The sequence below is a fragment of the Planctomonas sp. JC2975 genome (genome assembly GCF_012985205.1).
Classification (GTDB): Bacteria; Actinomycetota; Actinomycetes; order Actinomycetales; family Microbacteriaceae; genus Humibacter.
Genome location: NZ_JABEKS010000001.1, coordinates 802,650 through 917,992 on the forward strand (window position 1 = coordinate 802,650; position 115,343 = coordinate 917,992).

Genomic DNA, 115,343 nt, shown 5'->3' on the forward strand with positions numbered 1-115,343 from the left:
CTGATGTCGGGAACGTCGCGCAGCTCGCTCGGACCGTCGGCGAGGATGGCGGCCACCATCGCCTTCGTGACGAGGTTCTTCGCCCCCTTCAACCGGATGCGCCCGCGAAGGGGACGTCCACCGTTGATGGTGATCTTCTCGGCCGTCAAACCCACTCGGGCACCCGCCGCCTGCGCATCCTGAAGAAGAGAGTTCACTAGATTTTCACCGGCAATGTCTTGGGCCGCCATGATTCGCGGCGTGCTTCGAATTCTGTGATCTGCGCTTCGTCACGCATGGTGAGACCGATGTCGTCGAGCCCCTCCAGCAACCGCCACCTAGTGTAATCATCGATATCGAAATCGACGGTGAGGCCGGCCACCGTTGCCTTTCGCTCAACCAGGTCGACCGTTGCCTCTATTCCGGGGGCGGCATCGATCGCCGCCCAGATCATCTCGAGGTCGGCCTCGCTGATCGTTCCCGTCAGCAGTCCCTGCTTGCCCGAATTGCCGCGGAAGATGTCGCCGAACCGCGGGCTGAGCACAGCCGTGAATCCGTAGTCGCGCAGCGCCCAGACAGCATGCTCGCGGGAGGAGCCGGTGCCGAAGTCGGGTCCGGCTATGAGGATCTTGCCCTGGCGGAACGGCTCCTGATTGAGCACGAACTCCGGGTCCTGGCGCCACGCATAGAACAGGGCGTCGTCGAATCCGGTCTTGGTGACCCGCTTCAGGAACACGGCGGGGATGATCTGGTCGGTGTCGACGTTCGACCGCTTCAGCGGAACGGCGACGCCCGTCAGTGTCGAGATTTTCTCCATGATCAGGCACCTGCCTTCACGCCGTCGTGGGCGTCTTCATTGGTATTGTCGAGATCCCACGGGCTGGACAAGGTTCCGCGGATGGCCGTTGCGGCAGCCACGACCGGCGAGACCAGGTGCGTGCGTCCGCCCTTGCCCTGTCGTCCCTCGAAGTTGCGGTTCGAGGTGGATGCGCAGCGCTCGCCCGGCGCCAGCTGGTCCGGGTTCATGCCCAGGCACATGGAGCACCCCGCGAACCGCCATTCGGCTCCGAACGCCTCCACGATCTTGTCGATGCCCTCGGCCTCGGCCTCCAGGCGCACGCGAGCGGATCCGGGGACGACCATGACGCGAACGCCGTCGGCCTTCTTCTTGCCCTTGATGATCGAGGCGAAGGCGCGGAGGTCTTCGATGCGGGAGTTCGTGCAGGATCCCATGAACACGGCATCCACATGGATGTCCTTCAGCGGGGTGCCCGCTGCCAGGTCCATGTACTCCAAGGCGCGCTGAGCTGCGGCCTGCGCGTTGGGGTCCTCGAAGCTCGCAGGCTCGGGGATGACTCCGCTCAGCGACGCGCCCTGGCCAGGGTTGGTTCCCCAGGTGACGAACGGCTCCAACGCATCGGCGTCGATGAACACCTCGGCGTCGAACGTCGCACCCTCGTCGGTGGGCAGCGTCTTCCAGTATTCGACTGCGGCGTCCCAGTCCTCGCCCCCCGGGGCGTGCGGACGGCCCTTCAGGAACTCGAACGTCGTCTGGTCGGGGGCGACCATGCCTGCACGGGCGCCCGCTTCGATCGACATGTTGCAGATCGTCATACGGCCGTCCATGGACAGGGCGCGGATGGCGCTGCCACGGTACTCGAGCACGTAGCCCTGTCCCCCGCCGGTGCCGATCTTCGCGATGACGGCCAGGATGATGTCCTTCGCCGTGACTCCGGGGCGCAGGGTGCCCTCGACGTTGATCGCCATGGTCTTGAACGGCTTCAGCGGCAGCGTCTGCGTGGCGAGCACGTGCTCGACCTCGCTCGTGCCGATGCCGAACGCCATCGCGCCGAAGGCGCCGTGGGTCGAGGTGTGAGAGTCACCGCAGACGACGGTGATGCCGGGCATCGTGAGACCCAGCTGCGGGCCGACGACGTGCACGATTCCCTGCTCGATGTCGCCCAGCGAGTGCAGGCGGATGCCGAATTCCGCGGCGTTCTTGCGCAGCGTCTCGATCTGGGTACGGCTGGTGAGGTCGGCGATCGGCTTGTCGATGCCGATCGTCGGCGTGTTGTGGTCCTCGGTGGCGATGGTGAGATCCGGCCGGCGCACCGGTCGGCCCTCCGCCCGCAGGCCGTCGAACGCCTGGGGGCTCGTCACCTCGTGCACCAGGTGCAGGTCGATGTAGATGAGGTCGGGCGAGCCGTCCTCACCCTTCACGACCAGGTGGTCGTCCCAGACCTTCTCGGCCAAAGTCCGAGGATGCTGCGTGCGAGGTCGTGCGCCTGCGGCCGTGCCGCCTGCGCGCACGGCATCGGATGCTGTGCTCATGCTGTCGAATCTCCTTGCGTATCGTCCGGGGGAACACCCGGGAATTCAGCCACGAAGAAACTCCGCGACGAGTGAGGCCTGAAGGTTAGGACTCGTCGCGGCGGCTAAGAAGAAGGGAGGCGACCAGCACCGGACCAGGCTAGCACCCTGCGCCGGGCAGTTTCTGCGCGCCGATTCAGGCGACGATGAGCTGCACGCGGTAGCTGCCGAAGAGCACGGCCGCGCCGGCCGCGACCGGGGTCGCCGCACCGGGGATGAGCGGTGCGGCCGCGCCCGAGGCGTCCAGCACGCTCACGCCGTTCGTGGAGTGCAGATCGGTGACCCGGATGCCGTCGCCCACCACTTCGATCACCGCGTGCGTCTTCGAGACGCTGCGAACGGGGTCGTCCACCGGAAGCAGCTCGGCACCTGCCCACGGCTCGAAGCGCACCGGATTGCGACCGACAAGGAGGGATCCGTTCACAGGGATCCGTGCGCCCGTCGGGAGGACGACGAACCAGGTTCTCGACACCGGAGGTGTCTGTGCGGCGGGCGCCGGCGGTGCGTTGAAGACAGGGAGGGAGGCGCCGCGGCGTGGCATCCGCTCGGTGCGGGTGTCCGTGTCGTCGCGCGGAGGAACGAGCCCCGGCGGCGGTGTGATGAAACCCGGCGTGTCCACCAGCGTCACTATACCGAGCGCGGGCGGCGCGCCGCGCGGCGAGGCCGAGGAGCGATCCGGAACGCGGCTACCCTGCGTTGCAGCCAGGTGAGCCCGCTCAGCGTCGTTCCGACGTTCCGGTCCACGCTCGACCACAGCTCGCTCGCCGACTCCTGCGACACCGTCTCCCCGCCGAACACGGCAGCGTCGATTTCGGCAGCGAGCGACTCGATGGCGTCGCCCGAGAGCCCCAGCTTGCGCTGGGCGGCCTGGCCGCCGAACATCTGCGCTGTCTGCAGCCTGGTGGCGGTCGACGGCGGCTTCAGGCCGAGCTCCGTGTAGCGATCGACGAGCTCGCTCCACGCTCCGGCCGCCGACTGGTCGCCAGGGCCTCGCGACCGTCGGCGCCGCCGACGCCTCTTGACCGCCACGATGATCATCAAGGGCAGGAAGTAGGCGATCGCCAGCGCGAGCACGACTCCGCCCGCGTAGTACGCCCAGACCGGCACGGTGAAGCCGACGTCGTTGTCCTTCTTCTTCTTGGCGCTCTCGTTCTTCATCTTGACCGGTGTGAGCAGGTCGTCGTCCTTCGGGACGGTTCGCGGCGGCTGGCGGACCTGGGGCTGCGGCTCGATCTTGGGTTTGACGCTCTTCTCGACCGGCGTGTCCGTCTTGTCCGGAGTCGGGAAGAACGGCACCCAGCCGACGCCCTCGAACGGGACCTCGACCCAGGCCGTCACCTGGTCGCCCGTGACGGTCGCGGAGCTTGATCCGTCCTTGACCTCCGGCTTGAAACCGAGGACCACGCGCGACGCGTATCCGAGGTGGCGCGCCATGAGCGCGAACGCCGTCGCGTACTGCTCCTGGTCGCCGACCATGGGCGACGCGGTGAGCAGATCCGTCATGCGGGCCGCGCTTTCACCAGCCGACGACGGCACGGGATCCGATGCCAGGCCGTGGCTCAGGTAGCCGAGCCTCTTCAGAGAGCGCTCGACGTTGCGCAGCCTCTCGATGGCCGTCGGCGCCTTGCCCGCGTACTCCTCGGCCTTCGCGCCGATCGCGTCAGGAATGTTCGTCACCGACGCGATCGGCACCGTCGCCACGGCGACGTCCTGCAGGGCGGTGTCGGAGGGGACCTTCAGCGTCGCGACGTCGATCGAGTAACTGTCTCCGCGGCGAAGGCGCTGCATGACCGCTGCGGATCCGCCCGAGGTGTCGACGCGGGTGGACTGCGCCAGCGCATCCGCTTCGGAGCCGGCGAATCCGAGACCGGTCGCGTAGCCGGGTGTCGGCAGCCAGACGTCGGAGTATCCATCGACGGTCACCGTCGCGGACGATCTCGAGACCGACGAGTTGAGCGCCGAGAGAGGGATGTCGCCGCCGTAGAGCCGGAAGCCGCCGGAGCTCCCCGTGCCCTTCGCGTCCGTCACGGACCACACCACGCCGTCGTAGCTGTCCATCGTGACGAGTCGCACGTACTGGCCCTGTCGGATTCCGTCGATCGTGAAGAGCTTCGTGTCTTTCAACTCCCGCGTGTATTGGCGGAACCCCGCCAGCGGCGCCGGATACTGCAGCGGATCGAACGGGGGCTGCACGCTGTCCCGCAACACGACTCGGGATGTGGCAGGCGGGGCCACGAACGTTCCGCCGACGACGCCCACCACGAGAGCCCCCGCGAGGAGAGCCGCAGCGCTGCCGACCGTCCGCCAGGCACGTCGGGATCCGCCGGGCACCGACGGACAGGCGGTACGAACACGCCAGCCGACCCAGACCAGGCCGATCACGGCGAAGCCCGCTCCACGGGCGGTGGCGAACACCGGATCCTTCGTTCCGAGGAGCACCGTCGCGACGAGGATCGCGGCGGGTCCGGCCGCCATCGTCGCGACGCGCGCGACCGTGTGGGGGCCGGCGGGACGCATCCGCACTGCGATCGACGCACCGACGAGCGAGGTCAGCCACGTCGCAGCGAACGGGATCACCCCGAGGTAGGGAGGTGCTTGGAGCGGCGCGTGCAGGGTGACGGCATCGCTCCAGCCGAAGATCGCGCCCCTGCCGAGGTCGAGGATGCTCTCGAGTGTCGGCACGACGCCGTAGAGCCCCTCCGCCGGGATCGCGAACGCGGTGCCGAGCAACACGAATGCCGCAACCCCGAGCGCCGCGGTCGCGATCAGCGGAAAGCGGAGTAGCCGTGCGACGACCGCGCACCCGCCGCCCACGAGGATGCCGCCGCCCGCGGCCAATGTGTACGCGCCCGCGCCGAAGACGGTCTGGAAGCCGGCCGAAGCGATTGCGGTCAGGATCACGAGGAACGCGATGTCGGTCCATGCCGAAGCGGGAATGGATCGATCCCGTGCCACGGTCGCCGGGAATCCGGTCGCGCCGGCGGCCACCGCTGCCGCGCTCATCGGTTCACCCTGTCCACGAGGCTGGCGAGCTGATCGAGAGAAGGCACGTCGACCACCGTGGCGCGTCCGACGCGGCGCTGTCCGGCGGCCCGTTCGGGTGCGCATCTCATCGCGATGATCCGGGTCTCTCCGCCGTACAGCGCGGCCAGGGCGGCCACTTCTGCGTCGGACGTGCGTGATCCGACGGCCACCACCACGAGGCTCGGCGTCGGTGCGCGCATGCCGGCCACCCTGGCGAATTCGCGCAGCGAGGAGTGCAGGGAGTCGGTGGGCGCGATCCGGCACGAGTCGTCGAGGAGCGAGACGTGCGTGCGGGTGCGGAGTGCGCCGGCCGTTGACCATGCCCGCATCGGCGTCTCGTCGCGGAGCGCGCCGACACCCACCGAGGCGAACGCGGACACGGCGAGCTCGAACTCGTCGTCGGTCGCGTAGTGCCCGCGTTCCGTGTCCATCAGCAGAAGAAGCTGGGAGCGCCGGGTCTCCTGGTACTGACGCACCATGAGACGGCCCGTGCGTGCCGACGTGCGCCAGTGCACGTTGCGGATGTCATCCCCTGGCTCGTACTCACGCAGTGCGTGGAACGCCAGGTCGCTGTTCGAGAGCAGGGCGGTCTCGTGACCCTCCAGATCGCGCACCAGACCCTGACTCGTCGAGGCGATCCTCACGACGACCGGATGCACGAACAGTTCGATGCGCTGGGTCCACACGGATGCTCGTCGCAGCAGCCCGAGCGCGTCGCCGCGCACCGTCGTCGCCGGACCCGCCACGACGACGGCTCGTCGCTGGGTGGGCACCGCGAACAGGTTCTCGTCCTCCGCACCAGTTGCCAGGCGGGGAATGACGAACTCGGCGACGGCCGCGCCCACCGGCAGCTCCAGTCGGGTCGGCGCCGTCGGACGAGCGCCAGAGTTATGGACGGTGAGGCGGCCGAGCGAACGCTGTCCGGCCGTTACCCGCCGTGGCTCGAGCTCGGCTGAGACCTGAAACGACATGCGGCCGATCAGCGAGAAGAGGGCAAGGACGAACGCCGCGCACAGGGTGACGCCGACGAAGACGAACTCGACCCAGCCGAGCGCGAACGCGAGCACGAAGGCGACGGCCGCCGTGCCCAAGACGAGCCAGCCCACCGTGGTGATCGGTCTCAAGAAACGCGCGATGGTGCCTGGCACGGCGGCGAGACGGCTGGCGACACCACGGTCGGTTCGCTGGGCGCCGTTGACACGAGCAGGCAGACCGGTGTCGGGATCGGCTGCCTCGGCGACCTCGCGCGTCGAGGACTGCTGAGAGCCCTGAGCGTGCAGGGGCGTGGCCGATGGCGGCGAGGGCCGCGTCGCCGGCTGCGGGCTCGTGATGGTCGTCATGAGGCGTTGGTCATGCTGCTCGGTAGGCGGGTGGGTTGACGGTCGCGATGGCACGGGAGACGACGTCTTCCGCCGTGACACCGGCGAACTCGGCCTCCGGATCCACGATCACACGATGCGCAAGAACCGGAACAGCAAGTTCTCTGACATCATCCGGTGTCACATACGTACGACCAGCAGCAATCGCCCACGTCTTCGCAGCACGCGCCAACGCCAACGCACCACGAATACTCACACCAAGAGCCGCATCCTTATCGCTCCGCGTCGCCGACACCAACTCGGACAGATACCCCATCACCGCACCATCCGTATGCACATCAGCCGCCAACTGCGACATCGTCGTCACCGACTCCGACGCAATAATCGCCGACACCGACGCCGCACGCGCACGATTCGAAGACTCCATCAACAACCGCACCGTCGTCTCATGATCCGGATATCCCAACGACGTCTTGATCAGGAACCGGTCCAGCTGCGCCTCCGGCAGCGTGTACGTCCCCGCCTGCTCGATCGGGTTCTGCGTCGCGATCACCATGAACGGGCTACCCACCGGATGAGACACACCATCCACCGTGACGATGCCCTCCTCCATCACCTCAAGAAGCGCCGACTGGGTCTTCGGAGAGGCACGGTTGATCTCGTCCGCCAACACCACCGACGCGAAGATCGGTCCCGGATGGAACTCGAAACGACCGTTCGACTGGTCGTAGATCGTCACACCCGTCACATCAGACGGCAGCAGATCCGGCGTGAACTGGATACGCGACTGCGTCCCCTGAATCGTGTTCGCCAACGCCTTCGCCAACACCGTCTTCCCGGTACCCGGCACATCCTCCAAAAGCACATGACCACCCGACAACATCGCCGTCACAACGAGTTTGATCGCGTGCTCCTTACCCAGGATCGCCTTATCAACGTTCGCCACCAACTGACCGAACGCACCAGCAAACCACGCCGCCTGCTCCTGGGTTACCGCCATAATCCGTGATCCTTACCTCGCGTCGGTGACGAACACCGTGCGTTCTTGTTCGTAGTCGGTCGATGGGTGTCGTCGTGATTGCTCGGTGCGTCGGCCGTCACTGCGCGGCGACGAGATCGACTCACGGTGAGCGCACCGAGCCGGCCGCATCCTGCGTGGTCTGCGCCGGTCACCCGACACCCCAGCCGTTGGACGCCATGGAGTTCCAGGTCGAGCCCGACACCGACGGCGTCTTGCTCAGGGTCCCCGTGATCTTCACGGCGACGGACCAGCTCGCCACCGCGGTGTCGACGAATCCCGTGAGGCAGTAGTGCCCGTCGCCGGACAGGTGCACGCTCACGGTTCCCTGGCTGCTGAATGCGTCGCCGTTGTACAGCGCGGTCAGGTTGTAGGTGCCGCTCTTGAAGTTGCTGTACTGGATGCAGAGGAGGTGGCCAGGTGCACCGTACGGGTTCGGGCCGCCCTTCGCCATGGAAACGGTGGGCGGTGGATCCGTCACCGAGATCGATTTCGAGGGTCCCGGGGAGCTGTAGTCGCCGCTGCCCGGGTTGTACGCGCGGACCTGGAACGTATAGGTTCCCGCGCCCTTGCCGCTGAGCTTGACGCTGCGCGAGGTGCCGGTGGAAGTCCAGGATCCGCTGTTCAGCTTGTACTGGTAGCTGATCGAGCCGCCGCCCGTGATCGTCGGCGCGCTCCAGCTGGCCGTGAGGGTCGCCGGTGCGTATCCGCTCGAGGAGACGCTCAGGCTGCCAGGTGCGCCCGGCGTTCCGTATGGAGTGCGGGCTGCGCTCGCGGACGAGTACGCGCCGTCGCCGTCGCTGTTGTGTCCACGCACGACGAAGGTGTACGCCGTGCCGTTCGTCAGACCGGTCACGGTGACCGTACCCGGAGCGCTCGCGGTGACGGTCTTGACCGCTGAACCGCCCTTGCGGGCGACGATGTCGTAGCGCGTGACAGTCTTACCGTTGGCCGTCGCTGCACCGAACTTGACCGTGACAGATCCAGATCCGGATGACACGATCGTGGGCGCTGCGGGTGCCGACGGCACATCGTGGATGGTGACGGTGGCCGTGCCTGGGACGTCGCGCGTGGGATCACCCGTGGCGTCCCGGACGGTGTACGAAATGCTCGCCGTGCCGATACCGGCGCCGGAAGGCACGGTGACGGTAAGAGTGGTCGTCGTATTCTGCAGCTTGACACCCGACGGCGCGTTCACGAGCTTGGCGCTGGTGATCGTGAGCGGCATCAGCGGACTGGTCCAGAAGGTGGAGGAGACCGCCTGCAGGGTGACCGTCTTATTCCGAACCGTGTCCGCCGATGGAGACAGCTTCTGCACCGCCTTCGCCTTCGTGGAGCTCACGACCATGATGTTGACAGTGCCCTGGATCGTGAAGGTTCCGGACTTCACCTGCACCGTCAGCGGAATCACCGAGGTGGACGGCTTCGCTGCCGTGGGAGCGGACACGGAGAGCGTCGACCCGGTCAGTTTGGGCACCAGAGTGGTGGTGGGGACGGGACTTTTCAGTCCCGAGTACGTGACGGCGGCGAGGATCTTCGAGTTCGGATGCGACGTCGACGCCCTCAGGTCGATCGTCTTCGCCGCGTCGCCCGCGCCGACCTTGATGGTGGGCGGCGTCGTGAACGTGGGCGGGACATCCGACTGGTCTGCGCGCCCCACGGTGAAGTCCAGCGTCAGCTTCGTCGTGCGGTCGCCGGTCGCATCCTCTTCCTTGCCGTCGTTCACCGTGAAGGTGATCGAGGCGGGACCGCGGAAGTCCTTCTTCGCGGTGAACGTGACCGACTGATCCGCCGTGCCCGTCGCACTTCCGCCGACGGCACTCGCCGTTCCGGTGATCTTCGCGGCGCGACCGGACGGCACCGTCACGAGGTCGGTGAGCTTCCAGGTCTTCGTGCCGTTCATGTCGACGAACTGCGCGGCCAGGCCGGACTTGATATGGGGCGGCGGCGTCGTCACCGGCGGCTTCTTCGTCGGCGTCGGCGTGGGTTGAGGCTCCTTCGAGGGCGTGGTCGTGCCCTTCGGAGTGGGCTTGGGTGCGTCAGTCGGCTTCGACGTCGCAGTCTTCGTGGGAGCTGTCGTCGGCTGGTCGTGTGCAGCGGCATCCTTCGAGGCGCGGACGGGAGACCGCGGCACCACGATAAAGGCCGACCCGGTGAGCCCGGTCTGCGGGTCGGTGACGCCGTACGTGAGCGTGGTGCGCGTGTCGCCGAGCCGCACGGTAACGGCCCCGTCGTGCACCTGCGCCCGAGAGGCCTCGGGGCCGGAGACGCTGACCTTCAGGTCGGACGGCAGTCCTGACGGATTCACCGCACCCGCCCGCGCGTCGACGGTGACCGTGTCGTGGCCGTGCGCATCGTCGACGATGTGATCCACGGCCGTCGGATACTGCGGCTTCGCCTTGTCGCTCACCGTCACCTGGATGACCGCGCTCGCCTGCCCGCCCTGGCCGTTCGTGATGCTGTAGCCGACCAGGTAGGCGCCTTCCTTCTGTGGCGCACGAACGATGACGAGCGATCCGTGGGCGGATGCCTGCACACCGTCGTCCACGCTGCCCAGCTTCTTCACGAGCGCGATCGGGTACCCGTTCGGGTCCGAGTCGTTCGCCAGCACGGGGATGGACACCGTCTTGCCCGGCTTGACCTCGACCTTGTCGTTGACGGCGACCGGCGGGCTGAGCGTTTCCGGCCGCGGGATCACGCCGACGCGCACCGTGCCTGTGGCCTTCTTGCCCAAAGCGTCGACGACGGTGTACCCGAACTCGTCGGTGCCGCCGGATCCGGGGTACGCCTGGTAGGTGAACGAGGTGCTCGTTGTCGCGGTGATGCGGCCCAGCTTCGGATCAGCCTCGATGCCCGAGAACGCCACGGAGTCACCATCCGGGTCGATGCCCGCCAGCGGCACCGTCACGGGCAGTGCGGATCCGGCGAACGCCCGCACTGTCAGCGGCTTGGGCGCCGGTGCACGGTTCTTCGCCGCATTCATCGCCGTCACCTGGATCGCGACAGTCGCCTGAGCGGTCTGGCCGTAGTCGTCGGTGATGCGATACGAGACGCTGTACTGACCGGGAGCAGCCGGCGCCTGATAGCGCAGGAGCGACCCGCTCACGAACGCTGTCGCGGACTTGCCGGCCTGCGAGACATCCGCAAGCTCCGGCACCAGCGAGAACGACTCGTCATCGGGCGATACGTCGTTGTCCAGCACCGGGATGCTGACGATGTCGCCAGCACGAACGACGGCCGTGTCGTCGACGGCGACAGGCGGCTGGTGGGTGACGAGCGGTGCCGCGGGCATCACGACGATGGCAGATGACGCGCTGTGCAGCCCGTCCGAGACCGTGTACGTGAGCTGCACCTGTGACGGCAGCAGCGAGTCGGACGTCAGCTTGACGTACGCGTTGTCCAGAACCTCGACGTTGATGCCCTGCGAGACGACATCCAGGCCCTTGACGACGGACTGCACGACGAGCACCCGCCCGGCGGGAGAGATGTCGTTGTCGAGCACCGGCACCGTTGTGGACTTGCCAGGGCGCACGTACGCGACGTCCGTGACGGCGATGGGCCGGGCATCCTTCTGCGCAGTTGCGACGTCGACACGGATGAGCCCCGGCACGGTCTTGGAGCCGGCACCCAACGTGTACTTCACGTAGTACGTGCCTGACGTCGTCGCGCTGAAGTCCACGGTGCCGTTGTCGGCGTCCGCCGAGAGGATGGCGCCCGACGGCCCCTCGTCCGCGGCCGCCCCGACGAGACTGAGCGGCTGTCCGGACGGCGAACGGTCGTTCTGCAGCGGAGACACGGTGACGTGCTGACCCGGCTGGGCGGTGACGAAGTCGGGAGTGGCGACCGGATCCAGGGACCCGGCCGGCTTGACCGTCACATCCAGTTCGCCGGGCGCGCTCTTGCGCCCGTCGGAGACGGTGACGGTCACGGTCTTCGCCCCGGACTGGGCTGTCGTGTTCTCGTACGTGACGGTGCCGTCGGGCGTGAAGCTCACCGCATCGCCCGTCGAGGTGGTGGCCGACACGAGCGTCAGCTGATCGCCGTCGGGGTCGAGCCAGTCGTCGAGCACGTTGTACGAGACCCGCTGCCCGACCTCCATGCTCACCGCGCTCGCTCTCGCCGTCGCGGGTGGATCGTTCTCGGAGTCCGGTCGAACTGTCGCGACGACCTGGGCGTGCGACGTGCCGCCCCGGCCGTCGGTCACGGTGTACTGAAACGCGATGCCGCCGGTGAGCTCGGGGACAGGGGTGAGCTGCAGCGCCCGGCCGCCGTCGATGGCAACCAGAGTCCCCTGCGATGCCGAGATGGGCGTGACGTCAAGGATGGTGAGAACGTCGCCGTCGGGATCCGTGTCGTTGGACAGCACGGGCAGGATCGTCGAACGCCCGGCCCGGATGCCGTACGTGTCGGGCACGGCCGTCGGCGGCCTGTCGGTGGCGGTGCGCTGCGCCAAGGTGTCGATGTAGGACTGCACGATCGGCTTGTCCTGGCCGTCCTGGCTCTGCGTCTCGGTGTCGTCCGGATGGGTGACGGTCCAGTTGCTCACGAGCTGCATCCGGGATGCCACGCTCCATACGTCCCCGGTTCGCACGTTGTTGAGTGCGATCACGCCGTGGTTCACGCGGAAGCGCAGGTCCGCGCCCGTCACCGCCTGCTCGATGTGCTGCGCCTGCGCGGGCTTGCCGTCGCACGCATAGAGGTAGCGGGCGGTACCGGCCCAGGCGCCGTACGCGCAGCCGTTCAGCCACACCGGCGCCGAGACGCCAGACGGATCGGTCAGCGCCGCGGATCCACCCGAGCCGATCGTGGTGACCTCGCCGCCCTTCAGCGGCACCTCCAGGAGCGAACTGCCGGATGCCACGACAACGCGATCGTTCGGCTCACCCGCCTGCTGCAGCCGGAGGCCCTTGGTCGGCAGCGTCACGGCCGTGCCGTCGGCGGTACGGATGCGGCGCCCGGCCTTGTCGAGCACCACGGCGGTGTCACCGACCGCCGTCAGCTGGAAGGAGGATGCGACGCGGAACGCACGCGCGGATCCGCTCGCCCCCGGATGATCGAATGCCACCAGCTTGCCGTTCGCCGGCGACACGGCGAACGCCTTGCCGCTGGACGAGACCACGACCGCCGCATGCTTGCCGAGACGCGCTGTCGGCTTCGTCTTCGCGGGATCGAACGAGAGACGCCCTGAGGCATCGAGCAGCCACAGTTTGCCCTGCTGCGACAGCACGGCGATCGTGTCGCCGCCGTACGAGACGGCCGCGCCGGCCGGGATGGTGACGCGGTTCGCCAGCGTCGAGTACGCCTGGTCGATCTTCTCGAGCGTGCCGTTCTGCTCGTCGGCGAGGAAGTAGGCGCCGCCGTCCTGCAGCACGTCGAGATTTTTCGACGCCGCAGCGACAGACGTGTCGAGCTCGTTGATCTGGTGGTTCAAGCGGCCGATGCGCAGCGCGTCGCCGTTCGTCACCCAGACGTCGCGCGACTGAACGTCGACGTCTTCGGCCGGAAAGCCCTGATGCACGACCGCCAGGGTCACGGGCAACGCCGCGACGAGCGCGATCACGATGAGCGACGACAGCGTTTTGTGCGCGCGAATCCACGCCGAAAGGGCGGAGAGCATCGGGTTCTGGCCCCCTGGATGGACGAGGTCGGACGGGATGGCCTCGCGCTCCCCCGAGCCGTGCCTGGGAGCAGGCTAGCACGCGGCTGTGCGCGGGACGAACCGAGCTGTCTGCCCACTCACCCCTCGCGGGTAGGAGCCGTCGCACGCCCCGCGGAGCACCCGATCAGCTCGATGCAGCCCCTGGCTTCCTGCTCCTCGTGAACCGGTACGACGCGATGCGGCGGCGCAGCCATCCGGCCGACGTCGACACGGACGTCCGGATCTGCTCCACACGGTGCCACAACTGCGAGCTGCGCTCGTCGGAGACGACGGTGCCGTCGAAGACGGCGGCGTCGGCTTCACAGGCGATGCTGCTCAACGCGTCGGATTCCAGAGGGATGCCCTGCTCGGCGGACTGTGCCTGGAGCGCCGCGGCCGTCTGCCGACGCGTCGCAACGGATGGCACGCGGTAGCCCAGCTCCCCGAACGTATCGACGAGTTCGTCCCATGCGCCCGCGGCCTGGAGGTCGCCGGGACCCCGGGCTCGCCGTCTGCGCCGTCGTCGTTTTCGCGCCGCCACGATGAGCATCGGCAGGAACACAGCAGCCGCCACGAGCAGCACGCCGCCGGATGCGTAGTAGGTCCAGACGGGAAGAGAGAACGCCGTCTTGTCCTTGGGCGGCTTCGTGTCCTTCGTCTTCACCGGCGTGAGCAGATCGTCCGCCTTCGGCGGGGTGTTCGGGGGCTGGCGCACCTGCGGCTGCGGCTGCAGCTTCGGCTTGACCGTCTGGTCCTTCGGCGCATCCGTCTTGGTCGGGGTCGGGAAGAACGGCACCCAGCCGACACCCTGGAACGCCACCTCGTCCCACGCCGTCACGTCGTCGCCCGTGTACGTCACGGTGCCCTTGCCGCTGCTGTGCCCCTTGAAGCCCATGACCACCCGCACCGGGTAGCCCAGGTGCCTCGCCATGAGCGCGAACGCCGAGGTGTACTGCTCCTGGTCGCCCACCATGGGCGTCTTCTGAAGCAGATCGTTCATGCGATCGGCTCCCTCGCCGGCGCGGGACGGCACCGGATCCGTCGCCCTGCCGTGGCTGAGGTATCCGAGCTTCTTCAGCGACCGTTCGATGTTGCGCAGCTTCTGGATGGCGCTGGCCGAGCCGCCGGCGTACTCCTCCGCCTTCGATGCGATGACGTCGGGCACGTTCGTGACGCTCGGCATCGCCAGCGTGGCGACGGGAACGTTCTTCAGCGCCTTGTCGTTCGGGATCTTCTGAGCGGTCGCATCCACCGTGTACGTCATGCCACGGGACACACCGCTGGTCACGGCCGTCGTGCCCGTCGCAGTGTTCACGCGAACCGTCTGTCGCGGATCGGCGGAGCCGGTGGACTTCCCGAACTCGAGGTTGTCCGTGTAGCCGAGAGTCGGGAGCCACACGTTGTCATAGCCGAGCACCGCGAACCTGGACGTGGAGGTCGCGCCGGCCGTGAACAACGGCGGGGCCGGGATCGTGCTCCCGAGAAGCTCGAAGCTGCCCGATCCGTCGGTCTGCTCGCCGGGGCCGGTGACGCTCCAGACGATGCCGTCGTAGCTGTCCATGGTGGCCATCCGCACGAGCGTGCCGTTCGGGATGTTCGTGGCAGAGAACAGCTTCGTCTTGCGCAGGTCGTTGGCGTACTTGCGGAACGACGCCAGCGGCGCCGGGTAGTCGAGCGGATCGAACGGCGGTTGCACGGCATCCCGCACCACGAAGCGCTGCGACGACGCCGGAGCGGCGATCGTGCCGAGCGCACCCCCAGCGACGACCGCCACGGCCACGACGACGGCCGATCCGGCGATCGCCCTCCGCGCGAGGCCGGCGTCTGTCGCGATCGAACGTTTGGAGGAGCGGATGCGCCACCCGAGCCAGCACAGCGCGATGGCGGCGAACGCGATGCCGCGCCCTCCGGCGAACACGCTCTCGCGGGTGCCGAGCAGGATGCTCGCCAGCAACAGCAGCGTCGGCCCAGCGACGATGAGCGCGGCCCGCAACGTTGCGCGGCGGCCGCGGCTCGGCATCCGCACGGCGACGGATACGCAGACGAGTGACACGACCAGCGCAGCCGCGAACGGCACGACGGCGAGGTACGGCGGCGCCTCAAGCGGCGCACGCAGTGTGACGGCATCGGACCAGCCGAACACGGCACCGGTCGCCAGGTCTCCGAGCGAAGCCAGGGTGGGGACCACAACGAGGAGGCCCTCGTGCGGCAGCGCCAGGGCTGTGCCGAAGAGGAAGTAGGCGACGATGCCGGCGAGCACGGCCATCGGCATGGCAACGCGGAACAGGGCGCAGACCACGGCGACCGCGGAACCGACGACGAGTCCACCGAAGCCGGCGACGAGATAGCCGAGGTGGCCGAACGCCGTTGCGAAGCCGAGGATGGCGATGCCTGCGAGCACCGCGAACACGGCAAGGTCGACCCACACGGACGCCGTCATCGTGCCGGCCCACCCGGCCCGTCCCGCCGTCTTCTCCGCGCGTGCCGTCGCCGCCGGGGGCATCGCGGCCGTCGGTGTCGCCGCCGTCATCGTCCTGCCCTCTGCAGAAGTCCGGCGAGCTCGGACAGCGCGGTGACCGTGGCGACGACCGCGTTGCCCACCTTGCGCAGTCCGGGGTCCTCGTCGGCAGCGGTCCGCACGACGATCACGGGCGTGTCCGTCGGGTACAGCGTGGACAGAGCGTGCAGTTCCTTGTGCGTCGCGATGCTGCCGACAACGGCGATCACGAGGCTCGGGTCGGGCAGGCGGGCACCGATGGTGCGCGCGAACTCGCGCAGCGAACCGTAGCGGCTGTCGATCTGCTGGATGCGGCACGTGTCGTCCAGCAGCGTCATCGGCGTCCGTTCGCGCAGACGCGCGTTCTCCCACACCACATCGAGCTCGGACTCCTCCGCCGCCACCTCGACGGCGATCGAGGCGAGTGCCGACACGGCCAGCTCGAACTCGTCATCGGAGAGATAGAAACGGCGGTCGGCGCTCATCAGCAGGAGAAGCTGCGAACGGCGCGTCTCCTGATATTGGCGCACCATGAGCTGTCCCGTGCGCGCGGAGCTGCGCCAGTGCACGTTGCGGATGTCGTCACCCGGCTCGTAGGCGCGCAGCGCGTGGAATGCGAGGTCGCTGTCCGTGATGGCCTTGGTGGTCTGGCCCTCGAGGTCCTTCACCAGACCTCGGGCGGTGGCGGCGATCCGCGTGATCTTCGGATGCACGAACAGCTCGACCTGGTCCGTCCACGTCGTGGTGCGTCGCAGCAGGCCGAGCTGGTCGCCCCGGACGCTGACCGCGGGGCCCGCGACGATGAGCGCACGTCGTTCGGTCGGGATCGCGAAGAGACTCTCGTCTTCGGCCCCCGGCGCCAGCCTCGGCACGACGAACTCGGCGAGGCCTTCGCCGACGGCGAGCTCCATGCGTGTCGGCAGAACGGGCCGGTGTCCGGTGTTGACGACCTCCATACGGCCCATGGCGCGGTCGCCGGCAGTGACCCGACGAGGGTTGAGCTCGATGGCGACTCGGTAGGTTGCGCGACCGAACAGGTAGCCGCACGCGGCGAGCATCCCCGCAGCCAGGGCGAAGCCGATGTAGGCGAACTCGGCCCAGCCGAGCACGAAGGCGAGGCCGAACGAGACGACAGCCGAGACGACGACGATCCAGCCGAGCGGCGTGATCGTCTTGACCGCGCCGATGACGACGGTCAGCGGCACGTCGATGATCCGGCGCAGCGCGCGCCAGATCGCCGCGAGCCCGCCAAGGAGCGCACGCCACAGCTCCCGCAGGGCGAAGGTCGCCTGCGAGCCGGTGCGCCGCTCTGCCGTCGTCACGTCGGTCATGCTGCTCGGTAGGCGGGTGGGTTGACGGTCGCGAGCGCCCTGGCCACCACATCCTCGGCCGTGACGCCCGAGAACTCGGCCTCCGGGTCCACGATCACGCGGTGTGCGAGAACGGGGACCGCCAGCTCGCGCACGTCGTCCGGCGTCACGTACGTGCGACCCGCGGCGATCGCCCACGTCTTGGCAGCACGCGCCAACGCCAGCGCGCCACGGATACTCACACCCAACGCCGCATCCCTGTCGGCACGCGTCGCGGACACCAACTCGCTGAGGTAGCCCATCACGGCGCCATCCGTGTGCACATCAGCAGCCAACTGCGACATCGTCGTCACCGACTCCGACGCGATGATCGCCGACACCGAAGCAGCACGAGCCCGGTTCGAGGACTCCATGAGCAGACGCACGGTCGTCTCGTGGTCCGGATACCCCAGCGATGTCTTGATCAGGAACCGGTCCAACTGTGCCTCGGGCAACGTGTACGTGCCCGCCTGCTCGATCGGGTTCTGCGTCGCAATCACCATGAACGGGCTGCCGACCGGATGGGAGACGCCGTCCACCGTGACGATGCCCTCCTCCATCACCTCCAACAACGCGGACTGCGTCTTCGGGGATGCGCGGTTGATCTCATCCGCGAGCACCACGGAGGCGAAGATCGGGCCGGGGTGGAACTCGAACCGGCCGTTCGACTGGTCGTAGATCGTCACACCCGTCACGTCGGAAGGCAGCAGATCCGGCGTGAACTGGATGCGCGACTGCGTCCCCTGAATCGTGTTCGCCAGCGCCTTCGCCAGGACCGTCTTACCCGTGCCGGGGACATCCTCCAAAAGCACGTGGCCGCCGGACAGCATCGCCGTCACGACCAGCTTGATCGCGTGCTCTTTGCCCAGGATCGCCTTGTCGACGTTCCCCACCAACTGCCCGAAGGCGCCGGCGAACCACGCCGCCTGCTCCTGAGTCACTGCCATGATCGTTGCCTTCTCGTACTTTCTCTTGACTTGATTCGTCGTGCCCGCATCAGAAGGGCACAGTCGGGCTCCGCACGCCATTGATGATGATGTAGCCGCTCTCGTACGTGCCGCAGTTCGGCTTGCGCGTCGTGTAGTAGGTGCTCGTGTCGATGCTGCCGTTGCTGTCGCTCTTCACGCCGGGGACCACCTCGTTCAGCCCCGCCGTGCAGTAGATGGTCACCGAGTACGTCGTGTTCGCTGAGAAGTTCTGGCCCTTGATCAGGAAGTAGTGGCACGTGCCACCGCCGCTCTGGCAAGGAACAGAGTGCGCAGTGTCCGGACCCGTCTGTGCTGCCGGCTGGGGGTTCGGCACGTTGACCGTGTTGCTCGAGGCTGACCAATCGCTCCAGTTATTGCCGTTGTTCTCGACTTGGACCTGAACGGAGTAGTTTCCGGCGCTGAGGCTGCCAACAGACGCGCTCGTTGACGTCGTTTGGCCCGTCTGTCCGCTGCTGAGCTTCCACTTGTACATCTTGAGACCACCCTTCGTGTCCGGTTCACTCCAGCTGAAGCTCACCTTGCCGTTGGGAGAATCCCCGCTCTCGGAGATGGATGGCCTGGCCGGTGTCGCCGGCGTTCCATACGTCGTGACCGAGTTGCTCGACGCCGACGCCTGACTGGATCCGTCGTCGTTCTCCGCGACGATCGTGAAGGTGTATGCCGTTCCGTTGGTCACCGAGATGGCCTGGCCCTTGGGCGGTGCACTGCCCGTCACCGTGGCGGCCTTCTTGCCGTTCGCGTAGATGAGGTAGTCGTTGATCGTCTTGCCGTTGTCGGTCGGAGCGCTCGCAAGACTGACCTTGATCGACCCATCCCCGTTCGCTACCGCAGTCGGCTTCGCAGGCTGAGCGGGCACGTCGTGGATGACCACCTGGTACTGCCCGATGGTCGATGCTGTGCGGGCCGGGTCCTTGGTGGCGTCCTGCACGTTGAACTGGATGTTCACGGTGCCGACGGAGGCACCGCTGCCTACGCTCACGCTGATCGACGTGCCCGTGAACGACACCGTCACTCCCGTCGGCGAGCTGACGGCCTTGGCGCTCGTGATGGTGAGCGGCTGTCCTGGGAACGGATTCACCCAGTACTGGTCGCTCGTCGCGTTGCTCCAGGTCGTGGACTTGGTGCGCTGCACCTCCTGGCTGAACGGTGCGTCCTTCTGCTGCGCCAACGGCCTCGTCGAGCTGACGACCTTGACGTTGACGGATCCGTCGATCGAGGTGGTCGGCGAGTTCACCTTGAAGTGAATCGTCGCCGTCGTGCCGGGTTGTGTGCCGAACGGCGCAGAGATGGACAGCGTCGACCCGCTCGGCGTCGCGACGATGCCGCCGGAGGCGCCCGAGAAGTCGGAGTACGTCAGCTTGCTCAGGATGTCCGGGTTCGGGTGGTAGCTCGACGCCCGGAGGTCGACGGTCGTCGGGTTCTCGCCGGCCTCGATGGTGACGTTCGGCGGCGTGAAGGTGGGTGGGACATCCGACTGATCCGGGTTGCCAACGGTGATCGGCAGCACGAGCGACGTCACGCGATCCGCCGACTGGCCGGGTTCACGACCGTCATCGACCTTGAACGTGATCGCCGCCGGGCCGCGGTAGTCCTTCTCCGCGGTGAACGTGAGCGTCTGATCGTCGACGTAGCCGGACGTCGTGGAGTGGGTCACCGTCACGCCGCCCCGGCTCACGATCTTGGCGGGTCGTCCGGACGGCACAGTGATCAGGTCGGACAGCTTCCACGTCTTCGTGCCGTTCATCGACACGATCTGCTGCGGCACCTTGACCGTCGGCGGCGGAGTTCCGTCGGACGCCGGCGGAACGATGATGAATGCCTCGCCTGCGAGCCCCGTCGTGGGGTCGGTCAGCGTGTAGGCGACAGCCACGCGTGTGTGTTGCGGCTCGACCGTGACCTTTCCGTTCGCGTCGACCGTCGCATACTTCGCGTTCGGGCCGGTCACGTCGACCTTCAGCGCGTTCACCAGGTCGGACGGATTCACCGCGCCCTCGAAGACGTCGACCTTCACGGAACTCTTGCCGACGGCATCCGCCGACTGCACGACCTGGTCGATCGCCGTCGGATACACGGGCTTCGCGTCGTTCGTCACGATGACCTGCACGTAGGCGCTCGCCTGCCCGCCTTGGCCGTTGGTGATCGTGTAGCGGGCGACGTAGACTCCCTGCTTCTCCGGGGCCTGCACGAGTACGAGCTGTCCGTGAACGGAGGCCTTGAGCTCCGGATCGACGTCGGCGAGCTTCTTCTCCACCGAGATCGTGTAGCCGTTGGGGTCCGAGTCGTTGCCGAGCACCGGAACGGATGCCGTCCTGCCCGGCTTGACCTCCACCGTGTCGTTCACGGCGACGGGAGGCTGCAGGCTGCTGGGACGCGGGATGACGCCGATCCGCACCGTTCCCGTCGCACTCTTGCCGTAGGTGTCGGTCACCTTGTAGGTGAAGGTGTCCGTGCCTCCGGATCCCGGATACGCCTCGTAGGTGAACGAGGTGGAGGTGGTCGAGGCGATCCGTCCCAGCGTCGGCTGGCCGACGATGCCGTCGAGCGTCACGGAGTCGCCGTCGGGATCGATCCCGTCGAGCGGAACGGTGATCGGCACGCTCGAGCCGGCGAACGCGCGGGCGGTCAACGCGGTCGGGTTCGGTGCCTGATCCTTGCCGTCCTTGGCCGTGACGACGAACGTGACGGTGCCGACGGCGTTCTGCCCCCACTTGTCGCTGATGGTGTACGAGACGGAGTACTGGCCCGGGGTCGACGGAGCCTGGTACCGCACGGTCTCCCCGCTGACGAACGCCGTGGCCCCAGCGCCCTGATTGGAGACGTCCTTCAACTTGGGATCGAGGGTGAAGGGCTCGTTGTCCGGCGAGTAGTCGTTGTCCAGCACATCCACCGTGGCGATATCGCCGACCCGCACTGTCGCGGCATCGTCGACGGCGACCGGCGGCTGGTGGATCACCAGCGGCGGGATCGGAACGACGGTGATCGTCGAGGTGGATTCCTTCACGCCGTCGGACACGACGTAGTTGAGCTGCACCTGCTGGGGAAGGACCGTCGGCGCGGTGATCTTGACCACCTGGTTGTCGAGCAGCTCTACGTTGAGGTCGGACGAGGCGTCGGTCTTGGTCACGGATCGCACGGCGAGCACTCGGCCCGAGGGCGACGAGTCGTTCGCGAGCGGGTTCACGGTGGTGCTCTCCCCCGGTCGCACGTATGCGTCGTCTGCAACGGCGATGGGGGCTCCGTCCGCTCCGCCATCGGTCGCGTCGAGGCGGATCAGGCCGGTCGTCGTCTTCGCTCCCGCACCGAGCGTGTACTTCAGGTAGTACTCCCCCGGGGTGGATGCGGTGGCGGTGACGGTGCCCTTCTGCGGGTCGGTGACGACCGTCGGATCCGATGGGCCGCTGTCGCTGTTCGCTCCGACGAGCGCGAGCTCATCTCCGGACGGAGAGAGGTCGTTGTCGAGCGGATGGATGGTGACCGGCTGCCCGGCCACGCCGGATGCGAAGTCCGGCGTCGCAACCGGAGCGAGCGAGCCCTGCGGCTTCACGGTGACCATCAGGGATCCGCTCGCACTCGCGTGACCGTCCGTGACGGTGTACCGAACCTCCTTGACACCGGCCTGCCCGTTCTTGCTGAGGAACGTGATGCGGCCGTCCGGCTGGAACTGCACCTGGTCGTCCGTCGTCGACTGCGCGGACGACAGCGACATGTCGTCGCCGTCGGGATCCATCCAGTCGTTCAGCACGTCGTAGGTCACCGACTGACCCACCTCGACGGATGCGTCGCTCTCCCTCTTCGAAGCAGGCGCGGCGTTCTGCGTTGCGGGGTGCACCGTGGCGTTGACCTGGGCGTTGGCCTGCCCGCCGCGGCCGTCGTCGATCGTGTAGCGGAACGAGACGCCTCCCGTCACGTCGTCGGGAACCGTCAGCTGCACCGACCGGCCCCCCTCGATGATGTCGAGGTGTCCCTCAGCGGCGGGGATCGGCGACACGGCTGTCACCGTGAGCACGTCGCCGTCGGGATCCGTGTCGTTGTCCAGCACCGGAAGCACGGTGGACCGTCCGGCACGCACGCCGTAGTTGTCGTCGACGGCCGTCGGCGGATGATTGTCCTTCGTACGGTGCGCGAGCGTGTCCTGGAACGACTGCAGCACGGGCTTCTCCTGGCCGGTGTCGCCGTTCACCTGCGAGTCGTTCGGCTTGAGCGTCGCCCAGTTCTGCACGAGCACCATGTGACTGGAGACGACCCAGGCGTCTCCGTTGCGCAGGTTGTTCAGCGCGATGACGCTGCCGTTCACCCTGAATCGCAGGTCGTCGTCGCTGACCTGCTGCGCGATGTCCATCCCGACGGATGCCTTCCCGTCGCATGCGTAGAGATAGCGGGCGGCACCTGCCCAGGCCCCGTACGAACATCCGTTCAGCCACACGGGCGCCGAGACCTGATCGGACCTCGTGACCGCCTGCTTGACCCCGGCCGAGACGATGGAGACCTTGCTGCCGTCCAGTGGCACCTTCAGGAGTGCGCCGCCTGAGGCGACGAGCGCATACGCGTTCTCGGCACCCGGCTGCTGGAGTTGAAGGCCCTTCGTCGGAAGATTGACCACCTTGTCCGTGCTGACCAGCACGCGGTTGAGCTTGGTGTCCAGGATCACCGGGGTGTCGCCGACCGCGGACAACTGGAAGCCCGAAGAGACGGACAGCGTGGACTGCTGCCCCGTCGCTCCCGGGTGATCGAACCGCAGCAGGGCCTTGCGTGTCGGCGACACGCTGTAGGTCACTCCCGACGAGGTGACGACCGTTTTGGTTCCGGTACCGAGCTTCGCGGACGGCTTGGTCTTCGACGGGTCGAACGCCAGCCGGGACGACGCGTCGAGCACCCACACCTTGCCGTCGGGAGCCGTGATGGCGATGGTGTTGCCGCCGTAGGAGACTTGCGAGCCCGCGGGAATGCTCACCCGGTCGACGAACGAGACGAAGGCCGGATCGATGCGCTCCAGCGTGCCGTTCTTCGTGTCGGTGAGGAAGTACGCTGAGCCGTTCTGCAGCACGTCGAGTGAGCTGGAGGCACCAGTGACCGCGGCATCAAGCTCATCGATCTGATGGTTCAGGCGACCGCCCATGAGCTTGTCGCCGTTGGTGACCCAGACGTCTCGCGCGGTGAGGCTCACGTCATCCGTCGGGAAGCCCTTGTGCAGCACGGCGAATGTCACAGGCACGGCCGCGACGACCGCGATGACGACCGCGGAAGCGATCGCCTTGTGTGCGCGGATCCAAGCAGCGAGGGGCCTGAGCACGATGTCTGTGTTCCCTATCCCGTCCGGCGATCCGACTACAGAGTGGTGCCCGCTCCCCCAAGCCCGTACAAGCTAGCACACCCCTTGATGGCTAGACGAATCGGTCTATGCTGCTACGTTTCGGGCTCGCGATCCAACAGTTCGAGGTCTTCCGAGCCCACCAAGTGGGTCGAGACCGCGTACTCCACGAGGCGTGCCCGCCTGCTCGTGGCGAGCTTGCCTGCCCCGCCGCGCAGCCCGGCGACTCCGAGCTTGTCGAGCTTGTCGCACACGTTGTCGAGCTTGCGGTTGAAGGTGGTGAGCGACCAGCCGAGGCGGGCCGCGGCATCCGCCGACGTCGGCACGACGGACCTGCCTGGCACCTGCTGCCGCAGCATGGACTCGGACAACGCCACGATCAGCTGACGCTGGGTGGTGGTGAGGGCGACGGGGAGCATCGTGGTCGAGCCGCCGGACTCCTGCAGGATGCGCGACGTGCTGTACAGGTCGTCGGCGTTCAGGATCGTGAAGTCGTAGGTGGTCGGCCCAGCGCTGAACATGACGTGCATCGTCTCGAACACGATCGGCAGCCGCGCACCCGGGGCGAGCCAGGCCTGCACGGCGCCCGTGCCGTCGGTGACGGTGGCCGTCAGCAGCGTGCCGACGTTGGCCAGCCACCACATGCCGTGCTCGTCGAAGATGCGGAGGAACCTGCGGTGCAGGTACGGGTTGTCGTCGATGGACAGGTCGGAGTCGCGTCCGATCGAGAAGTCACCCGGACTCTCGATCGGATGGAGCTCTCCGCAGAACTCGACGGTCAGCGAGCTCACGGTGAGCACGCCTTCAACCCGTTCGGGGAGGTCCTTCCGTCACGCACGATCTCCACCTGGATGCAGACGCTGGCGCCAGGGGTGAGCCCGGTCAGGGTCGCTTGCGGCTTGTCCGTGGACGTGGGGCTGTCGGTGGAGGAGTCACGCAGCCACTGGTAGGAGTCCTGCGGCTTGGGCTTCGGGTTCTTCCAGACGAACGTCACGCTCGTGCCGTCCGCGCTGCGCGTCTTCGAGACGAGCGTGGGATCTGGCACCGACGACAGTGCGATCTGTCCGTCATCGCTTCCCGGCGCGTTCGTGTGGGTCGCCGAGCTCGTACCCGGCACCAGGAGTGTTGCGGCGGTGATGCCACCGACGACGATCACGACGCACGCTGCGACGATGCCCACGATCATCCCGATTCGCCGTCGATTCGGAGCCGCGGTCTCCGGGGTATCGGTCTCTGGAGCTGCGGGTTCCGCGACGGGGGCGGGTACCGGCATCCCCGGCGCAGCGACGGTCGGTGCATGCCGGAGCATCGTGTGGTCGGGTGCCGACGCGGCCGCTCCGCGCATGATGGTCTGGTCGGCAGCGGGCTGTGCGCGGACCGTCTGCACATCGCGCACTCGCGTGGCATCCGCATCCGGTCCCGCCGGGATGCGCATCGGCGACGGGGGCGGCGGCTGAGGAGCACGCGGCTGCACGGGCCGCGGAGCCGCCGGTTGGGCGATGATCGTGGAGACCTGACGGATCCGCGTCTCATCTGCCGGGTCCACGCCGACCTCGGATTCTGCGCGCTCCACCGCAACGGCGAGGTTCGGCACCTCGATGCCGGTCGGCGAGTATCCGAGTTCGAGTTCGACCCGCTGCAGCGCCCTGGCGAACTCCACGGCCGAGGCGTAACGGTCGTCGCGACGCGTTGCCATGCCCTTGGCGAGCACCGCGACCAGCGTGCGCGGCACATCCGGACGATCGAGCGGGGTGATGGCACCGCGCTCGATGCGACCGATCAGGTCGAGCGTGCCGTTCGAGCGTCCGGGGACCTCGAACGGCGTGTGCCCGGCGAGCAGGGTGTAGATGGTGGCTGCGAGCGAGAAGACATCACTGCGCACGTCGGGCTTGGGGTCGTCGTCGAACATCTCGGCGGGCGACCACGGCACCGAGAGTCCGACAGACTGGCGAGTCGTGGTGTCTGCCCCCTGTCGGTTCGGAAGGCGCGACAGCGTCGTCGTGTGCGTCGGCAGCTCGTCCTCGAGCGTCGACGAGATGCCGAAGTCCGTCAGTGCCGGCCAGCCGAAGTCGTTCGTGAGCACGTTGGCCGGCTTGATGTCACGGTGCAGGATGCCTGCGGCGTGCGCCGTTGCCACGGCGCTCGACACGCGCACGCCGATGCGCAGTGCGTCTTCGACGCCGAACCGCTCGCGCTTGTAACGCTCGCCCAGCGACGGACCGGAGCAGTACTCCATGACGAAGTACGGACGGTCGTCCGCCGACACGTCTGCGTGGTAGATCGTGACGATGTAGGGATGCGCGGACAGCTGCGCCATCACGTTCGCCTCGGCGACGAAGTGGGCGCGGGACTGCTGGTCGAGCTCGTCGGTGAGCAGAACCTTCACGGCGACCTTGCGCCGCGGAAGCTTCTGCTCGTACAGGAAGACGTCGGAGAATCCGCCGGATCCCAGCAATCGCTGGTACGCGTACCCGGGCAGCTCCGGTGCCTCGGCGGCGACCCGCCTGCTCATGCTTGCACGACGTCCAGCGTCACACCGCTGCCCAGGTCGATCGTGGTTCCCGCGATCACGGAGGTCGGCTCACCAGCGCGCAGCTTCTGCGGCGTCTTGCCCGGAAGTGCGATCAGTGTGCCGTTGCGCGAGTGCAGATCGGTGACAACGACGGTTCCGCCCTCGATCGTCAACTGCACGTGGTTGCGCGAGATGTCGTGCTCGACGCTGTCGACCGTGACGAGACGCGGAACCTTGCCTCCGCCCATCTTGCTCACACTGGGTGCGCGGCCCACGACCACCATGCCGTCGATCGGCTCCGAGCTGCCGTCTGGAAGCCGCAGCGTGAAGCCGCCCTCGGCCGTCGGTGCCGGCGACACGACGGGCGCGGGCTCCGGCGCGGATGCTGCGCCTGCCGCGCTGCGCAGCGCCGCGATGTCGCCGCTCATGACAGTGAGGCCATCGTGGTCGCCGAGCGGCGCCGGGGCGGACTCGGACAGGGTCGATGAGGATGCCGAGCCGATCGGAGCAGGGGCGATCATCGCCGAGACGCTCGGCGCCGCGCCGCCTGCCTCGTCGCCCTCTTCGCTTTCCGGACGAACGGCCGCGTCGTTCACGCCTCGCATCAGGGTCGCGCCGAAGAGGTGGTCGTATCCGGTCGTCTCGTTGGGCCGCTCGGATGCGGCCGGACGATCGGCTTCGACGGCGTCGCCGCCCGTGACGGTGGCCTCGAGGTCGGCGATCGTGCGGTCCAGATCCGTCGTGGAGCGCTGTTCCGCCCCTGCATCGGACGCCGCATCCGCAGCCACGACGTCTGGACTCGACACGTCGCTGCCCTCATCGGTTCGGGAAAGCAACGCGGCCGGGGTCTCCGTCTCGTCTCCCGGCGAGGGCGCGATCGTGTCGCCCCACGATCCGGTCGGTGCTGCGGGCGCGGAGGCCGCCGGGGCCGGTGCGAGGATCCCGGATGCGAGCGGGACGACCGGCGTCGCGTCGCTCGGTGCAGAACGAATCGGAGCCGCGGATGGAGCCCATTCCGAAGCCGGGATGCCGTCTGGCACGCCCGCGAATCCCGTCGACTGTCCGTCGAAGGCGAGCGATCCGAACGCCACGGCACTCACCCAGGCCGTGCCGACGACAAGGGGAAGGGCCGGGCCGCCCACGGCATCCGACGGGATGCACTTGACGCGGAACCCGCGCACACCGCTCATCGGACGCTCGACCCAGGTCGACACACCCCGTGCGGTGATGTCGTCGGCTCCGGCGACGGTGTCGATCGCGACGCCCGCCTCTCCACGCACGATGAACCGACCGACGTACGCGTCGTCCTTCGCGTCCCATTCGGCCAGCACGAAGCCGGGGGCAGAGGTCAGACCATGCCTGGCGAGCTCGTCGATCACCAGGCGGATGCCGTCGTCGTCGCAGAGCGCAGCCCACAGCCGAGCGGCGAAGGCGGCATCCGGTGCCGGAACGTGCACGACGGCGAGCCGTCCGGGAATGACGGCGGCCAGCCAGCCGCCAGGGGCCGTGTGTTCAACAGCGAGCACGGTCGTCGTCCTTCGTCCTTCGTTCTTCGGGTGAGGAAAGGGAGTGGTGCGAGTGTTCGGGCACGCGGTCAGAGACGGGGTCGGGTGTCCTCGAGGTACTGCCGGTGGTCAGGTCGTTCCACCGTATCGTGATCGGCCGTCTCGGACGACGGCCAGGACGAGACGACCAGCGCCGTCACGTTGTCGCGTCCGCCGGCGGCGATGGCCGCTTCGGTCAGCACGTCGGCGAGGCGGTGGTCGTGCGGATTCTCGCGCAGGATGGTCGCGATCTCGTCGTCGTCGAGCTCCTTGCTCAAACCGTCGGAGCAGATCAGGAAGGTCTGCTCGCCACCGACGGGCAGCATCCAGACGTCCACATCGATGTCGTCGGCAGCGCCGAGGGCGCGGGTGATGACATTGCGCTCCGGATGCGCGCCGGCGTCCTGCACGCTGAGCACACCCGCGTCGATCAGCTCCTGCACGGCAGAGTGGTCGACGCTCAGCTGCGTGAGGCGTGCGCCGTCCCAGCCGTAGACACGGGAGTCGCCGATGTTGACGATCATCCAGTAGCGCGTGCCGGATCCGCTCCCGTTCACTGCGACGACGCCTGCCAGCGTCGTGCCTGCGACGGCGACCCCTGATGCGTCCTCGGTGGACAGCGCGCGGACCGCGTCGTTGGCCGCGCTGATCGCGTCGAGCACGTCGCCGGGTGAGACGTCCGATCCCTCTGGGATCCGCTCTCCCACGATCCGCACCGCCGTGCTGCTGGCCAGATCCCCGCGGGCGTGACCGCCCATTCCGTCGGCCACCACGAACACCGGATCACGCGCCAGAACAGCGTCCTCGTTGACCGCGCGGACCGCACCGGCGTCAGTGCGGGCGCTCACCGCCAGCGTCAGCTTCACTGATCGCGTTCTCCTGCCTTGTTTCCTGTTCGGCCAGCAGCCTTCCGGCCCGGCGGTCGATCCACATTTTGGTCAGACTTGCCATCGTAGCCACAACCATGGCCGCCGCGATGAATCCGAGCGACGCCCATGTGCCGATTTCGGGTGCCCACGAGACGGGCTCACCGCCGTTGATGAACGGCACCTGGTTCTCGTGCAGCGCGTGCAGCACGAGCTTGACGCCGATGAAGACGAGGATGGCCGCGATCCCGTACTTGAGGTACTGCAGCCGCTGCAGGAGATGGCCGAGCAGGAAGTACAGCTGTCGAAGGCCCATGAGGGCGAACACGTTGGCGGCGAAGACGATGAACGGACTCTGCGTGATGCCGAAAATGGCGGGGATCGAGTCCAGGGCGAAGAGCAGGTCCGTCGTACCCAGCGCCAGGATCACCAACAGCATCGGCGTGAAGAACCGCTTGCCGTCGACGGTGACCCGCAGCTTGCCCTCGTTGAAACGGTCGGAAACCTTCAGGTGCTTGCGGGCGAAGCGCGTGAGCCAGTTGTCCTTCTGGCCCTCGTCGTCGTGGTGGCCGAACGCCTGCGTGTAGGCCGTATAGAGAAGGAACGCTCCGAAGAGGTAGAAGATCCAGCTGAAGTTCTCGATGAGCTGGGCACCGATGACGATGAACACCGCACGCAGGATCAGAGCGATGATGATGCCGGCGAAGAGCGCCTCCTGCTGAAACCGCACGGGCACGGCGAACCGCGTCATGATCACGACGAACACGAACAGGTTGTCGATGCTCAGGCTGTATTCGGTGAGCCAACCGGCCAGGAACTGTCCGGCGTGCTCGCCGTCGCCCATCCAGAACAGGATGCCGGCGAACACCACGGCGAGCAGGGCGTAGCCGCCGACGAACAGCGCAGCCTCGAGCGGCTTCGGCACGTGGGGTCGTTTCACAGCCAGGGTGAGATCGGCGGCGAGGACGACGCACAGCACGACGATGGACGTGATCTCGAACCAGAGCGGGAGTGCGGTCTGCATGGACTGCTTTCGGGAGGTCTCGTCACGATGACGGGTACGCCTCGTGACGAGGGTCTCTCCCGCGCACCGCGACTTCTCGCCTGTGCGCCGCACGACCGGAGCCGAAGCAGAACGGATGTTCGCGGCTCGTGATGACGATCGTGCTGACGGCCGCACTGCGACCGCTGGGATACTCCCCCTCGCGCACTCCAGCTTACCGGCCATGGACCGTGCGGATGCCTTGAGCCCGGCATCCGTCGCTCCTAGCCTTGAACGCAAATGGGCTGGTTCGACGCGACGGAGTACGAACTCGCGAGGCAGGTGCTCGAACGGGGTATCGCCGCGATGTACCTCGTCGCGTTCCTCTCCACCGCCGCCCAGTTCCGCGTGCTGCTGGGTGACCACGGGCTGCAGCCCGCGCCGAGGTTCGTGCGGCGCATGGGCGACCGCCTGTCGCCGACGCTCTTCCGGTGGCGCTATTCCGACCGCCTGCTGATCGCTGTCGCTGCCGCGGGCGCCGTGCTTGCGGCGTCGGTGGTGGCCGGTCTGCCTCAGCTCTTGCCGTCCTGGGCGCCGATGGTCGCCTTCCTGCTGATCTGGCTCGGCTACCTCTCCATCGTCGACGTCGGCCAGACCTTCTACGCGTTCGGCTGGGAGAGCCTGCTCCTGGAGGCGGGGTTCGCTGCGGCCTTCCTCGGGGCGAACGACCAGGCGCCGCCGTGGGTGATGATCGTGTTCGTGCGCTGGCTGGTGTTCCGGCTGGAGTTCGGCGCCGGCATGATCAAGATCCGCGGTGACCGCTCGTGGCGCGACCTCACTGCTCTCTACTACCACCACGAGACGCAGCCGATGCCTGGCCCGCTCAGCTGGTTCTTCCACCACCTCCCGCGCTGGTTCCACCGCATCGAGGTGCTCGGCAACCATTTCGCGCAGCTCGTCGTGCCGTTCTTCCTCTTCGCTCCGCAGCCCGTGGCGAGCGTCGCTGCGGCGATCGTGATCCTGACGCAGCTCTGGCTGGTGGCGTCCGGCAACTTCGCCTGGCTCAACGTGCTGACGATCATCCTCGCGTTCGGAGCGGTCTCCGATCCGGTCGCGCACGCCGTCATCCCTGCGATGCCCGAACACACGGACCACCTGGTCACGCCGACCTGGTTCTTCGTCGTGATCTGCGTGGTCGGCATCCTGCTGCTCTGGCTCAGCTGGTGGCCGCTGAAGAACCTGTTCGCCAGGCGGCAGCTGATGAACGCGAGCTTCAACCGCTGGCACCTCGTGAACGCGTACGGCGCATTCGGATCCGTGACGAAAGAGCGCTACGAGGTGATCGTCGAGGCGACCGACTCGAACGATTGGCACACGGCGGTGTGGCGCGAGTACGAGTTCAAGGGCAAACCAGGCGACCCACGCCACTGGCCGCGCCAGTTCGCGCCGTACCACCTGCGCCTGGACTGGCTGATGTGGTTCCTGGCGCTCGGCTCGCGCGGAGAGGACTGGTTCTATCCGCTGCTGCAGAAGCTGCTCGAGGCGGATCCCGCGACCCTGCGGATGCTCCGCACGGCCCCGTTCGGCGCCGAGCGCCCTGCGATGGTGCGGGCGTCGCTCTATCTGTACCGCTTCTCCACCTGGCAGGAGTTGCGGCGCGACCACGTGTGGTGGGTTCGGGAGCGGATGTCGGACTTCGTGCCGCCGGTCACGCTGTCCGCACCTGACCGCTGACCGATTGGGTCTCCGGACGGGTGTCGGACGTTCGCGTTAGCGTCCGATGATGGAACCGTTCAAGATCGACGTGTCCGTTTCCGAGCTGGACGAACTGCGCGAACGCCTGTCGCGCGCCCGGCTTCTCCCGGACAGCCCGGGCCGGCCGTACGCAGGCATGACGAACGCGTATCTGGCGGACCTCGCCGAATCATGGGCGGACTTCGACTGGCCGGCGAGGCAGGACTGGCTGAACGGGCACCCGCAGTTCGTCGCCCGGATCGACGGAGCACGAGTGCACTTCGTGCACCTGCGGTCGCAGAACCCGCACGCTCCGGCCCTGCTCGTCATGCACGGATGGCCGCACACCTTCGCGATGCAACTCGACTTCGCCGATCTGCTGCCCGACTTCAACGTGGTGGTGCCGAGCCTGCCAGGATTCGGCTTCTCGTCGCCATATGCCTCAGGAGCCATGAACGAGGAACGGCTGGCTGCGACGATGCACACCCTCATGACCGATGTGCTCGGCTACCCGCGCTACCTCACCTATGGCGAAGATGTCACCGCCAACGTGAACGACCTCATCGCGGCGACGCATCCGGATGCTGTGCAGGGGATCCTGGTGACGCACGCGCACTTCCCCACCGCCGAAGAACGCCGGGGCCCGACCGCACCGGACGCCGTGGCGTTCTTCGCCGGTCTCGCCGATCGCCAGGCGTCCATGGGCGGATACGCGCACATCCAGGGCACGCGCCCCGACACGCTCGCCGCCGCACTGAACGACTCGCCGATGGGACTCCTCGCCTGGCTCGTGGAGAAGTTCGTCGAGTGGAGCGACACGCCAGCCGGCGATCCGCGCGAGGTGGAGCGACGACTGTCGCGGGAGCGTCTCCTCACCGAGGCGATGATCTATTGGACCTCGCAGTCGATCGGCACCTCGTTCCGGCCCTATTTCGACGACATGGACGCCGTCATCCCGCCCGTCACGGTTCCGGCGAGCGTGCACATCCAGCGGCACGAGCACGACTACCCCGAGTCGGTCGCGCGGGACTTCTACCGGGATCTGCGCACCTTCGATCGCCTCGAACACGGTGGGCACTTCGCGGTCGCCGAGGTTCCGGCCGACATGGCTGGCCGCGCGAGGGCGTTCGCCCGGGAGCTCGGGCTGGTTCCCCCGGTCGGCGACTGATCGGGACAGCCACCAGCGCCCTCGTGTGCTCGCGCAGGCCGTTTGTCAATCGCTGGGATCCCCGTGGCCGAGCACGCATGATGAAGCCACACGACGAATCGCACGTCGTGCCGGCCTCTCGGGGAGGGATCGATGGGAGCTCGGAGCGACACTCGCGCCGCCGCCGTGGTGAAGCTGCGGGAGAGCGATCCGGACGGCCCCGGCATCAGACGGGTCCGCCGGGGGTCGGGGTTCCGCTATCGATCGGATGCCGGTGGCTCCCTCGATGCCGCGACGCTCCAACGCATCAAGGCGCTGGCCATACCGCCGGCCTGGAGCGACGTCTGGGTCTGCCTCGACGCTCGAGGTCACATCCAGGCGATCGGCGTCGATGCTGCCGGTCGACGGCAGTACATCTACCACGACGACTGGCGACGCATGCGGGACGAGGCGAAGTTCGATCGGATGCTCGAGCTCGCCGAAGCGCTGCCCGGCGCGCGACGGGCGGTCGGCCGGGACCTGCGCCGACCGCGACTCGACAGGCGACGAGCGCTCGGTGCCGCGTTCCGCATGATCGATCGCGCCGCCGTGCGGGTCGGCGGCGAGGAATACCGGCGGCTGTACGGCAGTAGGGGTGTGACGACCCTTCGCTGCCGCGACGTGCTGGTCGAGGACGACACCATCACGCTCGGCTTCCCGTCCAAGAGCGGCCAGCTCTGGGAGTCCTCGTTGCGGGATCGTCTGCTCGCCAGGTACCTGGCCACCGTCATCGGGATGCGCGGACCGTCCTCCCGCGTCGTGTCATGGCGGGACAGTCGCTGGCATCCCGTGACGAGCGCCGAACTCAACGATTACATCCGGGAGCGAACGGGCGTCGACGCGACGGCCAAGGACTTCCGCACTCTCCGCGGGACGATCGTCGCTGCGACCTCTCTGGCCGAATCCGAGCGCGGAGAACTGGTGATGTCGGCCGAAGCCGCCATCCGCGATGCGATGAGCGCCGCTGCCCACGAACTGGGCAACACACCGGCGATAGCCCGCGTCAGCTACGTGGATCCCCGTGTCGTGGATCGCTTCCGGGCCGGCGACACGATCACGCTGCGCGAGCCGGCGGAAAGAGCGGTGCGCAGGCTCCTCCGATGACCGGTTACGAGTGTTGTCCCAGGTCGTAGTCAGGACGGGGCGGCTGACCCTGCTGGACGTCGCCCTCGCCACCCTCTCGGCCTCCGAACGGCCGGCCGTGATCGGCGAACTCCTCGCGCTGGAACACGAAGGTCCACTGGCCGAGCACGAACCGCGCCCCGGTGCGAAGGATCGTCTCGTCGGCGGGCGCGTCCGAGATCTCAGGTGCGACAGTGGTCTCGCCGGCGCCGACCAGGGAGAGCAGGTATTCGTCCCGGTCGTCGTGCCTGATGTGGGCGTGCAGCGCATCGAGACCTTCGAGCCGGAGGTCGCAGTCGGCGGCCGATCCGATCCGAATGCCGTCCTCATCCAGGTCGAACACGAATCGGCGGTCGCCACCCGATACGAGCAGGCGCGGTTCACCGGCTCCCCATCCAGCGTGCGTCGTTCCGATTCCCGTCGACCGGTCGTTCGGCTGTGCAGTGGACATTCGCTCCCCCATCGTGTTCGCCGCCCCTCGCCCGACGACAGGAACCCGCGAGACCAGTTCCGAGGCGTCGCTCGAGGACGGCGGAGAAGACGCTACCGACATCGCTACGCCGAGGTGCAGCGGTTGACTTTCAACGCCTCCAGTGCCTGCGCGGGGCAGTCCATCTCGCCGTCGGAGTCCGCGGGCGATTGGGAATCAGGATCGTGGTCGTTGCCGTTCATGCTCCACGACGGCTCTTTCGTCCCGGATGACATGGTGCCCGCCCCAGCGGCGCGACTCGGTCAATCCGGCCGCCTCGGCATCCGCTCGCGTGGGGAAGGGACCTACGGCGAACACCTCGCCCTCGACCTTGTTGAACCACTTACCGGCACGGTGGAACGTCTCGACATCTCCGGCAGGCATGACGCACGGCCTCCTTCGCGTTGCTTATGTCCCGTACTACGCCGATTCGTCCTGGCCGTGAGGGGTTGCATCCTCAGGAAAAGACCGCACAGGTACGTTCGTGGATCATCCGGCTGGACGTCTTCCGGCCGACGCGCCCGTTCTCGTCAGGGCTGCTCGCATCGGGTCGAGCACGTCCAGGACACGCAACGTCGTCAGCTGCTCGATGTCGTGTGCCAGAGCTGTGGCGGTGGAAAACGACCAGCCATGCGGTGACGCGTGGCTCGGATGCTCCCCGGCAGCTGCGGCAGCCACTGTGTCATCCGCCGGACCGCCGTTGCGCACCTTGGAAACGCACGAAGCCCGGATCCCTTCCGAAGAAGAGAACCGGGCTTCTTGTGTGTGACCCCAGCGGGATTTGAACCCGCGTTACCGCCGTGAGAGGGCGACGTCCTAGGCCGCTAAACGATGGGGCCGGTCTTGTTGACCCGAAAAAGGCAACTCATCGAGTATGCCACACGATGGCTGGCCGCCCCAAATCGGGCGACCACACTGCGCGGCACCGCCGTCACGCGTACACGAGCAGCGCACCGGGGGCGACGGAGACCTCCACCGGGAGGGGTCCGATCCGCTCTCCGTCTGCGTAGGCGACCACGCCATCGGCCTCGAGCGAGACCGCTCGCGCCCGCGAGATGTGCACCTCGGGCAGCGTGGTGTGCTCACCGCGGAAGACCTTGGGGAACACGCGGAGCAGGCGGAGTTTGGGCATCCTGTCGACGATGAAGAGGTCGAGCAGGCCGTCGTCGAGCTCGGCGTCTGGCGTGATGCGCATGCCGCCCCCGATCGAGCGTCCGTTCGCAACGGAGATGAGCATCGCTTCCGTGGACGCGGCGACGCCGTCGACCGAAGTCCTGTAACGCACCGGACGGAAGGACAGCAGCTCGAGCACCATGGCCACCGTGTAACGCTGGGAGCCCTTCGGCCAGGTCATCCGATTGGCGCGGTCGTTGACGCGGGCGTCGAATCCCGCGGAGACCACCCCGCCGAACCAGGTCGTCAACTCGCCCTGACGCACCTGCCCGAGGTCGATGCGGCGGGGTCCGCGCAGCAGGGCGGCGTGCAGGGCGGTGATCGAGGCATCCGTGTCGTCGATGGGCAGTCCGAGCGTGCGGGCCATGTCATTGCCCGTGCCGCTCGCGACGATGCCGAGTGCCACCTCGGTTTGCGCAACGATGTTCACCCCGAGGCTGACCATGCCGTCGCCGCCGACCACGACGAGCACGTCGACTCCCCCCGCTTCGACGACCTTCGCCGTCTCGCGGCGGAGCAGCTCGTAGTTGGGCTGCGTCAGCACGATGACGTCGTGTCCTGACGCCTGCAGTGCGTTCACCACGGCCGGCCCGGCTCCGCGACGGCGACCGAACGCGGCCTGCGGGTTGACGGCCACCGCGATGCGCAGCACGGCGGGAGCCCCCTCCGGGACGTCAGTGCCCCGCGCGCTGCTCATGGTGACGATTATGACGGAACGGGGACCGCCCGCCGACCGGGGCTGGTCGGCGGGCGGGACGAGGTCGATGGGCTGCCTGGCATCGGTGACGCAAGGGGACGACCACCGCCGACGGGTGTCAGCCCAGCCGGACCCTGCGCAGCAACTGGGCGTTGATGGCGACCACGATGGTCGAGACGCTCATCAGTACGGCCCCGAGCGCCGGGGAGACGACCACGCCGAACGGCTCGAGCACGCCGGCAGCGAGCGGAATGGCCACGATGTTGTATCCCGCGGCCCACCACAGGTTCTGGGTCATCTTGCGGTAGGTGCTCGCGGAAAGGGCGACCGTCATCGGAACGCCGCGCGGGTCGCTGGACGCCAGCACGATGCCTGCGGACTCGATGGCCACATCGGTGCCGGCTCCGATCGCCACGCCGACGTCGGCCTGTGCCAGCGCCGGGGCGTCGTTCACGCCGTCGCCGACCATCATGACGCGCGAACCATCTTTCTGGAGCGACGAGACGGCCGCCGCCTTCTGGTCGGGCAGCACCTCCGCGATCACTTCGTCGATGCCGAGATCGGCGGCCACGGCATCGGCGACAGCACGCGAATCCCCCGTCAGCATGGCGACGCGCACACCCCGTCGCTTCAGTGCCGCGACGGCATCACGGGACTGGGGTCGCACGACATCCGCCACGGCGACGAGGCCGACGACCTCTTCACCGTTCGCGCCATCCGTGATGACGAACACCACGGTGTTGCCGGCGTGCTGCGCCCGCTCGGACGGCTCAGCCATTACCCCTGGCAGCTGCAGCCCACGCTCGGCCACCACGCGAGACGACCCGACGGTGACCCGGGTGGATCCGACGGTCCCGGTGACCCCGCGGCCGCGCAGGGCCTCGAAGTCGGCGGCCGCTTCAACGGCGAGACCGCGTTCGCGTGCCGCCGCCACAACGGCCATGCCGATCGGATGCTCCGCATCCGCCTCCACTGCAGCCGCGAGACCGAGAACGGTCGCCTCATCCACGCCGTCGGCCGTTCCGACCAGGACGACGCCCTGCCGCCCCTCCGTCAGGGTGCCGGTCTTGTCGAAGAGCACGACATGTGTGAGCCGTGCATCCTCCAGCGCGGCACGGCTGCGCACGAGGATGCCGTTCTTCGCGCCAAGGGACGTGGCGATCTGCGCCACCAGCGGGATCGCGAGACCCAGCGCGTGCGGGCACGCGATCACGAGCACCGTCACGACACGCTCGAGCACGAAGTTCGGATCGTCACCGCGCAGGAACAGCCACACCACGAGGGTCACCGCCGCCGACGCGAGTGCTGCGTAGAACAGCCAGCCGGCGGCGCGATCGGCGAGCAGTTGTGCGCCGGACTTGCTGGCCTGTGCTTGCGCGACCAGACGCATGATGCCCGCGAGCGCCGAGTCGTCCTGCTCCTTCGTCATCTCGACGGTGAGCGAGCCGGCGCCGTTCGTGCTTCCGGCGACGACGGATGCCCCCGCCTCCTTCACGACGGCCGCCGACTCCCCGGTCAGCAGCGACTCGTCCACGTCGGATCTTCCACCGACGACGACGCCGTCCACCGGGATGCTCGCCCCCGGACGCACGAGAACCCTGTCGCCCACCCGCAGTTCGGCGATCGCGACGGAGCGAGTGCCAGAGGCGCCGCCGATCTCGTCGCCGCCGACGGCCTCCGCTGTGTCGGGCAGCAGCGTCGCGAGCTCGCCGAGCGCGTTCTGCGCACCCATCACGGCCGACATCTCGATCCAGTGCCCGAGCAGCATGATCGTGATCAGGGTGGCGAGCTCCCACCAGAAGTCCATTCCGTGGAGCCCGAATGTGACGGCGAGGCTGTATCCGAGCGCCACGACGATGGCCAGGGCGATCAGGGTCATCATGCCCGGCTTGCGGGATCGGAGCTCGGCGACCGCGCCCCTCAGGAAGACGAGGCCGCCGTAGACGAACACCGCGACCCCGAAAACGGCCGGGATGAACTGGCTCCCCGGGAATCGAGGGCTCGAGAGCCCGAGGATGTCCTGCAGTCCCGTGGAGAACACCATCGTCGGAACCGTGAGCACCAGGCTCCACCAGAACTTGCGGCGGAACTGGGCGGGATCGTGAGCGCTGTGCTCGTGAGCGCTGTGCTTGTGCGCGCTGTGATCATGGGCATCGTGGTCGTGCTCGCCGTGGTCTCCGTGCCCGGCGTGGGCTGTCTCCCCCTGCGTGCCGCCATGATGCTCGTGGTGCGCCGGATGGTCGTTGCCGTCCCGTTCGTTCCCGTGGCGGTCGTGAGCACCGTACGCCGGTCCGCCACTGTGGTTCGGTGCGTGATCGTGCTGTGCGTGGACACCGGTCGCGGTGTCGTCGGTGTGCTCGTCCATCGTCCTCATTCTAATACCCCCAGGGGGTATCAACGCCAGGGGTCCGACACTATTCCGCCCGACATCCCCTCGCGCGCAGGCATGTTGCACACGCGCCAGAATGGAGCCATGAAACTCACCAAGCTCGAGCACGCAGCGCTGATCGTGGAGTCCGAGGGACAGAAGCTGTTCATCGACCCGGGATCGTTCTCCACCCCCATCACCGACGCGACCGACACGGTTGCCGTGGTCATCACGCACGAGCACGCCGACCACTGGACGCCCGAGCAGCTGAACCGCATCCTCGAGACCAGTCCGGATGCCACCATCTACGGCCCGGAGGGCGTGGCGGCAGCAGCATCCGACTTCAAGGTCACCACGGTGCACGCCGGCGACACGGTGGAAGCCGGACCCTTCACGCTGCGCTTCTTCGGCGGCAAGCACGCCGTCATCCACTCATCGATCCCGATCGTCGACAACGTCGGCGTCGTCGTCAACGACGCGCTGGTGTACCCGGGTGACTCGTTCGCCGCGCCGGACCTCTCCGAGATCAACGTGCTCGCGGTGCCGTCATCGGCGCCATGGCTGAAGGCATCGGAGTTCATCGACTACGTGCTCGGCCTCAAGCCGCGCCACGCGTTCGCGACCCACGAGATGGTCAGCTCGGTCGTCGGCAAGCAGATGGCCAACGGCCGCATCCAATGGGCGGTCGAGCAGGGCGGCGGACGCTACCTCGACCTGCAGCCCGGCGACACGTACGACATCTGAGCTGTTTGGTGCGCGGGCACCCCAACCCGCGCACCGCAGTCGGCTCCCCGAGACACCCGCGTCCGGCCGGCGACGGCACAGCCGCCGCCTCCAGGAGCGGCCCACCTCCACCCGTGAGCGCGGGCACCCCAACCCGCGCACCGCAGTCGGCTCCCCGAGACACCCGCGTCCGGCGACGGCACAGCCGCCGCCTCCAGGAGCGGCCCACCTCCACCCGTGAGCGCGGGCACCCCAACCCGCGCACCGCAGTCGGCTCCCCGAGACACCCGCGTCCGGCGACGGCACAGCCGCCGATACGGGTGAGCCCACCTCCGACGTGGTCGTGCGCGCAGGTCGAACATGCGTGATCGCGCTCCGTCGAACGGGAACGTTCGGTTTGCTTGTCCTGTCTTGGGGCCAGCCGCGTCAGCGAGGTCGACGGCGGCTGAGCACGACGGCGACGATGATCAGCACTACTCCGACTGCAAGAACGATGGGGCCAACAATCGCCCAGATCGTCGATCCGCTCATCGCCGATCCGCCCAGCACGTTCAGGCCTTGCAGCATCCACACCAGCCCGACGATTCCGACGATCACGCCGACGACGAGCAACGGCCACATCCGCTTCACGGGGTCACCATACGCCGCGTGCCCCGGCCCGGACCTGCACCGCCAGGACGACAGAGGGTGCGGGCGGATCGGACCGCGCGCACCCTCCGTGCCATGGCCGACCGGATCACCGTCCGGTCCTCGATGGATCAGTACCGCAAGCCGTGCCCGAAGCGGAACGTCGGGTTCTCGGTGTCGAATGGCACGTCGGAACGGCTGGCGAGCACCGCATCCATCGACCTGGGCAGATCGAACGGCAGAGAGCCCAGCGGCGAGCGCCGGCCGAACAACACACGGAGCACCGCCTCGTCGCTCGCGCCGTAGTCGGCGAGGACCGCGCGGGCCGACTCCTCGAGGCCGCCGAGAACGGCCGGACGGTCGAGGTAGACGTCGATCACGGTCGGCACGGAGTTCGCGATGGCCATGAGACGGTCGTGCTCCTCCGGCGCGAACTCCAGCGACCCCGAGTGGAACAGATCGGAGAAGCCGCCCTTGCCGCTCGGCTCGAAGGGAGCCTTGACGCGCAGGATGGCGACATCCGCGTCGTCCGGCGTCTCGACGAGAGTCGCATAGCCCGCGAGCACCGCAGCATCGACGCCCTCGGCGTACACCTTGAGGTCGCGGCCGAGCGGCAGCATGGAGTCGGTGTTCGTGAGGAGCGTGAGCGAGTCGCTCTGCGCATCCAGCCCCTCGGTGACGAAGTCGGAGCGACCGACGACGGCCTCCGCACGGTCCTCGTCGACGAACGGCTCGTCGAACAGGCCGAGCACGAACTTCTCGCGAAGCAGTCGGCGCACAGACACATCAAGGCGGTCCTCCGACACGCGACCCTCGGCGACGAGATCGAGGAGCACGTCGGTGCAGAGCTCGCCGCCGAACTGGTCGATGCCGGCATCCAGCGCCTTGAGCATGCGCTCCGGACGGCTGAGCTGCTCCACACCCCAAGCCCTCGCAGGCATGTCCGCTCCGAAGATCTTCACGTCGGTGAGCAGACCCCAGTCGGTGCAGACGATGCCGTCGAAGCCGAGCTCGTCGCGGAGCAGGTCGGTGAGGACGCCCTTGTTGAAGCCGAACCCGACCTCCTCCCAGTCCGTGCCGACCGGCATGCCGTAGTACGGCATCATCTGCGTCGCACCGGCTCCGATCGCCGCGATGAACGGCTTCAGGTGATACTCCCTGGCGTCGCCGGGGTAGACCTGCTCGCGTCCCCAGGCGAAGTGCGGGTCCTCGCCGTCCTTCTGAGGTCCCCCGCCGGGGAAGTGCTTGACCATCGTCGCGACCGACTCCGAGCCGAGCGCTTCGCCCTGGAAACCGCGGATGTAGCCCACGACGAGCCTCGACGTGAGGTCGGCGTCCTCGCCAAACGTGCCGGCGATGCGCGACCAGCGCGGCTCCGTGGCGAGGTCGATCTGCGGATGCAGCGCCACCCGCAGCCCGACGGCCAGATACTCCTGCCGCGCGACCTCCGCGAAACGCTCGAGACGCTCGGGCGAGCCGATCGCCGCGAATCCCAGGGTCTCCGGCCACTGCGAGAAGGGGCCGGACATCATCGACGTCAGGGGGTTGTCACTGAACGCGTGACGCGGATCGGTCGAGAAGGTGATCGGGATGCCGAGCGGCGAGTCGAGCGCGACCCGCTGCACCGCGTTGTGCCACGCGGCGAACTCTCGTCCCCCAGGCGCCGCGCCGAGCAGATTGAAGTGGTTCATGCGCCGGTTGCGCACCATGGCCAGTGCCGACGGGAGCCCGAACGTCGGGTTGCCGACGGCCGGATCGCCGAACGACACCATGGTGTGGAACAGCATGCCCGCCTTGTCGGCGGCATCCATGCGCGCCAGAAGGTCGTTCACCCGCTGGTCGACGGTGAGCGCGGCGTCCTGGTAGGGGAAGCGCACATCGCGCAGGGTTTCGTTGGTCATTGCATTCCTTCTGTGTGTTGCGCCGGCCGTTGCGCCGACGATACGAGCCTTCGCCGAGAGGGCGACGAGCGGAGGCCGCAGGCGGCGGGCAGGGGCCCGTCGCCTGCGGGACGCCTACTTGCTGGACTTGATGAACCAGACGCAGAACGCACCGAGCACGCTCAGCACGATGCCGACCGGGAACAGCCCGCCGTATCCGAAGGTCAGTGCGATCGCACCGCCGACGGCCGGCGCGACCGTCTGCGGAAGCGTGGCCGCGATGTTCACGACGCCGAGGTCCTTCGCGAAGGACTTCGCAGACGGAAGCACCTGCGTCATCAACGCCTGGTCGACTGCCCCGAACATGCCGAAGCCGACACCGAGCACGAAGGTCATGATCATCCAGGAGGTGAGGGTCGGCCACGCCCACGGCAGCACGAGCGCCAGAGCCATCACGATCGAGGACGCGAACACGAACGGCTTGCGACGGCCGAGCTTGTCGGAAATGGGACCCGAGATCACCATCATCGGCACCATTCCGGCGATGCTGATCAATCCGAGAACGGGGATGACCGCTGCCGGCGTCTTCACATGCAGGTAGTTCTGCAGGATGTAGAGCTGGAACTGGGTCACGGCGAAGTACCCCGTGTACAGGAGCAGACGCCCTGTGAAGGCCCAGAAGAAGTCGGGGTGCTTGATCGGGTTGACCCAGAACGTCTTGACGAAGTCCATGAACTTAAACGGTTCCGGCGTGATGTTCGTGCTCGAGTAGTCCGGGTTGAACACGCAGAACAGCGTGAGCATCAGGATCGAGAACACCGCGAAGAAGATGTATCCGACGGCGATGCTGTTGAAGAAGACGGACCCGATGATCTGGCCGCCGAGCGCGCCGACCATCGTGCCGACTCCGACCAGCGCGGAGAACGTTCCGCGTCGCTTCAACGGAACACGGTCGGGCATCACGGCGCTCAGCGGACCCTGCGCGAAGTTGAAGCTGATCTGCACCAGCGGCCAGACGATCGCGACGGCCCAGATCGAGTGCGAGAAGGCGAGTCCCACGAGCGAGAGAGCGCCGGCCAGCCCGCCGATGATGATCCAGGGCGCGCGCCGACCGAACCGCGACCGGGTGCGGTCCGAGATCTGACCCGCCACCGGCTGCGCGACGAGCGCCGCGAACGCGCCGATCGTGGCGATGATGGTCAGGTTCGCCAGTCCCTGCGCCTTGTCGATGAGCTGCACCTGCTGCGGCAGCAGGATGCTCGGCACCGATCCCCACACGATGAAGATGCCGAGATTGGCGGGAACGCTCCACCAGAGCAGACGCCGGACGCCCTTGATCGGTGTGGGCGGGTCGTCCTCACCGGTAGCGGTGGCGATGAATGTGGTCTCGGTGATCGGAGCTGCTTCGGCCGCGGCCGGTTGTGACGACATTGTCATGGCGGGTCCTCGAGGTTTCGGGTTCACGATTTCGACTCCGCCCGGCATGCACGTCGGCGAGCGGATACGGAACGCTAACACAGCAAACCGGCAGAAGTGCCGGTTTTGTCACGAAAATCTGCAAATGTGCCGCTTTTCGGCTCCCGAGGCAGGGAAGATCCCGTGCTGACGGGCACAATGGTGGGGATGTCAACGATGGAACAGGGCTACGCGAGCGGTCGCGCACGCCGCGAACGGATCATCCAGGTGGCCACCGAGCTCTTCGGACGCGTGGGATTCAACGGCGCCACGATGCTGGAGATCGCGGCCGAGTGCGGCATCTCGCGCGCCGGGCTCTCGCACCACTTCCCCACCAAGGAGTCGCTCCTGGAGGCGGTGCTGGAGGAACGCGACCGCGAGGACCGCGAGCGCTTCAGGCGCAACGGATCCGGTGGTGCCGACGGCCTCGGCATCCTGCGCGGCATGGTCGCCCTTGCCTCGCACAACACGGCCGTTCCGGGGCTCATCGGGCTGTACGCCGTGCTCTCGGCCGAGGCGGGTGAGGCATCGCATCCTGCGCACCAGTACTTCATCGATCGTTACGAACGCATCCGGTCCGGCACTGCCAGAGCACTCCGGCGAGCGCAGGATGCCGGGCACCTCCTCGACGACGTCGACGTCGACGCGACGGCCATCGAGCTCACCGCGCTCATGGACGGCCTGCAGGTGCAGTGGTTGCTCGACCCGGACTCGGTCGACATGCCGGCGGTCGTGCAGCGACGTATCGAAGAAGTGCTCGTTGCGCCGCTGTTCGCAGAGGACGACGAGCCCGCGATCGTCTGAAGCGTTCAACGCGGCCGGTCGAGCCCGTCGACCCTGGGGCGCCGGTCAGGGATCAGGTGAAGTCGATTCGCGGATCCGGCGGGCAGTTCCAGCGCAGGATCGCCTGCCGCTCGTGCTCGTAGCCGAGCTCACACACGCTTCCGGTGCTGAGCCGCAGCACCGCCCCGGCCGGAATCGGAAGCTCGGCCCACGTGACGGCGAGCATCCGCAGGAAGTGTCCGTGCGAGACCAGCAGCACGTCCTCGCCGTCTTTGAGGCTGTCGGTGCACTTGTCGATCACGCGCTGGGCGCGAGCCTGCACTTCCGCTGCCGACTCACCAGGGGTCTCCCCCGGGACGACGCCGTCGGTCCACAGATCCCACGGTGCGCCGTCGCGCGACTGGATGATCTGCGCCGTCGTCACGCCCTCGTACGCGCCGTAGTCCCATTCGACGAGGTCGTCGTCGATGGTGGGATGCGCGTAGCCAGCCAGCGCAGACGTGCGGCGGGAACGCATCCGCGGGCTGCACAGCACCATCGCGAAGTGGTGGCCCCGCAGCATGGACCCCTGGTCGCGCGCCTGCTGCTCGCCGAGTTCGGTGAGCGTGAGATCCGTCACGCTCGTATGCCGTCCAACGCGGCTCCACGGGGTCTCCCCGTGACGGATCAGCACCAGCTTCCCCGCGCGATCGGTTTCGCCGTCCGACATTCACCCTCCAGGCTCGTACCCCGCGTCACAGCCTGACAGATGCGGCGCGACGGAACCATCATCCGCACGTGAGAGTTCCCATCGCAGCTATCATCGGCATGTCCGGCAGGCGCAGTGCACACGACACGACCGCACAGCCGGTGTCCGCAAAAGGGGCACGCAGCCACCGCATCGATCCGGCGGGCGAGACACATACGGCATCTGAAGTCCGTTCCGTCTCGAAAGGCATCGCCATGTCCACCGTGTCCGCCCACGTCGCCGTCACACTCGCCACTCAGCTCGACCACGTGTTCGGGGTGATGGGCAACGGCAACGCGTACTTCCTCGATGCGCTGGAGCGCGAGACGTCTGCCACCTACACGGCCGTGCGGCACGAGGCCGGAGCCGTCGTGGCAGCGGATGCGCACTTCCGCGCCTCCGGCCGCATCGCAGCCGGCACCGCCACGTACGGCGCCGGGTTCACGAACACGCTGACGGCGCTCGCGGAGGCAGTGCAGGCGCGCATCCCGCTGATCCTCGTCGTCGGGGACGAGCCGACATCAGGACCACGACCGTGGGATGTGGACCAGATCGCGTTGGCCGCGGCCGTCGGCGCTCGCACGTACACGGTCGGCCGTGCCGATGCTGCCGCCACGACGGTGATCGCCGTCGAGCACGCACTGGCGTACAGCGTGCCGACGGTGCTGGCCATCCCGTACGACGTCGCCCGTCTCGACGCCGGCCCCGTGCCGGCAGCTCCGACACCGCGGATGCCGCAACCGCTCGCACCGGACGACGCGTTCGCGACGGCCCGGCTCGATCGCCTGGCCCGTTCGCTCGCGGGGGCGAAGCGTCCGTTCCTGCTGGCGGGACGCGGCGCCTGGCTCGCCGGTGCCGGATCCGCGCTGGGCGCGCTGGCGGATGCGACGAGCGCCGTCACGGCATCAACAGCCCTCGGGCGCGGTGTCTTCCCGGACGCGCGCTACGACCTCGGCGTGACGGGCGGCTTCGGCGCGGACGGCGCGATGGAGCTGGTGCGCGAGGCGGATGTCGCCGTGGTGTTCGGCGCATCCCTCAACGCCTTCACCATGCGCTTCGGCAACCTCTTCGCTCCAGGCACCGAGGTGGTCCAGGTCGACATCGCACCGGCCGCAACGCATCCGCACGTGGGCGGGTTCCTGCGAGGAGACGCCCGCATCGTCGCCGAGCGCCTCGTCGAGGCGCTCAGCGGGCTCGGTGCAGCGCCGAGCGGATGGCGGGAGTCCATCGACCTTCCCGCGCTGACCCTTCGACCCGCAGGCGACGGCGTCTGCGCCGACGGGCGACTCGACCCGCGCTCGGTGGCATCGCGCATCGCGGAACTGCTCCCGGAGGATCGCGTCGTCGTCTCCGACGGGGGCCACTTCATCGGATGGGCGAACATGTACTGGCCAGTCGCCTCGCCCGACCGCATGATCATGGTCGGCACGGCATACCAGTCGATCGGGCTCGGGATGCCGCAGGTGGCGGGCGCCGCGCTCGCCCGGCCCGACTCCACCGTCGTGCTCACCACGGGAGACGGCGGCGGCCTGATGTCGCTCGCGGACCTGGAGACCGCGGTGCGCGTGGCGGGCGGACGCGGCGTGGCCGTGGTCTGGAACGACGCCGCGTACGGCGCAGAGGTGAACCTCTACGGTCTGAGGGGTCTTGCCAGGGAGCCGATGCTCATTCCGCAGGTCGACTTCGCCGCCCTGGCGCGCGCGGTCGGCGCTGAGGGCATCGTGGTCGAGTCGCTCGACGACCTGGACCGGCTCGGCACGTGGGCGGCGACGCCGGCATCCGAACGCCCGTTCCTGCTGCTGGACTGCCGCGTCTCGCCGGACGTCATCTCGCCGTACCAGGCGGAGGTCATCCGCGCGAACGCATGACCCGGATCCGTGGCACCCTTCGTGCACGTCGAGGGGTATGCCATCCACTCCACGCGGAGGATGCGCCGCTCCCGCCGGGGTCGGATGCTGGATCCATGACCACACGAGACTTCCGGTTCGGCTCCGTCCTCGGCGGCCAGGGCACCGCTGCACGATGGGCGGAGATCGCGCGGACGCGCGAAGAGGCGGGATACGCCGCAGTGCTCGTCCCCGACACGCTGGCGACACCGTCGCCGTTCCTCGCACTGGCGGCCGCGGCATCCGCGACCACGAGCATCCGCCTCGGCACGTGGGTGCTCTCGGCTCCGCTGCGCAGACCGGCGGAGGTCGTGCGCGAGGCGTCGACCCTGCAACAGCTCTCCGACGGCCGGCTCGAGCTCGGGGTCGGAGCGGGGCGACCCGGCGGCGAGTACGACGCCGCCGCCCTCGGTGCGACCTGGGGTGGGGCCGGGGAACGCGTCAGCCAGGTCGAGGCCACCCTGGAGGCCGTGCGCGATGGGGTCTCCCCCGCTCCGTCGATCGTGGTCGCCGCGCATGGAGAGCGGATGCTCCGCCTCGCCGGCCGCTTCGCCGGCACCGTCGCGCTTCCGGCACCGCCAACGGCCGACCTGATCGAGATCGCCGAACTCGCGAAGCGAGCCAGATCCATCGGCGGGGGGCGTCTCGAGCTCGCGCTGCAGATCACCGGAGTCGGCGACGACATCCCGGACTGGCTCACCCAACGGCTCGGGCTGACCACCCAGGGATTGCGCGACCGCGGCGTGCCGACGCTGCTCTCCGGCGACGTCGACACCGATCTCGAACAGCTGGAAGCGCTTCGTGCGACAACCGGTATCTCGTACCTCACGGTGACTGACGAGTACGCCGATCGCCTCGCTCCGCTCGTGGGTCGCGCATCCGGCCGGTGACCGCGGTCCCTCGCATCAAACGGAGGTCTGCGGCAGCATCACGGCGCTGAAGAAGACGCCGAGAGCATCCGCATCGGTGAACGGCAGCACCGCCGCGACGTACTGATCCGGCCGCACCACGACCACGACGCCGTCGCGGGAGAGCCCGCGCTCCTCGAAGATGTCGTGCCCGTCGCCGGCGGCGTACACCTTTTCCCAGTTCATCAGGTGCAACGAGCCGCACAACGGACGGAACACTTCGGGGGCGGCGAGCAGGTCGACGTCCTCGAACCTCTGCTGATAGGCGACCTTCACGTCGAACACGGCGTCGCGGTCCGCGCCGGCGGGCGTGTACCGCACGAGCGGCGACTTCGGCGAGGCGATCATCCACTGCCCCCAGTCGGCGAGAGCGGATGCCTCACCCTGGGCTGGTCGGTCGGCGAACGCGTAAATGCGCCAGCGTCCGTCGGCGAGGTGGTGGTGGCCGAGATGCTCGACGTTGCCGTCGCACACCCGCACGACCTCGGCGGATCTGAACCGCTTGCCGATCGGATACCCCGTCGCGAGTGACTGGTGGGAGGCGTCGGCCGTGATCATCGACGGCGTGTACTGCGTCATGAAGCCCGATGGGAACTCGCTCGTGGCCAGGTAGAAGGTCGCCAGCTCCTGAGGGTCGTCGATCTCCTCCGGCTTGCGTGCCATGAGGGACGACCATTCGCGGTCGAAGTCGATGAGTTGCTGCGCCACCGGCTGCCGTTCGGCGGAGTAGGTCGAAAGCAGAGCATCGCCGCTGCGGCCGGTGAGAACGGATCCCAGCTTCCAGCCCAGGTTGAAGCCGTCCTGCATCGACACGTTCATGCCCTGGCCTGCCTTGGCCGAGTGCGTGTGACAGGCGTCGCCCATCAGGAAGACGTGCGGGGTGCCTTCGGCATCGACATCCACGTCGTCGAACTTGTCGGTGACCCGATGTCCCACCTCGTAGACGCTGTACCAGGCGGCCTGCCTCACGCTCAGCGTGTAGGGATTCAGGATCTCGTTCGCCTTCTCGACCGTCGCCTCCAATGGCGTCTCCCGCACGCGGTGATGGTCGTCATCGGCGACGGCCCCGAGGTCGACGTACACCCGGCAGAGGTATCCGCCTTCGCGCGGAATGAGCAGGATGTTCCCCGCCTCCGCGTTGATCGCGCACTTCGTGCGCCAGTCGGGGAAGTCTGTTTCGACCGTGACGTCCATGACACCCCAGGCATGTGCGGCGTAGGCGCCGAGGTGCTTGCGTCCGATGGACTCGCGAACCTGGCTGCGAGCACCGTCGCCGCCCGCCACGTACCTGGCACGGACGGTTCGCTCCTCTCCCGTCCGCGCTCCGGCGACGTGGCGCAGCTTCACCTCGACGGGATGCCCGCCCGTCTCGTGCACGGTCAAGTCGAGGAACTCGATTCCGTAGTCCGGAGTGATCCTGCCTGGGCCCCGCAGTGCGGCCTCGGCGAAGTAGTCGAGCACGCGCGCCTGATTCACGATGAGGTGCGGGAACTCGCTGATGTCCTTGGCATAGTCGGCCTGCCGCGTGGTGCGGATGATGTGCTCTCGATGCTCGGGATCCGGCGTCCAGTAGTTCATCCAGCCGATGTTGTAGGCCTCAGCGACGATCTGCGGCGCGAATCCGAACGCCTGGAACGTCTCGACGCTGCGTGGCTGGATACCGTCGGCCTGACCGATCGCCAGCCGTCCGTCGCGTCGCTCGATGATCCTGGTCGTCACGTCGGGGAACTGCGACAGCTGTGCGGCAAGGAGCATTCCGGCCGGACCGGATCCGACGATCAGCACATCCATCTCGTCGGGCAGCTCGGTCGGCCTGTCGAGTCCGGTGCCGGCGGCCGGCTGAACGCGAGGGTCGCCCGAGACGTAGCCGTGGTGGTGGAACTGCATGGCGACGTGACTCCCTCGTGACGCGCTTGCCTGTACCGGCAGCTGCCGGCGAGCCCACTCGTGGCGTGCTTGCCGGGCTTTCTTGGATGATATACGATTTCGGATACAATGCAACGACGCAGCAGCGAGGGAGCTCATGACCGCACGTGACGACGGCGCTCGCGATGGTTCCACGGACGCAGCAGATCCCCGCTTCGCGGCCCTCCCCGGTCGCCCGGGCAAGGTGATCGCCGTGCACCTCAGCTACGCATCCCGCGCCGACCAGCGCGGTCGGCGTCCGTCAGCTCCGTCGTACTTCCTCAAGCCTTCGAGCTCGGTCGCCGCATCCGGCGGGGAGATCGTTCGCCCGCTCGGCACCGAGCTGCTCGCCTTCGAGGGCGAGATCGCGCTCGTGATCGGCGAGCCGGCACGACGCGTTTCGATCGTCGACGCGTGGGCCTACGTGGCCTTCGTCACGGCGGCGAACGACTTCGGGCTGTACGACCTGCGCGCGAACGACAAGGGCTCCAACGTGCGCTCCAAGGGCGGCGACGGATACACGCCGATCGGCCCCCGACTCATCGACGCCGGCACGGTCGATCCCGCCGCACTCCGCGTTCGCGCGTGGGTCAACGGGGACCCGGCCCAGGACGATACGACGGCGGGCCTGTTGTTCCCGCTCGCCCAGATGGTGGCGGACTTGTCCCAGCACTTCACACTCGAGCGCGGCGACGTCATCCTGACCGGCACGCCTGCTGGATCCTCCGTCGTGCTGCCCGGCGACACCGTGGAGATCGAGGTGGATGCACCGACGACGGCGGGTGCGCCGTCGTCCGGCCGCCTGGTCACCACTGTCGTGCAGGGCAACGACGCGTTCGACCCTGCACTCGGATCCCTTCCCGTCGCCGACGACCTGCAGCGCGCCGAGGCCTGGGGGTCGCGTGAGGCCGCCGGCCTCTCTCCGGAGAGCCAGGTTCCCACCGCTCCGGGGTCGACCGACGCCTCTCTCTCCCCTGGACTCCACGCGAAGCTCCTGCAGGCGCCGACCGCAGGGCTGTCCGCCCAGTTGCGCAAGCGCGGCCTGAACAACGTGTTCATCGAGGGGGTTCACCCGCTGCATCCGGAATCGAAGCTCGTCGGCGTCGCGAAGACGCTTCGCTTCGTGCCGAACCGAGAGGACCTGTTCCGCAGCCACGGCGGCGGGTACAACGCGCAGAAGCGCACGTTCGACGCGGTCCGCGAAGGCGAGGTGATCGTCATCGAGGCGCGCGGGGAGAGCGGATCCGGCACCATGGGCGACATCCTCGCCATCCGTGCTCACGCCGCAGGCGCCGCAGGCATCGTCACCGACGGCGGAATTCGTGACCACGATGCGGTCGCGGAGGTGGGGATCCCGGTGTACGCGAGCGGGTCGCATCCCGCCGTACTCGGCCGCAAGCACGTCCCGTGGGATGCCGACCTCACGATCGCCTGCGGCGGCGCGACGGTGCAGCCGGGCGACGTCATCGTGGGCGACGCGGACGGCGTGATCGTCATTCCAGCCGACATCGTCGAGGAGGTCGTCGACGACGCTCTCGCGCAGGAGGAGCAGGATGCCTGGATCGCCGAGCGCGCGGCCGAGGGCCATCCGCTCGATGGCCTCTTCCCGATGAACGACGAGTGGCGCGCACGCTTCGAAGGCCGCGACACACCAGGGACGGATCCGCGATGAGCGACACGGCCGTCCACACGGCGCCCACGCCGAGCAAGTCGGAACAGGCGTACGCGTACATCAGGCAGCGCATCCTCGACCACCGTTACTCGCCCGGATTCCGTCTCGTGCTGGGCAGCATCGCGACCGACCTGGACATGAGCGTCGTGCCCGTACGCGAGGCGATCCGCCGGCTCGAAGCCGAGGGCAGCGTGACCTTCGAGCGGAACGTCGGCGCCCGGGTCGCGCTCGTGGACGAGACCGAGTACGTGCACATCATGCAGACGCTCGGGCTCGTCGAAGGCGCGGCCACCTCTCTCGCCGCGCCGCACCTGACGGACGCCGACCTCGATACTGCCCTCGAGATCAACGAAGGCATGCGCCGCCTTCTCGACGACTTCGATCCCCACGAGTTCACCCGACTCAACCACCGCTTCCACTCCGTGCTGTTCGAGCGCTGTCCCAACCCCACGATCCTCGAGCTCGTGCACCAGGGATGGCACCGGCTTCCCGGCGTTCGCGACACCACCTTCGCGCTCGTCCCCGAACGCGCGCCGCACTCCGTGGAGGAGCACATCGGGCTCGTGGACCTGATCCGGTCCGGTGCGGAGCCGCTGGAGATCGAGCTGGCCGCTCGGGGCCACAGGTGGCGCACGCTCGACGCCTTCCTCGCCGCGCGCCGACGCCGGGCGGTGGATGCACCCGAGACCGCAAACACCGATCCCTTCGCCGGAACCGACTCCGACGCCACCGCCGACACCGATTCCGGAGGGCTGCAATGACGGACTCCTCGACGCAGGCGAACGGCCTGCAGAACCCCGCGCACGTGCCGGACGGTTTGCCGGCGAGCATCCGGCACTACATCGACGGCGAATTCGTCGACTCCATCGACGGCGACACGTTCGATGTGCTCGACCCGGTGACCAACCAGACGTACGTCACGGCGGCGGCCGGCAAGAAGGCCGACGTCGTCCGGGCCGTGGCATCCGCCCGGCGCGCCTTCGTCGACGGTCCGTGGCCCCGGATGCTGCCCCGCGAACGCTCCCGCGTGCTGCACAGCATCGCCGACATCGTGGAGTCACGGGACGCACGGCTGGCCGAACTCGAGTCGTTCGACTCGGGGCTCCCCATCACGCAAGCGCTCGGACAGGCCAGGCGCGCCGCAGAGAACTTCCGGTTCTTCGCAGATCTGATCGTCGCGCAGTCGGACGACGCGTTCAAGGTGCCGGGCAGGCAGCTGAACTACGTGAACCGCACGCCGATCGGCGTCGCCGGCCTCATCACGCCGTGGAACACGCCGTTCATGCTCGAGTCATGGAAGCTCGGGCCGGCTCTCGCCACCGGCAACACCGTCGTGCTCAAGCCGGCCGAGTTCACGCCGCTGTCCGCGTCCCTCTGGGCCGGCATCTTCGAGGAGGTCGGGCTGCCGTCCGGGGTCTTCAACCTGGTGAACGGACTGGGCGAGGAAGCGGGCGATGCCCTGGTGAAGCATCCGGATGTGCCGCTCATCTCGTTCACCGGCGAGAGCAGCACGGGGCAGCTCATCTTCGGAAATGCCGCTCCCTACCTCAAAGGGCTTTCGATGGAGCTCGGCGGAAAGTCCCCCGCCGTCGTCTTCGCGGATGCGGACCTGGGCGCAGCGATCGACGCGACCATCTTCGGCGTGTTCTCGCTCAACGGCGAGCGCTGCACGGCAGGGAGCAGAATCCTCGTCGAGCGACCGGTGTACGACGAGTTCGTGGAGCGTTATGCGGCTCAGGCGAAGCGCGTCCGCGTCGGATACCCGCATGACGAGTCCACCGAGGTCGGCGCCCTCGTGCACCCCGAGCACTTCGCGAAGGTCATGGGTTACGTCGAGCTCGGCAAGACCGAGGGCCGCCTGGTCGCAGGCGGCGGACGCCCGGAGGGTTTCGACACGGGCAACTTCATCGCCCCGACGGTGTTCGCCGACGTCAAGGCCGATGCACGCATCTTCCAGGAGGAGATCTTCGGCCCGGTCGTGGCCATCACCCCGTTCGACACCGACGAGGAGGCGCTCGCGCTGGCGAACGGCGTGAAGTACGGGCTCGCCGCCTACGTCTGGACGAACGACCTGAAGCGTGCGCACACGTTCGCGCAGGCCATCGAGGCCGGCATGGTGTGGCTCAACTCGAACAACGTGCGCGACCTGCGAACGCCGTTCGGCGGCGTGAAGGCTTCGGGCCTCGGTCACGAGGGCGGATACCGCTCGATCGACTTCTACACGCACCAGCAGGCCGTGCACATCACGCTCGGTCCCACACCGAACCCCACCTTCGGCAAGCAACGATCTTGAGAGCAAAGGCGCTGACATGACCGACCGGCACGACATGACCCTCACCTCGTCGGGCTTCTACGTCTCGCAGGAGGCGCCGATCCGGTGCGTTGATCCGGTGCCGACGCCCTCTGTGCCGCCGCCGGACATCCTCCGCTGCGCCTACCTCGACCTCGTGGTCACGGACCTGCGGCGTTCCCGCGACTTCTACGTCGACATCCTCGGACTGACCGTCACAGAAGAAGACGAGGACGCCGTCTACCTTCGCCCGCTCGAGGAGTTCATCCACCACAGCCTCGTTCTGCGGCGAGGTCCGGTCGCGGCGGCCGCCGCCTTCTCGTATCGGGTGCGCACTCCTGACGACCTCGACCGCGCCGTCGCGTTCTACACCGAGCTCGGATGCCGCGTCGAACGCCGCGAAGACGGGTTCACCAAAGGCATCGGGGACTCCGTGCGGGTCACGGATCCGCTGGGATTCCCGTACGAGTTCTTCCACGACGTGCAGCACGTCGAGCGTCTCGCGTGGCGCTACGACCTCTACACCCCTGGTGCGCTCGTGCGGCTCGACCACTTCAACCAGATGACGCCGGATGTGCCGCGAGCGACCAAGCACCTGCAGGATCTCGGCTTCCGGGTGACCGAAGACATCCAGGACGAAGACGGCGTCGTGTACGCGTCCTGGATGCGGCGCAAGCCCACCGTGCACGACACGGCCATGACCGGCGGCGACGGACCGCGGATGCACCACGTGGCGTTCTCCACCCATGAGAAGCACAACATCCTGGCCATCTGCGACAAGCTCGGTTCCCTCCGCAGGTCGGACTGCATCGAACGCGGACCCGGCAGGCACGGCGTCTCGAACGCCTTCTACCTGTACCTGCGGGACCCCGACGGACACCGCGTGGAGATCTACACGCAGGACTACTACACGGGCGACCCCGACAACCCCGTCGTCACGTGGGACGTGCACGACAACCAACGGCGCGACTGGTGGGGCAACCCGGTGGTGCCGTCGTGGTACACGGATGCGTCGCTCGTCCTCGACCTGGACGGCAACCCCCAGCCGGTGCTCGCCCGCACCGAGGCCAGCGAGCTGAGCGTCACGGTCGGCGCAGACGGCTTCTCGTACACCCGAGAGGGCGAGAAGGCCGAATACAAGCTCGGGCACCAGCTATGAGCGGGCGGACGCTGCCGGACGACGCGATCGCCGCGATCGCGGAGGAACTCGCCGAGGCCGGCCGCACGAACGGAATAGTGCCGCGGATCACGGCACGGTATCCGGATGCCACCATCGAGGACTCCTACGCCATCCAGGGCGTGTGGCGGGACAAGCAGCTGGCGGCCGGACGTCGCATCGTCGGCCGCAAGATCGGCCTGACGTCCAAGGCCATGCAGGCCGCCACCGGCATCACCGAGCCGGACTACGGCGTCATGTTCGACGGCACGGTGTGGCAAAGCGGATCTGTGGTCCCGTTCGACAGGTACTCCAACGTGCGCATCGAAGTGGAGCTGGCGTTCGTCCTGAAGCATCCGCTCGAAGGTCCGCACTGCACCCTGTTCGACGTGCTCCGCGCGACCGAATACGTCACGCCGGCACTCGAGATCCTGAACTCGCACATCGAGCTCGATGGGCGCACGATCGTCGACACCATCAGCGACAACGCCGCGTACGGCGGGATGGTGCTGGGCGGCATCCCGATGCGCCCCGATCAGGTCGATCTGCGCTGGGTCTCCGCGATGCTGTACCGCAACGAGACCATAGAGGAGACCGGCGTCGCCGCTGGCGTGCTCGGGCATCCGGGCAACGGCGTTGCCTGGCTCGCCGACAAACTGCACCGGCACGGCGTGCGACTGGAGGCCGGCGAGATCATCCTGGCCGGGTCGTTCACGCGTCCGGTGTGGGTCTCGCGCGGCGACAGCGTGCTCTGCGACTACCGGGAGATGGGAACCATCGCATGCCGCTTCGTCTGAACCCCACGTTCCGTGATGCCCTGGGTAAGGCATCCCGTCCGCTCGCGGGCATGTGGGTGTGCACCTCATCGCCGCTGGTCGCCGAGATCTGCGCCGGCAGCGGCCTCGACTGGCTGCTGATCGACATGGAGCACTCCCCCAACGGCCTCGAGTCGACGCTCGCCCAACTGCAAGCGATAGCCGCGTACCCGATAACGCCGGTGGTGCGTGTGCCGATCGGCGACGTGGTCGTCATCAAACAGGTGCTCGACCTCGGCGCGCAGAACCTCCTCGTGCCGATGATCTCCTCGGCTGAGGAGGCCGAGGCTGTCGTGCAAGCCGTGCGTTACCCGCCGCGCGGACGCCGCGGCGTCGGCTCTGCGCTCGCCCGATCCGCCAGGTGGAACCGCGTCGACGGCTACCTGCAGCACGCTGACGAGCACGTGTCGCTCTTCGTGCAGGTGGAGACGGCGGATGCCCTGGTGGCCGCCGCCGAGATCGCCGCGGTCGACGGTGTCGACGGCGTGTTTGTCGGGCCGAGCGACCTTGCGGCATCGATGGGTCTCATCGGGCAGCAGAGCCATCCGGATGTCGTGGCCGCCGTCCTGCGCGCCTTCGACGGCGTGCGCTCGGCCGGCAAGCCCGTCGGCGTGAACGCCTTCGACCCGGATGCCGCGCGCTCGTACGCGGATGCCGGAGCGTCGTTCCTGCTCGTCGGCGCCGACGTCGGCTTGCTCGCGCGCGGCTCGGAGGCGTTCGCCGCGCAATGGGTGCCCGATCCGGTTCCGGACGCCGCTCCAGACGCGGAGGATCGACCGTCATACTGACCAGGATGATTCCGTCGATCTGTTCCGGGCCGCGATGAGCGAGACCGAGGCCGAACCCGTGGCCGAGGATGCGCTCGATGAGCTGCGGGCGCTGGCCCATGGCATCCGTCCGCTGCCTCTGCCGGCCGCGTACCGCGAGTTCCCGGCGACGCGCCCGGCGTCGGTGCTGATTCTCTTCAGCCCGCGCGATGCACCGGACGGCGTCTGGCGCCCGACCGACCTGAACCTGCTCCTCCAGCTGCGCTCCAGCACCCTGCGGGAGCACGCCGGACAGGTGTCGTTTCCCGGTGGTCGACGGGAACCGGCGGACGCCGGTCCGGAGGATACCGCGCTCCGCGAGGCCGCCGAGGAAACGGGTGTCGACCCGAGCGCCGTTGAGGTCCTGTCGACACTCCCCGCTCTGCCCCTCCCCGTCAGCGACCACCTCGTCACCCCGGTGATCGGATGGTGGCCGTCGCCGTCGCCGCTCACTCCCATCGATCACGCCGAGACCACGAAGCTGTGGCAGGTGCCGGTAGCTCACCTTCTGGATCCGACGACCCGCTTCACCGCGGTCGTCGAGCGCAGCTTCACGCGGTTCGCCACACCGGCGTTCGACGTCGACGGCACCGTCGTGTGGGGCTTCACCGCCATGGTGCTCGATCGCCTGTTCGACGCCGTCGGATGGGCACTGCCCTGGGACGACTCCCGCACGCGGACCATCGCCGGATGACGCCCCGGGTGAAGGCGTGGTCGTGGATCGTCCTCGCCGCGTACATCGTCGTGCTGCTCTGGCTGGTGCTGTTCAAGTTCACGCCGGACGTCGCCTCCGTGCTGACGGCACACGAGCGAAGCGTCAACGTGATCCCGTTCGCGGGGTCGACGTGGAGATCCGTCGAGCAGATGACGCTCAACCTGATCGCGTTCATCCCCTTCGGACTGCTGATGAGCGTCACCGTGAAGCGGCTCGGATTCTGGAGCCGCTTCCTCGTCATCGTCGCATTCAGCGGCCTCGTCGAACTGACGCAGTACGTCTTCGCGATCGGCGCGAGCGACATCACTGATGTCATCACCAACGCCGCAGGCGGCCTGGCCGGTCTCGCGCTCTACGCCCTGCTCGCCAGACGCTTCCGCAGCGCGTCGCTGGACCGCGCGTTCCTCATCACGGTCGGCGCTTTGCTGGTGCTGTGCGTCGCGATCATCGGATACTTCCTGCTGCACGGCGTGAGGTACCAGGTGCATCCGCCTGCACGGTGACCGCGGAACGGCTCAACTGCGCGGATCCGCCCACGTGGGAACTCGTTTCGGTGACGGAAAGGGCTCTAGACCGACCTCGCGACTCGCCATTTGCGTCATCGAGACGGCAACCGGTGTCACGACGTGCGGCACGCGGGGCGGACCGTGCCGGATACGACAAAACCCCCGATCACTCGGGGGTTTTCGTTTGCTGGGGTACCTGGACTCGAACCAAGAACAACTGAACCAGAATCAGCCGTGTTGCCAATTACACCATACCCCACCGGCGTATTGCCGATGTCCGGAGCAAGCTCCGGGGCTGCACCGCTGTGAGCGGCACGAGTGACTACTTTACCGGACCGATCGAGCGGATCCAAAACGGGCCGGCCGTCGGCGCGCCCTTCGAGGCGCTCCTCTCGTCGGCGATGCTCGAGGACTCGACTCCGGCCCTTCGACTCGCTCCGCTCGCGCCAGGACTCGGGAGCTCAGGCGGCGGCGACGTGCAGCCGCAGGCGCCGCAGGCGCGCCAGCGACTCCGCCTTGCCCAGGATCTCCATCGACTCGAAGAGCGGGGGCGACACACGGCGTCCGGAGATCGCGACGCGTAGTGGACCGAAGGCCACGCGCGGCTTGAGTCCCAGCACCTCGATCAAGGCCGCGCGGAGCGTGACCTCGATGCCGTCGTGGTGCCACAGGTGCTCTGCGAGGTGGTCGAGGGCCTCGATCGATGACGCGAGCACCTGATCGGTGTTCTCCGGGAGCGTGCCGAGCGCGTCGTCGTCGTAGTCCAGCGCCGCGGCATCCGTGAAGAGGAAGCCCAGCATGCCAGGAGTCTCGCCGAGGAGCTGCACCCGCTCCTGGACGAGCGGGGCCGCGGCGTCCAGGATGGCGCGCTGCGCATCGGTCAGAGGCTCGGAGAGGATCCCCGCCTGCACCAGATACGGCACGGTGCGCTCTGCGAAGTCCGCCGTCTCCAGGAGTCGGATGTGGTCGGCGTTGATCGCCTCCGCCTTTTTCTGGTCGAAGCGCGCCGGATTCGGATTCACGTCTGCCACGTCGAACTTCTCGACCATCTCGTCGAGGGAGAACACGTCGCGGTCGTGCGAGTAGCCCCAGCCGAGCAGGGCGAGGTAGTTGTCGAGGCCCTCTGGGATGAATCCGCGATCGCGGTGGTGGAACAGGTTGGATTGCGGATCCCGCTTGGACAGCTTCTTGTTGCCGTCGCCGAGCACGGAAGGCAGGTGTCCGAAGCGTGGCACGAAGTCCGTCATCCCGACGTCGATGAGCGCCCGGTACAGCGCGATCTGGCGTGGAGTCGATGGCAGGATGTCCTCCCCGCGAAGCACGTGCGTGATCCGCATGAGCGCATCGTCGATCGGATTCACGAACGTGTAGAGAGGCTGGCCGTTGGGGCGCACGACGACGAAGTCGCTGAACGATCCAGCGGGGAACGTGATCGGTCCGCGCACGAGGTCGTCGAAGTCGAGCGCCTCGTCGGGAACGCGCAGGCGCAGCGCCGGCTGGCGGCCCTCTGCGCGGTACGCCTCGCGCTGCTCGTCGGTGGTGTCGCGGTCGCCGTTGTCATAGCCGTGCTGCTTGGGGCGTCCTGCCGCCTCATTGCGCGCCTCGATCTCCTCTGGCGTCGAGTAGCTCTCGTACACGTGTCCGGAATCGATCAGCCGGTCGAGCACGGCCGCGTAGATCTCCGAACGCTGCGACTGGCGGTACGGGCCGTCGGGTCCGCCCTTTACGACGCCCTCGTCCCAGTCGATCTTGAGCCAGGAGAGCGCGTCGAGCAGCTGCTCGTAGCTCTCCTCGGAGTCGCGCGCGGCGTCCGTGTCCTCGATGCGGAAGACCAGCTTGCCGCCGTTGTGCCGGGCGTACGCCCAGTTGAACAGCGCCGTGCGGATGAGGCCCACGTGCGGAGTGCCGGTGGGCGAAGGGCAGAAGCGCACGCGAACGTCGCTTCCGGTGGCGGTAGTGAACGGATACGCGGCCGGTGCAGAGGTCTCGGACATCGCCCTCGATTCTACGGGGCGGCGGTCGGGCCTTTCGGTGATGGACGGCACAGGCTCACGCGGCGTCGCTCACTTCCGGTGGATATCGTGCGGCGGATATTAGGCGACGCGTCAGGATGCCGTCCGCAGCGACCACGCTGCACCGTCGAGCTCGACCACCGCAGCGGCGGTCGCCGCGATGGCCGGTACCTGGTCGCTGCCCTGCGCCGCGACCAGGTGGATCGTGCGCCGATCGCGGTTCGCTGTCGGCAGGATGGCCACATCCGACGGCACGTTCGACAGTGCGAGCGCCAACGACGGCAGGATCGCAACGCCCAGCCCAGCCGAGACCATGCCGAGCACGGCGGTGAAGTTGTCCGTCTCGTAGGCGATCGACGGCTGGAAACCGGATGTCTCGGCGAGCTGGAGCAGATGGCCGCGGCACCGAGGGCATCCGGCGATCCAGTTCTCTTCGCTCAGCGACTCCAGATCGACGCGCTTGCCCCTCGACGCCGGATGCCCGGCCGGAAGCGCCACCATCATCTCGTCTTCCCACAACGGGATCACGACGAGGCCTCTCGCGCTCTCCCCGTGCGGATCCACGCGGTCGCCCGGGTAACTGAAAGTGATCGCGAGGTCGGCCTGCTGTGCGCGCACCGCCTCGACTGCCTCGGGCGGCTCCGCCTCGAGGTACGTGATGCCGATTCCCGGATGCGCCGCCGCCAGCTGCCGCAGTACCTGCGGAACCAGCGTGGACGACGCCGTCGGGAAGGCGGCGAGCCGCACGCGGCCCGCCCGCAGCCCGGACAGCTCGGCGAGCTCGCCGGCTGCGGCATCCAGCGCCGTTGTGATCGTGCGGGCGTGGCGTGCCAGCACTCGGCCGGCCTCGGTAAGGCGCACCCCGCGTCCCGACCGCGCCACGAGGGGCATGCCGATCCGGGCCTCCGTGCGGCGCAAATGCTGGCTGACGGCGGGCTGACTGTATCCGAGGGCCGCGGCCGCGGCGGTGATCGAGCCGTGCTCGACGATGGCGCGCACGATGCGCAGGGTGTGCGCATCCAGCTCGAGCGACGGGGTCGGATCCTGCTGCAGTGTCACGGTCAAATCATAAGCACGCGTTATGCGATGCATCGAACACCTGCGATTGTGCAATATTCGGATGACACCCAGGCTGATGAGGTGAACCTCGCTCCCCTTTCCTCAGCTCCGCCGGCGTCGGCACCCTCGATGCCCGCGAGCGTTGACCTCGCGGCGTCCACCATCGGCGGGCTCGCGCGGCTCCGCGACGAGTTCGTCGGAATCGGCGCCGGGTATCTCGCGGCCTGCACCGGTGGGCTGCCGCCTGCGGGGTCGGTCGCCGCTGCCCGCTCCGACCTGGAGCTCTGGCAGCGCGGCGAGGCTAACCCCGCCCACTACGACGAGGCCGTCGCTGCGTCGCGCGCCGACTTCGCCCGCATCGCCGGCGTCGAGCCGGACCGCGTCGCCATCGGGTCGCAGACCTCCGTCTTCGCGGGGATGGTCGCGGCCTCCGTCCCCGACGGCGCCGAGGTGCTCTGCGTGGACGGCGACTTCAGCTCCGTCGTCTTCCCGTTCCTGCAGCACGAGCGCCGTGGCGTGCGGGTGCGGCACGTACCGCTCTCCGCTCTGGCCGAGTCCGTCGACGAGAGCACGTGGCTGGTCGTGTACTCGCTCGTGCAGTCCGCGACCGGCGCGATCGCCGACGCACGTGGCATCCGCGCCGCCGCAGACGAGGTCGGGGCCCGCGTGCTGTGCGACGTGACGCAGGCCGCAGGCTGGCTGCCGCTGGAGGCGTGGACGGCGGATGCCATGATCTGCCACACCTACAAGTGGCTGTGCTCGCCACGTGGCGTCTGCTTCATGGCCGTCTCGCCCGACTTTGCAGAAGATCTCACAGCAGTCAACGCCGGCTGGTACGCCGGCGAGGATCCGTGGGTGTCGTGCTACGGTCCGTCCGCGCCGCTGGCGGCATCAGCACGGCGCTTCGACGTGTCGCCCGCCTGGCAGGCCGTGCACGTTGGCGCACCTGCGCTGCGCCTCTTCGCAAGCACGGACATCCGCGCCATCCACGACCACGACGTCGCACTGGCGAACGCGCTGGCCGACGGCCTCGGCGTCGCCGCGAGCGGGAGCGCCATCGTCACCTGGGAGGATCCGGACGGAGACGCGCTCGCACGACTCACCGCAGCAGGAATGGTCGCGTCAGGGCGGGCTGGGCGGGCCCGCGTCGCATTCCACGTGTGGAACGACGACACCGACGTCGAGAGCGCACTGCGGGCACTCGGCCGCTGATGAGTAACGGGGCTTGAACCCGCGACCTCCTCGGCCGGTCTACGACGGAAGATCAGCGCTGGATCTCGACCAGCAGCACCCACGCGTTGAGCATGGACGTCACGAAGACGAGGGCGATGGCTGCGGCGACCACGAAGAGCCCTGACGACGCACCCGCGATCACGAGAACACCTCCGATCAACGCGAGGAGCACCGGCAGGAGCCCCACCACGACCCGGAACACGCGTGTCGCGACGCCCGCGTGGAACGTCGTATCAGTGAGCACTCGCTGCGCCATCAGCAGCGGCGGGGCGAACCCGATCACGCTCGCCACCACGATCTCGACGCCGAGCGCCGCATCGGCCTGGTGCGGGATGAGTCCCACCACCGCGAGCACCAGGATCAGCACGAGCGAGCTCACCGTCGCGGCCGCCCGGGAGGGCAGGGTGCGCGACGCCAGGATCTCCTTGATCGTCACGCTCATCGCCACGATGATCAGACCCGCCAGCGCCGCTGCGGCACCGGCCACCGCGACGAAGAAGTCCCCCCAGCCCTCCGACATGGCGCACAGTCTACGGCCGCCGGGGCCGGCGACCGGTTCGGCTCAGCCCTTGGCGCGCACCGGGTTCGACAACGTGCCGAGCCCGCTGATCGACACCTCGACCCGGTCGCCGGCCACGAGCGGTCCGACGCCGGCCGGAGTGCCGGTCATGATGACGTCGCCCGGCAGCAAGGTCCACACGCTCGATGCGTACTCGACGAGCTCGGGGATGCCGTGGATGAGATCCGCCGTCCGCCCGGACTGCCGCACCTCCCCGTTCACGCGTGTCTCGATCGTGGCGGATGCCACGTCGAACTCGGTCTCGATCACCGGACCCAGCGGTGCGAACGTGTCGAATCCCTTGCCGCGCGCCCACTGACCGTCCGCGCGCTGCAGGTCGCGAGCCGTCACGTCGTTGCCGACCGTGTAGCCGAACACGTAGTCGAGCGCGTTCTCGGCGGACACGTCCTTCGCGATGCGTCCGATCACCACCACCAGCTCGCCCTCGTGCTCGACGCGCTCGGACTGCGGAGGCAGCACAATGGCGTCATCCGGTCCGATCACCGATGTGTTCGGCTTGAGGAACATCAAGGGTGCCGCCGGGGGTTCTGACCCCATCTCCTCCGCGTGGTCGCGGTAGTTGCGTCCGATGCCGATGACCTTGGAACGCGGGAGGACCGGGGCGAGGAGAGCGGCATCCGCGAGTTTCACACGATCGCCGGTCGTGTCGAACCCGGCGTACATCGGGTCACCGGAGAGCACGACCCATTCGCGGTCGTCCTCGTCGAGGATGCCGAAGGCGATCGACCCGCCGTGGCTGAAGCGCGCGATCTTCACGGTCAGGCGGCCGGAGTCTCTGCGTCCAGCCGGGTCAGCCAGCCGTGCCGGTCCTCGCGGCGGCCGTACTGGATGTCCGTGAGCTCCTCGCGCAGCGAGAGCGCCAGCTCGGACGCCTCCGGTCCATCGTGCACGATCTCGAAGTCGTCGGCCACGAGGCGTCCGATCGGCACCAGAACGGCGGCAGTACCGCAGGCGAATGCGCCGACGATCTCCCCAGATGCCGCACCGGCGCGCCACTCCGTGATCGTCACGGGCCGCTGCTCGATCCCGAGACCGCGGTCAGCCGCCAACTCGAGGATGGACTTGACCGTGATGCCCTCGAGGATCGAGTCCGATTCCGGGGTGATCAGCGATCCGTCGCGGCGCACGAGCACGATGTTCATGCCGCCGAGCTCTTCGAGGTACTCCCCGTCGAGGTAGAGCACCTGCTCGCACCCCTTCTCATACGCTTCGGCCTGCGGAAGGAGGCTCGACGCGTAGTTGCCGCCGGTCTTCGCTGCGCCCGTGCCGCCCTTGCCCGCGCGGGAGTAGTTCGGCGCGAGCGCGATGTTCACCGGCTGCACGCCGTGCGCGAAGTACGCACCGGCTGGGCTGGCGATGAGGTAGTACGCGACCTTCTTCGCCGCACGCACGCCGAGGAACGCCTCTTTGGCGAACATGAACGGGCGCAGGTAGAGGCTGGTCTCCCCCGCCGACGGAACCCAGGCGCCGTCCACGCCCACCAGCCGGCGGATGGAATCCACGAAGTACTCCGTCGGCAGCTCGGGCAGCGCCAGCCGGCGGGCCGACCGTTGCAGGCGCGCCGCGTTCTGGTCTGCCCGGAACGTGTGGATCGAGCCGTCAGCGTGCCGATAGGCCTTCAGCCCCTCGAAGACCTCCTGCGCGTAGTGCAGGACGGCGGCGGCCGGATCCAGCTCGATCGGCCCGTACGGGCTCACGCGCGGCCGGTGCCAGCCACCCTTCTCCGACCAGCAGATGTCCACCATGTGGTCGGTGAACTTCTGGCCGAAACCCGGGTTCGCCAGAATGGCCTCTCGCTCCGCGTCGGGTGTCGGGTTCTCGTTCCGCGTGACCTGCCAGAGCAGGGTGCGGTCCGTGGCGGGCGGGTTGGAGATGTCCGTGAGCGGAATGGTCATTGCTACCCCTTTGGCGAAAGGTGGCGGATGCGTGGCATCACGCCTGTGAAAAAGGTTACGTCTCTGCGCCTGCTACGCCACAACGCGGGCGGCGATCGCATCGCCGATCTCGCTCGTCGTGCGCGCTCGTCCGCCTCCGCTCGACCTCTCCGCGAGGTCGGACGTGACGGCCGCTCGCACGCGATGTGCGGCATCCGTGAAGCCCAGGTGGTCGAGCAGCAGCGCAACGGAGAGGATGGCGGCGGTGGGGTCTGCCTTGCCCTCTCCGGCGATGTCGGGCGCCGAGCCGTGCACCGGCTCGAACATGCTCGGGAACGCGCCGTCCGGGTTGATGTTGCCGGATGCCGCGAGACCGATGCCACCGCTGATCGCGGCCGCGAGATCGGTCAGGATGTCGCCGAAGAGGTTGTCCGTGACGATGACGTCGAATCTAGCAGGGTCGGTGACGAGGAAGATGGTCACGGCATCCACGTGCAGGTAGTCCACTGCGACGTCCGGATGCTCGGCTGCCACCTCGTCGACGATGCGCTTCCACAGACCGCCGGCGTGCACCAGCACGTTCGTCTTGTGCACGAGCGTGAGCTTCTTGCGGCGCTGCTCGGCCTGCTCGAACGCGTAACGGACGACGCGCTCGACGCCGAAGGCCGTGTTCACCGACACCTCGTTGGCGATCTCGTGGGGCGTGCCTACGCGGATGGCGCCGCCGTTACCCACGTAGGGACCCTCTGTGCCCTCACGGACGACCACGAAGTCGACGGCGCCAGGATCGGACAACGGGCTGGTCACGCCGGGCAGGATCGCCGTCGGACGCAGGTTCACGTACTGATCGAGGGCGAACCGCAGCTTGAGCAGAAGGCCGCGCTCGATGTTCGCGCCGGCCAGGCGCGGATCTCCTGGCTTGCCTCCCACGGCGCCCAGCAGGATCGCGTCATGCCCGGCGATCGATGCGAGATCCTCATCGGTCAGCGTGTCGCCGGTCGCCAGGTACCTGGCCGCGCCGAGCTCGAAGTACGTCTTGTCGAAGACGACCTCCGCGGGATCGGTGACGGCGTCGAGAACCTTGACGGCTTCCGCGACGACCTCGGGTCCGATGCCGTCGCCGGGGATGACGGCGAGCTTGACGACCGATGACATGGCGCTCCTACAACGTGAAATCAGGTGGGATACCAAGCCTAGAGGCGATTGAGCGTCGGACGCGCGAGCTCGCGCTCGCGGGGCCGCCGCGATTGAGCCTCTGAGCGGCGCAGCCGCGATATGGGCGATTGAGGGTTGGGGATGCGAGCTCGCTCCTATCAACAAACCGATTAAGCATCAGAACGGTGCAGTCGCTATCTGCGTGTTGAGGGATGCAGATGCGAGCTCAGTGCGCCCGCTCGCGTCGCAGGCTTATCGCCGCGATGATCGCGGCCAGCAGGACGAGCCCGGATCCGATCGCCGCCGTCACCGTCACGCCGCTGTCGAACGCGGCGCCCGCCGATGCCATCAGCGCGTGTCCCTGCGCTGCCGGCAGTTGCCCGGCGACCGCGGCGGCGCCGCCGATCGTCTGGCTCGCGACATCCGCTTGGGAGGCGGTCAGCCCGTCGGGCAGCACGATCGACCCGCGGTAGAACACCGTGATGATCGTGCCGAGGATGGCCGTGCCGAGCACTGCGCCCAGCTCGTACGCGGTCTCGGAGACGGCCGATGCCGCTCCTGCCTTCTCCGCGGGCGCGGTCGCGATGATCAGCTCATTGGAGACGGTCTCGGCCGCACCGATCCCGATCCCGAGCGCGACGAACGCGACCATGAAGGCCGGCACCGTCAGGTTGTGGGCCATCACGGCCACGAAACCGTAGCCGAACACGGAGAACGCGAGGGCGACCGGGATGACGACGCTCGGCCGCACCCGGCGCGCAATCGGCACCACGGCGAGGCCGGCGACGATCATCGTGATGAGCCCGGGGAGGAGCGTGAGGCCCGCCTGCACCGGGTCCTGCCCCAGCACCAGCTGCAGATGCTGCGACACGAAGAAGAGTCCGCCGACGAGCGCGATCACGCTGAGCAGGTTCACCAGTACGGCCCCGCTGAACGCCGGGCGCGTGAACAGACGCACGTCGAGCATCGGGTTCGGACGCCGCAGCTGACGGCGAACGAACATCCAGCCGCAGAGCCCGCCGACCAGCACCGCGACGATGCCCAGGATGCCGATCCCTTCCGTCGCCAGCGTTTTGATGCCGTACACGAGCGGCGCCATGGTGCCCAGGGCGAGCACGATGCTCACCACGTCCACCGGGCCCGGATGCGGATCCCGCGACTCCGGCACCAGGAGCGGCAGAAGAATCAGCATCGGTGCGAGCACGGGCACGGCGATCAGGAACACCGATCCCCACCACAGGTGCGCAAGCAGCAGGCCGCCGACGATCGGACCGAGCGCGGATCCCGCGGCGAAGCCGGCCGACCAGATGGCGATCGCCAGCCGACGCTGATCGCGGTCGGTGAAGATCGAGCGCAGCAGGGACATCGTCGACGGCATGAGCATGGCGCCGAAGAATCCGAGTAGGGCCCGGGCGGCGATGAGGAAGCCGGCGGTGGGCGCGAAGGCGGCGAGCACCGAGACGAGGGCGAATCCGATCGACCCGATCATGAGGAGCTTGCGGCGCCCGATCCGGTCGGCGAGGGATCCCATCGCCACCAGCAGGCCCGCGAGCACCAGCGGGTAGATGTCGATGATCCAGAGCAGAGCGACGCCGCTGGGCTCCAGCGCCGTGGAAATGGCGGGCAACGCGAAGTTGAGCACCGTGTTGTCGATCGACACCAGCAGCACCGGCAGCATGAGAACGGAAAGCGCCGCCCACTGCCTGGCCCCGGCACGCCGGACAGGCGTGCGCATCTCGGTCGTCATGGTCGTCATCGCGTCTTCTCCCCCTCGTGCTTTCCGTCCGGGCGCCTTGTGCACCCAGGATTCTTTACCGTCCAGCCGGTACACTAAACGGACAAGCCGAGCATTCCCTGAGCAGTGGAGGTCATCATGAGCGAGCGCGGGAGAACTCGTGAGCGCATCCTCGACGCATTCGAGGCCATCCTCACGACCGAGGGCGAGCGCGCGGCGACCCTGGACGCCGTCGCGGCGCGGGCCGAGGTCTCCAAGGGTGGTCTGCTCTACCACTTCGCGTCGAAGGACGCGCTGGTCGACGGCCTCGTCGAGAGGCTGCACGCGCTCGTCGAGCAGGATGTCGGCGACATCCGTTCCGCCTCGTCCGGTCCGATCGAGTACCTCCTGCGCACCTCGGTCAGTTCCGGCACGCCGCTCGAGCGAAGCGCGATGGCGTGCTTCGCGCTCGCGGGCGCTCAGGACGAACGGGTCCGCGCGGCTCTGCGGGAGATGCAGGACGCCTGGCTCGCCGTCGTGCGCGAAAGCGTGCCCGACCCCGTGCTCGCCAGGGTCGTCTCCCTCGTCTCGGACGGCCTCTACTTCAATTCCGTGCTGCGGGAGGGCGGCGGCAGCATCGGACGAGAGGACCTCGACGCGATCGTCGCGTACGTGACAGGGCTGCTCGACGATCCTCAGTAGTCGCCGCATGCCGCAGCATCCACCGCCGACCCTTCAACGTAGGCTGTAAGGAACGACGAAAGGGGAAGTCGTGAGTCTCGGTGGTGGAATTTTCCTGATCGTCGTGGGCGCCATTCTGGCGTTCGCTATCAACGTCAGCCCCAGCTGGATCGACCTCCACTTGGTCGGCTGGATCCTGATGATCGCGGGGGTCGCCGTGACGATCCTCGGAATCGTGCTCCTGACGCGCAAGCGCACGTCCAAGGTCACGCACAGCACCACGATCGACCCGAGGACCGGCCAGAAGATCGACTCGACCAGGCGGGACGAGCAGGACTGAGCCCGCGCGGCGACGCCGCACGTGATCACCCGCAGCCCTTAGCCGGCCCGGTCCGTCATCCGCCGCTCGCGCCGCGCGGCCCGCCATTCGACGATCGGGCGTTGGACGGTGACCGCCAGGCCGACGATCGCCGGGATCGTCTGACCGACGAGTTCCTGCGTGCTGGTGAACAGATCGGTGCCGACGACGCCGAGGGATGCAGCGTCTCCGATCGGTGCGACCAGCCGCGAGCCGAGGGTGAGCACGAGCACCGCTACGACCTCGACGAGACCCGCCTCCAGCGGAAGCACGGCTGCGGGAAGCGCCGCATACCAGGGCCATTCGAGCGGCAGCAGCAGAAGAACGAGGAGCGACACGATCCCGCACGCGAGCACCAGACCGCGAACCGTGCGTGCCAGGATGCTCGCGGCCGCCGTTCCGAGCACGAGCAGGGCGCCGATGACTGCAGTGTTCAGCACGAGGCCCGAAACCGAGAGGCCCGGCGACGGCGTTCCGCTGGACACCAGACCGAGGAACGTGGCAGATCCGGCCCAGTAGGGCACCATCAGGCCGACCGTGAGAGACGCGCACAGGATGACGCCGGCGCCGACCTCCCAGACCAGTCGCGACCACGAGCGACGCGTCGCGATGAGCGCCACTGCCAGAGGCAGCGCGAAGGGCAGCGCATTGAGCTTGACGAGCACGGAGAAGGTCAGCGCGACAACGGCCAGGAAGGCCCAGCGGCGTGCCGCGGCCACGATGGCCAGCACCAGGAAGAACGCCATCACGCCGTCGTTGTGGCCCTCGCCGGCCAGCTCGATGAGCACGAGCGGGTTCGCCAGGTAGAGCAGGGTGCCGCCCAGGGCCCTGTCACTGCGCGTGCGCAGGAGGAAGCGGCGGATGAGCAGCGCCGTGCCGAAGACCGCCAGCACCACCGGCAGTTTGACCAACAGGATTCCGGCGTACACGTTTCCGCCTGATGCAACGAACGCGAGCCGTTCGATCGTGGTCCACACGGGCCCGTACGGGGTCTGCGGGTGCACCGCCTGCCAGCCCGCCGCCAGCAGGTGTTCGCCGTATGGTGTGCCGGCAACGAATGCCGAGGGGTCGACGTAGGGATTCGAGCCTGGTGTGGCTGCGAGGTACCCGTGCGACAGGTACGAGTAGGCGTCGATGGAGAGTGTGGGCGTCGTGAAGAAGAGCGCGACCGCCACGACCGCGGGGATCCCGAGCGCGTACCAGCCGAGGCCTGCGCTCGCGAAGCGTGGTGCACGGGCCAGCATCCAGCCGAAGAGCGCGGTGACGAGAACGCCGAACAGGATCACGCGCGCCGACTGCATCGCGCCGGCGTCGGCATCCGCTCCGGCTCGGGGATAGGTCGCACTCGACGTCGCGGTGAGCCCATTCGTCCACATCGCATGCTGGGAGGACCACAGCAGCCAATACCCCGCGAAGGTGAGAACGGCGAGCACAGCCAGTTCGAGCACGAGCCACCCACGACGCCTCATCGCGCACCTTCCGCATCACTGCAGGGGAAACTGCAGACGGACGCTGCAGGCAACGGCGAAACGCTACCGGATGCGCTGGTCATCGCACGCGCCCGCACGCGTCATACACCGTCGCTGCGCCGTAGTCGAGCCCTGCCGCACGTGCCGCGAACGCTCCTACGCTGGGTCCGCCGCGCTGCACGAAGCCCGTGCACCGCATGTCCGCGAGCCGACGCCCGCGGATGGACAACCGAGCAAAGGAGAAGCACATGAGCCTCGGAGGCGGGATATTCCTGATCGTCGTCGGTGCCATCCTGGCGTTCGCGCTCAACGTGGACCTCGGCTGGATCGACCTGCACATGGTCGGCTACATCTGCCTGGTCGCGGGCGTCATCGTGACGATCCTCGGCATCGTCCTGATCACACGCAAGCGCACCTCGAAGGTGACGCGGAGCACCTCGGTCGATCCCAACACGGGACGGCAGATCGACACCACGCAACGCGACGATCCGACCGACTACTGACCACCAGAGTGAGGGGGCGGACGCCGGGAGGACGTCCGCCCCCTCACTCTGGTCAGAACGCGACGGATCCCTCGATGACGGTGCGCGTCTCCCCGCCGATCCAGTACCTGTCGCCGTTCCTGTCCACGTGGACGCGCCCGCTCCGGCCGATCGCCGTCCCCTGGGCGGCGACGTAGTGGTCGGCGGCTCGGCCTGAGCCGATCAGCCACATGGCGAGCCCGGCATTCAGGCTTCCTGTGACCGGATCCTCGGGGATGCCGAGGTCGGGCACGAAGGCGCGCACCTCGAAGTCGGCATCATGGTCGTGGGTCTGAGGTGCCACCACTCCGACCTTCAAGCCCTTCATCGACCCGAAGTCGGGTCTCAGCGCGAGCACCTCCTCGGCCGAGCCGAGCAGAACGGCCAGCCATCCTGGGCCGTTGTCGACCCATTCCGCGGCCAGCACCTCGTCGCGGCGGATGCGCAGACTGTCCGCAGCGCGTGCAGTCGTCTCCTCGTCGGCGGCGCCCGAGTGCAGAAGCGGCGGAGCGGCGAACGCGAGGCGGTCACCGTCGGTGCGCAGTTCGACGAGACCGACACCGCACTGCTGCACCACGGCATCCGTCGATCGCCGCACGCCGCCCGAACGCAACCAGGCGTGCGCGCTGCCGAGTGTCGGGTGCCCGGCGAACGGCAGCTCGCCGCCTGGCGTGAAGATGCGCAGACGATAGTCGGCAGCCGGATCCGTCGGCGGGAGCAGGAACGTCGTCTCGGAGAGGTTCGTCCAGCGCGCGAACCTCTCCATCTCAATGTCCGTCAGCCCGTCCGCGTCGACGACCACCGCAACCGGGTTGCCGGCCAACGCCTGCGATCCGAACACGTCGACCTGGACGAAGCGTCGTCCTTCGCCTGTCATGTCGTCCCCTTCGTCCGTGCCAGAAGTACGTGCGGCCGGGAAGCTTCTACGACTCGGTGATGTCGATGGCCTGCATCACGTCGGCGTCGATCGCCGCGCGCACGGAGTCGAGGATGCCGTCCGGCACCGGCGAGTCCACCGTCAGCACGCTCAGCGCCTTGCCTCCTGCAGTGGTGCGGGCGATCTGCATGCCGGCGATGTTGATGCCGGCCTCACCGAACTCGCGACCATAGACCGCGACGATTCCTGGGCGGTCGTCGTACACCATGACGATGAGGTGCTCGGCGAGCGGGACCTCGACGTCGTATCCGTTCACGCCAACGATCTTCTCGATCTGCTTCGGGCCGGTGAGCGTGCCGGCGACCGAGACCTGCGATCCGTCGGCCAGCGCCCCGCGCAGGGTCAGCACATTGCGGTAGTCCTCGCTGGCGGCATCCGTCAGCAGGCGCACCTCGATGCCGCGCTGCTCCGCCAGGAGCGGTGCGTTCACGTAGGAGACGTTCTCGCTCACGATGTTGGTGAAGATGCCCTTCAGCGCCGCCAGCTTGAGCACGCTGACGTCGTAGTCGACGAGTTCGCCGCGGATCTCCACGTCGACGCTCGTGATCGGACTGTTCTTGGCCAGCCCGCTGAACACCTGACCGAGCTTCTCGAGCAGCGGGATGCCGGGGCGCACGTACGGATCGATGACCCCGCCCGCGACGTTCACGGCGTCTGGCACGAGCTCGCCCGACAGGGCGAGACGCACGGACCGCGCCACCGAGACGCCTGCCTTCTCCTGCGCCTCGGCGGTCGAGGCACCCAGGTGCGGCGTGACGACCACGTTGTCGAGCGTGATGAGCGGCGACTCGAGCGGGGGCTCGCTCACGAAGACGTCGAGGCCCGCGCCGGCGATCGTGCCGGTTGTGAGTGCACGGTAGAGGGCATCCTCGTCGATGAGACCGCCACGGGCCACGTTGACCACGTACGCGCTCTTCTTCATGAGGGCGAACTGGTCGTCGCCGATCATGCCGAGGGTCTCCGGCGTCTTCGGCATGTGGATGGTGACGAAGTCCGCCTGCTGGAGCAGTTCGTCGAGCGTCACCAGCTGAACGCCGAGCTGCTGCGCACGGGCCGAGGTCACGTACGGGTCGTACGCGATGATCGAGGTGCCGAACGCCTGCAGGCGTGCCGTGATCAGGGCGCCGATGCGACCGAGACCGATGATGCCGATCGTCTTCTCGTACAGCTCCGTGCCGGTGTACTTCGAACGCTTCCACTCCCCACCGGTCAGCGACGCGTTCCCGGCCGGGATGTGCCGCGCCAGCGACAGGATGTGGCCGATCGTGAGCTCAGCGGCCGAGATGATGTTGGAGGTGGGCGCGTTGACCACCATGACGCCGGCCTCGGTGGATGCCTTGATGTCGACGTTGTCGAGACCGACTCCCGCACGCGCGACGACCCTGAGCTTGGGGGCAGCGGCGATCGCCTCGCCGTCCATCTTGGTCGCCGAGCGGATGAGCACGGCGTCCGCGTCGGACAGAGCCTCCAGGAGCGCCGGGCGGTCCGTGCCGTCCACGTTGCGGATCTCGAAGTCGGGTCCCAGGGCCTCGACGGTGGCGGGCGAGAGTTCTTCGGCGATCAGGACGACCGGTTTCGACACGGAAGGGACCCTTCGATAGGAGCGAATGAGGGAGGCGTGGGCTGATGCGCCCGCACGCCACGGCCATCGGGGCGCGGTCACCTCAAGGATAGTGGGCGTTCAGAGCCCCTTCGCGCACATGAGCACGCTGGTGCGGTTGCCCCGATCCGGTCGATCAGTACGAACGCCTCGCCCCCTTCGACGCGGGACGAGGCCGAGGAATGCGCGCATTCGGACCAATCCGCGTGCTCGTGATTGGCCCTGCGACCCGCTCTCGCTCGCCGTAGCCTGAGCATCTCTCTTCGAAAGGACAGGGCATGCGCATCCTGCTCGCCGGCGGAGCCGGCGCGATCGGCCGGCAGGTGATACCTGCACTCGTCGCTGCCGGACACGAGGTCTGGGCCACCAGCCGATCGGCGCAGAAGGCGACCGTGATCGAGGAGGCGGGCGGGCATCCGCTCGTCATGGACGTGTACGACGAGGCCTCCGTCGAGGAGGCCTTCGTCGCCGCGAGACCGGATGCGGTCATCCACGAGCTCACGGACCTCTCGCAGTACGACCTGCAGGCGAACGCGCGGGTGCGCATCGAGGGAACGCGCGCGCTGGTGGACGCCGCACGCCGGCACGGCGTCGACCGCATGGTCGCGCAGAGCATCAGCTGGATCGTGCCGGACGGCGACACGCTGGCGACCGAGGCCGAGCCGTATCGTCCTGGCGTCATGCCCGGCGTCCCGGAGCTGGAGGCAGCCGTTCTCGAGCTGGCGAATGGCGTCGTGCTTCGGTACGGCCAGTTCTACGGTCCCGGCACCTGGCGTGCCCGTGGTGCGATGGATGCGGTGGCGGCCCACGAAGGGACCCTGCGGCCGATGGCTCGGGTGGTGGACTTCGTGCACGTGACGGATGCGGCATCCGCAACTGTGCTCGCACTCGACTGGCCGCGTGGCGTGGTGAACATCGTGGACGACGAGCCGGCGACCGCCGCTGACTGGATGCCGGTGTTCGCCGCCGCCGTCGGCGCACCGGCCCCCGCCATCCCGACGGATCTGCCTCCAGGCCGTCCGGTCTCGAACGCCCTCGCCCGAAGCAGGGACTGGAAGCCGCGATTCGCGAGCTGGCGAATCGGATTCACCTCGCCGGACGGCGGTGTGGCATGAACACGTGGACCGTGCGCGGCATCGAATCACGTGACCGGGAGCGCTGGCGGGAGCTGTTCGCCGCGTATCGAGCCTTTTACGAGCTCGCACCAGACGAAGCTGTGCTGTCCACAGTGTGGGGCTGGCTGGCGGATGCCGACCACGAGGTCCGCGGGCTGGTGGCGGTGGACGACACCGATCGTCCCGTCGGCATCGCCCACGTCCGTACCTTCGCACGACCGAGCACCGCCTCAGCCGGGTTGTTCCTCGACGACCTCTTCACGGATCCCGCGGTGCGCGGCCGCGGGATCGGGCGGGCACTCATCGACGCCGTCGCGCGGCTCGCCGCAGAGGAGGGATCGACGAAGGTGCGCTGGATCACCGCCGCGACGAACACGCGTGCCCGCGCGCTCTACGACAGCGTGGCATCGGTCGACTGGGTCGTGTACGACCTGACCCCGGCCGACGGCTGACGAGCGCCACAGGGCCTCGTGCCGTCCGCCGGGGTCAGCGGTTCGTCGTGTGAAGCGTCTCGCGAAACCACCGTTCAGAACTGTGCTTCACGAGCGGTCGGGCGCCCCCATCAGAACACAGGCACGCCGTCGCGCACCAGTCGCCAGTTCTCCACGTGGAATGTGGCCGGATCGATCGTGCCCTGCTCCGTCGCGTACGCGACGATCGCCTCGCGGATGGCCACCTGGGCGTTGTAGACGACCGGAGCGTCCGCGATGTGCGGGAATCCGCCGCCGCCCGACTGCCGGTAGTTGTTCACGGCGACGACGAACTGCTGATCGTCTGTCACGGCGCTGCCGTTGAAGGTGAGCGCGATGATGCGCGATCCCTCCGGCTGTGCGATGTCCACGTCGTAGTCGACGCCGGAGAACTGGTCGTAGTTGTAGTCCGGCAGGTCGTGGTTGTTGGTCCACGACGCCGGATCGACTGCCGCGGATGCCGCCACCTGCGTGTAGTAGCGGGCCGAGTACTCGAGATAGTCCTTGATCTGGGATCCCGTGAGCACCGAGGCGAGCAGCGTGTTGTCGTAGATGTAGAGGCCCGCGACATCCTTGATCGTGACGGATCCGGCCGGGAAGGTCGCCGCTCGGTTGAACGGAGCGGCGATCGACACCACGGGCAGACTCGCGTACGAACTGCCTGCGATCGCCTCGGTGACCTTGGCCGTCTGCACGACGTTGATGTAGTCGAGGATCGCCGTGTCCTTCCAGCACGCCTCGGCAGCGGACATCGCCTCGGTCGAGGTGGCCACGGCCGTGTTGACGTACTTCACGACGGCGTCGTGCTGCGGCGTGACGAGCGCCACCATCGCCGGATCGTCCTCGACGGTGTTGGTGTTGATCGTCGTCGCGGATCCGGACGCCACGCTCCACCGGCCCCGCTCGAACTCGACCGTCAGGTCGAAGACACTGAGGCGCTCGCCCCAGCACTTCGGCTCGCTCATCACGACCTGCTTGCCGGTCGTGCTGTTGGTCACGATCCGCTGCGGCACGTCGATGTGCGCGTGGCCGAACAGGACGGCGTCGATGTCGGGCACCTGCTCGGCCAGCAGCGCTGCTGCGTTCTCCACGGGGAGGTCGCCCGAGTACGACGACAGGCCGCTATCGCCTGCGTGCACGCTGACGACGACCACGTCCGCCCCGTCGCGACGCATTCTGGGAACCCAGCTCTTGGCCGTCTCGATCACGTCGAGCACGTCGAGCTTGCCACTCACGTTCGCCTTGTCCCAGATGACGACGCCGGGGTTGGTGAGTCCGAGCACGCCGACGCGGAGCGGCGGCTTTCCCTTCAGCTTCATCGTCTTGATCACGTAGGGCTTGTACTTCGGGATCTTCGTTGCGGAGTGCACCGCGTTGGCCGCGAGCACCGGTGCGTGCATCTGCGAGACCCAGTGGTCGAGGAAGTCGAGACCGTAGTTGAATTCGTGGTTGCCCAGCACGACGGCGTCGTAGTCGAGCGCGTTCATCTGGATCGCCATCGGGTGGACGGCGCCGGTCTTGGTTGTCGGCTCGACCGTCGCGTAGTAGAACCCGAGCGGGGTCCCCTGGATGATGTCTCCCGCATCGAAGAGCAGCGTGTTCTCGCGTCCGCGGCTCGCACGGATCTGCTTCACCACACTGGATACGCGCGCCAACCCGACGACATCGCCTTGCGCGTCGCTGAAGGCGGCGTCCTTGTAGTAGTCCCAGTTGATGGCGTTGGAGTGGATGTCCGATGTGCCCATGATCGTGATGGTCACGGATTTGACGTTCTTGCTCGGCTGCGCTGCCTGGGCGATGCCCGGCCATCCTGCCGCGGTCAGCACGGCCGTCGCGGACGCGCCGGCGATCAGGCCGCGCCGGGAGATGCCGCGCGTCTGCTCGGGCTCGTCGGGCACTGCGCACGAGCACCAGCGAGGTGACGGCTCGTTGTAGTGGGAGTGGTCGTTGGGTCCTGAGGAATCGCTCATGAGACCTCATGCGACCACAGGGGTTGACCCCCGAACAAGGGTCTAAGAGGTGAATTCCGCGTGTCTGCACTTCTGCGCGACGCCGATCACGACGACAAGGCCCGTTCGGGACGAGGCGGCCCTGATAAGGAGCCATCTCGTCCCGAACGGGCCGAGTGGAGCCGGGTGGAGACCCAGCTCGATACTTCGCCGTCCACACGGCGCCGGATACTTCGCCGTCCACACGGCGCCGGCCAGGGACGGCGCCCGATGGACACCGTCGCCAGCGACTACGTGGACGGTGAAGTACGAGCCCTAGCGGGCTACTTCGCCGTCCACGTAGTCGTCGTCGTCGCTCGAGTTCCACGCGAAGAGCTTGCGCAGCTCACGCCCCGTGGACTCGATCGGGTGCTCCTCGCCCGCCTTGCGGTCGGCGAGGAACTCGGGGGCGCCTGCATCCTGGTCGGCGATGAAGCGCTCGGCGAACGCGCCGGACTGGATGTCGGCGAGGATGCCCTTCATGCGCTCCTTCGTGCCCTCGTCGATCACGCGGGGGCCGGAGACGTAGTCGCCGTACTCCGCGGTGTCGGAGACGCTCCAGCGCATCTTGGAGATGCCGCCCTCCCAGATGAGGTCCACGATGAGCTTCATCTCGTGGAGCACCTCGAAGTAGGCGATCTCCGGCTGGTAGCCGGCGTTGGTGAGCGTCTCGAAGCCCGCCTGGATGAGGTGGGACACGCCACCGCACAGCACGGCCTGCTCGCCGAAGAGGTCGGTCTCGGTCTCTTCGGTGAACGTGGTCTTGATGCCGCCGGCTCGCAGGCCACCGATGCCCTTCGCGTAGCTCAGGGCGAGCTGCCAGGCGTTGCCCGTCGCGTCGTTCTCGACGGCCACGATCACCGGCACGCCACGGCCGGCGACGTACTCGCGGCGAACGGTGTGGCCAGGTCCCTTAGGGGCGATCATGACGACGTCGACGCCCTCCGGCGCCTTGATGTAACCGAAGCGGATGTTGAAGCCGTGTCCGAACACGAGCGCCTTGCCGTCCGAGATGTTCGGCGCGATGTCGTTCGCGTACAGGTGACGCTGCACCTGGTCGGGCGCGAGGATGACGATGACGTCGGCCCACGAAGTGCCCTCAGCGGGCGTGACGACCTGGAAGCCGGCCTCCTGCGCGCGCTGCGTCGACTTCGAGCCATCCTGAAGTCCGATGCGCACCTCGACGCCCGAGTCGCGCAGGTTCTGCGCGTGGGCGTGACCCTGCGAGCCGTAGCCGACGACGAGGACCTTCTTGCCCTGGATGATCGTCAGATCAGCATCGTTGTCGTAGTAGATCTCAGCCATAGCTGTGTTTCTCTCCTTGTGAGTCGTCCCCTGAGCTTGTCGAAGGGTCCGTTGGTGTTGTGCTCCCGGCCTTTCGACAGGCTCAAGACGCGGTGAGCGAGGTTGTCAGTTCTTGAAGACGCGGTCCGTGATGGATTTCGATCCGCGGCCGATGGCGAGCAGGCCGGACTGGGCCATCTCCTTGATGCCGTATGGCTCCAGCACCCTAAGCAGCGCCTCGGTCTTGCCGGTGTCGCCTGTCACCTCGATGACGAGCGCGTCGGTGGCCACGTCGACCACGCGGGCGCGGAACAGGTTCACGGCCTCGAGCACCTGCGAACGGGTGGTGTGGTCGACGCGCACCTTGATGAGCAGGTGCTCGCGTTGCACGGACTGGTCGGGGTCCAGCTCGACGATCTTGATCACGTTGATGAGCTTGTTCAGCTGCTTGGTGACCTGCTCGAGCGGGGCATCCTCGACGTCCACCACGACGGTGATGCGCGACAGGCCGGGCACCTCGCTCACGCCCACCGCGAGCGAGGAGATGTTGAACCCGCGCCGGGAGAAGAGGCCGGCGACCCGGGTGAGCAGACCCGCCTTGTCTTCGACGAGCAGCGACAGCACGTGTGTCGACATGGCCTACTCCTCTCCCCAGGTCGGTGCGTTGTCCTTGGCGTACTGCACGTTCGAGTTGCTGACTCCCTGCGGGACCATCGGCCACACCATGGCGTCACGGCTCACGATGAAGTCGATGACGACCGGCCGGTCGTTCGTCTCCAGTGCGAGCTTGATGGCGTCGTCGATCTCCTCCTCTTTGGTGACGCGGATGCCCAGGGCACCGTACGCCTCGGCCAGCTTGAGGAAGTCGGGGATCATCGCCGTTTCGTGCCCGGTGTTGAGGTCGGTGAACGAGTGGCGTCCGTCGTAGAAGAGCGTCTGCCACTGCCGCACCATGCCGAGCGACGAATTGTTGATGATCGCGACCTTGATCGGGATGTCGTTGATCGTGCAGGTGGCGAGCTCCTGATTGGTCATCTGGAAGCATCCGTCGCCGTCGATCGCCCACACCACGCGGTCCGGCTGGGACACCTTCGCGCCCATCGCCGCCGGGACGGCGTAGCCCATCGTGCCCGCTCCCCCTGAGTTGAGGAACGCGTTCGGCCGCTCGTACTTGATGAACTGCGCGGTCCACATCTGGTGCTGTCCGACACCAGCGACGTACACGCCCTCCGGTCCCGTCATCTCGCCGATGCGCTGAATGATCGCCTGCGGCGACAGCAGCCCGTCGCTGGTCGGTGTGTAACCGAGCGGGAACTCGTTTCGCAACCCGTCGAGCCTGGCCCACCAGTCGCTCAGATCGGGTGCACCGACCTCGGCGATCTCGTGTTCGTAGGCGTTGGTCAGATCGGCGATGACGTCCTTGGCATCGCCGACGATCGGAACGTCGGCATGCCGGATCTTCGAGATCTCGGCCGGATCGACGTCGACGTGCACGATCTTCGCGTGCGGTGCGAACTCCGACACCTTGCCGGTCACCCGGTCGTCGAAGCGGGCGCCCAGCGACACGATGAGGTCGGCGTCCTGCAGTGCTAGCACTGCGGCGACCGTACCGTGCATCCCAGGCATGCCGAGGTGCTGCTTGTTGGAGTCCGGGAACGCGCCGCGCGCCATCAGGGTCGTGACCACGGGAGCACCCGTCGTCTCAGCCAGCACGAGGAGCTCCTCTGAGGCCTGCGCCCGCACGACGCCGCCGCCGACGTACAGCACCGGCTTCGACGCCTCCGCGAGGAGGCGTGCCGCGGCGTGCACCTGCTTACCGTGCGCCTTCGTCACGGGACGGTAGCCCGGCAGGTCGACGACGGGGGGCCAGGAGAACTCCATGAGGTTCTGTTGGGCGTCCTTCGTCACGTCCACGAGCACCGGTCCCGGCCGGCCCGTGGAGGCGATGTGGTACGCGGCCGCGATCGTCGACGGGATGTCAGCGGGATCCTTCACGAGGAACGAGTGCTTCGTGATGGGCATGGTGATGCCGACGATGTCGGCCTCCTGGAAGGCGTCCGTTCCCATCAGGGTCGAGAACACCTGTCCGGTGATGAACAGGGTGGGCACCGAGTCCATGTGGGCGTCGGCGATGGCCGTCACGAGGTTGGTCGCGCCGGGTCCGGAGGTGGCGATGGCGACGCCGACGCCGCGGCTCGCCGTGGCGTAGCCCTCGGCGGCGTGCCCGGCGCCCTGCTCATGACGCACCAGGATGTGCCTGATGGCGTCCTGCGCCATGAGCTCGTCGTAGAACGGGATGACGGCGCCGCCTGGGATGCCGAAGACATCCTTGACGCCGAGATGGGCGAGCGACCGCAGGATGGCGGCCGACCCGGTGATGAGGCCTGGCCTCTGTGAAGTGGCAGGCGTTGGCGAAGTGCCATCGGCCCCGGCAGCTCGCGCTGCCGAAGCCGGCACGGCTCTAGGATCCGTTGTCATGGGGGACGATGTCCTTCGAATGCGTCGATGAGGAACAGAACGAACGCGAGTTACCCCGTGATCGCGCCCTCCGCAGCGGAGTGCACGAGCTTGGAATACTTCGCGAGAACGCCACGGGTATAGCGCGGAGGAAGGGGCTCCCAGCCTTCCCGGCGGGAGGCCAGCTCGGACTCGTCGACAAGTAGGTCGAGGGAGCGAGCAGCGATATCGACCCGTATCAGATCACCATCGCGCACGAAGGCAATGGGACCAGCGTCCACTGCTTCGGGTGCTATGTGGCCGATGCACAGGCCGGTTGTGCCGCCTGAGAATCGTCCGTCTGTCAAGAGTAGTACATCCTTGCCGAGGCCCGCGCCCTTGATGGCGGCAGTGATGGCGAGCATCTCGCGCATGCCCGGACCGCCCTTCGGTCCCTCGTAGCGGATGACCACGACGTCGCCATGGCCGATCTCGCCGCGGGTGAGGGCGTCCATCGCCTCGCGCTCGCGCTCGAACACGCGTGCAGGTCCCTCGAAGAGGGCTGCGTCGAATCCTGCGGTCTTCACGACCGCGCCGTCGGGAGCGAAGGATCCCTTCAGGATCGTGAGGCCACCCGTCGGGTGCAGCGGGTTGTCGAGCGTGTGCAGCACCTCGCCGTCGAGCGGCTCTGGATTGATCTCGGCGAGGTTCTCCGCGATGGTCTTGCCGGTCACCGTGATGCAGTCGCCGTGCAGCAGTCCGGCGTCGAGCAACGCCTTCATGAGCACGGGGATGCCGCCATGCCTGTCGACGTCGTTCATGACGTACTTGCCGAACGGCTTCATGTCGGCGATGTGCGGCACCTTGTCACCGATGCGGTTGAAGTCGTCGAGCGTGAGCTCCACCTCAGCCTCGCGGGCGATCGCCAGCAGGTGCAGTACGACGTTGGTCGAGCCGCCGAGTGCCATGGCGACGGTGATGGCGTTCTCGAACGCCTTCTTCGTGAGGATGTCGCGCGAGGTGAGCCCCGTGCGCAGCATGTTCACGACCGCCTCGCCCGAGCGGTGCGCGTAGTAGTCGCGGCGGCGGTCGGCCGAAGGCGGCGCCGCGGATCCCGGGTAGCTCATGCCGAGCGCCTCCGCGACGGAGGCCATGGTGTTCGCCGTGTACATGCCGCCGCAGGCACCCTCGCCAGGAGCGATCGCGCACTCGATGCGCTTGAGGTCCTCGAGGCTCATGGTGCCCGCCTTGCACGCGCCGACCGCCTCGAACGAGTCGATGATCGTGACGTCCTTCTCTGTGCCGTCAGAGAGCTTCACCCAGCCGGGCGCGATCGAGCCCGCGTACAGGAAGACGGATGCCAGATCCAGTCGCGCCGCCGCCATGAGCATGCCGGGGATCGACTTGTCGCATCCGGCAAGCAGCACTGAGCCGTCGAGGCGCTCTGCCATCATCACGGTCTCGACCGAGTCGCAGATGACCTCTCGGGAGACCAGCGAGAAGTGCATGCCCTCGTGGCCCATGGAGATGCCGTCGGAGACCGAGACGGTTCCGAACTCAAGCGGATATCCGCCGCCGGAGTGCACGCCCTCCTTCGCAGCCTGAGCGAGCCGGTCGAGGGAGAGGTTGCAGGGCGTGATTTCGTTCCACGAGCTCGCGATGCCGATCTGGGGCTTGTCCCAGTCTTCGTCGCCCATGCCGACAGCCCGGAGCATCCCGCGGCTGGTGGTGGCTTCGATCCCGTCGGTGACGACACGGCTGCGCGGTTTGATGTCGATCTCTGGCATGTCCTCGAGTCTAGGACCGCGCTGTACCCGCTCTCGACGGATGCTTGGTGCCCTCAGTACCACCGTTCCGTACACCGATCAGCGATCGTTCCGCGCGGTCGGTTCGGTGCGATGAGTTCAGCGCAGGCCTTCGAGTGCCCCGGATGCCGCGCCCACCGCTGCCGCCTCGACGATGGCCAGATCGGCTCCGCGGTCCAGGCTGCGGAAGCCGGCGTCGACGACGGCGAAGACGACGGATGCCGCAACGCGGCCTCGAGCGGCATCGCCGTCCAACGCCTCGACGCACGCCGTCAGAATGGACTCGCGCAGCTCGCCGTGCGCCGCGTCCATCTTCTGCGTGCGCTCAGGGGCCGGCGCGGAACGGGCCGCTCCCATGAGCCAGCCATGCGCCGTGCCGGATGCCAGCCGCAGGTTCGCGCGCACCCAGGCGGCGACGCGCTCTGCCGGGTCCGGGGCCTCGTCCGCGGCCTTACGCACCGCGGCCATCCACTCCGGAAGGTGTCGCGCCACGACCAGCGCGCGCAGGTCCTCGATGCTGTCGACGTACCGGTAGATGCTGTTGCGGGCGATGCCCGCCGCGGCGCTCACGGCACTGGCGGTGAGCCGATCCGCGTCGCCGGACTGCAGTATCTCGTCGGCCGCCGTCACCAGGCGGTCCTGCATCCGCGCTCGGTGCTCGGCCACCGTCGGCGCATCGATCTTGGGCAACCGGACCTCCGACTACGCGACACCGTGTCGCCAACTTGACGACACCCTGTCGCAGAGCCTACGCTGTCCCTGTTTTGCGACACCCTGTCCCGAACATCACCGACCACGCTCTGCCGCCTCCGCCTCCGCCTGCGGCAGCCGCACGCGACTTCCCGCTGCCGCTGCTCGGATCGGTAGGGCGTCGCCCGAGCAACAAGAGGAGACACCATGACCACCGCAACGACCGCTCGCACCCCGCTCGCTTCAGCCTCGGAACACAGGCTGTTCGTGAGCGCCGCCGTCTGGACCGGAGTCGGTCTCGCCGGAGGGCTCGCCTTCCGCGAGGTGACGAAAGCCACCGGATTCGACGGCAGCACGGAGCTCGCCGTGGTGCACACGCACGCGCTCGTCCTCGGCACCGTCGTGCTGCTCGCCGCCCTGGCCCTGGATCGCCTTTTCCATCTCGGCGCCGACCGTCGGATGCGCTGGTTCCTCTGGATCTGGAACATCGGCCTGGCCGTCACCGTCGGTTCGCTCGCCCTGAAGGGCACGCTGCAGATCCTCGTGCCCGACGCCGCGGACAGCCCGGCCATCGCCGGCATCGCCGGGATGGGTCACATCCTGTTGACCGTCGCGTTCGTGCTGTTCTTCCTGGCACTCGGACGCGGAATCAAGGCCGGACGCGGCTCCCGCCGCGCGGCGGCGGAAGGGGCACCGCGGGATCTCGACGCCGCGTGATCGGATCCAGCACTCGAGAACTACGCCCGAGACCCGAGCGCTCAGTTCCTTGCGCGCAGGGAGGCGAGGCTCTGCAGCAAGCCGGCGACGACATCCGGATCCGCGACGCGGAAGCCCGCACGCGTCTCCCCCGGCCCGACCTTCACTCCGACGTCGTCCGACGTGAGCACGGCGAAGCCGTCCTCATCGGTCACGTCGTCTCCCGCGTAGAGCACGCCCGTTGCGCCGACATGCTCGCGAAGCCGTTCGATGCCGTCCCCCTTGGTGGCGTCGCGCACCGCGAACTCCAGGATGTCCTTGCCGGCCCGCTCGAGGAACCCTCCGCCGATCGCGTGGGCTGCCGCCCTCGCTTGCTCGTTCGCCGCAGCGGCGGCGTTCGTGGGGACCCCTCGCGTGTGGAGGCCGAGTCCCACTGGCTTGTGTTCGATCTTGGATCCAGGCGTCGCCGCCACGATGCGGTCCAGTTCGACCGCGAGCGCGGCAAGCCGTGAGCGTTCCCCGTCGCTGAGTCCGACATCCACGGCGCCGCCGGTGAGTCGCACCTCTACACCGTGCGACGCGATGAGGAGCGCGGACTCGTCTGCTTCTGTGACCCGGATCAAGCCGTCGAGAGGGCGTCCGGAGACGAACGCGACCCAGGTATCAGGCGTGTGCTCGAGCAGGTCGAGGGCCGAGCGCGCCTCGGGGATGACCCGGGAATCGGCAGGGTTGTCCACGAGCGGACTGACCGTGCCGTCGAAGTCGAGGGCGACGAGGAGGCGAGGGGTCTCGGCCAGGCGCCGTATGGCATCCGCGAGGTCCGGATCACCGGCGACAGCGGCGTCGTGCCGCGAGCGCGTCGCCTCGTCCACTATTCGACCCGCCCACTCGGAGGCGTCGGTGCCGGCTTCTCGTGAGCACCGTAATCGTCGTCGTGCGTCACGTGGGTGAGCGCGTCGAAGAATGTGGCGGACCAACGCTGCACGTCATGCGTCAGCACGCGTTTGCGCAGGGCGCGCATCCGACGGCCGCGCTCCCTCGACGGCATGTCGATGGCTTTCAACATGGCGTCCTTGAGGCCCTCGATGTCGTGCGGATTCACGAGCAGTGCCTGTTTGAGCTCATCCGATGCCCCGGTGAACTCGCTCAGCACGAGCACGCCGTCGTTGTCGATGCGGCTGGCGACGTATTCCTTCGCCACCAGGTTCATGCCGTCGCGAAGAGCGGTGACCAACATGACGTCGGCTGCCAGGTAGAGCGCCACCATCTCCTCGCGCGGATACCCCTGGTGCAGGTAGCTGATCGCGGTGTGGCTGATCGTGGAGTAGTCGCCGTTGATGCGGCTCACCGTGAGTTCGACCTCGTCGCGGAGTTGCCGGTACGTCTCGACACGCTCGCGCGACGGACTCGCCACCTGAACGAGCGTCAGGTCGTCGACGTCGACGCTCTTGTCGCGCAGCAGCTCCCCGTACGCCTTGAGACGGTGCCGGATGCCCTTCGTGTAGTCGAGCCGGTCGACCCCGAGCATGATCGTCGTCGGGTTGCCGAGCTCCTCGCGGATCTGCTTGGCCCGTGCCTGGATGTCCGGACGCGATGCGAGCTCCTGGTAGTGCTCCGCGTCGATCGAGATGGGGAACTGCTTCGCCAGGACGGTGCGCACGCGGGTGCCCCGACGATTCGTCTTGACGTGACGGTGGCCCACGGCCTCGCCGTCCGCCAGCGGGACGTCGATGACCGACCCGCGGGTCTCGTACCCGAGCAGGCGACGGACGGCGCGAGCGAAGTTGCCCGCGTCCGCAAGGCGCTGGAAGCCGATCACGTCGGCGCCCAGCAGCCCCTCGACGACCTGCTTGCGCCACGGAAGCTGGGCGTAGATGCCGTAGGCCGGGAACGGAATGTGGTTGAAGAATCCGATCACGAGGTCGGGACGGGCGTCCCGCAGCATCTTCGGAACGAGCTGCAGCTGGTAGTCGTGCACCCAGACGACGGCACCCGGGGCGGCGCGCGCAATGGCGGCATCCGCGAACCGACGGTTCACCTGCACGTACGAGTCCCACCACTCGCGGTGGAAGCTGGGCGGGGCGATCACGTCGTGGTAGAGAGGCCACAGGGTGTCGTTCGAGAAGCCCTCGTAGTAGTACTCGACGTCCTCTGCGCTGAGCGAAACGGGGGTGATGTCGATGCCGTCGGCGACGAACGGTTCGAAGTGGGCGTCGGGGATGCCGACCCATCCGATCCAGACGCCGTCCTCGCGCTTCATGATGGGCTCGAGAGCCGCGACGAGCCCGCCAGGAGACGGGCGCCAGACGGCTTCAGGGCCCTCGCCCGATACGTGGTCGACGGGGAGCCTGTTGGAGACGATCACGAGATCGAACTGCCGGGAATCGGACGGCGGACGCGGGTCGCTGCCGCGTGATGCGGACCCGTCGCGCTCTTGTTTCGGCAGAATGACCGCCTCCTGAGGGGGTGCGTGCTCGACGAGTCCTCACGTTACCAGTCGGCCATCGTCCCCACGGATTCACGGCAGCGCGACGACACCGGGCGTTCACGCTCCCGGCCTAACGTCGCAGACGATGATCGCGATCGGTATGAGCACCTCCTGCGTCTACCCGCACGGCACGCGGGCTGCGTTCGAGACCGCCGCCCGGCTCGGATACGACGGCGTCGAGATCATGGTCACTCGCGACGCCGGCACGAGGGATGCCCGCACCCTGCGTGCCCTGTCCGCCCGGTACAGCATGCCCATCCTCTCCGTGCACGCTCCGGTGCTGTTCTTCACGCAGCTGGTCTGGGGACTGGATCCGGTGCGCAAACTCGTCAGGTCCGCCCGTCTCGCGCAGGAGGTGGGAGCGCCGACCGTTGTGGTGCATCCGCCGTTTCGCTGGCAAGGGGACTACGCCCGGTCATTCACCACGGTCATCCGCGACCTCGCCGACGCGACGGGTGTGGACCTCGCCGTCGAGAACATGTTCCCGTGGAACGTCGGCGGCCGCAGGCGGGCCGTGTACTCGCCGGGCTGGGATCCGGTGAGCATCGACTGCGATTCGGCGACGCTCGACTTCTCGCACGCGGCGCTCGCAGGGAGGGACGGCCTCGAACTCGCGCGCCGACTCGACGACCGACTCCGCCACGTGCACCTCTGCGACGGGACGACGTCGGTGTTCGACGGCGGTGTCTTCGACGAGCACCTCGTGCCGGGCGACGGCACGCAGCCGGTGGGAGCCGTGCTGCGGATGCTCGCCGAACGCGACTGGCACGGGGCGATCGTCGCCGAAGTGGCGTCGCATGGGCGCAGCGACCGCGAACGGGCCGAGCGCCTGGCCCGAACACTCGCATTCGCGCGTGCCTGCGTCGGATCTCCCCGCACGGCCGATGTCGCACCCTCGATCCCGGCGGGCGTGCGCGCTGCTGACTGACCGGCTCTCCTGGGCGGGGAGCGCACGGCATCGGACGCGAAAAGGAATGACGTCAGACACGGAAGTGCAGAATTCGCGACACGCTCCAACCCGCTGACAGCCGCCCTGTCGATGTCGAGACAGGCCACCCGTGGTGGCGGACGTCGTTTTCGGCGGCACGGTCATGTATCGGTCGGCCATCCCTGTGTACGGTGAAGACGAACCGGAGGGGGCGGAATGCGCAAGTACCTGCTCAATTGGAGCGTTCTCAGCACGGCGCTCGGTGTCATCGCCGTGATCCAGGCGACGCGGAACGGCCCACGCGACTGGCGGCTCCTGCTCGCCTGGGCCGGGTGGGCGCTCTCCCTCGCCGTGGCGATCACGGCTGTGCACGACCGGTCGAAGGAGCTCGAGACGACTGAGCTCGAGGCCGATTTCTGACGTCTTCTCCCTCTGTGGAGATGCCCCTCGTCCGAGGGCGGCGTGTCCTTTGGAGCTGCGGCCGAGCATCGGCCAAACTGTGATGGCGCGGCGCGCCCGCCCGCACGAAGGAGTTCCATCATGTTCGGTCGTCGGAGGCATGCCGCAGCGTCGGCAGCCCCCATCGTCCCGGCTGTCCCTGCCGTGGTCGCCCTCCCCCGCCTCGCCGACGAGCAGATCTTCGAGCTGGTGCACACGCGCATCGCGGCGGCGATAGGCGAAGGCGGCGAATGGGTCGTTCGCCGAAGGACCGAAGACGACACCGATGAACTCTTCCGCGCCGTTCTGGCCCATCAGGTGGCACTCGACGTCACCGCGGCACTGCGCAGCGCTCAGTCGCAGCTGGAGGCAGGCGAACAGCTGACCGTCTCCTCGCGCACGGGTGCCATTCCTCTCGTCACCGCTCCGCAGGCGTCGACCGAGTCAGCAACGACCGACGTCGAGAGCACGGCTCCGGAAGCGCGCATCGCCGTGAGCGGATCCGAAGCGGATGTCGCACCGGCGGCTCCTGCCGCAGATGTGACGACAGGCGACCTCGTCGCGGATCTCGAGCACGCTCCTGCCCACCGCACCGACGAGCCGGAAGCCGACGACGACGCGGTGCTCGACGAGGAGGCGATCGCCCTCCAGTGGGAGCCGGCGCCGATCACCGTCTGGACCGACCTCAAGCGTCCGGTCACGGGCCCGATCGCCATCCAGCACGCGAACCGCGAACTCGTCCGCTGACCCCGGCCGTTTCTGCGGCCTACCGCGCTCGACCGTCGCGCCTCAGGTGCGCAGCAGTGCGCGCAGCGTCTGGATCGTGTCGGCCTCCTCGGCGGCCTTGTCGTCGCGATACCGCTTGACCCTGGCGAAGCGGAGCGCGACCCCGCCCGGATACCGTGACGATGCCTGCACCCCGTCGATGGCGATCTCCACGACGATCATCGGCTCGACCCACACCGTGCCTGCCGTGCGCCGGATCTCGATCTGAGGGAAGGTCTCGGTTTGCCACCTCAGCAGCTCGTCGGTCAGACCCTTGAACGTCTTGCCGACCATGACGAATCCGCCGGGCTCCCCGAATTCGCCGAGTGGGTCGAGAGCACCCAGGTGCAGGTTGGACAGCCACCCCTGGCGGCGTCCGGATCCCCACTCGCAGGCGAGCACCACTAGGTCGTAGGTGTGGACCGGCTTGACCTTCACCCAGCCGGAGCCGCGCCGTCCGGCCGTGTACGGCGATCCGATCGCCTTGACCACGACGCCCTCGTGCCCGGCGGCAAGGGCCTCGTCCGACAGCGCCTCCGCTTCTGACACGTTATCGGTGATGACGCCTGGCACCACGAACCCGGGAGCGATGCGCTCCAGGATCGGACGGCGCACCGCCAGCGGCTCGTCGAGCAGGTCGCGGCCGTCGAGGTGCAGCACGTCGAAGAAGCGCGGCTTCAGCAACGACTCGCGCGCGGCATCCGCTCCGAATCGCGACATCGTCTCCTGGAACGGACGCGGAGCCCCGGCCTCGTCGAGTGTGAGCGTCTCGCCGTCGAGGATGAAGTCGCGCGCCGCAAACCCGCGAACGGCCTCCACCACCTCCGGCACCCGGTGGGTGATGTCCGCGAGGCTGCGCGTGTACACGCCGACCTCGTCCCCATGCCGGTGCACCTGGATACGCGCGCCGTCCAGCTTGTACTCGACGGATGCCTCACCCGTCGTCGCGAGCGCCTCCGCCACGGTCGCGGCCGACGCTGCGAGCATCGGCCGGACGGGGCGGCCCACTTCGAGCCCTACCTTCGTCAGCGCACTCTCGCCTCCCGAGAGCGCCAACGCAGCCGTCGCGCCGAGGTCGCCGGACAGCATCACAGCCCGGCGAACCACCTCTCCCGATGCGTCCGCCGCCCTCGCGACGGAGTCGATCAGCACACCCTCGAGCGCACCGGTCCGCATCTCCCCCAACAGAGCCCGCACGAGGAAGTCCTGCTCGGCCGCCGCGGCCGCGTGCATCAGCTCGTGGAGGACGGAGCTGCGCAGCGCAGCCGATCCGCTGCCCTCCGCGGAGGCGAGCCGGTCGAGCAAAGCATCCACATTCGACACGGCCAGCGATGGCGCCCCGGCCGGGTCGCCCATGACACCGGAGACCGACCGCCATCCCACACCGAGCCGGCCCTGACGTGGAGAGCCAAGCAGGAGGCCGACGGCCGGTATCACCTCATCGGGTGCCAGCCGCCGCAGCAGCCGGGCCAGAGCGTCCACCTTCGCCAGACGCGACCTCGTGGCCGCGACCTCGCCCGCCACCTCGACGAGTTCGTTCAGCAGCACCGTGACAGTCTTTCGCCCGCCACCGACATCCTCACGGCCATCGCCGCCCGCTGATCCATCGGTATCAGCTGACTCGACTGCCCGTCATCCGCCGGCATCCAGGGGTCATGGGATGGCCGGCCAGCTCGCAGGGCCCTCAGACCCGGCGGCGTAGTCGTCAAGCTGCACGTCGCCTGCGCGCCATGCGCCGAGCACCGGCGCCACGATCCGCCAGCATTCGACGGCGGTGTCGCCGCGCACCGACAGCGACGGATCGCCGTCGAGCAGCCCGGCCAGCACCTCGCCGTAGGCGAGCATGCTGCCCGGCCCGAAGTCGACGTGCATGTCGCTGCGCGAGAGGTACCGCGGGTTGCCTGGACCGTTGGTGTTGAGCTCCAGCACCATCTCGTCTGGCCCCAGCTTGATGCGCAGCCTGGTCGGATGCGCCGCCCCGCGCAGTCCCGTCGGCAGTCGTTGCGCGTCGCGGAACGTGATCACGATCTCGTGCCGCACCTTCCCGATCGCCTTCCCCGACCGCAGCGTGAACGGAACCCCGGCCCAGCGCCAGTTGTCGACCGTGAACGTCACCTGCGCGAGCGTCTCCGTGTTCAGCTCGGGATCCACTCCCTCCTCGTCGACGTACGACGGCAGGACCCGTCCGTCGATCCTGCCCTTCGTGTAGCGCCCTCGGTGACTGGACGCGATGGCGTCGTCGCCCCACACCTTCGTTGCTCGCAGCACGAGGCCCTTGGAGTCACGGAGATCCGCGGCGCTCATCGTCGCCGGCGGTTCCATTGCCGTCACGGCGAGGACTTGCAGCAGGTGGCTCTGGATCATGTCCACGAGCGCCCCTGCGTGGTCGTAGTAACCGGCACGCGACTCGAGTCCGAGCTGCTCGTCGAACACGATGTCGACCCGTGCGACGTGCTGGGCGTTCCACAGCGGCTCGAAGATCCGATTGGCGAACCTCAGCCCGAAGAGGTTCTGCACGGTCGAGTTGCCCAGGAAGTGATCGATGCGATGCACCTGGTCCTCCGGGACGATCGCCGCCAGCCGGCGGTTCAAGGCGGCCGCGCTGCGGACATCCGTTCCGAACGGCTTCTCCAGCGCCAGCCGGAGCCCGTCCGGCAGCTCCACCTTGGTCAGCGCGGCGCACACCTCTTTCGTGACGGCAGGCGGCAACGCGAAGTACAGGGCCGGGGTGCCCTCCGCCTCCTCGAGCAACGCTTTCAGGTCGTCGGGCTTGGTGACGTCGGTCGTCACGTATCGCGTGGAGGCGAGCAGCTCGTCGACGGCCGGCCCCGACGCCTTCTCCGTCGCGAACGAGGTGCGCACGATGTGTCTCCAGTGTGCGGCTGTCCAGTTCTGCGACCCGGCCCCGAGAAGCGTGACCCGACGATTCGGCTCGTGCGTGAGCAGCTGTCCGAGCGCCGGGAGAAGGAGACGAGCGGTGAGATCTCCGCTTGCCCCGAGGATGATCAGAGTCTGGACTGCCTCAGCCATGTCTTCACGCTACCTGCGAGGATGGCGGAATGGCGTTGGCGATCGAGGACTACGCACTCATCAGTGACTGTTACACCGGCGCTCTCGTCGGCAAAGACGGGAGCATCGACTGGTTGTGCATGCCGCGCTACGACTCGGCATCCATCTTCGGCGCGCTGCTGGGCACGGAGGATCATGGCCGCTGGTTGCTGGCTCCGACCCATCCAGAGGCCACAGCCGAGCGCCATTACCGCGGTGAATCCTTCGTGCTAGTCACGACGTGGACGACGCCGACCGGCGTGGTCGAAGTGATCGACGCCATGCCGCGCGGCGACCACAGCGCCAACATCGTGCGGCGCATCCGCGGCATCTCCGGATCCGTTGAACTGCACGTCGACCTGCGCATGCGGTTCAGCTATGCGTCGACGGTGCCGTGGGTACAGCAGCTGCACGATGCGTCCAACACGCTGCAGGCCGTCGCCGGTCCGGATGCGCTCGTCATCCGAGGTGTGGAGCTGACGGCATCCGATCACTCGCACGAAGCGACCTTCACGGTGCATGAGGGCGACGTGATCGACCACTCGCTCGCGTGGTACCCGTCTCATAAGCCGTTGCCGGCGCCGGTGAGCGGGAGCGTCGGCATCCGTGCGACGGAGAAGTGGTGGAACGATTGGGCGTCGACGTTCACCCACCGCGGTTCGTATTCCTCCGAGGTGCTGCGCTCGCTGCTCGTGCTGCGCGCCCTCACGCACGCCGACACCGGCGGCGTCGCGGCGGCCGCGACGACGTCGCTGCCCGAGCATTTCGGCGGAACGCGCAACTGGGACTACCGCTACGTGTGGTTGCGGGATGCCTCGCAGACGCTGAGCGCGCTGCTCGCGCATGGCTACAAGGAGGAGGTCGACCACTGGCGGTGGTGGCTGCTGCGCGCGATCGCCGGCGACCCCGCCGACGTTCAGATCATGTACGGACTCGCCGGGGAGCGATTCCTGCCCGAGTACGAGATCGACTCGCTGCCCGGCTATCACGGCGCCTCGCCGGTGCGCGTCGGAAATGCGGCCGCAAAGCAGTTCCAGGCCGATGTGATCGGCGAGGTCATGATCGCACTCCACGACGCCAGGCTCGTCGGCCTCGAGGAGAACGCCTTCTCGTGGTCGCTGCAGCGCGCGCTGATGACACGCCTCGACCAGGTCGGACACCGTCCCGACCAGGGCATCTGGGAGATCCGGGGGCCCGCGCGCGACTTCACGCACTCCCGCGTGATGGTGTGGGCGGCGTACGACCGCGCCATCCGGGGCGCCGAGGAGTTCGGACTCGATGGTCCGGTCGAGGACTGGCGTCGGCGCCGGATGTCCCTGCGCCGCGAGATCGAGCGCCACGGCTACGACCCGAGGCGCAACACCTTCACCCAGCACTTCCAGACGGCGGAGGTCGACGCCTCGCTGCTCCAGCTCACTCAGGTGGGATTCGTGGCGCCGGACGATCCACGCATGCTCGGCACTGTCCGTGCGATCGAGCAGGACCTCCTGCACCACGGCTTCCTGATGCGCTACCGCTCGAGCACCGATATTGACGGGCTCCCAGCGGGTGAGTATCCGTTCCTTGCGTGCTCCTTCTGGCTCGTCGAGCAGTACGCCCGCTCCGGACGCATCGATGCGGCGCACGAGCTCATGCAGCGCTTGTGCGGCATCGCCAACGACGTCGGACTGCTCAGCGAGGAGTACTCCCCCGTGTCGGGAAGACAGGCGGGCAATACGCCGCAGGCGCTCTCGCACCTGGCGCTCGTGCGGGCCGCGGATGCGATCGCGCGTGCGGAGGGCTACGGCGAGTCCCTCGTCGGGGGCGGATCTCCGTCCCGAGAGCTCGGACAGGCCGACGACTGACCATCGGCGCGCGGTGGGCGGTGGTTCCCACGCCTCGAACAGGTGCGCCGACTAAGATATCTCGGTGCCCGATTCCCCCGTCGTTCCCACGTATCGCGACCCGCACGAGTACGACCACCGTCACTCCGACGTCTCGGGTGGATGGCTCCGCGCGGCGGTCTTCGGCGCGATGGACGGGCTCGTCACCAACATCGCCCTGATCGCCGGCATCGGCGCTGCCGGGGCACCCCGCAGCACGATCATCCTCGCCGGTCTCGCGGGACTCGTGGCCGGCGCGTTCTCCATGGCGCTCGGCGAGTACGCGTCGGTGACCGCGCAGAACGAGCAGGTCGACAAGGAGGCCGAGGTCGAGCGCAGCGCCCTCGACCGCAATCCGATCGGCGAGATGCAGGAGTTGTCGATCACCTTCCGCGATATGGGGATGTCCGAGGAGACAGCGGCGAAGGCCGCAGCAGAGGTGCACGACAATCCCGAGCGTGCCCTGCGCGTGCACGTGACGCACGAGCTCGGCATCGATCCGGATTCCAAGCCGTCGCCATGGATCGCCGGCATATCGTCGTTCGTGATGTTCTCGATCGGCGCGATCGTGCCGCTGCTGTCTTTCCTGTTCGGATCGTCCGAGCTCTGGCTGGGGCTCGCGATCGGCGGCCTCGGACTCGTCGTCGCCGGAGGCCTCGCAGCCCACTTCACCGGCAAGGCGTGGTGGCGCGGCGCGCTGCGCCAGCTGCTGTTCGGTGCGGTCGCCGTCGCGGCCACCTACCTGGTCGGCCGGCTGCTGGGCGTCAACGCGGCCTGAGCCGCGGCGTCGACATCCGCTCCGACGAACGGCGAAAGACTTCGGTTCGCCGGAGCGGATGCGACCTCAGCGTTCAGCCCTGCTCAGGTCGTGGAGTTCGGCCGGCAGCGCCGGCTCGGGATCAGAACCACGAGTTGAATGCGGCATACGCCTTGCTGAACCCCCACGTCGGCTGCACGACGCCCGAGCACGAGTTCGCGCCCTTCGTTCCCGGGCAGCCGCCGTTGTCACGCTGCAGGGCCCAGAAGCTCATGGTCTGCACTCCGTGCGATGCTGCCCACGACACGAGCGGCGCGGCCTCATCGAGAGAGTAGGTCTCCTGAGGTCCGAAGTCGTCGATGCCGTTCATCTGGATGATGCCGACCGTGTTCCACAGGGTGCGCGACGACGCGTTCGGCAAGATGGTCTGCTTCAGCTGCGTCGTGAGTGCGGTGGCCGCCGTCTCCGCGTCCGTCAGCATGTCGTGCGTCGCGCCGTCCCAGAAGTCGAACGTCATGACGTTCACGTCCGCGATCTTCGCGCCGAACTTCGCCGCGGACTGCAGAACGGCCACCCCGCTCGGTGCGAGCCCTTGCGGTGTCGACGGCAGTGTGTACGAGAACGACACCGGCCAGTGGTTGGCCTGGCCCCACTTCTCCACCTCGGCGATCGCCTGGTTGCGCCGGTCGACGCCCGCCTGGTTCGTGATGGAGTCGGCTTCGACGTCGAGATCGATGCGATGCACCTTGTAGGCAGCGAACACGTTCTCGAACGCAAGGGCCACGCTGTGCACGTCCGTGCAGCTGTCGGCGATGTCGGTGTTCGTCGTGTCGGCGGCGTATCCGCCGACACGACGGAATGACGTCGCCACCGCGCGCGCGGATCCGGTCGAACTGAGCGCCGAACACGTCGGGCGAGGCGGGCTTCGTCGTGTCGCCAGCCCAGTACGGCGTGCACGATCCGGGTGCCTCGGTCTGCAGGAAGGCCAGGGTCAGGTACTTGGATCCTGAGTCCTGCGACAGCTGCGACAGATCGGAGACGGTCGTGACATCGATGTACGGCGCCGCCAGGTGCGGCTGAAGCGGCATCCCTGGGTAGACGATCGTATGCGAATGCGGGGTCGGCAGCCAGGGATTCGGGCTCGCCGCCGAAACCGTGCCGGCGGATGCCGGTGCAGCAGCGGCCAGCACGGCCAGAGCGGCAACGGCGACGCCGGTGCCGATGAGAACGGGGACTCGTTTCATGTGGTGCTCCCTTGCGTGATCACGTCGCGCGTTTCGACGCACGACGGTCTGACATGAACGGCGGCCGGCGGATTAGTACACCTTGCTAACAAACCCTCCGTCCATCAGCCTAGCGACGACGGACTCCCCCGGACAAGAGCCACATGACGACCGGCCCGAGCATCGCTCGGCACGCCTCGAAGATCGTGCAGCGGTACCGCGAGCACCACACCTTCGAGAGGAGCGCTCGATCATCCAGAACCGCAGGCGGCAGCTCAGCCGTTCAACGACGCGACGAAGTCCTCGACCGACACCACCGTCGCCTGCTTCGGAAAGACCTTCTGCGTGAGCACCCGATGCACCTCGTCGTCGGAGTCGAAGCAACCGTCTTCCAGCACGACCAGGCGGTAGTCCCGATCCGCGGCGTCGCGCAGCGTGCTGAGCACCACGCCGCTGGTGGCGATCCCGGTGAGCACCAGGGTGTCGATCCCCCGCTCGCGCAACCGAGCGTCGAGATCCGTCGTCCCGAGTGCGCCGACGCGGCGCTTGCGCACGACGAGCTCGCCATCGGCCGGAGCGATCCGTGCGTCGACCTGGGTGTGCTGTGCATCGGCATCCATACGTCCCGATGCGCCGGCCGCGTGGAACCGCGCGTTCGATTCAGGTACTTCGGCAGCCTCCTCGGCCGTGAGCGCCACCCGCACATAGGCGACTGCGAGGCCCGCATCGCGGGCCGCCGTGCGCGCCGAGAGAAGACGTCCGATGAATGCCTCGGCGTCCGGAAGGCTCTGGGTGATGGAGGGCTGCAGATCCATGATCAGCAGCGCCGTGGAATGCGGGTCGAGATTGAGTTCTGGCACGGCGCGGAACGTTACCACCGCGGCTTGTGACGACTTCTACGCATCACTGCCGACTCGCGCGATTCGCTCGCCCAGCGGCATCCGCGCTGCTACGGTCGAGGGATGCAGCGCTTCGGGCTCCTCCTCCTTCGTCGCCACGACGGGGCCTGATCTGCGACCGGCCTCCCGTCGTGGAGGCCCGGCGCGCCGGTCGATCCGACCATCTGAAAAGGATCAACGATCATGTCCGGCACCGCTTTTCCCACCATTTCCACGCCCTCAGGCGGCATGCCCGCCGATGCTGCACCGTGGAACCGGCAACGGTACTCCCAGATGCCGTCCCACCGGTACACGCACGTCTACGACCGAGTTCCCGTTCCGCTGACCGAACGCGAATGGCCGTCGCACCGACTCGAACGCGCACCGCTCTGGGTGCCCGTCGATCTGCGCGACGGCAACCAGGCGCTCGCAGAGCCCATGGATCCAGCACGCAAACGACGATTCTTCGAGTTGCTCGTCGCCATGGGATACAAGGAGATCGAGGTCGGCTATCCCTCCGCCTCGCAGACCGACTTCGACTTCGTGCGGCTCATCGCCGACACGGCTGCGGCCGGTGAGCCGATCGCGCCCGACGATGTCACGATCGTGGTCTTCACGCCGGCACGTCGTGAGCTGATCGAGCGGACCGTCGAGTCGGTGCAGGGCATCGCGAATCCGGTGGTCATCCACATGTACACCGCGACGGCGCCGACCTGGCGAGACGTCGTGCTCGGACAGGATCGCGCAGCGCTCAAGCGGGTGATCCTGGGCGGTGCCGCCGACATCCTCCGTCTCACCGGCGACGCGCCGAACGTGCGCTACGAGTTCTCGCCGGAGGTCTTCAACCTGACCGAGCCCGACTACGTGCTGGAGGTGTGCGATGAGATCACTCAGTTCTGGGATGCGACGCCGCGGCGTCCCGTCATCCTCAATCTGCCGGCGACGGTGGAGGTCGCAACACCCAATGTGTACGCGGACCAGATCGAGTACATGCATCGCAATCTCGCGCGCAGGGACTCGGTGATCCTGTCGGTGCATCCGCACAACGACCGCGGCACGGGGATCGCCTGCGCGGAGCTCGCCGTACTCGCCGGCGCCCAGCGCGTCGAGGGGTGCGTGTTCGGCAACGGCGAGCGCACCGGGAACGTCGACATCGCCACACTCGCGCTCAACCTGCACGCGCAGGGCATCGATCCGATGATCGACTTCAGCGACATCGACGAGATCCGGCGCACGGTCGAGTACTGCACGCGGATGCCCGTGCACGACCGTCATCCGTATGTCGGCGACCTCGTGCACACGGCTTTCAGCGGAACGCACCAGGACGCCATCCGCAAGGGCTTCGCAGAGCACGCCGCGCGTGCGGTCGCCACTGGTGTGCCCGAATCCGAGCTCGAGTGGAGTGTGCCCTATCTGCCGATCGACCCCGCGGACATCGGACGAAGCTACGACGCCGTCATCCGCGTGAACTCGCAGAGCGGCAAGGGCGGCATCGCCTACCTGCTCGAAACCGAGTACGGACTGACGCTGCCCCGTCGGCTGCAAATCGACTTCGCCCGCCACGTGCAGCAGCACACGGACGCCACGGGCGACGAGGTGACCGCAGAGCAGCTGTGGCGGCTGTTCCAGGACGCCTATCTGCCCGGTACCGCCGACAGCGAACGGACTATCGAGGTAGCGAGCTTCGAGGTGCGGGACGAGAGTGAGGGTCCCGGTTCGATGCGCACCGGCATCCGTCTGCGGGTCGACGGTCTGGAGACGGAGAGCGATCACGTCGGTTCCGGGCCGGTCGAGGCGCTCGTGCAGGCGTTGGCCGTGCGGGGAATCCGGGTGGAGGTGCTCTCGCTGACGCAGACCTCGGTCACGTCGGGCAGTGACAGTGAGGCGATCACGCTGCTCGAGTTCCGCGGCGACGACGGGCCCCGATGGGTCGCGGGCCGACACCGCTCCGTGCTCACCGCGAGCACCGCCGCCGTCGTCGCGGCCGCCCGCGCCGTACGGTCCGAATCCGGACGCGAGTCCGTCCTGGCCGACGAGCCGGTCGCCGGCTGAGTCGGTAAACGGGCAGGTCGGGGCACCGGTGGACGCGAGACCGACCGGTGCTCCGATCGCCACGGGCCGCGAGTCCGTGCAGCGAATCGGAACAGGCATCGCGCCCCGTGCATCCGGGCGATGCCGAGGATTCCGGCGGCGCCGTCGGATGTTCGAGCGGCCCGCTGCCGCGACGCGCCTCGATTCGCCCCGACCCCCGACCGGATGCTATGGTTGAGCCTCGGTTCGGAACTTCTCCTGAAGGCCGGATCATGCACCTCTAGCTCAATCGGCAGAGCAACTGACTCTTAATCAGTGGGTTCAGGGTTCAAGTCCCTGGGGGTGCACCACACGAAAACCCCTGGCCGACGCCAAAATGTCTGCCAGGGGTTTCCTGTTTCCGGTCGAGGGACCCGGATGCTATGGAGTTCCCAGGGCTGGGTGCGGAAACGGGCGAAGTAGGCCGCAGCTGCGGTCACATACTCGCTTGCAGAGCTCTCGATCGTGTGCCCGTGGATCGCGGTTGTGAGTGCAATCGAACTGTGCACGAGTTCGCTCGACGGCTGTCAGGTCACGACCAGCGGTGAGCGACGGGATCCGACGGCTGCAGCTCGTCAGTCCCTGTTTTCCGGCCCACGGATGAGCGTTGAGCGCCAGCCTCTGGCATCGCGTCATGGTCGGATGGAAACGGTGGTGCAGGACACGTGCGCGTACGCATGTCGCGCTACCGCGCGTGAGGGCACAACTGCGCTAACGCTGTCGGACCGCGTACGTGAGGTGAGTCGCTCGCGCCGACGCCTCGGACCTGACCTGCTGGAGCGCGATCCGTCCGGCGTCGACGTTCTCGAAGAGCCGGATCCCGGATCCGAACAGTACAGGCGACAACGCGATCGAGAACTCGTCGACGAGGCCGGCGTTCAGGTACTCGACGATCGTGGCACCGCCGCCGGAGATCCGCACATCCCGATCCCCTGCGGCCTCGCGGGCACGATCGAGCGCGGACCGGATGCCGTCGTCCACGAAGTAGAAGGTGGTCCCTCCCAGCCGCACCCAGGGATCCCTGCGCTCGTGTGTCATGACGAACACCGGCGTGTGGAACGGCGCCTCGTCCGGCCAGGCGTGCTCGCCCGCGTCGAACATGCGCTTGCCCATGACGCTCGCACCGGTTCGCTCGAACGTCGTTCTGGCGATTTCGTTGTCGAGGCCCTCCTCCCCGCCTCCACCGAGCTTCAGGCTCTCGCGCATGAAACGGGTCGGGAAGACCCAATGCTGCAACTCCATCCACTGCTGCCCCATCAATTCCTCGGGGGACTCAGGGGCGATGAATCCGTCGATCGACATCGAAACGGAGAAGAACACCATGCCGGCCATCAGGCCTCGCCTTCTTTCGACAGCGTCTCGGAGACGTACGCGGCCAGGTTGTCCAGCGTCTGCCGCCCAGCCTCGATGGCCCGGAACTTCTCCGCCGCCTCGTCTCGAAGCTCCTTGGTGGGAAACACGGTTCGCATCTCGAGGTGCGTCCCTGGTCCTTCGGCCGCGAAGGTCAGGACCGATTCGAAGGCATCAGGATCGTCGTGGAACTCGCCGTGCAGCATGGTGATGCGTTCCGGCGCAACGATCTCGGTCCAGAGGATCCACTCCGGATAGTGCGAGCCGTCCGGGCCGTGCTGCACGAAACTCCACTCGCCGCCGACGCGGAACTCGAAGGACGTCGTGGTCGTCGTGAACCCCTCCGGTCCCCACCACTGCGAAAGATGCCGCAGCTCGGTGAACGCCTCGAAGACGAGTTCCCGCGCCGCAGCGATCTGTCTCGAGATCACGATCTCCCTGTCGGACGTCGCGGATGTCTGTGCCGTTCGTTCCGGCCGATTCATGCGTCACTCTCCCGTCGTGCCTGCTCGAGGTCTCGAACGTAGGCTTCCAGCCGATCGAAGCTCTCGTTCCAGAAACGCTCGAATCCGCCTGTCCATTCGTGCACGGTTCGGAGGCCGCTGGCGTCGAGTCCGTACACGCGCTGCTTGCCGGCCTTGCGGTCGCGCACCAGCCCGACCTCCCTGAGCACGCGGAGGTGCTTCGATACGCCGGGCTGCGGCATCCCCAGGTCATGCGCCAGCTCCGTGACCGGTCTCTCGCCCGACCGCAGCAGGACCAGGATCTCGCGTCGACGCGGCTCGGCGATCGCGTTGAAGACGTCCGACGTCGTCGCTGCTCGTGCCATGACGCGATCATATACCCATATGGATATGTGTTGTGTCGCAATCCTTCCCGGTTCGCGCCGATCTCCGGCGTCAGCCGATCCCGCGGTCGGATGCTTCGCCTAGCGTTGTGCGACGGATGGACCGTCGACGGGCACCACGGGCGAGTTCCCCGACTTACCCGGTCAGGTCAGGATCGGCTTTGTCGTTGCACCAGGCGGCGTCGTGATCGGACTGAAGCAGCGAACCCGACACGGTCCAGCCGAGAGGTGCAGCGGACTCCGACAGTCAGTTGTGCGGATTGGATGTCGGGCGGTTGGTCGCACCGGGGGCGGATCCGCTCCGCCCCCTCGACGTGGACTGCGGATCCGGCGTCGAGGTGGCCGTTGGCTGTTCCGTTGCGCCTCCGGACGACGACGATCCGTCGTCCGCCGACCGGGACTGCTCCGTCGTGACGGACGGCGACGGGATGCCGCTGCCCTGAACCCCGCCGATCCGCATCGGAGTCGACGTTCCAGTCGGCCGCCCGGACGGCGGCCCGGTCGTGCCGTTCTGAGACGACGCCCCGCCAGACGACTGCAGGGCGGACAACGACGGTCCGCCGGCGAGACCGGACACGATCCACACCAGAGACACGACGCACGCTCCGAGCATCGCCGCGCCCGCGGCGATGCGGATCACCTGGAGCCGACGACCGCTGATGTCGACGAAGGGCCGCATGCCTCGTCGATCGCGCTGGACGTGTCGGGCTCTCCGCGTCATCGTGCCCACAAGGGTAGCCCACGCGATGACGGGCCTTGCCTCTGGCTAGGCTTGCGCAGGTGACCGATCACGACGAGGACCTCTCTCTCGCCCTGCGTCTCGCGGACGCCGCCGACGCCATCTCCGGCGCGCGTTTCCGCGCGAACGACCTGCACATCACCACGAAGCCCGACCGCACCCACGTGACGGATGCCGACCAGACCGTCGAGCGCGCCATCCGCGAGCTCCTCACTGCGGAGCGTCCGCACGACGCCGTGCTCGGCGAGGAGTACGGCGACTCAGGCGAGGATCCGCGCTCGGCGCACCGCATCTGGATCATCGACCCGATCGACGGCACGCACAGCTTCGAACGCGGGCTGCCGATGTGGGGCACTCTGATCGCCCTGGTCGTCGACGGGGAGCCGGTCGTCGGCGTCGCGAGCTCGCCTGCCCTCGGCAAACGGTGGTGGGCGTCCGCCGGCGGCGGGGCCTGGATGACGGAGACCGGAGCGCAGCGCGCAGCGGCAGAGACCGACGACGAGCCGACGCGGCTGTGGGTGTCCGGCATCGGCCGACTCGCTGATTCCGCGATCAGCTACCAGAGCGTCCAGCAGTGGGACCACGCCGGCCATCTCGACCACCTCATCGACCTGACGCGAACGGTGTGGCGCGATCGCGCCTACGGGGATGTCTGGGCGTACACACTGCTCGCCGAAGGGCTGATCGAGGTCGTCGCCGAGTTCGGGCTGCATCCGTACGACATCGCCGCGCTGGTGCCGATCGTGCAGGAGGCGGGCGGACGGGTCACCTCGGTGAACGGCGGACCCGTGCTCTGGGACGGCAGCGCCGTCGCCACCAACGGCGCCGTGCACGACGAACTGCTCGCACTCCTCGGGAGCTGATCAGGCGTCGGATCCGCGCGGCTTCCGCGCGACATCCGGCGTTCCCGGTTCCTTCGGCTGCGCAGAATCGCTCGGCGACGCAGCGCGCGAGGCGAACGCAGCGTCGATCGACGGGACCACCCTCCCGTCGTCGACGAGTCCCCTGAACCAGAGCGACTTGTCCAGGAGGTCGCGAGCACCCGATTGCACCTCGGCGAGCACCAATCGCACTCCGGTGCCGGCGAGTTCGCGGTCGAGGTCTTCCAGGCCATCGAGCACCGTTGCGGAGGTAACCCGCATCCGTCCGAGGTCGACGACGACGGTATCCAGTGGCCGTGCGGCATCCACGAGTTCGAGCAGGCGGTTCTCGGTGGCCAGGATGTTGGCCGTGTACATGCCGCTCTCGACGGAGACCGCGAGCATCCCGTCCCTCGCACCGTGCTCGGACGTGCGCACGCGCGTGATCTCGCGGATCACCAGCCCGAAGGTGATGACCACGCCGGCCGCGACCGCGACGAGGAGACCGGCCGTCAGTCCGAGTGCTGCCACGACGATCGCCGTCCAGAGGTCCCGTCTGCTGAGCCGCGCGAGCCGGAGGATCGCCTTTACATCGATCAGGCCGATCACCGCCACGAACACGAGCGACGCGAGCGTGGCCTGCGGCAGGAGGCTGAGCACGGGTGCCAGCAGCACAGCCACGAGAATGGCGAGCACCACCGTGACCAGCCCGGATACCTGCGATCTGGCCCCCGCATTCTTGTTCACCGCGCTCTGCGAGAACCCTCCGGCGGACGGCATCGCCTGGAAGAACGCCCCGGCCACGTTCGCCACCGCCGTCGCCAGCAGTTCCTGGTTCGAGTCGATCTGCGGCTCCCCCGGCTCGCGGATGCCACGTGCCACCGCCGTCGACTCGAGGAACGCCATCACCGCGATCGCCAGGGCACCTGGCACGAGCCCCGCGATGTGCGCGAACGTAGGGAGGGTGGGAAGCGGGATGCCGTACGGTACTTCCGCGATCAGCTTCACGCCGGCATCCGTCAACGGTGTGAACGCCGCCAGCAGGATGCCGGCCACCACCACGATGAGCGGTCCTGGCACTCGTCTGGCGAAGCGTCTGATGAGCAGAAGGACGACGATGGAGCACCCCGAGAGAATGGTGGTTGCGAGGTTCGCGTTCGGAATGGCCTCGACCACCGCGACGAACGACCGGATGAAACCGTGCCCGCTGAAGTCGTCCGTCTCTCCCAGCAGCTTCGGCAGCTGACCTACTGCGACGGTCGCGCCGACGCCGATCTGCACCCCGATGATGGTGGACCTGTTGATGGCCTCGACGACGCTGCCGAGGCGAAGGATACGTGCGAGCAACAGCATCGCGCCGACCAGCAGGGTCAGCATGCAGAGGTCGCCGACGGGATCCGTGCTCGTGGATGCGACGCCCGCAGTGACGAGCGTGGTGGCGGTCAGCGTCGCAATGGTCGACGTCGTGGAAACGCTCATGGCCCGGGATCCGCCGAGCAGTGCGTAGACCAGCATCGGCACCATGCACGTGTAGAGCCCCACCTGCACAGGCAGGTTGGCGATGGTCGCGTAGGCCATCGCCTGCGGTACGACGACGGCCCCCGCCGATAGTCCGGCGAGCACGTCCCAACCAAGGTTGCTCGGACGGTACCCCTGGAGCGTCGGGAGGAGCCAGCTGCGACGCTTCGGCAGAGGTGGCGCTGCCACGCTCACGAGCGTGCGCCCCCGTCTCCGTGACCGGCCGAAGCCTCGGTGCCGACGGGTCGGCTGTAGACCTTCGCCCAGTCCTCTTTGATGCTGACCATGGCGAGCCCGAGCTCGGCGGCCGCCGCCAGCGCTTTCTCCGCACCCGTGTCGTATGCCGGATCGCCGCGGCCCGTGTCGTCGTCGTGATGCACGAGGAGTCCGAATCCCCGCGGGTTCGTGCGCACGTACGCCAGCATGTCGAGGTCGCCGTTCGAGTTGCCGGCGGCGAACAGAGGTCGACGGCCGATCCGCGACCACAGACGGACCGGCTTCTCCGGACCGTCGTTGAAGAAGTCGAAGGACGGCGCGTACAGCACCTCGCCGTCCTTGTACTCCAGCCCGACGGCGGAGCCGATCACCCGTTCGAACGGAACCCCGTAGAAATCCTGCGTGATCGGACGCATGAAGTCGCGGTCTCCGGCCGACGCGATGTAGCACGTGAATCCGTGCTCTGCCAGGTAAGCCAGCAGCTCGACCATCGGCGCGAACACGACGTCCCGATACGGCCTGTTCAGCGTCGGATGCCTGGCGGTGCGGAAGAAGTCCGCGACCGACTCGGCGTAGTCCTCGACGTTCATGCCCGCGGTGTTGCCGACGAGCGCACGGATCATCACCTTGAGGTCCGAGTCGTCACCTGCGTAGTTCTTGTCGATCGCGCCTGCCAGCCAGGAGAGATCCCCGGAGACCACGGCCTTGTACGGCTGGGTGTCCGCAAGCTCCGGCTTCGCCTCAGCGATCGCCGTCCACTGCTCGACGATGTAATGGATCTCCGTCTGCATCGGCTTCTCGGTCCACAGCGTGCCGTCGTTGTCGAAGACCGCGACTCTGTCTTCGACCGGCACCGGATGATCGCCCGACGTGACAGCCTCGACGAACTCCTCGATGCGCCTCTTCGTCGGGCCGTCGCGCCACGATGCCAAGTCGGCCATGACGTCCTCCTTCGTGTCGAACGGGCGAAGAGCCCGGATGTACTGAGGCGCCGCCCGCCCGGATCCCCCAGTGCGGACGGCGCCACGTCGGTCGTGCGTCGGCGTCCGTCAGTCGCGAGCCATCGCTGCCGCGAGGTGCGCCTCCAGGTCGACGTACGCGTCATCCGCGATGTCGAAGACGACCCGTTCGATCGCCCCTCCCGAGAAGTCGAACCCGTGGCCGTACAGGTCCGACACGGGGTCGGCGCTGTCGCGGCCGATCGTGAGCCCTTCGCCGCAGAGCGAGAAGTGGCCGAGCACGGTGCGGATCTGCTTCTCGCCCACCTGCTGGTCGTCGATGTACAGCTTCACTGGGCCTTTCGGCTCGCGGTACTGGCCGACGCCTTCCTTCACGAACTCCACGCCGATGATGTGCTTGCCTGAAGTCGGGACCGGCGCTGCGACGTGATCCTCAGGCGGGATGCCGAGGAAGTTGTACACGTAGTACACCCGGCCGTCCTTCACGACCAGCGCATGCCCGCCGAACCGCGAGCCGTGTGCGAAGATCACGCCCTGCGTGTCCGGCGTGAACTCGACCTCGGCGGCGATCTTGTACGAGCCGCCGTGCACGTTCGCGGCGCTCCGTTCGGGGATCTCGCTGGTGTCCGGATAGTAGATGAACTGCCCGGATGGCGGGGCCGGCTGGTGGAACTCCATGCCGAGGAAGGTTTCATAGTCCTTCGGATTGCCGATGATCTGCAGGTCGTTGAGCGGCAGGACCTCGTTCCGCTTCGCCTCGGACAGCCAGAGCGCCTTCAGCTCCTCGACCTTCTCGGGATGTTGATCGGCCACGTCGTGCGCTTCCGACCGATCGACGTCCGTGTGGAACAGCTGCCACGTGTCGTGTTCGAAGCCGCTCATGCCGCTGACTGGCCCGTGCTCGGTGACCGCCTTCCAGCCGTCCTGCCAGATGCCGCGGTTGCCGAACATCTCGTAGTACTGCACGGGCTTCGTCGTTGCTGCGTCCGACGAGTCGAAGCTGTAGCGCATCGACACGCCGTCAAGCGGACGCTGCTTCACGCCGTTGTACTCCTCAGGCATCTCCACCCCGCAGACGTCGAGGATCGTCGCGACGATGTCCGTCGAGTGGTGGTACTGGCTGCGGATCTCGCCACGAGCCTTGATGCCGGCCGGCCACGAGATGACGAGCGGGTCGCTGATGCCGCCCTGGTACACGTACCGCTTGAACATGCGGTACGGGGTCGAGAACGCGGCGGCCCATCCGGTCGGATAGTGGTTGTAGGTCTCCGGCGAGCCGAGCTTGTCGACCATGAGCAGGTTCTGCGCCTCGTCGTCCGGGTAGCCGCCGAAGATCTTGCCCTCGTTGACGGATCCGTTCGGCGACCCCTCACCGGATGCCCCGTTGTCCGCAGCGTAGATGACCAGCGTGTTCTCGAGCTGGCCCGACTCCTCGAGATAGTCGATGATGCGGCCGACCTGTGCGTCGGTGTACTCGCTGAAGCCGGCGTACACCTCCGCCATCCGGCAGAACATCGCCTTCTCCTCGTCGTTCAGCTCCGCCCAGGGCCGCACCCGGTCCGTCTCGGTGAACGTGCCGTCCGGCATCGGGTTGAGGTCCGTGAGCTCCGTGCCCTCCGGCAGGATGCCGCGTTCGATCATGCGCGGGAGCACCCACTCGCGGTAGGCCTCGTACCCGTCGTCGAACGCGCCCCTGTACTTGTCGATGTACTCCTGGGGAGCGTGATGCGGCGCATGGTTCGCACCGGGGCAGAACCACAGGTACCAGGGGCGATCCGGCTCGGTCTGCTTGACGTCGCGGATCATCTTCAGCGCCTGGTCGGCGAGGTCCTTCGAGAGGTGGTAGCCGTCCTCGGGAAGGTACGGCTGGTCGATGTAGTGGTTGTCCTCCGCGAGCGACGGATACCAGTTGTTCGTCTCCCCGCCGATGAATCCGTAGAAGCGGTCGTAGCCCTGCGCAAGCGGCCAGTTCTTCTTGTTCGCCCCTGCCGTCCACTCGTCGATCGGGACATTGTGGTTCTTGCCGACCCAGAACGTCGACCATCCCGCGTCCCTGAGAACGTTCGCCATCGTCGCGTTGTGTGGCGGGATGTGCGAGTTGTAGCCAGGGAATCCGGTCGACGACTCCGAGATGGACGCGAATCCGTTCGCGTGGTGGTTGCGTCCGGTGAGGAACGTCGAGCGCGTCGGCGAGCACAGCGCCGTCGTGTGCCACTGCGCGTACGTGAGACCGTTCTTCGCGAGACGGTCCATCGTCGGCATGTTGATGCGACCGCCGTACGGTGACCAGGCGGCCTGTCCGGTGTCGTCGTAGAGCACGACCAGGATGTTCGGCGATCCCTTGGGCGCCTGGTTCGACAGGAACGCCGGCCAATCCGCCTTGGAGTCCCGCACGTCGAGCTTGACGTCGCCCTTGAATTCCCGTGGCATCCGCATCCTCCCCATTGCCTGGATCGCTTGGTGTCGCGACGCAGTCGAAGCCCCCATCGCACGATCAACGTTATGAGCGGATGCCCGGCGGCCGGGTGGTCGTCGACCCATTCACCCGATTGGTGCGACGACACGCGCGACGCACCAGGGGTCATCCGGATGCACGCTGCCGGTCGCCCGTGATCCAGCGCGACCAGCGGGCATCCGGATCGATCTCCACGATGAGAGTGCGCGTCAGCAGCGTCATCGGGATCGCCAGGATGGCGCCGACGGGACCGAGCACGACGGTCCAGAACAACACGGAGAAGAAGGTCAGCGTGAGCCCGAGCGACACGGTGCTGGAGACGAATCGCGGCTGCACGAGCTCCTGCAGCACGACATTGATGACGCAGTACGCCACGACCACGGCGAGCGCCTGCGGCCATCCCCCGGTGACGAGGGCGAGCACCGTCGGCGGAATCATGCCGATGACGAAGCCGATGTTCGGCACGTAATTGGTGACGAAGGCGAGCACGATCCAGATCGGAACACCCGGAACGTGAAGAGCCCAGAGCACGACGCCGTCGAGCAAGGCGACGATGGCGCCGAAGATCGAGTTCACCACGAAGTAGGCCCGAACCCCGTGCGCCCACCTCCCGAGTGCGTCGAGCAGCGCACCGTGCCAGTCCCCGAACTCGTCTCGCAGTTCTTCGATCCGGGACCCGTCGCCCGCCATGAAGATGATGTAGGCGAGCACGAAGAAGAATGCGAGTGCGGCGGAGAACACGGCGTGAGCGATCGCGCCGGCGGCCGAAGCGAGCGTCTTCGGATCGACGGCCGATGCGATACCCGCCGTCGTGTCGGTGTCGACGCCGACCGATTTGAGGAACGACTCCAACGAGCCGGTCGCGGACGCGAGAGCGGCACTCTGGTCGGCGACCAGATGGCCGAATTGCACGGCCGCGAAGACGATCAGGCCACCGATGACGCCCAGTACGGCGTAGGCAAGGGCGATCACGGCCGTCGTGCCCACCCAGCGCGGAGCACCCGCGCGATCGAGGCGGCGCCGCACGGGATGCACCGTCACCACGACGATCAGTGCGGTGAGGGCGGGGGCGAGCAGGTCGCGTCCGAGCCAGAGGCACACGATCGCGACACCGAATGCCGCCAGCACGATCACGAGGCGGGCTCCTGAGCCGAAGCCGCCGTGTGCAGGATGCGAGGCGGTGTCGTCGACCGGGTCAGCCATCCCTGGTGCCCTCGGGCGCGGGTGGCGTCGGCGCCGTGCCTCGCTTGGCCGCCTTGGCCGCCTGCCTGGTGCGCTTCAGCGCTGCCGTCTCCTCGGCGATGTAGGGCTGCGTGTCGCGGAGGTCGCCGATCAGGGGCCGCCACCAGCGTGCCCGGGGGTCGGAGTCGATGAGGATGGTGCGAACCAGGAGTGTGAGCGGCACCGCCAGGATCGCGCCGATCGGGCCGATCACGACGGCCCAGAAGAGCACGGAGACGAAGGTGATCGTCTGGCTCAGCGCGACCGCGTTGCCGACGACGCGTGGTTGGATGATCGACTGAACGACGGAGTTGACCACGCCGTACACGACGAGGATCGCGACGAACACCCCCCAGCCGCCCGTGAGCAGGCCGAAGACCAGCGGCGGGATGATCGCGATGAAGTACCCGATGTTCGGGATGAAGCTGCACAGGAACGAGAGCAGTCCCCAGAGGAGGGCGCCCGGCACCTGCAGGATCACGAGCGCTGCCCAGTTCAGCAGTCCCTGGACGATGCCGAGTCCGGTCGTTGCGACCATGTATTTGCGCACGCCGCCGGCGAACTGGGACATCGCCGCCACCAGGTGGGGACGACGCAACGCGACCTGCTTCGAGATGGCGGACAGCGCACTGGCGTCGACGGCCATGAGGATGAGGCAGGTGAGGATGACGACGAGCCCGAACGTGATGTTCGCCACGCTGCCGAGGATCCCGCCGACCGCTCCGATCAGCCTGCCCGGATCGAAGCCTGCGGTCACCGCCTGCACCTGGGACTGATCGAATCCCACCGACTTGAGCCAGGATCCGATGGCCTTGCCGATCTCCTCGATCTGCGGCGCAAACTGCGGCAGAAGGGTGGCGAACTGGGCGAGGGCGACGATGAGCGCCGTGACGAATGCGGCGAGCAGCACGAACACGGCGGCGATCACCGAGCCGGTCGCGAGACCACGGTTCACGCCATGCCTCTCCAGCGCACGGCGGAGCGGATGCACGCACACCGTGAGGACCAGCGCGAGCAGTACAGGGGCGAGGAATCCGCGCAACCAGTACATGCCGACGGCAGTGACGACACCGCCCGCGAGACCGAGCAGGATGGCGTCGGCACGCGGGAGCGTCGGTGCCGTCGGCAAATCCTGGTCCTCGACGATGGGCTCCGTACTGGCGGTCTCCGTCTTGCGCTTACGCCACCACGACATCGCGCCCCCTCCGTCGGTGCACAAACTAACGACTGCGCCTGCGGTCCCGAGCCCCGCACGGGTCTATCACCCGAAACGGAGGACCGTGCATGCTGTGTGCGCGATTAGGGTCTACTGGGTCGGACCGCCGATCGGAGGCTGCAATGGGACCCGTCATCGGAACCACACTGCCCCTCGCGATCGGCATCGCGATCAGCCCGGTTCCGATGATCGCCGCCATCCTCCTGCTGCTCTCCCCCAGGGCGAAGAGCACGGGAGTCGGCTTCCTGCTGGGCTGGGTGGTGGGCATCACTGTCGCGGTGATCGTGTTCACCGCGCTGTCGTCGATCCTTCCGGCGAGCGACCCGGACGCGACGCATCCGATCGTCGGCGTGATCGACATCGTGCTCGGCGCGCTGCTTTTCCTGATCGGGATCCGCCAGTGGCGCAGTCGCCCGAAGCCTGGTGAGGAGCCGCAGCTCCCCGCATGGATGAAGGCGATCGACACCATGACGGCGATGCGCGGATTCGTGCTCGGCATCCTGCTGTCGGCCGTCAACCCGAAAAACCTGCTGCTCGCGGTGAGCGCAGGTCTCGCCATCGGCTCGTCCGGCATCGCTGTGTGGCAGATGGTCATCGTGATCGTGGTGTTCGTGCTGATCGCGGCGTGCTCGATCCTCATCCCGGTGATCGCCTACCTCGTGGCGTCCAAGCAGATGAGCGGTCCCCTCGACACCCTGCGCGGCTGGCTCACCGACAACAACGCCACGATCATGGCCGTGCTGATGTTCGTGATCGGCGTCGTGGTCATCGGCAAGGGCATCGGCCAGTTCTGACCGGCAGCGGCGACTGACTGGCGAATCGAACGCGCCGCACGAACGGACAGCACTCAGTTGTCCTGACGCACCTCGAGGATCTCCAGGCCCATGTCGGCGATGCGTGCCAGCAGCCCGTGGAGTTCGGTCTGGTCGCGCAGGGTGCCGACGAGGATGGTCGTCGAAGGCGCGATCTGCACCGCTTCCATCTCGGGGAACGCGGCAGCCAGACGCTCGGAGAACGGATAGGGAAGGCGGATCTCGTAACGCTTCATTCCGCACCTTCCTTCGGCCGCATCTCAAGGTTCGTACCGGCAGGCGTCGCACGCGTCACCTACCGCGGGTGATTCGATCCGAGCCTCGCCTGACCTCGTGGCGAGCACCGGATCCGAAGGGGTTCGCGGCCCCGTTCTCGGCATCCGTGCGAGTCGTCTTCGCGCTCGCACGACGCATCGAGGTCGGCCGCGGGCGCCACCGCCACCGACCGCAGAACTGAGCCCGACGGCCTAGATCAACCCCAGCCGCTGGGCGGTCGCGACCGCCTCACTACGGTCGGAGACACCGAGCTTCTGATAGATGTTCCGAAGGTGCGTCTTGACGGTGTTGACGCTCAGCGAGTGCCGCTGGGCGATCTCGGCGACCGACTGGTGAACGGGCAGCTCGAAGAGGATGTCCCGTTCCTTCGCGGTGAGCGACTCGATCACGAGGGCGTCCGCATTCGCGTTGCGCGTGCTCGAGGGCGCGCGGGCGACGATCCTCCTGGCATCGTCCTCGAGGTGCCCGAATCGTCCAAGGCGCCGCGAGACGAGACCGACGCCATCGACCGCTGGGGCGAGGAACGGGCGCTCAAGGCGGTAGCGCACCGCCAGCTCGACGGCTCGAACGGTCAGCGCATCCGCCTCTGCACTGCGTCCGTTCTCCTCCGCCGACCGAGCGAGCAGCAGGACCGCCGTGATGAACGATGCAGGATGCCAGGCCTTCTCCTCCGACGTGGCGACCTCCAGCTGACGAGCGGCCGGCTCCGTGTTGCGCAGCGGCGAGCTGAGGACGAATCTCACGATCGCGGCCTCGAGGCTGTTCGGTCCGAGTACGGAGACGACGAGCTCTGCGGTCTCGCGCGCCCGTGACCGACCGTCCAGACCGAGCCGAGCCGACACCATCCGCGGTGCCACCAGCGCGAGCGTTCGCGGCACATATACGCCGGTCTCGCGCATCAGCCGTTCGATGTCATCGAGCGCTCGGCGCGGGTTCTGGGTCGTGTCGAGCGCCGGCAGCAGTTCGAGCACGCGCGCCGTCGTGCTCAGCTCCGGGTCGAGACCGAGCGGGTCGGATGCCATCACGTCGTGCAGCGAGAGCGGGTCGCCCTCCAGGCAGCGCAGGTAGCGACGGGTGGCCGCAACCACCTCGACGCGGCGCCGGACCCTGTCGCGTGGTGCCGCGGTGAAGCGGTCGGCCGCCTGCACGAGTCGATCCTCCAGCACCACGGCTTCGTCCCAGCGCCCCAGGTCGCTCAGGATGCCGATCGACAACTCGCTCGCCACGAGGAACAGCCAGTCGAGTCCCGCGCGGTGCGCCGAGACTCGAACGTCGCGCATCACGGCATGGGCTCTGCCCGTCTCGCCGATACGCGCCAGGAGCCATCCCTCTGCTGTCGCGCACAAGAGATCGAGACCGAGGTTCGCGCCCCGCTGTTCGACGGCGACGGCGTCCGACAGGCGGGATGCTCCGGCGAACGACCGCCGGTCCCTCACCTCCACGAAGCACCGCACCGCGTCGAGCGCGACGATCCACGCGTCAGCTGACGCCGCGGGAGCCGCCGTGGCGACCGCTCGATCGGCGAGCGACACCAGGTGGTGCGCGCGGCGCGGATCCGCGAAGGTGGGCGCATCCAAGAGCAGTCGGAGCACGAGAGCGACGAGCGGCTCGCTGTCCTCCCGCGTGTAACGCGCCAGCGCCGTCGCGATCAGCCTGCTGCGACCCTCGAGCGCCAGCTCGAGTCCGACCCGCGCAAGCACATCCGTGAGCACAGCGAGGTCGGCGGATTCCACCGCCTGCTGCACCGCGTCGGCCGGCCGCTCGTGCGCCGCGAACCAGTCAGCAGCCGTCGCGTGCGCGCGGGAGGCGGCCTGCCGGCTGATCCGTCGTGCTTCGGCACCGAGGAACGCCAGCAGCACCGGATGGAACCTGAAGCCCTGAGCATCCTCGGTCAGCAGTGCATTCGTCGCAGCAACACGATGGAGCACGGCGCCCACGTCGGCGGATCCGGAAAGCTGGGCGGCCAGATCGGAGGGCACAAAGGCACTCACGGCGACGGAAGTGAGCACACGGCGCGTCTCCTCGTCGAAGCCGGCGAGCACCTCTGACATCAGGAAATCTGCGACGGCACCGTCGTCGCCGCTGAACTCGCCGACGGATGCATTCGGATCGGCGCTTCTGGTGAGCCACGGCATGGCCAGCGTGATCGCGGTCGCCCACCCGCCCGTCCGTGCCGCGAGCGCCGCGGCGACCTCCGGCGCAAGATCGATGCCGTGCCGAGCCGCCAGCATCAGCACGTCGTCGCGAGTGAAGGCGAGATCCTCGGTGCGTACTTCGAGAAGCCGACCCGACGCTTGAAGGAACGCCAGGCCCGCCACCGGCTGATAGCGGCCGGCCACGACGACGCGCACGGTCTGCGATTCGTCTTCGAGGAGTGCGGAGAGTGCAGCCTTCGCGCGGGCGGACGACAGCGAGTGCGCGTCGTCCACGAAGAGCACGATCGGATGCCCGGCGGCGCGCACCTCGGACACCACGTCGGCGAGCGCGATGCCGTGCACCCAGCGCACCGTCTCGCCACGATCCTGGAGGATGCGCGCCCAGCGTGCCATCAGCACGCTCTTGCCTGCGCCGGCCGCCGCCCAGAGCGCGATGGCGGTGCGGGTGCCTCGAGCCAACTGTTCGATCGGCTCGTCCAGCCGAGCCCTGGAGATTTCGAAGACCGCCTCCCCCGGAACGGCGGATCGCTCCATCAGCGCGTCTCGGCCACGCTTGGCCTGGCCCGCGGCCTCGGACCGCGCAGATCGTGATCTCACTGTTGACATGCGATTCCCCCCGGAGCATGAACAAAACAACCCTATCCGGGCGGAGAGCGGATTCGCATGTCGTTGCGGTTACGACATCACCCGGACTGGGTGTGCCTCCCGCGGAATCCCGGGCCTAGCTTGGGGGCGATCGCAAGCCTCGCGATCGAATCCGTGCCGCGCCGACGGCGCACGAGGGGAGGAACCCGAATGAGTTTCTGGGACAACTTCTGGAACGTGATCTGGGTCATTTTCTGGAGCTTCGCGTTCGTCGCGTACCTGTTCGCGCTGTTCGCGATCGTCGCCGACCTGTTCCGCGATCACAAGCTGAACGGCTGGTGGAAGGCGGTGTGGATCATCTTCCTGATCTTCGTGCCCTTCCTCACCGCGCTGGTCTACCTGATCGCCCGCGGCAAGAGCATGGCGGAACGCAGCGCGAGAGAACAGAAGCAGGTGCAGCAGGCGACCGATCAGTACATCAAGCAGGTGGCAGGCGCATCGCCTGCCGATGAGATCGCCAAGGCGAAAGCGCTCCTCGACGCCGGCACGATCACGCAGGACGAGTACGACTCGCTCAAGGCGAAGATCCTCGCCTGACCGACGGGAGTACTGACATGTCATTCGCGAATCTCATCTGGATGTTCGTCGAGATCCTCCTCTTCACCGCCTACCTGGTGGCCGTCTTCTACATCATTTTCGATCTCTTCGCCGACGAGACACTCAACGGCTGGTGGAAGGCCGTGTGGATCATCTTCCTGCTCTTCGTGCCCTTGATCACGGCGCTCGTCTACGTCATCGCCCGCGGGCGGGGCATGGCCGAGCGGTCGCAGCGACGGCACGGGGTGGTACCTGAGGACGATTCGTACAAGCCGCGGGCGTCAAGCAACCCGGCCAGTGACATCGCCAAGGCGAAGGATCTGCTCGACCAGGGCGCCATCTCGCAGGGCGAGTTCGACGCTATCAAGAACAAGGCGCTGACCGGCCGCTACTGACCGGAACATGGCGACCGTCGCCACTGACCGGCCAGGGCGACATGGGCGCGGATGAAGGGCGGAGCCTTCGGGCTTCGCCCTTCGTCGTGTCCCGCGGCTGCCGAGGCCGCCATCCCGCGTTCAGCCTGCTATAAAGAGAAAGTTAGACGCAGCTAACTCTCGATGATTCGCGCGCCGCGAACCATCACGGCGGCAGGACGGCATGACTCGGGATTCCGCGACGGATCAGGGCGCGAGCACGGAAACGCTCGCGAGCCCGGCGGCGCCGGAGCGACGGCTGCTCTGGCTGATCGGGCCGGCCTTCGTCGCCGCCATCGCCTACGTCGACCCAGGCAACGTCGCCGCGAACCTCACGGCCGGAGCGCAGTTCCAGTACCTGCTGGTGTGGGTGCTCGTGGCCGCCAACGCCATGGCCGTTGTCGTGCAGTACCTCTCAGCCAAGCTGGGACTGGTCACGGGTCGCAGTCTCCCCGAGCTGCTCGGCGATCGGATGCCGCGAACGGGTCGGCTGCTCTACTGGGCCCAGGCGGAGATCATCGCGGCGGCCACCGATATGGCAGAGGTGATCGGCGGGGCCATCGCACTGCAGATCCTCTTCGGCGTGCCGCTCCTCGCGGGCGGTGCCATCGTCGGAGTGGTCTCGATGGCGCTGCTGGCGGTGCAGTCCCGCCGTGGGCAGCGCACCTTCGAATTCGTCATGATGGGGCTGCTCGCCGTGATCACGATCGGGTTCGTCGCCGCGCTCACCGTGAGTCCCGTTGACTGGGGTGCCGCGGTCGCCGGCATCGTCCCGCGGTTCGAGGGATCCCGCTCCGTACTGCTCGCGGCCAGCATGCTCGGGGCAACGGTCATGCCGCACGCCGTCTACCTGCACTCTGCGCTCGCGCTCGACCGGCACGGAGCATCCGAGGATCCGGCGCGGGTGCGCCATCTGCTGCGCGCGAACCGGTGGGATGTCATCTTCGCGCTGATCGTCGCCGGATCGGTGAACATCGCCATGCTGCTTCTGGCGGCCGCGAGCCTCTCAGGTGCCGACGGAACCGACACGATCGAGGGCGCGCACCAGGCCATCACCCAGGCGCTGGGTCCCGCGATCGGCGTCGTCTTCGGGATCGGGCTGCTCGCGTCGGGCCTCGCCTCCACTTCCGTCGGCTGTTACGCCGGAGCGTCCGTGATGTCCGGGCTGCTGCACGTGCGAGTCCCCCTTCTGGCGCGGCGCGCCGTGACGCTCGCTCCAGCCCTCATCGTGCTGGGGATCGGACTGGACCCGACCTGGGCGCTCGTGATCAGTCAAGTGGTACTCAGCGTCGGCATCCCGTTCGCCGTCATACCGCTCGTCTGGTTCACGTCACGACGCTCCACGATGGGTGTCTTCGCGAACCGCGCGCCGCTCAGAATCGCCGGAATCGTGACGGTGGCGGCCATCGTCGCACTGAACGGCGCGCTGATCGTGCTGACGGCATCCGGGCGCGCTTAGTCGTACTATCGGCGGGTGCCCTCTGTGCGACGAAGCCTGACGGATGCCCAGCGACGTGAATTCCACGACGCGCTCGACGCGCGTCGACGTGAGGTGCTGGCCAGGCAAGGTCGCTTGGACGAATCGCTGAGCGATGCACGAGAGGCCCGCTCGGGCGGACAAGCGGACGACGAGCACGACCCGGAAGGCCCGACCATGGCCGCCACGTGGTCGCAGCTGACCGGTCTGCACGACGAACTCGACGTCGAACTCACCGAGGTCGACCACGCGCTGGCCCGCATCGAGGCAGGAACGTACGGAGTGTGCCAGAACTGCGGCAAGCCCATCGGTGTGGCCCGGCTGCGTGCACGACCGTACGCGGAGCTCTGCATCGACTGTGCGAAGGCGCTCGAGGCGCACTGAGCCGGATGCGGCGAGCCGGCGCCCGGGTCCCGCACCGAGCGGAGCGTTCGCACTGAGCAGGTGCGCGGCACCGTGCCGCGGCGCCGAGCCGCGTCACCGGCCGATCGTGAGGTCCGGCTCCTTCGTGATG

At 67.8% G+C, this 115,343-nt stretch carries 94 protein-coding genes and 3 tRNA genes (2 of these 97 cut by a window edge); 35 read left to right on the top strand and 62 right to left on the bottom strand.

All coding sequences use genetic code 11. From position 1 onward, the window contains the following. The 17 genes from murA to HII28_RS03875 form a co-directional block, all read right to left on the bottom strand. Positions 1-197, bottom strand: partial view of a UDP-N-acetylglucosamine 1-carboxyvinyltransferase gene (murA, locus tag HII28_RS03795; protein ID WP_346769174.1) — the beginning only. The gene continues 1,174 nt to the left of window position 1, outside the view; 197 of the gene's 1,371 nt are visible here — the first part of the coding sequence; the start codon lies at positions 195-197; the stop codon falls past the left edge of the window. Then, positions 197-796 (bottom strand): 3-isopropylmalate dehydratase small subunit, encoded by a 600-nt coding sequence (gene leuD, locus HII28_RS03800; protein WP_170024192.1) that lies wholly within the window; start codon positions 794-796, stop codon positions 197-199. The genes murA and leuD overlap by 1 nt, the downstream gene beginning before the upstream one ends. Positions 797-798: 2 nt before the next feature. Then, entirely contained in the window at positions 799-2,310 is a 1,512-nt protein-coding gene (leuC, locus tag HII28_RS03805) for a 3-isopropylmalate dehydratase large subunit (RefSeq protein ID WP_170024193.1), read from the bottom strand. 175 nt (positions 2,311-2,485) lie between these two features. Continuing rightward, positions 2,486-2,968, bottom strand: coding sequence for an FHA domain-containing protein (locus HII28_RS03810; RefSeq protein ID WP_170024194.1), 483 nt, complete (start codon positions 2,966-2,968; stop codon positions 2,486-2,488). Positions 2,969-2,976: 8 nt separating this feature from the next. Further along, positions 2,977-5,352 carry a transglutaminase-like domain-containing protein gene (locus HII28_RS03815; RefSeq protein WP_170024195.1) on the bottom strand — a complete coding sequence of 792 codons (2,376 nt, stop codon included), beginning with the start codon at positions 5,350-5,352 and terminating at the stop codon, positions 2,977-2,979. Then, a complete protein-coding gene (locus HII28_RS03820; protein ID WP_170024196.1) occupies positions 5,349-6,713 on the bottom strand; it encodes a DUF58 domain-containing protein in 1,365 nt (454 codons plus the stop codon). The genes HII28_RS03815 and HII28_RS03820 overlap by 4 nt, the downstream gene beginning before the upstream one ends. A gap of 10 nt (positions 6,714-6,723) precedes the next feature. Then, entirely contained in the window at positions 6,724-7,692 is a 969-nt protein-coding gene (locus tag HII28_RS03825; RefSeq protein ID WP_170024197.1) for a MoxR family ATPase, read from the bottom strand. Between the two features lie 169 nt (positions 7,693-7,861). Beyond that, positions 7,862-13,327, bottom strand: a complete 5,466-nt coding sequence (locus HII28_RS03830; RefSeq protein WP_170024198.1) for an Ig-like domain-containing protein — start codon at positions 13,325-13,327, stop codon at positions 7,862-7,864. A 166-nt stretch (positions 13,328-13,493) separates the two neighbouring features. Continuing rightward, complete coding sequence (locus tag HII28_RS03835) at positions 13,494-15,878, bottom strand: transglutaminase-like domain-containing protein (RefSeq protein ID WP_240977229.1); 2,385 nt, start codon at positions 15,876-15,878, stop codon at positions 13,494-13,496. Continuing rightward, the gene (locus HII28_RS03840) at positions 15,875-17,176 is read right to left on the bottom strand and encodes a DUF58 domain-containing protein (RefSeq protein ID WP_170024199.1); all 1,302 of its coding nucleotides are present in this window, start codon (positions 17,174-17,176) and stop codon (positions 15,875-15,877) included. The genes HII28_RS03835 and HII28_RS03840 overlap by 4 nt, the downstream gene beginning before the upstream one ends. Further along, positions 17,173-18,141: a MoxR family ATPase gene (locus HII28_RS03845; RefSeq protein ID WP_170024200.1), complete on the bottom strand. Its 969-nt coding sequence runs from the start codon at positions 18,139-18,141 to the stop codon at positions 17,173-17,175. The genes HII28_RS03840 and HII28_RS03845 overlap by 4 nt, the downstream gene beginning before the upstream one ends. Before the next feature lie 49 nt (positions 18,142-18,190). Further along, on the bottom strand, positions 18,191-23,473 hold the full coding sequence (locus HII28_RS03850) for an Ig-like domain-containing protein (protein ID WP_170024201.1): 5,283 nt from the start codon (positions 23,471-23,473) through the stop codon (positions 18,191-18,193). Positions 23,474-23,586: 113 nt separating this feature from the next. After that, positions 23,587-24,282 carry a hypothetical protein gene (locus tag HII28_RS03855; protein WP_170024202.1) on the bottom strand — a complete coding sequence of 232 codons (696 nt, stop codon included), beginning with the start codon at positions 24,280-24,282 and terminating at the stop codon, positions 23,587-23,589. Continuing rightward, complete coding sequence (locus tag HII28_RS03860; protein WP_170024203.1) at positions 24,279-26,003, bottom strand: protein kinase; 1,725 nt, start codon at positions 26,001-26,003, stop codon at positions 24,279-24,281. Before HII28_RS03860 ends, HII28_RS03855 begins: the two co-directional genes overlap by 4 nt. Then, positions 26,000-27,529 carry an FHA domain-containing protein gene (locus HII28_RS20610; RefSeq protein WP_170024204.1) on the bottom strand — a complete coding sequence of 510 codons (1,530 nt, stop codon included), beginning with the start codon at positions 27,527-27,529 and terminating at the stop codon, positions 26,000-26,002. The genes HII28_RS03860 and HII28_RS20610 overlap by 4 nt, the downstream gene beginning before the upstream one ends. A gap of 68 nt (positions 27,530-27,597) precedes the next feature. Further along, positions 27,598-28,413: a protein phosphatase 2C domain-containing protein gene (locus tag HII28_RS03870; protein ID WP_170024205.1), complete on the bottom strand. Its 816-nt coding sequence runs from the start codon at positions 28,411-28,413 to the stop codon at positions 27,598-27,600. Beyond that, positions 28,379-29,437 carry a TerC family protein gene (locus HII28_RS03875; RefSeq protein WP_170024206.1) on the bottom strand — a complete coding sequence of 353 codons (1,059 nt, stop codon included), beginning with the start codon at positions 29,435-29,437 and terminating at the stop codon, positions 28,379-28,381. Before HII28_RS03875 ends, HII28_RS03870 begins: the two co-directional genes overlap by 35 nt. A gap of 258 nt (positions 29,438-29,695) precedes the next feature. Between HII28_RS03875 and HII28_RS03880 the strand changes: the two genes are divergently transcribed. From HII28_RS03880 to HII28_RS03890, 3 genes are all read left to right on the top strand, one after another. Further along, positions 29,696-31,129 (top strand): lipase maturation factor family protein, encoded by a 1,434-nt coding sequence (locus tag HII28_RS03880; protein WP_170024207.1) that lies wholly within the window; start codon positions 29,696-29,698, stop codon positions 31,127-31,129. A gap of 46 nt (positions 31,130-31,175) precedes the next feature. Continuing rightward, positions 31,176-32,297: an epoxide hydrolase gene (locus HII28_RS03885; RefSeq protein WP_170024208.1), complete on the top strand. Its 1,122-nt coding sequence runs from the start codon at positions 31,176-31,178 to the stop codon at positions 32,295-32,297. Positions 32,298-32,429: 132 nt separating this feature from the next. After that, positions 32,430-33,419, top strand: coding sequence for a DNA topoisomerase IB (locus tag HII28_RS03890; protein ID WP_205864555.1), 990 nt, complete (start codon positions 32,430-32,432; stop codon positions 33,417-33,419). A gap of 4 nt (positions 33,420-33,423) precedes the next feature. Here the strand turns inward: HII28_RS03890 and HII28_RS03895 are convergent, their stop codons facing one another. From HII28_RS03895 to HII28_RS03915, 5 genes are all read right to left on the bottom strand, one after another. Then, positions 33,424-33,888: an FHA domain-containing protein gene (locus HII28_RS03895; RefSeq protein WP_240977231.1), complete on the bottom strand. Its 465-nt coding sequence runs from the start codon at positions 33,886-33,888 to the stop codon at positions 33,424-33,426. Between the two features lie 195 nt (positions 33,889-34,083). Continuing rightward, complete coding sequence (locus tag HII28_RS03900) at positions 34,084-34,290, bottom strand: DUF2188 domain-containing protein (RefSeq protein ID WP_170024210.1); 207 nt, start codon at positions 34,288-34,290, stop codon at positions 34,084-34,086. Positions 34,291-34,672: 382 nt separating this feature from the next. Beyond that, a tRNA-Glu gene (locus tag HII28_RS03905) sits at positions 34,673-34,745 on the bottom strand. 92 nt (positions 34,746-34,837) lie between these two features. After that, positions 34,838-35,776 carry a YegS/Rv2252/BmrU family lipid kinase gene (locus HII28_RS03910; protein WP_170024211.1) on the bottom strand — a complete coding sequence of 313 codons (939 nt, stop codon included), beginning with the start codon at positions 35,774-35,776 and terminating at the stop codon, positions 34,838-34,840. Positions 35,777-35,894: 118 nt separating this feature from the next. After that, positions 35,895-38,141 (bottom strand): heavy metal translocating P-type ATPase, encoded by a 2,247-nt coding sequence (locus HII28_RS03915; protein ID WP_170024212.1) that lies wholly within the window; start codon positions 38,139-38,141, stop codon positions 35,895-35,897. Between the two features lie 108 nt (positions 38,142-38,249). Between HII28_RS03915 and HII28_RS03920 the strand changes: the two genes are divergently transcribed. Further along, the gene (locus HII28_RS03920) at positions 38,250-38,888 is read left to right on the top strand and encodes an MBL fold metallo-hydrolase (protein WP_170024213.1); all 639 of its coding nucleotides are present in this window, start codon (positions 38,250-38,252) and stop codon (positions 38,886-38,888) included. 405 nt (positions 38,889-39,293) lie between these two features. On the opposite strand, the gene HII28_RS03925 is transcribed toward HII28_RS03920, so the two are convergent. The 3 genes from HII28_RS03925 to HII28_RS03935 form a co-directional block, all read right to left on the bottom strand. Then, positions 39,294-39,488 (bottom strand): hypothetical protein, encoded by a 195-nt coding sequence (locus HII28_RS03925; protein ID WP_170025944.1) that lies wholly within the window; start codon positions 39,486-39,488, stop codon positions 39,294-39,296. 137 nt (positions 39,489-39,625) lie between these two features. Next, a complete protein-coding gene (locus tag HII28_RS03930) occupies positions 39,626-41,395 on the bottom strand; it encodes a glycoside hydrolase family 3 N-terminal domain-containing protein (protein WP_170024214.1) in 1,770 nt (589 codons plus the stop codon). 114 nt (positions 41,396-41,509) lie between these two features. Continuing rightward, a complete protein-coding gene (locus HII28_RS03935) occupies positions 41,510-42,811 on the bottom strand; it encodes an MFS transporter (protein WP_170024215.1) in 1,302 nt (433 codons plus the stop codon). A gap of 186 nt (positions 42,812-42,997) precedes the next feature. Between HII28_RS03935 and HII28_RS03940 the strand changes: the two genes are divergently transcribed. Beyond that, positions 42,998-43,633, top strand: a complete 636-nt coding sequence (locus HII28_RS03940; protein ID WP_170024216.1) for a TetR/AcrR family transcriptional regulator — start codon at positions 42,998-43,000, stop codon at positions 43,631-43,633. A gap of 52 nt (positions 43,634-43,685) precedes the next feature. Here the strand turns inward: HII28_RS03940 and HII28_RS03945 are convergent, their stop codons facing one another. After that, positions 43,686-44,321, bottom strand: coding sequence for a histidine phosphatase family protein (locus tag HII28_RS03945; protein ID WP_170024217.1), 636 nt, complete (start codon positions 44,319-44,321; stop codon positions 43,686-43,688). 233 nt (positions 44,322-44,554) lie between these two features. Between HII28_RS03945 and HII28_RS03950 the strand changes: the two genes are divergently transcribed. Both HII28_RS03950 and HII28_RS03955 read left to right on the top strand, forming a co-directional pair. Then, positions 44,555-46,207: a thiamine pyrophosphate-binding protein gene (locus HII28_RS03950; RefSeq protein ID WP_170024218.1), complete on the top strand. Its 1,653-nt coding sequence runs from the start codon at positions 44,555-44,557 to the stop codon at positions 46,205-46,207. Positions 46,208-46,302: 95 nt separating this feature from the next. Then, positions 46,303-47,115, top strand: coding sequence for an LLM class flavin-dependent oxidoreductase (locus HII28_RS03955; protein ID WP_170024219.1), 813 nt, complete (start codon positions 46,303-46,305; stop codon positions 47,113-47,115). A gap of 15 nt (positions 47,116-47,130) precedes the next feature. Here the strand turns inward: HII28_RS03955 and HII28_RS03960 are convergent, their stop codons facing one another. Continuing rightward, positions 47,131-49,020: an FAD-dependent monooxygenase gene (locus HII28_RS03960; protein WP_170024220.1), complete on the bottom strand. Its 1,890-nt coding sequence runs from the start codon at positions 49,018-49,020 to the stop codon at positions 47,131-47,133. Positions 49,021-49,156: 136 nt separating this feature from the next. Here HII28_RS03960 and HII28_RS03965 point away from each other — a divergent pair, with 136 nt between their 5' ends. The 8 genes from HII28_RS03965 to HII28_RS04000 are packed head-to-tail and all read left to right on the top strand — an operon-like array spanning position 49,157 to position 56,995. Then, the gene (locus HII28_RS03965; RefSeq protein ID WP_170024221.1) at positions 49,157-50,710 is read left to right on the top strand and encodes a fumarylacetoacetate hydrolase family protein; all 1,554 of its coding nucleotides are present in this window, start codon (positions 49,157-49,159) and stop codon (positions 50,708-50,710) included. Next, on the top strand, positions 50,707-51,471 hold the full coding sequence (locus HII28_RS03970) for a GntR family transcriptional regulator (RefSeq protein WP_170024222.1): 765 nt from the start codon (positions 50,707-50,709) through the stop codon (positions 51,469-51,471). Before HII28_RS03965 ends, HII28_RS03970 begins: the two co-directional genes overlap by 4 nt. Beyond that, a complete protein-coding gene (locus tag HII28_RS03975; RefSeq protein WP_170024223.1) occupies positions 51,468-53,003 on the top strand; it encodes an aldehyde dehydrogenase in 1,536 nt (511 codons plus the stop codon). Before HII28_RS03970 ends, HII28_RS03975 begins: the two co-directional genes overlap by 4 nt. A 16-nt stretch (positions 53,004-53,019) precedes the next feature. After that, positions 53,020-54,159, top strand: a complete 1,140-nt coding sequence (gene hpaD / locus HII28_RS03980; protein WP_170024224.1) for a 3,4-dihydroxyphenylacetate 2,3-dioxygenase — start codon at positions 53,020-53,022, stop codon at positions 54,157-54,159. Further along, positions 54,156-54,953 (top strand): 2-oxo-hept-4-ene-1,7-dioate hydratase, encoded by a 798-nt coding sequence (gene hpaH / locus HII28_RS03985; protein ID WP_170024225.1) that lies wholly within the window; start codon positions 54,156-54,158, stop codon positions 54,951-54,953. The genes hpaD and hpaH overlap by 4 nt, the downstream gene beginning before the upstream one ends. Continuing rightward, entirely contained in the window at positions 54,938-55,759 is an 822-nt protein-coding gene (locus HII28_RS03990) for an aldolase/citrate lyase family protein (protein WP_170024226.1), read from the top strand. Before hpaH ends, HII28_RS03990 begins: the two co-directional genes overlap by 16 nt. 34 nt (positions 55,760-55,793) lie before the next feature. Next, on the top strand, positions 55,794-56,471 hold the full coding sequence (locus tag HII28_RS03995) for a CoA pyrophosphatase (RefSeq protein ID WP_170024227.1): 678 nt from the start codon (positions 55,794-55,796) through the stop codon (positions 56,469-56,471). Further along, complete coding sequence (locus HII28_RS04000) at positions 56,468-56,995, top strand: VanZ family protein (protein WP_170024228.1); 528 nt, start codon at positions 56,468-56,470, stop codon at positions 56,993-56,995. The genes HII28_RS03995 and HII28_RS04000 overlap by 4 nt, the downstream gene beginning before the upstream one ends. 190 nt (positions 56,996-57,185) lie before the next feature. On the opposite strand, the gene HII28_RS04005 is transcribed toward HII28_RS04000, so the two are convergent. The 3 genes from HII28_RS04005 to HII28_RS04015 form a co-directional block, all read right to left on the bottom strand. Beyond that, a tRNA-Gln gene (locus HII28_RS04005) sits at positions 57,186-57,257 on the bottom strand. Between the two features lie 202 nt (positions 57,258-57,459). After that, positions 57,460-58,992 (bottom strand): glutamate--tRNA ligase, encoded by a 1,533-nt coding sequence (gene gltX / locus HII28_RS04010; RefSeq protein ID WP_170024229.1) that lies wholly within the window; start codon positions 58,990-58,992, stop codon positions 57,460-57,462. 111 nt (positions 58,993-59,103) lie between these two features. Beyond that, complete coding sequence (locus HII28_RS04015) at positions 59,104-60,069, bottom strand: LysR family transcriptional regulator (protein WP_346769176.1); 966 nt, start codon at positions 60,067-60,069, stop codon at positions 59,104-59,106. Positions 60,070-60,198: 129 nt separating this feature from the next. Here HII28_RS04015 and HII28_RS04020 point away from each other — a divergent pair, with 129 nt between their 5' ends. Continuing rightward, complete coding sequence (locus HII28_RS04020) at positions 60,199-61,281, top strand: aminotransferase class V-fold PLP-dependent enzyme (RefSeq protein WP_170024231.1); 1,083 nt, start codon at positions 60,199-60,201, stop codon at positions 61,279-61,281. A gap of 52 nt (positions 61,282-61,333) precedes the next feature. Here the strand turns inward: HII28_RS04020 and HII28_RS04025 are convergent, their stop codons facing one another. From HII28_RS04025 to HII28_RS04045, 5 genes are all read right to left on the bottom strand, one after another. Then, positions 61,334-61,822 carry a hypothetical protein gene (locus HII28_RS04025; protein ID WP_170024232.1) on the bottom strand — a complete coding sequence of 163 codons (489 nt, stop codon included), beginning with the start codon at positions 61,820-61,822 and terminating at the stop codon, positions 61,334-61,336. Positions 61,823-61,864: 42 nt separating this feature from the next. Then, the gene (locus HII28_RS04030; RefSeq protein WP_170024233.1) at positions 61,865-62,638 is read right to left on the bottom strand and encodes a fumarylacetoacetate hydrolase family protein; all 774 of its coding nucleotides are present in this window, start codon (positions 62,636-62,638) and stop codon (positions 61,865-61,867) included. A 2-nt stretch (positions 62,639-62,640) separates the two neighbouring features. Next, positions 62,641-63,777 carry a branched-chain amino acid aminotransferase gene (locus HII28_RS04035; RefSeq protein ID WP_170024234.1) on the bottom strand — a complete coding sequence of 379 codons (1,137 nt, stop codon included), beginning with the start codon at positions 63,775-63,777 and terminating at the stop codon, positions 62,641-62,643. Between the two features lie 72 nt (positions 63,778-63,849). Beyond that, complete coding sequence (locus HII28_RS04040; protein WP_170024235.1) at positions 63,850-64,911, bottom strand: 3-isopropylmalate dehydrogenase; 1,062 nt, start codon at positions 64,909-64,911, stop codon at positions 63,850-63,852. 226 nt (positions 64,912-65,137) lie between these two features. Next, positions 65,138-66,667 (bottom strand): MFS transporter, encoded by a 1,530-nt coding sequence (locus HII28_RS04045; RefSeq protein ID WP_170024236.1) that lies wholly within the window; start codon positions 66,665-66,667, stop codon positions 65,138-65,140. 117 nt (positions 66,668-66,784) lie between these two features. Here HII28_RS04045 and HII28_RS04050 point away from each other — a divergent pair, with 117 nt between their 5' ends. Both HII28_RS04050 and HII28_RS04055 read left to right on the top strand, forming a co-directional pair. Continuing rightward, a complete protein-coding gene (locus HII28_RS04050; RefSeq protein ID WP_170024237.1) occupies positions 66,785-67,327 on the top strand; it encodes a TetR/AcrR family transcriptional regulator in 543 nt (180 codons plus the stop codon). A gap of 70 nt (positions 67,328-67,397) precedes the next feature. Next, positions 67,398-67,646 carry a DUF6458 family protein gene (locus HII28_RS04055; RefSeq protein ID WP_170024238.1) on the top strand — a complete coding sequence of 83 codons (249 nt, stop codon included), beginning with the start codon at positions 67,398-67,400 and terminating at the stop codon, positions 67,644-67,646. 38 nt (positions 67,647-67,684) lie between these two features. On the opposite strand, the gene HII28_RS04060 is transcribed toward HII28_RS04055, so the two are convergent. Next, positions 67,685-69,133, bottom strand: a complete 1,449-nt coding sequence (locus HII28_RS04060; RefSeq protein WP_170024239.1) for a hypothetical protein — start codon at positions 69,131-69,133, stop codon at positions 67,685-67,687. Positions 69,134-69,381: 248 nt separating this feature from the next. On the opposite strand from HII28_RS04060, the gene HII28_RS04065 reads away from it, so the two are divergent. Beyond that, positions 69,382-69,636: a DUF6458 family protein gene (locus HII28_RS04065; RefSeq protein WP_170024240.1), complete on the top strand. Its 255-nt coding sequence runs from the start codon at positions 69,382-69,384 to the stop codon at positions 69,634-69,636. A 52-nt stretch (positions 69,637-69,688) separates the two neighbouring features. On the opposite strand, the gene HII28_RS04070 is transcribed toward HII28_RS04065, so the two are convergent. Together HII28_RS04070 and serA are read right to left on the bottom strand one after the other, a co-directional pair. Next, positions 69,689-70,531, bottom strand: a complete 843-nt coding sequence (locus HII28_RS04070) for a PhzF family phenazine biosynthesis protein (RefSeq protein ID WP_170024241.1) — start codon at positions 70,529-70,531, stop codon at positions 69,689-69,691. 46 nt (positions 70,532-70,577) lie between these two features. Beyond that, complete coding sequence (gene serA / locus HII28_RS04075; protein ID WP_170024242.1) at positions 70,578-72,173, bottom strand: phosphoglycerate dehydrogenase; 1,596 nt, start codon at positions 72,171-72,173, stop codon at positions 70,578-70,580. Between the two features lie 296 nt (positions 72,174-72,469). Between serA and HII28_RS04080 the strand changes: the two genes are divergently transcribed. Beyond that, the gene (locus tag HII28_RS04080; RefSeq protein ID WP_170024243.1) at positions 72,470-73,306 is read left to right on the top strand and encodes an NAD(P)-dependent oxidoreductase; all 837 of its coding nucleotides are present in this window, start codon (positions 72,470-72,472) and stop codon (positions 73,304-73,306) included. Next, positions 73,303-73,758: a GNAT family N-acetyltransferase gene (locus HII28_RS04085; protein WP_170024244.1), complete on the top strand. Its 456-nt coding sequence runs from the start codon at positions 73,303-73,305 to the stop codon at positions 73,756-73,758. The genes HII28_RS04080 and HII28_RS04085 overlap by 4 nt, the downstream gene beginning before the upstream one ends. Positions 73,759-73,868: 110 nt before the next feature. Here the strand turns inward: HII28_RS04085 and HII28_RS04090 are convergent, their stop codons facing one another. From HII28_RS04090 to HII28_RS04115, 6 genes are all read right to left on the bottom strand, one after another. Continuing rightward, a complete protein-coding gene (locus tag HII28_RS04090) occupies positions 73,869-75,746 on the bottom strand; it encodes a 5'-nucleotidase C-terminal domain-containing protein (protein WP_170024245.1) in 1,878 nt (625 codons plus the stop codon). A 294-nt stretch (positions 75,747-76,040) separates the two neighbouring features. Then, positions 76,041-77,069, bottom strand: a complete 1,029-nt coding sequence (ilvC, locus tag HII28_RS04095) for a ketol-acid reductoisomerase (protein ID WP_170024246.1) — start codon at positions 77,067-77,069, stop codon at positions 76,041-76,043. Positions 77,070-77,174: 105 nt separating this feature from the next. Further along, positions 77,175-77,684, bottom strand: coding sequence for an acetolactate synthase small subunit (gene ilvN, locus HII28_RS04100; protein WP_170024247.1), 510 nt, complete (start codon positions 77,682-77,684; stop codon positions 77,175-77,177). Positions 77,685-77,687: 3 nt separating this feature from the next. Beyond that, positions 77,688-79,526 carry an acetolactate synthase large subunit gene (locus tag HII28_RS04105; RefSeq protein ID WP_170024248.1) on the bottom strand — a complete coding sequence of 613 codons (1,839 nt, stop codon included), beginning with the start codon at positions 79,524-79,526 and terminating at the stop codon, positions 77,688-77,690. Between the two features lie 50 nt (positions 79,527-79,576). After that, entirely contained in the window at positions 79,577-81,271 is a 1,695-nt protein-coding gene (ilvD, locus tag HII28_RS04110; RefSeq protein ID WP_170024249.1) for a dihydroxy-acid dehydratase, read from the bottom strand. A 117-nt stretch (positions 81,272-81,388) separates the two neighbouring features. Further along, entirely contained in the window at positions 81,389-81,979 is a 591-nt protein-coding gene (locus HII28_RS04115) for a TetR/AcrR family transcriptional regulator (protein ID WP_170024250.1), read from the bottom strand. 207 nt (positions 81,980-82,186) lie between these two features. Between HII28_RS04115 and HII28_RS04120 the strand changes: the two genes are divergently transcribed. Beyond that, positions 82,187-82,696 (top strand): DUF2871 domain-containing protein, encoded by a 510-nt coding sequence (locus HII28_RS04120; RefSeq protein ID WP_170024251.1) that lies wholly within the window; start codon positions 82,187-82,189, stop codon positions 82,694-82,696. 41 nt (positions 82,697-82,737) lie between these two features. On the opposite strand, the gene otsB is transcribed toward HII28_RS04120, so the two are convergent. Both otsB and HII28_RS04130 read right to left on the bottom strand, forming a co-directional pair. Further along, on the bottom strand, positions 82,738-83,547 hold the full coding sequence (gene otsB / locus HII28_RS04125; protein WP_346769178.1) for a trehalose-phosphatase: 810 nt from the start codon (positions 83,545-83,547) through the stop codon (positions 82,738-82,740). Then, complete coding sequence (locus HII28_RS04130) at positions 83,547-85,040, bottom strand: trehalose-6-phosphate synthase (RefSeq protein ID WP_170024252.1); 1,494 nt, start codon at positions 85,038-85,040, stop codon at positions 83,547-83,549. The genes otsB and HII28_RS04130 overlap by 1 nt, the downstream gene beginning before the upstream one ends. Before the next feature lie 208 nt (positions 85,041-85,248). Between HII28_RS04130 and HII28_RS04135 the strand changes: the two genes are divergently transcribed. The 3 genes from HII28_RS04135 (at position 85,249) to HII28_RS04145 (ending at position 87,276) form a co-directional block, all read left to right on the top strand. Then, positions 85,249-86,091 carry a sugar phosphate isomerase/epimerase gene (locus HII28_RS04135; protein ID WP_170024253.1) on the top strand — a complete coding sequence of 281 codons (843 nt, stop codon included), beginning with the start codon at positions 85,249-85,251 and terminating at the stop codon, positions 86,089-86,091. A 216-nt stretch (positions 86,092-86,307) separates the two neighbouring features. Beyond that, the gene (locus HII28_RS04140; RefSeq protein ID WP_170024254.1) at positions 86,308-86,511 is read left to right on the top strand and encodes a hypothetical protein; all 204 of its coding nucleotides are present in this window, start codon (positions 86,308-86,310) and stop codon (positions 86,509-86,511) included. Between the two features lie 120 nt (positions 86,512-86,631). Beyond that, positions 86,632-87,276: a hypothetical protein gene (locus tag HII28_RS04145; RefSeq protein ID WP_170024255.1), complete on the top strand. Its 645-nt coding sequence runs from the start codon at positions 86,632-86,634 to the stop codon at positions 87,274-87,276. Positions 87,277-87,318: 42 nt separating this feature from the next. On the opposite strand, the gene HII28_RS04150 is transcribed toward HII28_RS04145, so the two are convergent. Beyond that, the gene (locus HII28_RS04150; protein ID WP_170024256.1) at positions 87,319-88,842 is read right to left on the bottom strand and encodes an ATP-dependent DNA ligase; all 1,524 of its coding nucleotides are present in this window, start codon (positions 88,840-88,842) and stop codon (positions 87,319-87,321) included. A gap of 105 nt (positions 88,843-88,947) precedes the next feature. Beyond that, a complete protein-coding gene (locus HII28_RS04155) occupies positions 88,948-90,324 on the bottom strand; it encodes a glucose-6-phosphate dehydrogenase (RefSeq protein WP_170024257.1) in 1,377 nt (458 codons plus the stop codon). A gap of 29 nt (positions 90,325-90,353) precedes the next feature. Here HII28_RS04155 and HII28_RS04160 point away from each other — a divergent pair, with 29 nt between their 5' ends. Beyond that, a complete protein-coding gene (locus HII28_RS04160; protein WP_170024258.1) occupies positions 90,354-92,186 on the top strand; it encodes a glycoside hydrolase family 15 protein in 1,833 nt (610 codons plus the stop codon). Between the two features lie 64 nt (positions 92,187-92,250). Next, on the top strand, positions 92,251-92,982 hold the full coding sequence (locus HII28_RS04165; RefSeq protein WP_346769179.1) for a VIT1/CCC1 transporter family protein: 732 nt from the start codon (positions 92,251-92,253) through the stop codon (positions 92,980-92,982). A gap of 121 nt (positions 92,983-93,103) precedes the next feature. Here the strand turns inward: HII28_RS04165 and HII28_RS04170 are convergent, their stop codons facing one another. Continuing rightward, a complete protein-coding gene (locus tag HII28_RS04170; RefSeq protein WP_205864557.1) occupies positions 93,104-93,832 on the bottom strand; it encodes a hypothetical protein in 729 nt (242 codons plus the stop codon). A gap of 627 nt (positions 93,833-94,459) precedes the next feature. Beyond that, a complete protein-coding gene (locus HII28_RS04175; protein ID WP_205864558.1) occupies positions 94,460-95,044 on the bottom strand; it encodes an isochorismatase family cysteine hydrolase in 585 nt (194 codons plus the stop codon). 222 nt (positions 95,045-95,266) lie between these two features. Here HII28_RS04175 and HII28_RS04180 point away from each other — a divergent pair, with 222 nt between their 5' ends. Continuing rightward, a complete protein-coding gene (locus HII28_RS04180; protein ID WP_170024259.1) occupies positions 95,267-97,114 on the top strand; it encodes a 2-isopropylmalate synthase in 1,848 nt (615 codons plus the stop codon). Positions 97,115-97,367: 253 nt separating this feature from the next. Further along, positions 97,368-97,443 (top strand) — tRNA-Lys (locus tag HII28_RS04185). A gap of 400 nt (positions 97,444-97,843) precedes the next feature. Here HII28_RS04185 and HII28_RS04190 read toward each other — a convergent pair. From HII28_RS04190 to HII28_RS04205, 4 genes are all read right to left on the bottom strand, one after another. Continuing rightward, positions 97,844-98,464, bottom strand: a complete 621-nt coding sequence (locus HII28_RS04190) for a dihydrofolate reductase family protein (protein WP_170024260.1) — start codon at positions 98,462-98,464, stop codon at positions 97,844-97,846. Continuing rightward, positions 98,464-98,913 (bottom strand): SRPBCC domain-containing protein, encoded by a 450-nt coding sequence (locus HII28_RS04195; protein ID WP_205864559.1) that lies wholly within the window; start codon positions 98,911-98,913, stop codon positions 98,464-98,466. Before HII28_RS04195 ends, HII28_RS04190 begins: the two co-directional genes overlap by 1 nt. Before the next feature lie 50 nt (positions 98,914-98,963). Then, a complete protein-coding gene (locus tag HII28_RS04200; RefSeq protein WP_170024262.1) occupies positions 98,964-99,311 on the bottom strand; it encodes a metalloregulator ArsR/SmtB family transcription factor in 348 nt (115 codons plus the stop codon). Positions 99,312-99,576: 265 nt separating this feature from the next. Then, positions 99,577-100,008 carry a hypothetical protein gene (locus tag HII28_RS04205; RefSeq protein ID WP_170024263.1) on the bottom strand — a complete coding sequence of 144 codons (432 nt, stop codon included), beginning with the start codon at positions 100,006-100,008 and terminating at the stop codon, positions 99,577-99,579. Positions 100,009-100,109: 101 nt separating this feature from the next. Here HII28_RS04205 and HII28_RS04210 point away from each other — a divergent pair, with 101 nt between their 5' ends. Beyond that, positions 100,110-100,931, top strand: a complete 822-nt coding sequence (locus HII28_RS04210) for an inositol monophosphatase family protein (RefSeq protein ID WP_170024264.1) — start codon at positions 100,110-100,112, stop codon at positions 100,929-100,931. Here HII28_RS04210 and HII28_RS04215 read toward each other — a convergent pair whose 3' ends face one another. The 5 genes from HII28_RS04215 to HII28_RS04235 all read right to left on the bottom strand — a co-directional run bounded on the left by HII28_RS04215 (position 100,932) and on the right by HII28_RS04235 (position 108,492). Continuing rightward, positions 100,932-102,635 carry a SulP family inorganic anion transporter gene (locus tag HII28_RS04215; protein ID WP_170024265.1) on the bottom strand — a complete coding sequence of 568 codons (1,704 nt, stop codon included), beginning with the start codon at positions 102,633-102,635 and terminating at the stop codon, positions 100,932-100,934. A gap of 2 nt (positions 102,636-102,637) precedes the next feature. Beyond that, a complete protein-coding gene (locus HII28_RS04220; RefSeq protein WP_170024266.1) occupies positions 102,638-103,603 on the bottom strand; it encodes an HAD family hydrolase in 966 nt (321 codons plus the stop codon). Between the two features lie 108 nt (positions 103,604-103,711). After that, a complete protein-coding gene (locus tag HII28_RS04225; protein WP_170024267.1) occupies positions 103,712-106,051 on the bottom strand; it encodes an arylsulfatase in 2,340 nt (779 codons plus the stop codon). A 151-nt stretch (positions 106,052-106,202) separates the two neighbouring features. Continuing rightward, positions 106,203-107,279, bottom strand: coding sequence for an AI-2E family transporter (locus HII28_RS04230; RefSeq protein WP_170024268.1), 1,077 nt, complete (start codon positions 107,277-107,279; stop codon positions 106,203-106,205). Further along, positions 107,272-108,492: an AI-2E family transporter gene (locus HII28_RS04235; protein ID WP_170024269.1), complete on the bottom strand. Its 1,221-nt coding sequence runs from the start codon at positions 108,490-108,492 to the stop codon at positions 107,272-107,274. Before HII28_RS04235 ends, HII28_RS04230 begins: the two co-directional genes overlap by 8 nt. A 143-nt stretch (positions 108,493-108,635) precedes the next feature. Between HII28_RS04235 and HII28_RS04240 the strand changes: the two genes are divergently transcribed. Then, positions 108,636-109,307, top strand: a complete 672-nt coding sequence (locus tag HII28_RS04240; protein WP_170024270.1) for a GAP family protein — start codon at positions 108,636-108,638, stop codon at positions 109,305-109,307. Positions 109,308-109,360: 53 nt separating this feature from the next. Here HII28_RS04240 and HII28_RS04245 read toward each other — a convergent pair whose 3' ends face one another. Both HII28_RS04245 and HII28_RS20615 read right to left on the bottom strand, forming a co-directional pair. Next, positions 109,361-109,561: a hypothetical protein gene (locus HII28_RS04245; RefSeq protein WP_170024271.1), complete on the bottom strand. Its 201-nt coding sequence runs from the start codon at positions 109,559-109,561 to the stop codon at positions 109,361-109,363. Between the two features lie 231 nt (positions 109,562-109,792). Further along, the gene (locus HII28_RS20615) at positions 109,793-112,354 is read right to left on the bottom strand and encodes a LuxR C-terminal-related transcriptional regulator (protein ID WP_170024272.1); all 2,562 of its coding nucleotides are present in this window, start codon (positions 112,352-112,354) and stop codon (positions 109,793-109,795) included. 198 nt (positions 112,355-112,552) lie between these two features. On the opposite strand from HII28_RS20615, the gene HII28_RS04255 reads away from it, so the two are divergent. From HII28_RS04255 to HII28_RS04270, 4 genes are all read left to right on the top strand, one after another. Further along, complete coding sequence (locus HII28_RS04255; protein WP_170024273.1) at positions 112,553-112,939, top strand: SHOCT domain-containing protein; 387 nt, start codon at positions 112,553-112,555, stop codon at positions 112,937-112,939. 17 nt (positions 112,940-112,956) lie between these two features. Beyond that, positions 112,957-113,334 (top strand): SHOCT domain-containing protein, encoded by a 378-nt coding sequence (locus HII28_RS04260; protein WP_170024274.1) that lies wholly within the window; start codon positions 112,957-112,959, stop codon positions 113,332-113,334. 202 nt (positions 113,335-113,536) lie between these two features. After that, on the top strand, positions 113,537-114,811 hold the full coding sequence (locus HII28_RS04265; RefSeq protein WP_170024275.1) for an Nramp family divalent metal transporter: 1,275 nt from the start codon (positions 113,537-113,539) through the stop codon (positions 114,809-114,811). 15 nt (positions 114,812-114,826) lie between these two features. Beyond that, entirely contained in the window at positions 114,827-115,213 is a 387-nt protein-coding gene (locus HII28_RS04270; RefSeq protein ID WP_346769180.1) for a TraR/DksA C4-type zinc finger protein, read from the top strand. Between the two features lie 93 nt (positions 115,214-115,306). Here the strand turns inward: HII28_RS04270 and HII28_RS04275 are convergent, their stop codons facing one another. Next, positions 115,307-115,343, bottom strand: partial view of an NAD(P)/FAD-dependent oxidoreductase gene (locus tag HII28_RS04275; protein WP_170024276.1) — the 3' portion only. It continues 1,406 nt past the right edge of the window; 37 of the gene's 1,443 nt are visible here — the last part of the coding sequence; its start codon lies beyond the right edge, outside the window; it ends in the stop codon at positions 115,307-115,309.

What these genes read in the sequence shown, in the direction of transcription:
- leuD (WP_170024192.1), bottom strand. Translation starts at nt 796, where the DNA reads ATGGAGAAAATCTCGACACTGACGGGCGTCGCCGTTCCGCTGAAGCGG.
- leuC (WP_170024193.1), bottom strand. Translation starts at nt 2,310, where the DNA reads ATGAGCACAGCATCCGATGCCGTGCGCGCAGGCGGCACGGCCGCAGGC.
- HII28_RS03815 (WP_170024195.1), bottom strand. Translation starts at nt 5,352, where the DNA reads ATGAGCGCGGCAGCGGTGGCCGCCGGCGCGACCGGATTCCCGGCGACC.
- HII28_RS03820 (WP_170024196.1), bottom strand. Translation starts at nt 6,713, where the DNA reads ATGACGACCATCACGAGCCCGCAGCCGGCGACGCGGCCCTCGCCGCCA.
- HII28_RS03825 (WP_170024197.1), bottom strand. Translation starts at nt 7,692, where the DNA reads ATGGCGGTAACCCAGGAGCAGGCGGCGTGGTTTGCTGGTGCGTTCGGT.
- HII28_RS03830 (WP_170024198.1), bottom strand. Translation starts at nt 13,327, where the DNA reads ATGCTCTCCGCCCTTTCGGCGTGGATTCGCGCGCACAAAACGCTGTCG.
- HII28_RS03835 (WP_240977229.1), bottom strand. Translation starts at nt 15,878, where the DNA reads ATGACGGCGGCGACACCGACGGCCGCGATGCCCCCGGCGGCGACGGCA.
- HII28_RS03840 (WP_170024199.1), bottom strand. Translation starts at nt 17,176, where the DNA reads ATGACCGACGTGACGACGGCAGAGCGGCGCACCGGCTCGCAGGCGACC.
- HII28_RS03845 (WP_170024200.1), bottom strand. Translation starts at nt 18,141, where the DNA reads ATGGCAGTGACTCAGGAGCAGGCGGCGTGGTTCGCCGGCGCCTTCGGG.
- HII28_RS03860 (WP_170024203.1), bottom strand. Translation starts at nt 26,003, where the DNA reads ATGAGCAGGCGGGTCGCCGCCGAGGCACCGGAGCTGCCCGGGTACGCG.
- HII28_RS03875 (WP_170024206.1), bottom strand. Translation starts at nt 29,437, where the DNA reads ATGCAGACCGCACTCCCGCTCTGGTTCGAGATCACGTCCATCGTCGTG.
- HII28_RS03880 (WP_170024207.1), top strand. Translation starts at nt 29,696, where the DNA reads ATGGGCTGGTTCGACGCGACGGAGTACGAACTCGCGAGGCAGGTGCTC.
- HII28_RS03885 (WP_170024208.1), top strand. Translation starts at nt 31,176, where the DNA reads ATGATGGAACCGTTCAAGATCGACGTGTCCGTTTCCGAGCTGGACGAA.
- HII28_RS03890 (WP_205864555.1), top strand. Translation starts at nt 32,430, where the DNA reads ATGGGAGCTCGGAGCGACACTCGCGCCGCCGCCGTGGTGAAGCTGCGG.
- HII28_RS03895 (WP_240977231.1), bottom strand. Translation starts at nt 33,888, where the DNA reads ATGTCCACTGCACAGCCGAACGACCGGTCGACGGGAATCGGAACGACG.
- HII28_RS03900 (WP_170024210.1), bottom strand. Translation starts at nt 34,290, where the DNA reads ATGCCTGCCGGAGATGTCGAGACGTTCCACCGTGCCGGTAAGTGGTTC.
- HII28_RS03910 (WP_170024211.1), bottom strand. Translation starts at nt 35,776, where the DNA reads ATGAGCAGCGCGCGGGGCACTGACGTCCCGGAGGGGGCTCCCGCCGTG.
- HII28_RS03915 (WP_170024212.1), bottom strand. Translation starts at nt 38,141, where the DNA reads ATGGACGAGCACACCGACGACACCGCGACCGGTGTCCACGCACAGCAC.
- HII28_RS03920 (WP_170024213.1), top strand. Translation starts at nt 38,250, where the DNA reads ATGAAACTCACCAAGCTCGAGCACGCAGCGCTGATCGTGGAGTCCGAG.
- HII28_RS03925 (WP_170025944.1), bottom strand. Translation starts at nt 39,488, where the DNA reads ATGTGGCCGTTGCTCGTCGTCGGCGTGATCGTCGGAATCGTCGGGCTG.
- HII28_RS03930 (WP_170024214.1), bottom strand. Translation starts at nt 41,395, where the DNA reads ATGACCAACGAAACCCTGCGCGATGTGCGCTTCCCCTACCAGGACGCC.
- HII28_RS03935 (WP_170024215.1), bottom strand. Translation starts at nt 42,811, where the DNA reads ATGACAATGTCGTCACAACCGGCCGCGGCCGAAGCAGCTCCGATCACC.
- HII28_RS03940 (WP_170024216.1), top strand. Translation starts at nt 42,998, where the DNA reads ATGTCAACGATGGAACAGGGCTACGCGAGCGGTCGCGCACGCCGCGAA.
- HII28_RS03945 (WP_170024217.1), bottom strand. Translation starts at nt 44,321, where the DNA reads ATGTCGGACGGCGAAACCGATCGCGCGGGGAAGCTGGTGCTGATCCGT.
- HII28_RS03950 (WP_170024218.1), top strand. Translation starts at nt 44,555, where the DNA reads ATGTCCACCGTGTCCGCCCACGTCGCCGTCACACTCGCCACTCAGCTC.
- HII28_RS03955 (WP_170024219.1), top strand. Translation starts at nt 46,303, where the DNA reads ATGACCACACGAGACTTCCGGTTCGGCTCCGTCCTCGGCGGCCAGGGC.
- HII28_RS03960 (WP_170024220.1), bottom strand. Translation starts at nt 49,020, where the DNA reads ATGCAGTTCCACCACCACGGCTACGTCTCGGGCGACCCTCGCGTTCAG.
- HII28_RS03965 (WP_170024221.1), top strand. Translation starts at nt 49,157, where the DNA reads ATGACCGCACGTGACGACGGCGCTCGCGATGGTTCCACGGACGCAGCA.
- HII28_RS03970 (WP_170024222.1), top strand. Translation starts at nt 50,707, where the DNA reads ATGAGCGACACGGCCGTCCACACGGCGCCCACGCCGAGCAAGTCGGAA.
- HII28_RS03975 (WP_170024223.1), top strand. Translation starts at nt 51,468, where the DNA reads ATGACGGACTCCTCGACGCAGGCGAACGGCCTGCAGAACCCCGCGCAC.
- hpaD (WP_170024224.1), top strand. Translation starts at nt 53,020, where the DNA reads ATGACCGACCGGCACGACATGACCCTCACCTCGTCGGGCTTCTACGTC.
- hpaH (WP_170024225.1), top strand. Translation starts at nt 54,156, where the DNA reads ATGAGCGGGCGGACGCTGCCGGACGACGCGATCGCCGCGATCGCGGAG.
- HII28_RS03990 (WP_170024226.1), top strand. Translation starts at nt 54,938, where the DNA reads ATGCCGCTTCGTCTGAACCCCACGTTCCGTGATGCCCTGGGTAAGGCA.
- HII28_RS03995 (WP_170024227.1), top strand. Translation starts at nt 55,794, where the DNA reads ATGAGCGAGACCGAGGCCGAACCCGTGGCCGAGGATGCGCTCGATGAG.
- HII28_RS04000 (WP_170024228.1), top strand. Translation starts at nt 56,468, where the DNA reads ATGACGCCCCGGGTGAAGGCGTGGTCGTGGATCGTCCTCGCCGCGTAC.
- gltX (WP_170024229.1), bottom strand. Translation starts at nt 58,992, where the DNA reads ATGTCCGAGACCTCTGCACCGGCCGCGTATCCGTTCACTACCGCCACC.
- HII28_RS04020 (WP_170024231.1), top strand. Translation starts at nt 60,199, where the DNA reads ATGCCCGCGAGCGTTGACCTCGCGGCGTCCACCATCGGCGGGCTCGCG.
- HII28_RS04025 (WP_170024232.1), bottom strand. Translation starts at nt 61,822, where the DNA reads ATGTCGGAGGGCTGGGGGGACTTCTTCGTCGCGGTGGCCGGTGCCGCA.
- HII28_RS04035 (WP_170024234.1), bottom strand. Translation starts at nt 63,777, where the DNA reads ATGACCATTCCGCTCACGGACATCTCCAACCCGCCCGCCACGGACCGC.
- HII28_RS04040 (WP_170024235.1), bottom strand. Translation starts at nt 64,911, where the DNA reads ATGTCATCGGTCGTCAAGCTCGCCGTCATCCCCGGCGACGGCATCGGA.
- HII28_RS04045 (WP_170024236.1), bottom strand. Translation starts at nt 66,667, where the DNA reads ATGACGACCATGACGACCGAGATGCGCACGCCTGTCCGGCGTGCCGGG.
- HII28_RS04050 (WP_170024237.1), top strand. Translation starts at nt 66,785, where the DNA reads ATGAGCGAGCGCGGGAGAACTCGTGAGCGCATCCTCGACGCATTCGAG.
- HII28_RS04060 (WP_170024239.1), bottom strand. Translation starts at nt 69,133, where the DNA reads ATGAGGCGTCGTGGGTGGCTCGTGCTCGAACTGGCTGTGCTCGCCGTT.
- HII28_RS04065 (WP_170024240.1), top strand. Translation starts at nt 69,382, where the DNA reads ATGAGCCTCGGAGGCGGGATATTCCTGATCGTCGTCGGTGCCATCCTG.
- HII28_RS04070 (WP_170024241.1), bottom strand. Translation starts at nt 70,531, where the DNA reads ATGACAGGCGAAGGACGACGCTTCGTCCAGGTCGACGTGTTCGGATCG.
- HII28_RS04080 (WP_170024243.1), top strand. Translation starts at nt 72,470, where the DNA reads ATGCGCATCCTGCTCGCCGGCGGAGCCGGCGCGATCGGCCGGCAGGTG.
- HII28_RS04085 (WP_170024244.1), top strand. Translation starts at nt 73,303, where the DNA reads ATGAACACGTGGACCGTGCGCGGCATCGAATCACGTGACCGGGAGCGC.
- HII28_RS04090 (WP_170024245.1), bottom strand. Translation starts at nt 75,746, where the DNA reads ATGAGCGATTCCTCAGGACCCAACGACCACTCCCACTACAACGAGCCG.
- ilvC (WP_170024246.1), bottom strand. Translation starts at nt 77,069, where the DNA reads ATGGCTGAGATCTACTACGACAACGATGCTGATCTGACGATCATCCAG.
- ilvN (WP_170024247.1), bottom strand. Translation starts at nt 77,684, where the DNA reads ATGTCGACACACGTGCTGTCGCTGCTCGTCGAAGACAAGGCGGGTCTG.
- HII28_RS04105 (WP_170024248.1), bottom strand. Translation starts at nt 79,526, where the DNA reads ATGACAACGGATCCTAGAGCCGTGCCGGCTTCGGCAGCGCGAGCTGCC.
- ilvD (WP_170024249.1), bottom strand. Translation starts at nt 81,271, where the DNA reads ATGCCAGAGATCGACATCAAACCGCGCAGCCGTGTCGTCACCGACGGG.
- HII28_RS04120 (WP_170024251.1), top strand. Translation starts at nt 82,187, where the DNA reads ATGACCACCGCAACGACCGCTCGCACCCCGCTCGCTTCAGCCTCGGAA.
- HII28_RS04135 (WP_170024253.1), top strand. Translation starts at nt 85,249, where the DNA reads ATGATCGCGATCGGTATGAGCACCTCCTGCGTCTACCCGCACGGCACG.
- HII28_RS04140 (WP_170024254.1), top strand. Translation starts at nt 86,308, where the DNA reads ATGCGCAAGTACCTGCTCAATTGGAGCGTTCTCAGCACGGCGCTCGGT.
- HII28_RS04145 (WP_170024255.1), top strand. Translation starts at nt 86,632, where the DNA reads ATGTTCGGTCGTCGGAGGCATGCCGCAGCGTCGGCAGCCCCCATCGTC.
- HII28_RS04155 (WP_170024257.1), bottom strand. Translation starts at nt 90,324, where the DNA reads ATGGCTGAGGCAGTCCAGACTCTGATCATCCTCGGGGCAAGCGGAGAT.
- HII28_RS04160 (WP_170024258.1), top strand. Translation starts at nt 90,354, where the DNA reads ATGGCGTTGGCGATCGAGGACTACGCACTCATCAGTGACTGTTACACC.
- HII28_RS04180 (WP_170024259.1), top strand. Translation starts at nt 95,267, where the DNA reads ATGTCCGGCACCGCTTTTCCCACCATTTCCACGCCCTCAGGCGGCATG.
- HII28_RS04190 (WP_170024260.1), bottom strand. Translation starts at nt 98,464, where the DNA reads ATGGCCGGCATGGTGTTCTTCTCCGTTTCGATGTCGATCGACGGATTC.
- HII28_RS04200 (WP_170024262.1), bottom strand. Translation starts at nt 99,311, where the DNA reads ATGGCACGAGCAGCGACGACGTCGGACGTCTTCAACGCGATCGCCGAG.
- HII28_RS04205 (WP_170024263.1), bottom strand. Translation starts at nt 100,008, where the DNA reads ATGCGGCCCTTCGTCGACATCAGCGGTCGTCGGCTCCAGGTGATCCGC.
- HII28_RS04220 (WP_170024266.1), bottom strand. Translation starts at nt 103,603, where the DNA reads ATGGCCGACTTGGCATCGTGGCGCGACGGCCCGACGAAGAGGCGCATC.
- HII28_RS04225 (WP_170024267.1), bottom strand. Translation starts at nt 106,051, where the DNA reads ATGCCACGGGAATTCAAGGGCGACGTCAAGCTCGACGTGCGGGACTCC.
- HII28_RS04230 (WP_170024268.1), bottom strand. Translation starts at nt 107,279, where the DNA reads ATGGCTGACCCGGTCGACGACACCGCCTCGCATCCTGCACACGGCGGC.
- HII28_RS04235 (WP_170024269.1), bottom strand. Translation starts at nt 108,492, where the DNA reads ATGTCGTGGTGGCGTAAGCGCAAGACGGAGACCGCCAGTACGGAGCCC.
- HII28_RS04240 (WP_170024270.1), top strand. Translation starts at nt 108,636, where the DNA reads ATGGGACCCGTCATCGGAACCACACTGCCCCTCGCGATCGGCATCGCG.
- HII28_RS04245 (WP_170024271.1), bottom strand. Translation starts at nt 109,561, where the DNA reads ATGAAGCGTTACGAGATCCGCCTTCCCTATCCGTTCTCCGAGCGTCTG.
- HII28_RS04255 (WP_170024273.1), top strand. Translation starts at nt 112,553, where the DNA reads ATGAGTTTCTGGGACAACTTCTGGAACGTGATCTGGGTCATTTTCTGG.
- HII28_RS04260 (WP_170024274.1), top strand. Translation starts at nt 112,957, where the DNA reads ATGTCATTCGCGAATCTCATCTGGATGTTCGTCGAGATCCTCCTCTTC.
- HII28_RS04265 (WP_170024275.1), top strand. Translation starts at nt 113,537, where the DNA reads ATGACTCGGGATTCCGCGACGGATCAGGGCGCGAGCACGGAAACGCTC.